This window comes from Parasphingorhabdus flavimaris, from assembly GCF_013371215.1.
GTDB lineage: Bacteria > Pseudomonadota > Alphaproteobacteria > Sphingomonadales > Sphingomonadaceae > Parasphingorhabdus > Parasphingorhabdus flavimaris.
Genome location: NZ_JABWMH010000004.1, coordinates 168,629 through 283,971, shown reverse-complemented (window position 1 = coordinate 283,971; position 115,343 = coordinate 168,629). Strand labels below are relative to the sequence as shown.

101 protein-coding genes and 2 tRNA genes (2 of these 103 running past the window's edge) are annotated in these 115,343 nt (G+C 57.8%); 49 read left to right on the top strand and 54 right to left on the bottom strand.

The window, feature by feature from the left end; translation table 11 throughout:
• Window positions 1–1,556, bottom strand: the 5' portion of a protein-coding gene (locus tag HUO14_RS14125; protein ID WP_176280470.1) for a bi-domain-containing oxidoreductase. The gene continues 589 nt to the left of window position 1, outside the view; only the first 1,556 of its 2,145 coding nucleotides appear in the window; it begins with the start codon at window positions 1,554–1,556; its stop codon lies beyond the left edge, outside the window.
• Window positions 1,557–1,760: 204 nt separating this feature from the next.
• On the opposite strand from HUO14_RS14125, the gene HUO14_RS14120 reads away from it, so the two are divergent.
• A complete protein-coding gene (locus HUO14_RS14120; RefSeq protein ID WP_176280469.1) occupies window positions 1,761–2,165 on the top strand; it encodes a hypothetical protein in 405 nt (134 codons plus the stop codon).
• A 134-nt stretch (window positions 2,166–2,299) separates the two neighbouring features.
• On the opposite strand, the gene HUO14_RS14115 is transcribed toward HUO14_RS14120, so the two are convergent.
• The 8 genes from HUO14_RS14115 to HUO14_RS14080 are packed head-to-tail and all read right to left on the bottom strand — an operon-like array spanning window position 2,300 to window position 10,920.
• A complete protein-coding gene (locus HUO14_RS14115; RefSeq protein ID WP_176280468.1) occupies window positions 2,300–3,595 on the bottom strand; it encodes a hypothetical protein in 1,296 nt (431 codons plus the stop codon).
• Complete coding sequence (locus HUO14_RS14110) at window positions 3,579–4,784, bottom strand: glycosyltransferase (protein WP_176280467.1); 1,206 nt, start codon at window positions 4,782–4,784, stop codon at window positions 3,579–3,581. The genes HUO14_RS14115 and HUO14_RS14110 overlap by 17 nt, the downstream gene beginning before the upstream one ends.
• Window positions 4,781–5,998 carry a hypothetical protein gene (locus HUO14_RS14105; RefSeq protein ID WP_176280466.1) on the bottom strand — a complete coding sequence of 406 codons (1,218 nt, stop codon included), beginning with the start codon at window positions 5,996–5,998 and terminating at the stop codon, window positions 4,781–4,783. Before HUO14_RS14105 ends, HUO14_RS14110 begins: the two co-directional genes overlap by 4 nt.
• Before the next feature lie 22 nt (window positions 5,999–6,020).
• Window positions 6,021–6,725 carry a class I SAM-dependent methyltransferase gene (locus HUO14_RS14100; RefSeq protein WP_176280465.1) on the bottom strand — a complete coding sequence of 235 codons (705 nt, stop codon included), beginning with the start codon at window positions 6,723–6,725 and terminating at the stop codon, window positions 6,021–6,023.
• A 49-nt stretch (window positions 6,726–6,774) separates the two neighbouring features.
• Window positions 6,775–7,992 (bottom strand): glycosyltransferase family 4 protein, encoded by a 1,218-nt coding sequence (locus tag HUO14_RS14095; protein ID WP_176280464.1) that lies wholly within the window; start codon window positions 7,990–7,992, stop codon window positions 6,775–6,777.
• Window positions 7,993–8,000: 8 nt separating this feature from the next.
• The gene (gene wecC / locus HUO14_RS14090; RefSeq protein ID WP_176280463.1) at window positions 8,001–9,236 is read right to left on the bottom strand and encodes a UDP-N-acetyl-D-mannosamine dehydrogenase; all 1,236 of its coding nucleotides are present in this window, start codon (window positions 9,234–9,236) and stop codon (window positions 8,001–8,003) included.
• A 38-nt stretch (window positions 9,237–9,274) separates the two neighbouring features.
• A complete protein-coding gene (wecB, locus tag HUO14_RS14085) occupies window positions 9,275–10,393 on the bottom strand; it encodes a non-hydrolyzing UDP-N-acetylglucosamine 2-epimerase (protein WP_176280462.1) in 1,119 nt (372 codons plus the stop codon).
• Entirely contained in the window at window positions 10,390–10,920 is a 531-nt protein-coding gene (locus HUO14_RS14080; protein ID WP_176280461.1) for a hypothetical protein, read from the bottom strand. The genes wecB and HUO14_RS14080 overlap by 4 nt, the downstream gene beginning before the upstream one ends.
• A 213-nt stretch (window positions 10,921–11,133) precedes the next feature.
• Between HUO14_RS14080 and HUO14_RS14075 the strand changes: the two genes are divergently transcribed.
• Complete coding sequence (locus tag HUO14_RS14075; protein ID WP_176280460.1) at window positions 11,134–12,309, top strand: DegT/DnrJ/EryC1/StrS family aminotransferase; 1,176 nt, start codon at window positions 11,134–11,136, stop codon at window positions 12,307–12,309.
• Between the two features lie 10 nt (window positions 12,310–12,319).
• On the opposite strand, the gene HUO14_RS14070 is transcribed toward HUO14_RS14075, so the two are convergent.
• The 7 genes from HUO14_RS14070 to HUO14_RS14040 form a co-directional block, all read right to left on the bottom strand.
• Window positions 12,320–12,976, bottom strand: coding sequence for a NeuD/PglB/VioB family sugar acetyltransferase (locus tag HUO14_RS14070; RefSeq protein ID WP_176280459.1), 657 nt, complete (start codon window positions 12,974–12,976; stop codon window positions 12,320–12,322).
• A gap of 2 nt (window positions 12,977–12,978) precedes the next feature.
• Window positions 12,979–13,566, bottom strand: coding sequence for a sugar transferase (locus HUO14_RS14065; RefSeq protein WP_176280458.1), 588 nt, complete (start codon window positions 13,564–13,566; stop codon window positions 12,979–12,981).
• 12 nt (window positions 13,567–13,578) lie between these two features.
• The gene (locus HUO14_RS14060; protein WP_176280457.1) at window positions 13,579–14,757 is read right to left on the bottom strand and encodes a hypothetical protein; all 1,179 of its coding nucleotides are present in this window, start codon (window positions 14,755–14,757) and stop codon (window positions 13,579–13,581) included.
• Window positions 14,758–14,782: 25 nt separating this feature from the next.
• Complete coding sequence (locus HUO14_RS14055) at window positions 14,783–16,963, bottom strand: GumC family protein (protein WP_176280456.1); 2,181 nt, start codon at window positions 16,961–16,963, stop codon at window positions 14,783–14,785.
• A gap of 35 nt (window positions 16,964–16,998) precedes the next feature.
• Window positions 16,999–17,709, bottom strand: a complete 711-nt coding sequence (locus HUO14_RS14050; protein WP_176280455.1) for a polysaccharide biosynthesis/export family protein — start codon at window positions 17,707–17,709, stop codon at window positions 16,999–17,001.
• Window positions 17,710–17,817: 108 nt separating this feature from the next.
• Complete coding sequence (locus tag HUO14_RS16330; protein ID WP_281365416.1) at window positions 17,818–18,621, bottom strand: O-antigen ligase family protein; 804 nt, start codon at window positions 18,619–18,621, stop codon at window positions 17,818–17,820.
• Window positions 18,622–19,508: 887 nt separating this feature from the next.
• Window positions 19,509–19,598, bottom strand: a tRNA-Ser gene (locus HUO14_RS14040).
• A gap of 219 nt (window positions 19,599–19,817) precedes the next feature.
• Here HUO14_RS14040 and HUO14_RS14035 point away from each other — a divergent pair.
• Window positions 19,818–20,600, top strand: coding sequence for a DUF1134 domain-containing protein (locus tag HUO14_RS14035; RefSeq protein ID WP_246255662.1), 783 nt, complete (start codon window positions 19,818–19,820; stop codon window positions 20,598–20,600).
• 44 nt (window positions 20,601–20,644) lie between these two features.
• Here the strand turns inward: HUO14_RS14035 and HUO14_RS14030 are convergent, their stop codons facing one another.
• The 6 genes from HUO14_RS14030 to HUO14_RS14005 all read right to left on the bottom strand — a co-directional run bounded on the left by HUO14_RS14030 (window position 20,645) and on the right by HUO14_RS14005 (window position 26,564).
• The gene (locus HUO14_RS14030) at window positions 20,645–21,253 is read right to left on the bottom strand and encodes a riboflavin synthase (protein ID WP_176280452.1); all 609 of its coding nucleotides are present in this window, start codon (window positions 21,251–21,253) and stop codon (window positions 20,645–20,647) included.
• 32 nt (window positions 21,254–21,285) lie between these two features.
• Complete coding sequence (gene ribD, locus HUO14_RS14025; RefSeq protein WP_246255660.1) at window positions 21,286–22,266, bottom strand: bifunctional diaminohydroxyphosphoribosylaminopyrimidine deaminase/5-amino-6-(5-phosphoribosylamino)uracil reductase RibD; 981 nt, start codon at window positions 22,264–22,266, stop codon at window positions 21,286–21,288.
• The gene (locus HUO14_RS14020; RefSeq protein ID WP_176280451.1) at window positions 22,260–22,667 is read right to left on the bottom strand and encodes a hypothetical protein; all 408 of its coding nucleotides are present in this window, start codon (window positions 22,665–22,667) and stop codon (window positions 22,260–22,262) included. Before HUO14_RS14020 ends, ribD begins: the two co-directional genes overlap by 7 nt.
• A 96-nt stretch (window positions 22,668–22,763) precedes the next feature.
• Complete coding sequence (locus HUO14_RS14015) at window positions 22,764–23,426, bottom strand: energy transducer TonB (protein ID WP_176280450.1); 663 nt, start codon at window positions 23,424–23,426, stop codon at window positions 22,764–22,766.
• Window positions 23,427–23,577: 151 nt separating this feature from the next.
• On the bottom strand, window positions 23,578–24,912 hold the full coding sequence (gltX, locus tag HUO14_RS14010) for a glutamate--tRNA ligase (RefSeq protein ID WP_176280449.1): 1,335 nt from the start codon (window positions 24,910–24,912) through the stop codon (window positions 23,578–23,580).
• Window positions 24,909–26,564, bottom strand: coding sequence for an NAD+ synthase (locus tag HUO14_RS14005; RefSeq protein WP_176280448.1), 1,656 nt, complete (start codon window positions 26,562–26,564; stop codon window positions 24,909–24,911). Before HUO14_RS14005 ends, gltX begins: the two co-directional genes overlap by 4 nt.
• Before the next feature lie 153 nt (window positions 26,565–26,717).
• Between HUO14_RS14005 and HUO14_RS14000 the strand changes: the two genes are divergently transcribed.
• The 10 genes from HUO14_RS14000 (at window position 26,718) to HUO14_RS13955 (ending at window position 37,118) form a co-directional block, all read left to right on the top strand.
• The gene (locus HUO14_RS14000) at window positions 26,718–27,653 is read left to right on the top strand and encodes a ribose-phosphate pyrophosphokinase (protein WP_176280447.1); all 936 of its coding nucleotides are present in this window, start codon (window positions 26,718–26,720) and stop codon (window positions 27,651–27,653) included.
• Between the two features lie 32 nt (window positions 27,654–27,685).
• Window positions 27,686–28,093 (top strand): hypothetical protein, encoded by a 408-nt coding sequence (locus HUO14_RS13995; RefSeq protein WP_176280446.1) that lies wholly within the window; start codon window positions 27,686–27,688, stop codon window positions 28,091–28,093.
• Window positions 28,090–28,869: a histidinol-phosphatase gene (gene hisN, locus HUO14_RS13990; RefSeq protein WP_176280445.1), complete on the top strand. Its 780-nt coding sequence runs from the start codon at window positions 28,090–28,092 to the stop codon at window positions 28,867–28,869. The genes HUO14_RS13995 and hisN overlap by 4 nt, the downstream gene beginning before the upstream one ends.
• Window positions 28,857–29,756 (top strand): helix-turn-helix domain-containing protein, encoded by a 900-nt coding sequence (locus HUO14_RS13985; RefSeq protein ID WP_217908027.1) that lies wholly within the window; start codon window positions 28,857–28,859, stop codon window positions 29,754–29,756. The genes hisN and HUO14_RS13985 overlap by 13 nt, the downstream gene beginning before the upstream one ends.
• A 109-nt stretch (window positions 29,757–29,865) precedes the next feature.
• Window positions 29,866–30,069: a 50S ribosomal protein L35 gene (gene rpmI, locus HUO14_RS13980; protein ID WP_066741203.1), complete on the top strand. Its 204-nt coding sequence runs from the start codon at window positions 29,866–29,868 to the stop codon at window positions 30,067–30,069.
• A gap of 39 nt (window positions 30,070–30,108) precedes the next feature.
• On the top strand, window positions 30,109–30,471 hold the full coding sequence (rplT, locus tag HUO14_RS13975) for a 50S ribosomal protein L20 (protein WP_176280444.1): 363 nt from the start codon (window positions 30,109–30,111) through the stop codon (window positions 30,469–30,471).
• Window positions 30,472–30,582: 111 nt separating this feature from the next.
• Window positions 30,583–31,698, top strand: coding sequence for a phenylalanine--tRNA ligase subunit alpha (gene pheS / locus HUO14_RS13970; RefSeq protein ID WP_176280443.1), 1,116 nt, complete (start codon window positions 30,583–30,585; stop codon window positions 31,696–31,698).
• Window positions 31,695–34,061, top strand: coding sequence for a phenylalanine--tRNA ligase subunit beta (gene pheT / locus HUO14_RS13965; protein WP_176280442.1), 2,367 nt, complete (start codon window positions 31,695–31,697; stop codon window positions 34,059–34,061). The genes pheS and pheT overlap by 4 nt, the downstream gene beginning before the upstream one ends.
• Before the next feature lie 169 nt (window positions 34,062–34,230).
• A complete protein-coding gene (locus HUO14_RS13960) occupies window positions 34,231–35,793 on the top strand; it encodes a peptide chain release factor 3 (RefSeq protein ID WP_176280441.1) in 1,563 nt (520 codons plus the stop codon).
• Window positions 35,794–35,810: 17 nt separating this feature from the next.
• Window positions 35,811–37,118 carry an MFS transporter gene (locus HUO14_RS13955; RefSeq protein ID WP_176280440.1) on the top strand — a complete coding sequence of 436 codons (1,308 nt, stop codon included), beginning with the start codon at window positions 35,811–35,813 and terminating at the stop codon, window positions 37,116–37,118.
• A gap of 113 nt (window positions 37,119–37,231) precedes the next feature.
• Here HUO14_RS13955 and metW read toward each other — a convergent pair whose 3' ends face one another.
• The gene (gene metW / locus HUO14_RS13950; RefSeq protein WP_176280439.1) at window positions 37,232–37,822 is read right to left on the bottom strand and encodes a methionine biosynthesis protein MetW; all 591 of its coding nucleotides are present in this window, start codon (window positions 37,820–37,822) and stop codon (window positions 37,232–37,234) included.
• A gap of 151 nt (window positions 37,823–37,973) precedes the next feature.
• Entirely contained in the window at window positions 37,974–39,098 is a 1,125-nt protein-coding gene (gene metX / locus HUO14_RS13945; RefSeq protein ID WP_176280438.1) for a homoserine O-acetyltransferase MetX, read from the bottom strand.
• 115 nt (window positions 39,099–39,213) lie between these two features.
• Between metX and hisC the strand changes: the two genes are divergently transcribed.
• From hisC to HUO14_RS13930, 3 genes are all read left to right on the top strand, one after another.
• Window positions 39,214–40,314 carry a histidinol-phosphate transaminase gene (hisC, locus tag HUO14_RS13940; protein WP_176280437.1) on the top strand — a complete coding sequence of 367 codons (1,101 nt, stop codon included), beginning with the start codon at window positions 39,214–39,216 and terminating at the stop codon, window positions 40,312–40,314.
• A complete protein-coding gene (locus HUO14_RS13935) occupies window positions 40,314–41,222 on the top strand; it encodes a prephenate/arogenate dehydrogenase family protein (protein ID WP_176280436.1) in 909 nt (302 codons plus the stop codon). The genes hisC and HUO14_RS13935 overlap by 1 nt, the downstream gene beginning before the upstream one ends.
• A 303-nt stretch (window positions 41,223–41,525) precedes the next feature.
• On the top strand, window positions 41,526–43,010 hold the full coding sequence (locus HUO14_RS13930) for a spinster family MFS transporter (RefSeq protein ID WP_217908026.1): 1,485 nt from the start codon (window positions 41,526–41,528) through the stop codon (window positions 43,008–43,010).
• A gap of 85 nt (window positions 43,011–43,095) precedes the next feature.
• Here the strand turns inward: HUO14_RS13930 and HUO14_RS13925 are convergent, their stop codons facing one another.
• The 7 genes from HUO14_RS13925 to ftsE all read right to left on the bottom strand — a co-directional run bounded on the left by HUO14_RS13925 (window position 43,096) and on the right by ftsE (window position 48,365).
• The gene (locus tag HUO14_RS13925; protein ID WP_176280435.1) at window positions 43,096–43,491 is read right to left on the bottom strand and encodes a cupin domain-containing protein; all 396 of its coding nucleotides are present in this window, start codon (window positions 43,489–43,491) and stop codon (window positions 43,096–43,098) included.
• Between the two features lie 46 nt (window positions 43,492–43,537).
• On the bottom strand, window positions 43,538–44,143 hold the full coding sequence (locus HUO14_RS13920; RefSeq protein WP_176280434.1) for a hypothetical protein: 606 nt from the start codon (window positions 44,141–44,143) through the stop codon (window positions 43,538–43,540).
• 136 nt (window positions 44,144–44,279) lie between these two features.
• Window positions 44,280–45,263 carry a hypothetical protein gene (locus HUO14_RS16185; RefSeq protein ID WP_217908025.1) on the bottom strand — a complete coding sequence of 328 codons (984 nt, stop codon included), beginning with the start codon at window positions 45,261–45,263 and terminating at the stop codon, window positions 44,280–44,282.
• 245 nt (window positions 45,264–45,508) lie between these two features.
• The gene (locus HUO14_RS13910; protein ID WP_176280433.1) at window positions 45,509–46,198 is read right to left on the bottom strand and encodes a lysophospholipid acyltransferase family protein; all 690 of its coding nucleotides are present in this window, start codon (window positions 46,196–46,198) and stop codon (window positions 45,509–45,511) included.
• Between the two features lies 1 nt (window position 46,199).
• Window positions 46,200–46,733, bottom strand: coding sequence for a YdcF family protein (locus tag HUO14_RS13905; RefSeq protein WP_176280432.1), 534 nt, complete (start codon window positions 46,731–46,733; stop codon window positions 46,200–46,202).
• A 9-nt stretch (window positions 46,734–46,742) separates the two neighbouring features.
• Window positions 46,743–47,639 (bottom strand): cell division protein FtsX, encoded by an 897-nt coding sequence (locus HUO14_RS13900; protein ID WP_176280431.1) that lies wholly within the window; start codon window positions 47,637–47,639, stop codon window positions 46,743–46,745.
• A 12-nt stretch (window positions 47,640–47,651) separates the two neighbouring features.
• Window positions 47,652–48,365, bottom strand: a complete 714-nt coding sequence (gene ftsE, locus HUO14_RS13895; protein WP_176280430.1) for a cell division ATP-binding protein FtsE — start codon at window positions 48,363–48,365, stop codon at window positions 47,652–47,654.
• Between the two features lie 188 nt (window positions 48,366–48,553).
• Here ftsE and HUO14_RS13890 point away from each other — a divergent pair, with 188 nt between their 5' ends.
• Window positions 48,554–49,336: a zinc-ribbon domain-containing protein gene (locus HUO14_RS13890; RefSeq protein ID WP_246255658.1), complete on the top strand. Its 783-nt coding sequence runs from the start codon at window positions 48,554–48,556 to the stop codon at window positions 49,334–49,336.
• An 18-nt stretch (window positions 49,337–49,354) separates the two neighbouring features.
• On the opposite strand, the gene HUO14_RS13885 is transcribed toward HUO14_RS13890, so the two are convergent.
• Complete coding sequence (locus HUO14_RS13885; protein WP_176280429.1) at window positions 49,355–49,627, bottom strand: hypothetical protein; 273 nt, start codon at window positions 49,625–49,627, stop codon at window positions 49,355–49,357.
• 242 nt (window positions 49,628–49,869) lie between these two features.
• On the opposite strand from HUO14_RS13885, the gene HUO14_RS13880 reads away from it, so the two are divergent.
• Window positions 49,870–49,958 (top strand) — tRNA-Leu (locus tag HUO14_RS13880).
• Window positions 49,959–50,030: 72 nt separating this feature from the next.
• Here the strand turns inward: HUO14_RS13880 and HUO14_RS13875 are convergent.
• Complete coding sequence (locus HUO14_RS13875) at window positions 50,031–51,356, bottom strand: glycoside hydrolase 5 family protein (protein WP_176280428.1); 1,326 nt, start codon at window positions 51,354–51,356, stop codon at window positions 50,031–50,033.
• 190 nt (window positions 51,357–51,546) lie between these two features.
• On the opposite strand from HUO14_RS13875, the gene HUO14_RS13870 reads away from it, so the two are divergent.
• Together HUO14_RS13870 and HUO14_RS13865 are read left to right on the top strand one after the other, a co-directional pair.
• Window positions 51,547–52,572 carry a LacI family DNA-binding transcriptional regulator gene (locus HUO14_RS13870; RefSeq protein ID WP_176280427.1) on the top strand — a complete coding sequence of 342 codons (1,026 nt, stop codon included), beginning with the start codon at window positions 51,547–51,549 and terminating at the stop codon, window positions 52,570–52,572.
• 10 nt (window positions 52,573–52,582) lie between these two features.
• On the top strand, window positions 52,583–53,872 hold the full coding sequence (locus HUO14_RS13865; RefSeq protein WP_176280426.1) for an MFS transporter: 1,290 nt from the start codon (window positions 52,583–52,585) through the stop codon (window positions 53,870–53,872).
• A gap of 4 nt (window positions 53,873–53,876) precedes the next feature.
• Here HUO14_RS13865 and HUO14_RS13860 read toward each other — a convergent pair whose 3' ends face one another.
• Both HUO14_RS13860 and HUO14_RS13855 read right to left on the bottom strand, forming a co-directional pair.
• The gene (locus HUO14_RS13860; RefSeq protein WP_176280425.1) at window positions 53,877–55,433 is read right to left on the bottom strand and encodes a tryptophan halogenase family protein; all 1,557 of its coding nucleotides are present in this window, start codon (window positions 55,431–55,433) and stop codon (window positions 53,877–53,879) included.
• 119 nt (window positions 55,434–55,552) lie between these two features.
• Window positions 55,553–58,543 (bottom strand): TonB-dependent receptor, encoded by a 2,991-nt coding sequence (locus tag HUO14_RS13855; protein WP_176280424.1) that lies wholly within the window; start codon window positions 58,541–58,543, stop codon window positions 55,553–55,555.
• A 329-nt stretch (window positions 58,544–58,872) separates the two neighbouring features.
• Between HUO14_RS13855 and HUO14_RS13850 the strand changes: the two genes are divergently transcribed.
• Window positions 58,873–61,407 carry a glycoside hydrolase family 3 protein gene (locus tag HUO14_RS13850; RefSeq protein ID WP_246255656.1) on the top strand — a complete coding sequence of 845 codons (2,535 nt, stop codon included), beginning with the start codon at window positions 58,873–58,875 and terminating at the stop codon, window positions 61,405–61,407.
• 168 nt (window positions 61,408–61,575) lie between these two features.
• The gene (locus tag HUO14_RS13845; RefSeq protein ID WP_176280423.1) at window positions 61,576–62,547 is read left to right on the top strand and encodes a glucokinase; all 972 of its coding nucleotides are present in this window, start codon (window positions 61,576–61,578) and stop codon (window positions 62,545–62,547) included.
• Window positions 62,548–62,575: 28 nt separating this feature from the next.
• Here the strand turns inward: HUO14_RS13845 and HUO14_RS13840 are convergent, their stop codons facing one another.
• A complete protein-coding gene (locus HUO14_RS13840; protein WP_176280422.1) occupies window positions 62,576–63,508 on the bottom strand; it encodes a DUF1702 family protein in 933 nt (310 codons plus the stop codon).
• A 274-nt stretch (window positions 63,509–63,782) separates the two neighbouring features.
• Here HUO14_RS13840 and HUO14_RS13835 point away from each other — a divergent pair, with 274 nt between their 5' ends.
• Entirely contained in the window at window positions 63,783–64,892 is a 1,110-nt protein-coding gene (locus HUO14_RS13835) for a glycosyltransferase family 4 protein (protein ID WP_176280421.1), read from the top strand.
• 54 nt (window positions 64,893–64,946) lie between these two features.
• On the opposite strand, the gene HUO14_RS13830 is transcribed toward HUO14_RS13835, so the two are convergent.
• The 5 genes from HUO14_RS13830 to HUO14_RS13810 are packed head-to-tail and all read right to left on the bottom strand — an operon-like array spanning window position 64,947 to window position 69,774.
• On the bottom strand, window positions 64,947–65,582 hold the full coding sequence (locus HUO14_RS13830) for an isochorismatase family protein (protein WP_176280420.1): 636 nt from the start codon (window positions 65,580–65,582) through the stop codon (window positions 64,947–64,949).
• A gap of 39 nt (window positions 65,583–65,621) precedes the next feature.
• Window positions 65,622–68,144, bottom strand: coding sequence for a TonB-dependent receptor (locus HUO14_RS13825; RefSeq protein ID WP_176280419.1), 2,523 nt, complete (start codon window positions 68,142–68,144; stop codon window positions 65,622–65,624).
• A gap of 57 nt (window positions 68,145–68,201) precedes the next feature.
• Window positions 68,202–68,600 (bottom strand): nuclear transport factor 2 family protein, encoded by a 399-nt coding sequence (locus HUO14_RS13820; protein WP_176280418.1) that lies wholly within the window; start codon window positions 68,598–68,600, stop codon window positions 68,202–68,204.
• On the bottom strand, window positions 68,600–69,031 hold the full coding sequence (locus tag HUO14_RS13815; protein WP_176280417.1) for a nuclear transport factor 2 family protein: 432 nt from the start codon (window positions 69,029–69,031) through the stop codon (window positions 68,600–68,602). The genes HUO14_RS13820 and HUO14_RS13815 overlap by 1 nt, the downstream gene beginning before the upstream one ends.
• Window positions 69,031–69,774: an aspartate/glutamate racemase family protein gene (locus HUO14_RS13810; RefSeq protein ID WP_176280416.1), complete on the bottom strand. Its 744-nt coding sequence runs from the start codon at window positions 69,772–69,774 to the stop codon at window positions 69,031–69,033. Before HUO14_RS13810 ends, HUO14_RS13815 begins: the two co-directional genes overlap by 1 nt.
• Before the next feature lie 138 nt (window positions 69,775–69,912).
• On the opposite strand from HUO14_RS13810, the gene HUO14_RS13805 reads away from it, so the two are divergent.
• Window positions 69,913–70,566 carry a GntR family transcriptional regulator gene (locus tag HUO14_RS13805; protein WP_176280415.1) on the top strand — a complete coding sequence of 218 codons (654 nt, stop codon included), beginning with the start codon at window positions 69,913–69,915 and terminating at the stop codon, window positions 70,564–70,566.
• A gap of 13 nt (window positions 70,567–70,579) precedes the next feature.
• Here HUO14_RS13805 and HUO14_RS13800 read toward each other — a convergent pair whose 3' ends face one another.
• Window positions 70,580–71,761, bottom strand: a complete 1,182-nt coding sequence (locus tag HUO14_RS13800; protein ID WP_176280414.1) for a CaiB/BaiF CoA transferase family protein — start codon at window positions 71,759–71,761, stop codon at window positions 70,580–70,582.
• Window positions 71,762–71,825: 64 nt separating this feature from the next.
• On the opposite strand from HUO14_RS13800, the gene HUO14_RS13795 reads away from it, so the two are divergent.
• From HUO14_RS13795 to HUO14_RS13785, 3 genes are read left to right on the top strand one after another with little or no spacing between them, the layout of a single operon-like run.
• Window positions 71,826–72,746, top strand: coding sequence for a hydroxymethylglutaryl-CoA lyase (locus HUO14_RS13795; protein WP_176280413.1), 921 nt, complete (start codon window positions 71,826–71,828; stop codon window positions 72,744–72,746).
• A gap of 29 nt (window positions 72,747–72,775) precedes the next feature.
• Window positions 72,776–74,830: a hydantoinase/oxoprolinase family protein gene (locus tag HUO14_RS13790; RefSeq protein WP_176280412.1), complete on the top strand. Its 2,055-nt coding sequence runs from the start codon at window positions 72,776–72,778 to the stop codon at window positions 74,828–74,830.
• Between the two features lies 1 nt (window position 74,831).
• Entirely contained in the window at window positions 74,832–76,697 is a 1,866-nt protein-coding gene (locus tag HUO14_RS13785) for a hydantoinase B/oxoprolinase family protein (RefSeq protein ID WP_176280411.1), read from the top strand.
• A gap of 47 nt (window positions 76,698–76,744) precedes the next feature.
• Here the strand turns inward: HUO14_RS13785 and HUO14_RS13780 are convergent, their stop codons facing one another.
• Complete coding sequence (locus HUO14_RS13780) at window positions 76,745–77,515, bottom strand: SDR family NAD(P)-dependent oxidoreductase (RefSeq protein WP_176280410.1); 771 nt, start codon at window positions 77,513–77,515, stop codon at window positions 76,745–76,747.
• Between the two features lie 90 nt (window positions 77,516–77,605).
• Between HUO14_RS13780 and HUO14_RS13775 the strand changes: the two genes are divergently transcribed.
• The gene (locus HUO14_RS13775; RefSeq protein ID WP_176280409.1) at window positions 77,606–78,346 is read left to right on the top strand and encodes an SDR family NAD(P)-dependent oxidoreductase; all 741 of its coding nucleotides are present in this window, start codon (window positions 77,606–77,608) and stop codon (window positions 78,344–78,346) included.
• 81 nt (window positions 78,347–78,427) lie between these two features.
• Here HUO14_RS13775 and HUO14_RS13770 read toward each other — a convergent pair whose 3' ends face one another.
• The 8 genes from HUO14_RS13770 to HUO14_RS13735 form a co-directional block, all read right to left on the bottom strand.
• On the bottom strand, window positions 78,428–79,561 hold the full coding sequence (locus HUO14_RS13770) for an acyl-CoA dehydrogenase family protein (RefSeq protein WP_176280408.1): 1,134 nt from the start codon (window positions 79,559–79,561) through the stop codon (window positions 78,428–78,430).
• A 23-nt stretch (window positions 79,562–79,584) separates the two neighbouring features.
• Window positions 79,585–80,781, bottom strand: coding sequence for an acyl-CoA dehydrogenase family protein (locus HUO14_RS13765; protein ID WP_176280407.1), 1,197 nt, complete (start codon window positions 80,779–80,781; stop codon window positions 79,585–79,587).
• 120 nt (window positions 80,782–80,901) lie between these two features.
• Window positions 80,902–81,846: an RDD family protein gene (locus tag HUO14_RS13760; protein WP_176280406.1), complete on the bottom strand. Its 945-nt coding sequence runs from the start codon at window positions 81,844–81,846 to the stop codon at window positions 80,902–80,904.
• Complete coding sequence (locus HUO14_RS13755) at window positions 81,843–82,865, bottom strand: stage II sporulation protein M (protein ID WP_343046109.1); 1,023 nt, start codon at window positions 82,863–82,865, stop codon at window positions 81,843–81,845. Before HUO14_RS13755 ends, HUO14_RS13760 begins: the two co-directional genes overlap by 4 nt.
• Window positions 82,862–84,184: a DUF58 domain-containing protein gene (locus HUO14_RS13750; protein ID WP_246255654.1), complete on the bottom strand. Its 1,323-nt coding sequence runs from the start codon at window positions 84,182–84,184 to the stop codon at window positions 82,862–82,864. Before HUO14_RS13750 ends, HUO14_RS13755 begins: the two co-directional genes overlap by 4 nt.
• A complete protein-coding gene (locus HUO14_RS13745) occupies window positions 84,181–85,137 on the bottom strand; it encodes an AAA family ATPase (protein ID WP_176280405.1) in 957 nt (318 codons plus the stop codon). Before HUO14_RS13745 ends, HUO14_RS13750 begins: the two co-directional genes overlap by 4 nt.
• A complete protein-coding gene (locus tag HUO14_RS13740) occupies window positions 85,134–86,414 on the bottom strand; it encodes a DUF4350 domain-containing protein (RefSeq protein WP_176280404.1) in 1,281 nt (426 codons plus the stop codon). The genes HUO14_RS13745 and HUO14_RS13740 overlap by 4 nt, the downstream gene beginning before the upstream one ends.
• Window positions 86,411–87,085, bottom strand: coding sequence for a hypothetical protein (locus HUO14_RS13735; protein WP_176280403.1), 675 nt, complete (start codon window positions 87,083–87,085; stop codon window positions 86,411–86,413). The genes HUO14_RS13740 and HUO14_RS13735 overlap by 4 nt, the downstream gene beginning before the upstream one ends.
• Window positions 87,086–87,198: 113 nt before the next feature.
• On the opposite strand from HUO14_RS13735, the gene HUO14_RS13730 reads away from it, so the two are divergent.
• The 5 genes from HUO14_RS13730 to HUO14_RS13710 all read left to right on the top strand — a co-directional run bounded on the left by HUO14_RS13730 (window position 87,199) and on the right by HUO14_RS13710 (window position 91,830).
• A complete protein-coding gene (locus HUO14_RS13730; protein ID WP_176280402.1) occupies window positions 87,199–87,957 on the top strand; it encodes a YciC family protein in 759 nt (252 codons plus the stop codon).
• 102 nt (window positions 87,958–88,059) lie between these two features.
• Window positions 88,060–88,539, top strand: a complete 480-nt coding sequence (locus HUO14_RS13725; protein WP_176280401.1) for a (2Fe-2S)-binding protein — start codon at window positions 88,060–88,062, stop codon at window positions 88,537–88,539.
• Between the two features lie 3 nt (window positions 88,540–88,542).
• A complete protein-coding gene (locus HUO14_RS13720) occupies window positions 88,543–90,750 on the top strand; it encodes a xanthine dehydrogenase family protein molybdopterin-binding subunit (RefSeq protein WP_176280400.1) in 2,208 nt (735 codons plus the stop codon).
• A 13-nt stretch (window positions 90,751–90,763) separates the two neighbouring features.
• Window positions 90,764–91,231 carry a c-type cytochrome gene (locus HUO14_RS13715; RefSeq protein WP_246255652.1) on the top strand — a complete coding sequence of 156 codons (468 nt, stop codon included), beginning with the start codon at window positions 90,764–90,766 and terminating at the stop codon, window positions 91,229–91,231.
• A complete protein-coding gene (locus HUO14_RS13710; protein ID WP_176280399.1) occupies window positions 91,228–91,830 on the top strand; it encodes a nucleotidyltransferase family protein in 603 nt (200 codons plus the stop codon). Before HUO14_RS13715 ends, HUO14_RS13710 begins: the two co-directional genes overlap by 4 nt.
• 18 nt (window positions 91,831–91,848) lie before the next feature.
• Here the strand turns inward: HUO14_RS13710 and HUO14_RS13705 are convergent, their stop codons facing one another.
• On the bottom strand, window positions 91,849–92,490 hold the full coding sequence (locus tag HUO14_RS13705; RefSeq protein WP_176280398.1) for a queuosine precursor transporter: 642 nt from the start codon (window positions 92,488–92,490) through the stop codon (window positions 91,849–91,851).
• 126 nt (window positions 92,491–92,616) lie between these two features.
• Between HUO14_RS13705 and HUO14_RS13700 the strand changes: the two genes are divergently transcribed.
• The 6 genes from HUO14_RS13700 to HUO14_RS13675 all read left to right on the top strand — a co-directional run bounded on the left by HUO14_RS13700 (window position 92,617) and on the right by HUO14_RS13675 (window position 100,046).
• On the top strand, window positions 92,617–93,186 hold the full coding sequence (locus HUO14_RS13700) for an LOG family protein (RefSeq protein ID WP_176280397.1): 570 nt from the start codon (window positions 92,617–92,619) through the stop codon (window positions 93,184–93,186).
• Window positions 93,187–93,222: 36 nt separating this feature from the next.
• Window positions 93,223–94,458, top strand: coding sequence for a NupC/NupG family nucleoside CNT transporter (locus tag HUO14_RS13695; protein WP_217908023.1), 1,236 nt, complete (start codon window positions 93,223–93,225; stop codon window positions 94,456–94,458).
• A 44-nt stretch (window positions 94,459–94,502) separates the two neighbouring features.
• Entirely contained in the window at window positions 94,503–95,447 is a 945-nt protein-coding gene (locus HUO14_RS13690; RefSeq protein WP_176280396.1) for an isopenicillin N synthase family dioxygenase, read from the top strand.
• Window positions 95,444–96,055, top strand: coding sequence for a uridine kinase (udk, locus tag HUO14_RS13685; protein ID WP_176280395.1), 612 nt, complete (start codon window positions 95,444–95,446; stop codon window positions 96,053–96,055). Before HUO14_RS13690 ends, udk begins: the two co-directional genes overlap by 4 nt.
• Window positions 96,056–96,316: 261 nt before the next feature.
• The gene (locus HUO14_RS13680) at window positions 96,317–98,833 is read left to right on the top strand and encodes a TonB-dependent receptor (RefSeq protein ID WP_176280394.1); all 2,517 of its coding nucleotides are present in this window, start codon (window positions 96,317–96,319) and stop codon (window positions 98,831–98,833) included.
• 211 nt (window positions 98,834–99,044) lie between these two features.
• On the top strand, window positions 99,045–100,046 hold the full coding sequence (locus tag HUO14_RS13675; protein WP_176280393.1) for an SDR family NAD(P)-dependent oxidoreductase: 1,002 nt from the start codon (window positions 99,045–99,047) through the stop codon (window positions 100,044–100,046).
• A gap of 1 nt (window position 100,047) precedes the next feature.
• Here HUO14_RS13675 and HUO14_RS13670 read toward each other — a convergent pair whose 3' ends face one another.
• Entirely contained in the window at window positions 100,048–100,614 is a 567-nt protein-coding gene (locus tag HUO14_RS13670) for an NADPH-dependent FMN reductase (protein WP_176280392.1), read from the bottom strand.
• A 155-nt stretch (window positions 100,615–100,769) separates the two neighbouring features.
• On the opposite strand from HUO14_RS13670, the gene HUO14_RS13665 reads away from it, so the two are divergent.
• The 3 genes from HUO14_RS13665 (at window position 100,770) to HUO14_RS13655 (ending at window position 105,584) form a co-directional block, all read left to right on the top strand.
• Complete coding sequence (locus HUO14_RS13665; RefSeq protein WP_176280391.1) at window positions 100,770–101,930, top strand: acyl-CoA dehydrogenase family protein; 1,161 nt, start codon at window positions 100,770–100,772, stop codon at window positions 101,928–101,930.
• Window positions 101,931–102,071: 141 nt separating this feature from the next.
• The gene (locus HUO14_RS13660; protein ID WP_176280390.1) at window positions 102,072–103,286 is read left to right on the top strand and encodes an acetyl-CoA C-acetyltransferase; all 1,215 of its coding nucleotides are present in this window, start codon (window positions 102,072–102,074) and stop codon (window positions 103,284–103,286) included.
• A gap of 108 nt (window positions 103,287–103,394) precedes the next feature.
• The gene (locus HUO14_RS13655) at window positions 103,395–105,584 is read left to right on the top strand and encodes a 3-hydroxyacyl-CoA dehydrogenase NAD-binding domain-containing protein (protein WP_176280389.1); all 2,190 of its coding nucleotides are present in this window, start codon (window positions 103,395–103,397) and stop codon (window positions 105,582–105,584) included.
• A gap of 53 nt (window positions 105,585–105,637) precedes the next feature.
• Here the strand turns inward: HUO14_RS13655 and HUO14_RS13650 are convergent, their stop codons facing one another.
• Window positions 105,638–106,366: a TetR/AcrR family transcriptional regulator gene (locus HUO14_RS13650; RefSeq protein ID WP_176280388.1), complete on the bottom strand. Its 729-nt coding sequence runs from the start codon at window positions 106,364–106,366 to the stop codon at window positions 105,638–105,640.
• 121 nt (window positions 106,367–106,487) lie between these two features.
• Here HUO14_RS13650 and HUO14_RS13645 point away from each other — a divergent pair, with 121 nt between their 5' ends.
• The 7 genes from HUO14_RS13645 to HUO14_RS13615 form a co-directional block, all read left to right on the top strand.
• Entirely contained in the window at window positions 106,488–108,110 is a 1,623-nt protein-coding gene (locus HUO14_RS13645; protein ID WP_176280387.1) for an acyl-CoA carboxylase subunit beta, read from the top strand.
• Window positions 108,107–108,919, top strand: a complete 813-nt coding sequence (locus HUO14_RS13640; protein WP_176280386.1) for an enoyl-CoA hydratase/isomerase family protein — start codon at window positions 108,107–108,109, stop codon at window positions 108,917–108,919. The genes HUO14_RS13645 and HUO14_RS13640 overlap by 4 nt, the downstream gene beginning before the upstream one ends.
• Window positions 108,920–109,024: 105 nt before the next feature.
• Window positions 109,025–111,022 carry an acetyl/propionyl/methylcrotonyl-CoA carboxylase subunit alpha gene (locus HUO14_RS13635; protein ID WP_176280385.1) on the top strand — a complete coding sequence of 666 codons (1,998 nt, stop codon included), beginning with the start codon at window positions 109,025–109,027 and terminating at the stop codon, window positions 111,020–111,022.
• 93 nt (window positions 111,023–111,115) lie between these two features.
• Complete coding sequence (locus HUO14_RS13630; protein WP_176280384.1) at window positions 111,116–112,270, top strand: NAD(P)H-dependent flavin oxidoreductase; 1,155 nt, start codon at window positions 111,116–111,118, stop codon at window positions 112,268–112,270.
• A 92-nt stretch (window positions 112,271–112,362) separates the two neighbouring features.
• Complete coding sequence (locus HUO14_RS13625) at window positions 112,363–113,526, top strand: CaiB/BaiF CoA transferase family protein (RefSeq protein ID WP_176280383.1); 1,164 nt, start codon at window positions 112,363–112,365, stop codon at window positions 113,524–113,526.
• An 87-nt stretch (window positions 113,527–113,613) separates the two neighbouring features.
• Complete coding sequence (locus HUO14_RS13620) at window positions 113,614–115,254, top strand: acyl-CoA synthetase (protein WP_176280382.1); 1,641 nt, start codon at window positions 113,614–113,616, stop codon at window positions 115,252–115,254.
• Window positions 115,255–115,270: 16 nt separating this feature from the next.
• Window positions 115,271–115,343: the beginning of a diacylglycerol/lipid kinase family protein gene (locus HUO14_RS13615; RefSeq protein WP_176280381.1), read on the top strand. 836 nt of this gene lie beyond the right edge of the window; only the first 73 of its 909 coding nucleotides appear in the window; it begins with the start codon at window positions 115,271–115,273; its stop codon lies off the right edge, out of view.

Genomic DNA, 115,343 nt, shown 5'->3' with positions numbered 1-115,343 from the left:
CTGTTATAGCCAACCATCAGGCGCACCGCGCTCCCCACCGCAACCTGTTTCTCGTATGCCGAACGGACTAACTCGAGTTGTGCCCGGTCAATCGCCAGCGGTTTTTCGACAAATACACTCTTCCCGGCATTGAGCAGCCGCGCTGTAATTGAGGCGTGTGTGTTGTGCTGAGTTGCAACCACAGCGGCAATTATTTCGGAATCGCTCAAGATTTGATCAATATCCGTTCCTGCCTTCTCAACCCCGAAACGTTTGGCTGTTATGGCGCCACTGAGTCCGCCCGATGTCACTATGGGCCCGATATTTGCTCCGATTTTTGCGAGAGCAGGTACGAGAATTCGCGATGCATAATTACCGGCTCCAATCACAGCGATACGCGGCTTATTGATGCTCGCGCCGACGCGTACGGTACCAATCTTAACAGTGCGCGCTAACCGTGTCTCAGGCGCACTTTCATATTTGAGGAGGACACCAAGCAGACCTTTGTCATTAGCAAGGCCTTGAAACGCGACAGGCGCTTCCTCGAACGGCAAAGTTTTGCTTATCATTGCAGAGACGTCAATTTTCCCCGAAGACATCAAGTCCAAGATGGCTTCGAAATTGCGTTGCTCCGTCCAGCGGACAAACCCTAGCGGATAATCCTGGCCGTCTTCTTCATAGCTATGATCGTATCGCCCGGGCCCATAGGAACAGGAAACCTGAAAGCTCAACTCCTTTTGATAAAAATCATCGCGCGACAAATTCAGGCCTGTCACTCCGACCAGTACGATCCGACCGCGCTTGCGAGACATTTGTGCGGCGTGGCGCACAGGATCGTCTGACTTGGTCGATGCCGTGATAAGGACAGCATCAACGCCGCGTCCGGCGCTAAATGCCATTCCAGCGCTAACCGGATCAGCTGCATCGGACAAATTGCATATTTCAGCACCCCAGCTTTCTGCCAGAGCAAGCTTTGTACCATCAAAATCAATTGCCAGCACCCGGCACCCGTTGGCCAGCAATATTTGAATTGTCATGAGCCCGATTAGGCCTGCCCCCATGACGACAACAGACTCGCCGATCGTTGGCTGCGCCAGCCGGACGCCCTGTAGTCCAATGCTTCCAACGACGGTAAAGGCGGCATGCTCATCCGGAACGTTATCGGGGATTAGGGCACACAGATTTTGCGGCACACGCACGGTTTCGGCATGTGGTCCGTTGGACAGCACACGATCACCGACCGAAAAACCGCGCGTGTCGGACCCAGCGTCGGCAACAATTCCGACATTGGAATAGCCAAGGGGGATCGGTTGCGACAGTTTTGAACGTACGGCCTCAACCGTTGTTGTCAGACCGTCGGTACGGACTTTATTCAGCACTTGTGCAACCTTGTCCGGTTGTTGACGCGCTTTACTGATCAATGACGCCTTGCCGAAGTCAACGAGCATCCTCTCGGTTCCGACCGAGATCAGCGAACATTCGGTATCAATTACAAGGCTGCTTGGGCTAGGAGCGGGTCGGGGTGAATCGATAAGGCTGGTTGCGCCGGACGACATATCCTGAATAATTTGCTTCATGGGTGCGCTCTGTAGATTGCCGATTCCCCTGCGTCCAGTCGATTCCTCCAAGGTTTCCCGATATTTTTACGGCCTAAATAGTACACTGCAAAGCAATATACTGAACAACTAACCGGCTGACGCCGGCAGATTCATGGCTTGTGGTTGAAGCCAAGTTCGTGCGGAATGTTATGCCTATCTAGATATTTCAGGATCACTTCGTCTGTGGTATTCCCGCTGGTGGTTGAGAAACAGTTTCGCGCCCTGAATCGCTGGCCCCTGCAGCATTTTCGGTTATGCCAGAACTCCTCCAATATCTTGGACGATGAGAGGGCGCACAAAGTCGCTGACCACAATGTGGGGCGGTATCACGACGAATATATGGATATAGCCAGGCGACAGTTCGCCATGGATGATGGTAACGCCCGGCTCGCTGCAAACCTACCGGATGATCTCACGCACCCGTATGCGTACCTCTCTATGCAGCACTTTGAAGCAGTCTTTTGGTTCCTAGGTGAAAGCGATGATGAAAAGCCAGGTAGCTGCCGCGTGAACATGGCATATGCGCTTTCATTAAGAAAATGGAGTCGCCTGCGAGCGGGTCATTTTCTGAAGGATGGTTCTGAGTAAACAATAACGGCTCAAACCCTCTACCAGCCTTAAGCTGGAGGGTTTGGAACAAAGGTACGACACAAAAGTTTTAATTTGACCCAGAATTGATTTCATTTGGAGTGGAAGTATTTCCTCCTGTTCACCTTCTATAGCTATCCGAGTGGTGCGGTACGATCGGTACTCCGAAAGAATGAAACTCTTTTTAAAAATCTGGACACAAACGCTGAAACCAAGACAAGGATCGCTATTAAAAAAGGTGCATAAAGTGAACCTCGGGCGGTCATCACGGAAAAATATACGCAGGCCGACCACAACATCACATATTCCACCCCGCTAAATCTGCGCATCATATTTTCCATAAATTTGAAAAACAGCGTGAACATGGCAATCCAGACGATGAAAAATTGCTCAGCATCAGCATAGGAATTTCCAAAAAAGGTTCCATGCATGGTGCCATTACGTCCTCCCATGACAAAAGCAAAAATATCATACTCAAAATCTTCTGGTTTCACGGAAAAGAAATCTAAAAAGGACGGCATCCAAAAAAGAAGAGTTCGGAAAAAATACTGAAATTCACCGAAATGTGCGGGCAAATCGCGTGTCAACAATACATACATCGGGAATACGATGATTTCCTCTGAGCTCGTCCCAGACAAGTTGATTGATCCACTCAGGAGATCGGGAATAAGGGCTATTCTTGCATACATATCGGGCTGGTTTCTGAACAACTTTGCAACTTGCAAGACAATATCCAGCATTTCAAATGTCAGGTAAAAAGCGAACACAATGGCAACGCTTGAAAGCAATCGATAATTTTGATATTTTAGGAAGATAATCATGAATAGGGCAATGAAAAGAATTTGCCGGCTGCCTCCAAAGGCTATTTGAAGATACGCAAATAACAGAAAAAGTCCAAGTCCGAGCAAGATCTTTTTCCTGACCAATATCAAATAAGCTGGAAGGCCAACTATAACAATTTGAAGATAAAATAGCGTCAAATAGACAGTGCCGATCGGCCCCTCGCGAAGGTCCTCAAAACTGGCCGTATAAATTGCATCTCCGCCCTGTCGATATAGGGTAAACAGTGCTATTCCGACAATCATTGCTGGAAAAGTCGAGTAGAAACCAAGGCTGGACTGATATTTTTCTGCAACAACCAATTTTAGGGGCCGACTGGGCCATATCAGGTCAAAAAACAGAAACGCTACAAGAAAGCCAAGAATGATAAAGTGGGCTTTGCTAATGATCTCCCCATCAATCAGCACAGGGGCGGAAAACGGGTGAAACTGTATTATTCCGATGTTAACGTGGCCGTAGCCTGGTAATATTGCTATAAGCATCAATAACAGGAAAAACACTTGGAATGGAGAGTTGGCTTGCCTCTTTCTCAAGAACAATATCAGACACAGTAAGACGTTGATGGTTATCAGACTATAGGCGAGTATCACGAGAGCCTCCTATAGGCGAAGGCAGTTCTTTCGACGCTCTCTGCAGATTTAGAGGTAATTGCGCCTGAGCAAATTGCTGAAGGGCGTCAACGATTGTGATGCGTCCGGCAATATCGCCAGCTCCGCGGCCTGCACCAGGCCCTACCCTATTCGGCGATGCGAGACATTTTTTCAAAAGCTTGCGAAACTGATCATAATTGCCGCTTTCATGTACCCAGATATCGTTCGGTCGCTCACAGGCATTGGATGCGACTACCTGTAGCCCTAATGCACGCGCATCGTGGATGGCGATACCAAAACTGTCGACAGACGTCGGTCGAACATAAATGTCGGAAAGGGACAGCACCGCATTGAATTCCAGTGATGATAAGCCGAAAAACAATCTTGCATTTGGCACCACCGAACACCTCTCCCTCAATTGCTGCAAATGATCGGTCTCGGGGCCATAACAGCAAAGAATATAGCGCGCATTGTGAAAATCGGCATGGTTCTCTTGTTGCAGGAAGTCCAGCACCCATTCATGATTATAAAATGGCTGGGCATATCCCGATCCGATAATCACTTTGGACCTGGTCTGTGATACCCAGGCAATCGCCTCGCGTGCCTGCTTTGAAAGTCGCTCGGCATCCATTTTTTCGACACCCTCTATATTTTCAGGCCTCAATTTCGTTTCGGGAATACCGATATAACTGTCTACGAGCGTCAGGCGTGACTCTTCAACATCGTTGGAGATATAGAAGCGGCGTTGTTTTTCGCTGAGGCAGTAAATCGAATTATAGCCGCCCAGTACGTATTTCACGAGCGCGGATTTTATACGGGAACTTTCGATCGATCCCCAAAGATCGCCATGGTGGAGCAACAGTGATTTTTTCGCGTTGCGAAATAGTAGAAACGGAAAAAGCGCCAATATACTTTCGGGACGCGAGCCATTGATGAACAATAGCTCGTCACGCAAGCGAAATAGCTTTACCAGCGTCAATATGCGATGCAGAATCCCTTTTTTCTTAGGACGCCAGTGCGATATTGGAAGCTCAGATTTCTGTGTTCCGAAATAAGGGTCAATCAATCCAGCTAACGGCACCCGTTTTGACTCAATCAAGCGCTGCAAAAAAATGGCCACACCGCCTACCGGCTGGGGTACTGTTCCGAATACCCAAATCTTGCGCTCTTGGTGATCCGTGACCATCATGTCAGATCCGCCGGCACGCGGCGATGAAAACCTGCGACCACGACGAGCGACAGCGCAATTAATGGGACTCCGCAAACGATTGCAGCCGTGCGATCTTCAATTCCCGTTATCAGCATAAACAAAAAGGCAAGGCTTATTGTCACCAGAATCAAAATGGGCATGAAAGTGTCGGATATTCTGCCCGACTGGATACTGTCGGTAAACGCAAAATTTATGATAAAACTAGTGATTGCGCGCAAGATCAAGACAACCCACACATAGATGTTCACTGATGCCGGGATTAAGACAAGATAATGCAATGCTGGAAAAATGAGGATCAGAGACAAGGCGAGTGGGACTGCAAGCAGGAAAACCCGCTGGGCAAAGGATTTTGCGCCTCCGACCCAAGCCATATTCTGATAGATGCGCTTGCGCCCCAAGTCGATCAGCACATTAAGAAAAGTCTGGATGGCTATGGCATAAGACAGCGCGAGCAAATAATCTGCCGAAGCTGCAGGATTCTTGATCGGATAATAGCCGAGAATTAGCCGGTCAATCATGACCGCCAATGTAGTCGCTATCGTCAAGATCAGCATCTTCCCGCCCTTGGGTGAGAATATTTGCTTAATCATAACGGAGATACTATTTTTATAATGACGCAAACTTCGGACCAGAGACATAGAATACGGACGAAAAGCCGGAATAGCAAACGCAACTCCGACCGCTAACAAGGCCGGCCCGAGCAACCGGGCGGACAGTGAGGGCAGGCCCGTCCAATATTGAAATGTGACGAACAACAATTCGAGCAGCGCAAAAAGAGCTGGAATCGCAAGTGCGGCGTTCAGGCTCCGGTCGAACATGATCTGACCATAGATATATCGCTCGGCGACCTTGTACATGCCATAAGCAATCGAAAAACAGCCGACGAGAAGGAACGTCGATCGTTCCAGAGTATTTGCAAATCCATAAGCGGTGAGAAGGAGTATCGTCAAAAAGGCAAAAACAGTGCACGTCGAATAAACTGCCACGACAAAGTTATCGCGGGAGTTCTCGGCCCAGAACAGGCGGTTTATCGGAGATGACAAGGCCGTGCTCATCGCCAATATAAACAGGATGTAATTCAGCAACGCGAAATCTTGGGCGGACAAGAAATCATAGGTAAGCTTAATACTGAAAAGCGCAAATACGGCGGCAGCAGCTCGTGTAACGAAAGGTAATGTTTGCCTGATCAGCATGATGTATGAGCCAAGGAGTTATTTACCGTTTTTCAAACAAATGAAATTTGGCAAAAGAACCGTAAACTTTACTATCATGCGGCTTTTCATATGGGTTTTTTTCAGTTTCGACCAACGTCCAATCCGGAAACGCTAGCTCTACATCTCTGCTGAACTCTCGATGACGGACATGCGGAAGGTTAGGATCAAAGCTATTAAAATTACTGGCATATACTAAGACATAGCGCGATGATGATTTGAACAGCTTACTGATGTAAGCATTATATATTTCGTCTTCTACAAGATGATAAACCACATCAAGTGATAGCGCGAGATCAAAAGCCTCTTCCACTTCGTCCGCGAGATAGTCTTCGAGCACAATAAATTCATATCCACGCTTGCCTAGCAAAGCTTTGCAGGATTCAACACATTTCTCGCTAATATCAATGCCGGTATATTTGGCAAAAGTGAAAAGGCTCGCTTGATTGCCATCGCCACAACCGAATTCGATGATGGAACTGATATTCTTTTCGGCGACGAATGAATTGATGAATTCAGCCTTGTATTTCGACAATGCTCCATAGGAACCTTCGCCGCTGTTACCGCCTTTTTCATACCGTTCGCGCCAATATTGATCCGAACTGGAAAACGCGACATTCAATCTTTGGCCATTCACGAAGGAACTTAGCGTCGTCAAAGCGGGCGATTTTCTGACAGTCCGGGCAGCAAAATGAATAAATCGATTCATGAGTGGAGAAGTCATTATTCCAAAACTTTCGGTCGTTGAAGGAAGATATTTAGGAACCTAGCAGATGGTTACTAAATTTAACAAAAAGATGATCACGGTTGAATTGAACATGGGCAAGTTTCTTGGCCCGCTCTCCCATTGCTGCTCGATCAATCTCGCTTTTGTTTGCCATATTGATCAGAGCGGTCGCAAACAATTCTGGATTTGCAGCAGGAATTGCCATACCGCATTGGTTATCCTCCACCATGTCCGCAATCCAGCCCGGATAATTTGTCAATATCGGTAATCCGGCTGCCAGATAGTCGAAAAATTTATTTGGCGATGTGCCGTAGTAAAAAGCGGGAACATTGGCAAGTATCTGCAGGCCTAGATCAGCTGAAGCCAGAAGTCCCGTAAGTTGAGTCTTCGGCACGGGGTTGTGGAAAACAATATACTCTTCCAGCCGTTCCACTCTAACACGTTCAATCAATTGGCGTTTTTCCTTGCCATCTCCAATCAGCAGCGCCTTGATACCCGTCGCACCGCGCTTCTTTAGAATTGTCGCTGCATCGATGATGGCATCAAGACCATTGGCAATACCGTGGGTTCCGGTGAAGACCGCCAGAAAGTCGTCGCCAGAAATTTCTGCCGGACGCCAAGGCTCAACAGGGTCTTGAAACAACCTGACATCGCAACCATTGGGAATCATGGCGATCGCTCGGGGGGCCTTCCCGAACCGTGCCGTTCCGTCTGCAATTCCCGGGCTCAAGCCGATAATCCGATCGGCTGATTTGTACGCCAACCATTCTAGCATGCCCAGGGCCCAAAGTACTGGTTTATTGGTAATCACACCCATCGCCTTCGGAAGTTCGGGCCAAAGGTCTCGAACTTCAAAAACGAACGGACGCCTTCTGATCCATTTGGCAGCTATTCCAGGCAGCGCCGCGGTCAGCGGCGTTGTCGTTGCGAAGACGATATCGGATTTCTCTGAAATCGCCAACCGCATGCTTCGAATCGCGAATTTGACGAAGGTCCAAGCGCGCCTTAAGACGCCATCTCTGTTAGAATAAGCTAGATTAAATTCGATAACTTCTATTCCCTCAACCCATCCCCGCCGCTTGCCGCCTCGGAACGGTCCTGTCAGACCAGTAATGCCGTTGCCATAGGATCCGCAGACCATCAATACCTGGTGGCCATTGGAAACCAGTCGACTCGCCATCTCATAGGATCGCGTGCCAGCTGCTCCGTCCGGGGTTGAGAAATGCTGGTGAAAATAGAGAATCTTCATGCGCGTCGTTACTTTGTTAATCCGCATGCATCAAATATCGTCTTGTTTTTCAACTGATGCGCCGGAATGTTCCGAAACTGGGAATGTGCGGTCAGAAATACTATGATGTCTGCCTCGTCGCACACTTGTTCAACACTCAGCAAATCGACCCCCAAATTGTTAAGTGGCCCTGGCAGCGCGTCAACGAACGGTTCGCAAACAACTACCTTGCCGACAGCCTTATCCACAAGCAGTTTGACCGCCTCGATGGATGGGCTCTCGCGCAAATCATCAACATCCGGTTTATAGGCAAGCCCCATGCATGCAATTACAGGTTGAACCTTGCTCTCGGCCAGTTTCCTGACCTGCTCGATAACCCAGCCAGGTTTGCTATCGTTAACTTCGCGCGCCATCCGGATTATGCGCGCTTCATCCGGTGCACTATCGACAATGAACCAGGGGTCTACAGCAATGCAATGTCCGCCTACGCCTGTGCCGGGCTGCAATATATTAACCCGGGGGTGGTGATTGGTGAGTGTGATTAGTTCGTACACATCGACGCCGAGCTTGGCGGAAATCATTGATAATTCATTGGCAAACGCAATGTTGACGTCGCGAAAGGAATTCTCGGAAAGTTTACATAATTCAGCGGTTCGGGCATTGGTAATGTGACATGTGCCCTTGATCGCATTCTTGTAAAACGCCACTGCCCTTCTGCTGCTCTCCGCAGTGATCCCGCCAATGACGCGGTCGTTTTCGACCACCTCCTGAATGACCTTCCCCGGCAATATCCGTTCCGGACAATAGGCGACGAAAATGTCGCCTTCCTCACTATCAAGTTCGGGAACTTTGAGGTCCGGCCGAGCATCTCGAATCCAGCCAGCCAGTTGTTCGGTTGCGCCGACCGGGGAGGTCGATTCCAAAATGACCAGATTGCCCTGCTCAATCAAGGGAGCAATCATTGTAGCGGCAGATTTGACATATTCGAGATCTGGCACATTGCCTTCTTTGAAGGGCGTCGGCACGGCAATGATGAAAACATCGCTCGGTTCTGCAGCAGTAGTGGCTCGTAAGCTGCCATTTCCAACTACTTTGGTCAGCAATTCGTCGAGGCCCGGCTCAACGATATGGGCGCGACCGCTGTTGATGGTTTCGACGGATTTTGCATTAATATCAACGCCGACTACCTTCATGCCAGCGTCGGCAAAAACCGCCGCACTGGGAAGACCGACATAACCGAGACCAAGAATGGAAATCTGATTCATATATTGCCTTTGATAATCATTAATTGTTCACGTTCCTATTAGATGTTTTCCGCAAGAATTTTGACGATGCGTTTTGCCGCCTTTCCGTCTCCGTAGGGGTTATGCGCCATCGACATTTGCTTGTAGAGCTTGTCGTCGTCGAGCAACTTGGTCACATTTGCAATCAATCCAGCAGTGTCCGTACCGACCAGCTTGACGGTGCCTGCGTCAACAGCCTCTGGCCGTTCGGTTGTATCGCGAGTGACTAAAACCGGCTTGCCAAAGCTCGGGGCTTCTTCCTGCAGTCCGCCGGAGTCAGTTACAACAATATATGAGATGTTAAGCATCCACACGAAGGGAAGGTAGGGCAGCGGATCGATCAGAAACACATTATCCACGCCCGCCAGCACTTTGTCCGCAGCCCGCTTAACTTTTGGGTTCAAATGTACTGGATAGACGATCTGGACATCATCGCGCTGGCTGATCGTCGCCAATGCTTCACACACCCGTTCAATGCCGCCATCATGGTTTTCACGGCGGTGCCCAGTGACCAGTATCAATCGTTTTGACCTATCAAGAAATGGAAATTGCCGTGCCAGCTCAGCGTCAAGACTGACATCTTGATCCAGTCGCTCCTTTACCATTAAGAGCGCATCAATCACCGTATTTCCGGTCACATATATGTTTGACGCATTCGCATTTTCCTTAAGCAGATTGTCGCGTGACAAAGGCGTCGGTGCAAAATGAAGGCTAGCGAGGCGCCCAGTTATCTGCCGATTAGCCTCCTCGGGCCATGGCGATAATAAATTATGGGTCCGTAGACCCGCTTCGACGTGGCCAACTTTAATACCCGCATAAAATGATGCTAGCGCGGCTGCAGTTGACGTGGTGGTATCGCCGTGGACCAGTACGTAATCGGGCTTAACTTTCGCCAATACTGCTTCCATACCATCCAGAACGGCGGTGGTGATATGCGTTAGCCCCTGACCGGCTTTCATGATTTTCAGATCGAAATCGGGTATTATCCCAAATAGCGCATTTACCTGATCAAGCATTTCTGCATGTTGCCCCGTCACACAAACGAAGGTTTCAAAACGACCATCAGCCTCTAGTGCTTTCACGACAGGCGCCATTTTGATGGCCTCCGGGCGAGTACCAAATATGCTCATGATTTTCATGAATTACCCTTTTTGTGCAGAAGAAGCCTTGAAGCAACACCAAGCAGCATTGGCAGAAATTCGTGAAGGAACGAAAATAGCTTATGCCACCATATTCTTCCCAAAAAAACTCGTTCGCCGATCGCCGTGGTCTTCAACTCACCTTGGTTGCAAAGTCGGCGACAATCGTCACGGGAATTGACTTTGTGATAGGTGGGCAACGTGTCAACCGATTTACGGTAAGGCGGAACATGGCGAAGGTCGGCAACGCAAAATCGGTTGGGTGGCCGTCGCCCGCAGCTCGAACGCATCAGCCAACGTAAATCGCGCAGCAAATACACCGGTATTTCGTGGCTAAATTTTTGTCCGTCTTGATTGTGGTCTCCGCCGTAATACAGCACTTTTTCCACGTTGTGCTGAATAGCGGGCCCGCGAATTGGCGAAAAAAAACTCAGGCCGCTGTCGAATGTCGAGAAAGCGCCCGCACCGGTATTTTCATTCAGTTGCAGCGTTTTCTCGCGTTTCAATTGCCCAATGAGCGCCATCATTAATCCAGTATAGTGCCCGCAGGTAATAGCTGTTGCATTAGAGCTCGCCCGATAGCATACGACTGCAACAAATCAACGCTTTAGAAGTTTCCTAATTAAGTAGAGACTTGAACGTGGAAATCGGGAAATCATTTTGTGTTTGCCGGAGTTCTTAAACCGCTTCACGCTTGCTTGCTACTGACAACCAAATAAATTGAGGTGCCAACTTTCACAATGGTTTCAAAAATTGCATCATGGCCCTGTTTTTCATCAGAAGAAGAACAGGCCGTATCGGCTATTATTGCGTCGAACAAGGTCAATTACTGGACTGGAGATATCGGCCGCAAATTTGAACAGGAATACGCGAACTGGACCGGTGTAAAACATGCCGTTGCATTAACCAATGGCACCGTTGCGCTGGATTTGGCCCTTCAGGCTCTGGGCGTTGGGCCTGGTGACGAAGTGATCGTAACGCCACGCACTTTCATTGCTTCAATTTCATCGGTGGTTACAATCGGAGCGCATCCCATTTTTGCTGATGTTGAACCGGATAGCGGGAATATCAGTCCGCATACGATCAACGAGGTCATTTCGAATAAGACCAAAGCGATCATTCCAGTCCATCTAGCCGGCTGGCCATGTGATATGGATGGCATCATGCAGCTCGCGCGCGAACACAATCTTTATGTAATAGAAGATTGTGCTCAGGCTCATGGTGCCAACATTGACGAACGTGCTGTCGGATCAATAGGTGATATAGGCGCTTGGTCTTTCTGTCAGGATAAAATCATGACCACCGGCGGCGAAGGCGGAATGGTTACGACCAACGATGAAGAATTGTGGGGCCGGATGTGGTCCTATAAAGATCACGGGAAAAGCTGGGACGCGGTATATAATCGCGAACATCCACCTGGATTTCGCTGGGTACACGAAAGCTTCGGAACAAACTGGCGTATGTTGGAGATGCAGGCCGCAATCGGCCGTATTCAGCTTAAGCGCATGGAGAAGTGGACGGCTCTTCGCACGCGCAACGCACGCGCTTTGCAAGTCGCTTTGCAAGCCTTTCCCGACGCCGTCCGTGTGCCTGACTCAGGTCCCGGCTTCACTCATGCCTATTACCGTCAATACGGTTACATTAGACAGGAAGGGCTTAAATCCGGATGGACGAGAGATCAGATCATCGAAGATATAGTTGCGCAAGGCTATCCGGCATTTCAGGGCAGCTGTAGCGAAGTCTACCTGGAAAAAGCCTTCGACGGAACGGGCTGGAGACCCGAAAAGCGCCTGCCCGTCGCTCGCGAACTTGGCGAAACGAGTATTATGTTTCTGACGCATCCTTCGATTACAGAAGAGCAACTTCAGGGCTATTGCAACGCCGTTGGCCAATCGTTTGAAAAGGCTGCACGGTAGTTTTTCGCGATTACAGTTTCACCAATGGACGCGCTGGATTGCCAACCACAACTGCGCCTGGTGCTACGTCCTTTGTGACAACCGCGCCCATACCAACGATTGCGCCAGCGCCGATGACTAGAGGCTTATCTGGCGTCCCCTGCTTTAGAATAGCACCCGTTCCAATATAAGCGAAATCTCCAATTGTAACATTGCCATTGCATTTGACACTGGGTGCAAAAGTCACATAATCACCTATCACGCAATCGTGGGCGACATAGCTATAGATATTACAATGAAAATGGGAGCCGATAACGATGTCGCTCGTTAGGGTGGTGTAATCACAGAAAACTGCGCCTTCTCCCACCACACAATTATCCATCCGTAGATGCGTGGATGCGGTAATAGATATGCATTTGATACTGGCATGCTCGCATTTATTAGCCAAACGTTCGCGCACTTTTCCATCTGCAATGGCAATGACTACTTGTTTATTTAAAGAAGGGTACTCCTCAAATTCCTCAAATGTCATAACTTTATGCTCATTGAGATATTCTTCAGACTTTGCGTCATCTAGAAATATTGTTGCAGAATTCGATCCTTTTGCCAAACGATCCACTACGATAGGCATGACCTCTCGTCCGAAGCCACTTTTACCATAAACCCCATAGATTGCTTTTTCGTCCACTTTTAACTCCCCGTGAATTTGGACATAGTAGCTTCTCCGTCAGCATTAACACCATCCTTCTTGAGAACCTTTATGATTGTCATCACAATAATTTTGGAATCCAGCAGAAAAGACTTATTATCCACATACCATAAATCAGCCGCAAATTTTTCTTCCCAGCGCAAGGCATTGCGGCCATTCACCTGTGCCCAGCCTGTAATTCCAGGACGAACATCGTGACGGCGTGCCTGTTCGCTGGTGTAAAGAGGAAGATATTCCATCAATAACGGACGGGGGCCAACAAGTGACATTTCTCCTTTGACGACATTCCAGAGGCCGGGTAACTCGTCAAGGCTGGTGCTACGAAGAAGCTTGCCATAGCGTGTCAAACGCTCAGAATCGGGAAGCGGCTGGCCTTTTGAATCCAGGGAATTTTTCATCGTTCGGAATTTCAGTAAATCGAACGGCTTTCCACCAAGCCCGGGGCGCTTCTGAACAAAAAATACCGGTCTGCCGAGATAGGCGCGGTTGAGCATCGCAATTAAAAAAATTACAGGTGACAATATCAGCAAGGTTGCCGATGCTCCAATAATATCGATGAGGCGTTTCATGATCTGGCCAAGCTATTTCAATCGCAGAGAAACGGAATCTAGATCAACATCAAACCCATCGCCACCCTCCGCAGAGCGCCCCACGACTTCGAGCCAGTAAAAATTGCAGCCGGACTGCTGGTTACTAATGTGCTGGCTCGTCAATTCACCTGTCAAAGCAATCCTTATCGGCCGCGGGGCATTATTCAGAATTTCTGCACATTTCATGTTGATGGAGATATTCGCGCCTTTGGGAATGCTGGTATCGGATTTTACTGTAATTTTCAGGATTGCTGACGGGAGCTTAACGAGCTGTCTTGCAAAAAGGCCGCCAGAACCGGAAATCGCACTTAGTCGCAGATTGCCACCTGCAACAGCGGCACCATATTCGCCATTGGATAACAACTGCCAATCAAGTGGCGGGTATTGAGGTTCAAGCTCAAACGAACCGTTTTTTAGAAGCGAAGCTTCCATTCTTTGTCCCGCCAGTAACTGATATAGATTTTCCGCGGTCTCAAATCGCTTATTGTTAACAAGTTCGCTAATCAAACTCGCGTCTCTGTAACTTTCTCTTGCTTCATCATCTGCATAAAGCCTTTCCCGCAATTTCGCGGCATTTTCAATGGCCTCCGGCCTCGCAACAACGACTCCCCAAAATCGACTGGCCCATGGCGGGTTTTTCGACAGGAGCCGCGCAAACGGTTCCACGAAATTGCTGTTCGCGAGCGCCCCGGCCATCGTCGGGATGACAACCGAAGCGGCAGAAGAACTGGTACGCAGCATCGTGTCATAATGACTCAGGACCGCGGAAATATCTTCCCGCGTCCCGGCGTCGACAATCATCCAGCCAATGACCAGTTGTTGCCGACGCGAGAGCGCGAAGGCTTGGTGCATGAGCTCGCGCTTCTTCCCTTCGGTACCGCCAAGCGCCAACACTGCGATCGCTTCGGGAGTGACCGGCTCTGACAGGAAGGCCTGCTTCGCTAAATCTTCCGTAGCCGAATCAACGCTGTTCGGAAACTGGCCGTCATTTGCCGCGACGGAAGCTTTCAGAGAATTGGCTGCAAGCCTCTCGAAGGCAAAGCCGTTTGCAGGTTGCAGGGAAACTGCAAATTCGGCAACCTTGTCCTTCGCAACCGCACCCATTGCGGTTAGCCCTGCAACCAGAGCAATCGCCAGCCCGACAATCGATATGATGCTGTTTTTCAACATAGCAGCCTGGTTCCTCAGATGATCGTCAAGCCTCTGCCGCGGCTTTGTTCCCATAGCTATACTGATAGGCATAGCCATAGCCATAACCCGAATGCTGCGGCTGCACTTTGGTAACAATCCCCCCAAAGATATGAGCCCGGGAACTGCGAACACGCTGGATGGCCGACTGAATGCCCCGCATTTTGACGCCGCCTGCCTCAATCGTATAGATGACACCCTCTACCGAGTTTGCAAGTAACGGAATGTCGGCCAACCCCAGAACCGGCGGCGCGTCAATGATGACAGTGTCGTAGGTTGCGCCCAGCTTCGTGACCAGATCACGCATCCGTGTGCTACTCAAAAGCTCTGCAGCATTTGGCGGTATTGGGCCGGCAGTCATTGCGTCAAAGCCAAATGCGGTTTTCGGGTGGACAAGCTGCGCGAGATCATCGGTGCCTGACAGGTTATTGCTCAAGCCCGCACTATTTTTTATGCCGAGCATCTGATGCAGCGAAGGATTGCGCATGTCGCCATCGATCAGCAGGATACGCTTTCCGGTACTCGCCAAAACCGCCGCCAGGGCGAAGGCCGACGTGCTCTTTCCTTCATTGGGACGCGTACTGGTGAGCAGAAAAGACCGAGGCACGCCATGGTCCGTCAGGAAAGAGAGGCTGGTCCGGATAGAAAGATAGGCTTCCCAAGCCACAGATTTCTTGTCGGCAAGGCTCGTCAGTATATCCTCTTTCTCGAAATCCGGGATCGAACCCAGTGGGGCAATACCAAGTTTGGTTTTTAGATCGGCAGGATCCTTTACCGATTGATCAATCTGCTCCATCACGAACACATAGGCCGCAGCCAGACCGAGACCGGCAAGTATCGCCAGCGCTATATTAATCAGCAGCTTCGGACTTGACGGGCGTTCGGCAGGCCGCGCGCGATCAACTATGGAAATATTGTTGGTTCCAACGCCGGCCACGCCAATTTCCTTGTAGCGCTGCAGCAGACCGTCATAAAGCTGGCGGTTCGTATCCACTTCGCGCTGGAAGATATTATATTGAATAGAATCGCGCCGTTCGCCGCTGAATTGGCCCTTCAGCCGATTGACCTGCCTCTGTAATTTCTGTTCTCTTGCAAGGGCTTCACCATAACGAGCCGATGTACCCCTCCGCGAACGCGCTTCTTCTGCTGCAATGCTCTGGCTCAATGCGGAAATCTGAGATTCTATAGCCTTTGCAGATGGATATTCTGGTTCAAACTGGACCATGAGCTTGGCATATTCGGCCTGCGCTTTTGCACGTTCTTCGCGCAGGCTGTTCAAGGCAGCATTGCCTAAGGCGTTTTCATTGCCTGCTCGCTGGCGGGCCTGACTCTCCGCGATAATGCGATCTGCTGTGGCCTGAGCGAGCTCGGCATTCAACGCTTCCAGATTGGCGGACGCCAACGTCTTTTGGGACACAGTTTTTCCATCGGGGGTTTGCTCGGAAGAAAGGGTTATGATTTCCTTGTTGTCGGCATAGCCCGACAGGCTCCGTTCGGAATCTTCCAGCCGCTGCTTGAGTTCGGCCAGCTGCTCTTCCAGAAATTTCCGCGCATCCGCCGTCGAATTGAAGCGGCGGTCAAGATTGGACGCAATAAATTGCTCAATCCACGCATTGGCAATTTCAGCGGACAAATTGCGATTAGGGCTTTCGAAATTCACGTCGACCAGACTGGAACCCCGGATAGGGGAGACACTGACATGTTCCTGTAGGAGATCAGTCGCCAGTTTCAGGCGCGCATTTCTCTGGGCGGCCGTCTGCGTTTTCGGGGTAGCGGACAAAATGCCGGAATCGTCCGGATCAACGCCAAAAGTATCGAAAAACTCGTCCCTCGTTGCCAGATTTCTAGACCGAACAACCCGCTCGGCCAGCGAACGGGATTCGAGCAAAGAATATTGCGTCTGATAAAATTCCAGGTTCTGGCCTGCTCCATCCGAACCGGTGACACCTTCAACATTGGTCACCTTGTCCTGTTCGCGGCTGATTTCGATCCGGGACGTCGAGGTGAAGTAAGGCGTCATCAATAGCGTTATAATGACGCCAAGCGCTATGCAGGTTGCCAATATGGCGGCGATTGTAATCTTGTGACGCAAAACTGCCTGCCAATATTGCAGCAATATCGGTGTTTCATGCGCCTCATCATCATAGGCGTCATAGCCGGTTGGCAAGGGCTCGTTTTTTTCAGTCATACTATCCATCAATTTTCACAATCTTGCAGCAAGTATCATTGTCTGAACAAGATAATCAGGGGTGTCGTGATAAGCGGTGATGCCTGGATCAGGTCGCGGAACAGCCGGCGTGCCTGAGAGTCGCCTACAACGATAACATCATTGGCGAACACTTCCGGATCGCTGTAATTTCCTCGCCTTATGGCTTTCAGATTGTACAAGCCCGCAAGTTGCTCGCCATTGACGGTCCGGAAAATTACCACATCATTCAATTTTGCAAACTCTCCGGCACCGCCTGCGGTTGCCACCGCGCGCATCAGGGTCATACGGCCAATGACCGGATAGAGTCCCGGCTTGTCAACCTGCCCGTCAACCGTGATTACCTGGCTGACAGTCTCTTCCAGATTGACCGTGACCTCGGGATTGCGAACATAGCGCCCTTGAAGGCGATTCTCGATTTCATCGGCAAGCTCCCCTGGCGTCAGGCCAGAGGCCTCGACCACGCCGATCAGGGGAAAGGACAATCGGCCACTGGCGTCAATCTGCACTTCCTTGCTCAAATCCTCTATACCGAAGACATCAATTTTGAGCTTGTCGAAGGGACCAATTAAATAAGGTCGATTGGAACTAAGCAGATCAACGCGCGTCGGTTCCGGCAGGCCCTCGCTGGACACGACGGTGACATTCGGACTTTCTCCGAGGATTGTTGGGCCTGCACAAGATGACAGTAAAAAAGGCAGCAGCAAAAATGAGAAACGTTTGATCATCGTACAATATATTCCACTACTTGTTGACCTCCGTTAGACGAAGCGGTTTCGCACGTAAACCGTTCATGGCTTGATAATGCCGGCCTGGAGATGAATTTCCCAATTCATCTAAGGTTGATTGCTGTCACGTCGCTGAACAGAATTTATGCCATCGTTGAAAACGCAGACCAGAACCGCAAATATAGCCATGATGATTGGGACACGTAATGGATAGTCGCCGATGCTGGCGGCCAGCAAAAACAAGATGGCTGCAAGGCACATCAGCACGCCATATTTGACCGGATTTGAACTGCGCCAGGTTTTTGCCACTGTCCCCAAACGCACACAAAACCACACAATAGCGCAGATCGCGATTAGCAGTGCCGGAACGCCGCCCTCAATGAAAAATTGAAGCCAGTCATTATGCGCCTGATTCAAATAGCTGGGCCGCAGCAGTTCCGGCGTCTCGTATATTTTATAAACATGCTCGAACGATCCGAATCCGCTCCCCCATGGCATATAGTCTTTCAGCATAGTGACCAACGTCGGCAAAAGCTGCCAGCGCAGTTCTTCGACATCGCCGCCGCTGAACAGCCGGTCAAATGCCAATGAGCGGGAAAGCAGGACGGACGCGATCGCCATTCCCGAAATTGTGATGATGCCGATCACCAACATGAGCCGGCGACCGGACGGCAAGCTGAATTTTGAGGAGCTGGGACGCCGTTTTCTGGCGGTCTTTCCCGGATAATATCCGCCAAAATATATCAAACACAGAGCCAGAACCAGCGCGGGCATCATCAGTAGCAGCCCCGCCCGGGATCCGGTAATGAAAATCAGCGGGACAAACACCAGAATAGTCGCCACCGAAGCGTAAAATTTCAGGACGGCTTGCCTGACATGTGGCTTCAACGAACCGGCATACCAGCCCAGCATGACAATCGTGGACGCGAGCATCACGGCCTGATGATTGCGATTGGCGAAAAGGCCAACTCCCGATCCGAAGTTGGTTATCCGGTATAAATATAGTGGCCCGCGCGCAGGGCCAATGGCTTGAAAAATCGCCCACAGCGCACTGATCGAGCAAAGGATAATGAGTACCGGCACGGCCCGCCTGCGATATTCACGATCAAGATTGAGATAAAGCATCATCGCGGCAATCGGGACTGCGAGCGCGAACAGGCTGTTCAGCGTTTTCGACGGCGACAAGGTCAAGGGCCGCCATGGCTGCTCAATCGCTGCGATATCAGCAATGTTCGCAAATATCTGCCGTTCCGGCAATGCGGTCCAGACAGAAGGAGGCAATGGTATCAGCTGAAGGACCATTAGCGCCAGCAATGCACCTAATATATATAGCGGAAACATCCGCCCCTTCCATTGCTCCGGGGCCTTGACGGTCAGCGCATAGGCACAAAAAAGTACCGCAACGGGCCGCAAAAGAAGCAACGATTGAATATCATCGCGCGAACCACCGCCCGTAAAAAACACAATCACCAGAAAAGCAACAAACACATAGAAACGCGTCACAGGTGACGCAAATTTGTTAGCGATTTTATCCAGTTTTCTATTGGCAGACTTCATATTTTCAATTTTTGCTATCTGTTTACAATGTAAGCTTCGGTGCGATTGGCCTTTAATCCAACAGGCCGGTGATAGCTATCCGTAAAAACGAAGCCTTATATTTTAGCGCATAATCTTGGCATATATCGGGGCGCTGCTGCACAATCGGGCCAGAAGAGTCTGAAAAATGCGAAATATGGACGATACCGCGAAGCCCTTACTCAAATAGGATGCACAGACCCTTTCTGAATCAACAAAAAAAATGGAGGACACGGAGGGATTCGAACCCTCGAAGCCCGTAAAGGCTTGTCTCCTTAGCAAGGAGGTGGTTTCAGCCGCTCACCCACGTGTCCACGCAGCTTGGCTAGAGGTGGCGCTATAACGTTGCAAAGCGCTCGCTGCAACGGGAAAAATGGACCCCGTGGCATGAGTCTGCAAAAACACCAATCGCGCGGTTCCGGCGCAGGGACTCGCACTGCCGCAGAATCGACTCATTTCGTCGTGCGTTCATTGCGTGGTCATGTCCAACAGCCGAGAGCCGTTGCTGGCTGGTAATGGGAAGGAGTTTACCCATGTTACCGATATGTGTGAAAAAATCTTTGGGTCTATTTGCGGTTCTGGCCCTGGCCATCGCACCCGTCGCGACGCCCGCTTACGCCCAGGTTGAAACCGTCGACCCCAATGACGTGATTGACGCTGATCTGGCTGCTCCGGACTATGATGGCAATTTCCAATCCAGCGATTCCACCGCCCGGACGGTCGATGATGCGCCGTACGATGGCGATATCGATGCCGACATTGTTGCGCCCTCCGGTTCCGCCCAGGCCGGTGGCCAGGCCTATGGCTCTACCACAACCCCGGTCGACGACAGCAACACCTACCAGGACGATGACCTGATCGGAGCCGCTGAAGGCGTGTTCGGCAAAGGCGCCAAGGGCCTCGCCGAGGTCATCGAGGATATTCTCAAGAAACAGGGCCGGCCCAATGCCTATATTGCCGGTCGCGAGGCCAGCGGCGCGTTCGTCGTCGGGCTGCGCTACGGTTCGGGCAAGCTCTACCACAAGGTCGAGGGCGAGCGTCCGGTCTACTGGACAGGCCCGTCGATCGGTTTTGATTTTGGCGGCAATGCGGCCAATACCTTTGTTCTGGTCTATAATCTCTATGACAGCGAAGAGCTATACCAGCGCTTCCCGGCCGGCGAAGGCGCGGCCTATTTCATCGGCGGCTTCCACGTCAGCTATTTGCGCAGCGGCGACAAGGTTCTGATCCCGGTACGGCTCGGAGCGGGCCTGCGGCTCGGCGCAAATGTCGGCTATATGAAGTTCAGCAAGAAACAGAAATGGCTGCCCTTCTAGACCGCTGACAGACCGTCCCGTCGGTCGCTTCCGCCCCCGGCGGCTCAGCCTGAAGACCGGACCTTTTCCATCCGCGCCAGATAGCGCGCCAGTACATCAATCTCCAGATTGACCGGACGGCCCGGCGCCAGCTCCCCGAGCGTGGTCACCTGCGCGGTATGGGGAATGATGTTGAGCGTGAACAGCGCGCCCTCCGCATCGTCGCTGATCGCGTTGACGGTGAGCGACACGCCGTCAACGGTGATCGATCCCTTGGCGGCAATATAGGGCGCCAGGTCTTTCGACACCCGGATGACGACCTCCTGGGAATCACCCACCGGATCGGCCGAGACGACTTGCCCGACGCCGTCGACATGACCTGTCACGATATGGCCGCCAAGCTCGTCGCCAACCTTGAGCGCGCGCTCGAGATTGAGCCGCCGCCCTTCGGAAAACTGCCCCGGCGCGATGCAGGAAACCGTCTCTCCGGACACATCGACCGCAAACCAGCCGGGGCCCTTCTCGACCACGGTCAGACATATGCCCGAACAGGCTATCGAAGCCCCCATGTCGACGCTGTCCATGTCGTAGCGGCACGAGATCTTGACGCGGAGATCACCGCGCTGGTCGAGCGATTCGATGGTCCCGATATCTGAAACTATGCCTGTGAACATGGGCGATCCTAATTGCTATTATTGTCCGGAACCTAGGCGGCGCGCTCGTATATCTCAAGCACATCCTGCCCCAGTGGGCGCAAGTCGGTGCGTCGCCACTGGCCGTGCGCGGCAGCGAGTTTTTCCAGGCCGATATCGCCAATTCCGGACAGGCCGCCGCCGATGATGATCGGGGCGCGATAGAGCAGAAGCCGGTCAACCATGCCTGCCTGCAGGAAAGAAGCCGCGGTCTGGGCGCCGCCTTCGACGAGCAGCCAGTTGATATCGGCGAGATCGGCGATCGCGGCGGGCTCGGAAATTTGCAGCCAGTGAGCCGGCATCTCCGGATCACTGCCGAGAATCACCGGCTGTGGCGAACGATCGGTCAGACCATCGGTCCGGACATCGAGCGTCGGCCGATCGGCCTTGGCCGTGCCGGCGCCAACCAGAATTGCATCGCTGCGCGCCCGCTCGAGATGGGCGTGCGCCCGCGCCCGGTCGCCGGTAATCCACTGGCTGCTGCCATCCGCCATGGCAATGCAGCCATCCAGCGACAGCGCCAGTTTGAGCGTGACAAAGGGTCGTGCCTTTTCAACCCGGCTGAGAAATCCTGCCATGGCCCGGCGGGCCTCGGGTTCGCGGATGCCAACCGACACCGGGATGCCGGCATCACCCAGCCGGTCGATCCCTCTGCGTCTGGTGCGTTCGTCGGCGTCGAGCGTCGCGACGATCACCCTTTTGGGTCTGGCATCGATGATGGCGTTGCTGCAGGTCGGACCGCGCGCACTTTCATGGGCACAGGGCTCCATCGTCACGTAGATGTCCGCGCCTTTTGCGGATGCGCCGGCCTGGGCCAGCGCCATTTCCTCGGCATGGGGCCGTCCGCCGGGCTGGGTCCAGCCACGGCCGATGATCACGCCCTGCTTGACGATGACACAGCCGACATTGGGATTGGCTCCGGTGCGGCCACGGCCGCGCTCGGACAGAGCCAGCGCCATTGCCATATATTGCGGGTCGCCGGGAGGATTCAGCATTGCAGGCCGGCGGGGCGTTCCACCTCTACCTCGCCGCGCGCCAGACGGGCGGCAATCGCTTCGCGCTCGATCTCGTCGACATCCATGCCGGACATGCGGCCGAGCGACTTCACCGCCTCGCGCCGCTTGGTTTCCAGCTCGTCCTTGAGACACTGGATCTGCCAGCGGTCCTTGAGAATCTCTTCATCGGTCCGGTCGGCTGTCCAGTTTTCGACATAAATGACCTCGGCCGGTACATAAGTGTACGTATTTACCTTGGGATCGAGCCAGAAAAGAAACAATATGATCGACGTGCAGCCAATCGCCAATATCGCCGGAAGCAACCGCTCGCCGGGTTCGCTCTGGCGAAAAACGGCGATCAGATCGCCAAAACCGCCGGTTACAGATGCATCTTTCAACATTCCCATGCGGTCCAAATAGTGCGGACACAGCCGGATGACCAGCCCTTCCCGTAAAATAGCGCCAGCCCGATCCGGACCGGCCATCCGGCATGCGGCTTAACCGTTGATTCGAAAGAGGACTTTGAGCGTCATCCAGCTTTCAACCGGCACGCGGTCCTTGGTTGCCGGGGTGAAACGCCATTTTTGCAGCGCCTGTTTGCGCGTGGCGAGCCAGAAATCTTCGTGCGGAGATTCGACCAGCCGGATATCCTTCACCCGGCCATTGGTGCCGACGAGCACACGGACGCTGACCTCCGCCTCCCGTTCGCGGCGCAACTGGCCGACCGGATAGGCGGGCTGGAAATCGCCGGCATAACGCCGGTTCAGGCTGGCGCCCACGATCACCGGATCTGGCGCAATATCGATGGGATCAAGCCGGATTGCCTCGCCGAGTCCTGCCGATCCGCTGCTGATTTCGATATCGCCATAATTGTTGACCGGAACAACGGGATCGGAACGCTCGATGGTGACGGGCCGTCCGGGCAGCGTCTGCCGGGTCGGCTTGGCAATATCGATTTCCGGCTTTTGTTGTTCGACCACCGGTTCGGGCGGCTTTTCGACCGGAACCGGAAAGGCGATGATCGTCCCCTTGAATATGTCGGGACCCTCGATCGCCGGCATCGCCACCACCGCCCCGACAATCAGCGCATGGACGGCGCCCGTCATGATCAATCCTTTGGAACGCGGCGTCTTGTTCTCGTAATGGGAAACATAGCTCATCATCATATCCTCTCAACCATCCTCGAAAATGGCGAAGCGGCCGGTGCCTGTTTGACAATCTGACCCCATCGTCGATTGTTATGATATACTATAACATAATATATTGCAAACACGCCTCTCCTAGGCAAGAAAACTATAGTTTTCCAATTACTTAAGAGGCTTCAGTCAGCCTGGCCAGCGCGGTGTCGCGCCCGATCAACGGCAGCAAAATATTCATATCGGGACCGTGATCAAGTCCGGTCAGAGCCAGACGCAAGGGCATGAACAACGGCCTGCCTTTGCGACCGGTCTCTTCCTTGAGCGCTCCGGTTAGCTCTTTCCAGAGGTCGGAAGATGCTTCCAATACTTCCATTTTGCCGCGAGCGATGGCCAGAAAACCCCGATCCTCCGCCGAAAATTCCGGTGCGGAAATCGGTCCCGTCACCACCTGCCACCATTGGTCGACATCGCCCATATCGTGCAGATTCGGGCGGATCACCGCCCAGGCTTCGGCGGTCATCGCCTCGGGCAGTCTATCCTTCACATCCTCATAATCCAGCAGATGCACGATCTTCTGGTTGAGCTGGGCCAGCTCTTCATCGTCAAACCGGGCCGGCGCGCGGCCGAAGCGGGCAAAATCGAACGTGGCAATCAGCTGCTCGACATCGGCAACCGGCTCGACCGGATCGCTGGTCCCGATCCGCGCCAGCAGGGCGACGATCGCCTGCGGCTCGATATTCTTCTCGCGAAAGCTGCTCACACCCAGCGAACCCAGCCGTTTGGAAAGCTTGCCTTCGGTTCCGACGAGCAGAGCTTCATGCGCAAATTCCGGGGCTTGCGCGCCGAGCGCGTGGAACATCTGAATCTGCACCGCGGTATTGGCAACATGGTCCTCGCCGCGCACGACATGGGTAATCCCCATCTCGATATCATCAATCGCCGAAGGCAGCATATAGAGCCAGCTGCCGTCTTCGCGCAGGATGACCGGATCGGACAATAGAGCCGGATCGAAATTCTGGTCGCCCCTGATCAAATCGGTCCAGGTGATCGGGGTTCCATGATCCAGCTTGAAGCGCCAGTGCGGCTTGCGCCCTTCCGCTTCATAGGCGGAGACTTGCTCCGCGGTCAGGTCGAGCGCTGCGCGGTCATAGATCGGCGGCTTGCCCCGGCCGAGCTGGATTTTACGCTTCAGGTCCAGTTCCTGCGCGGTCTCGTAAGCGGGATAGACCCGGCTATCGGCCTTCAGCTTCGCCAGATGTTCCGCATAACGATCAAAACGCGCCGACTGGCGCTGCTCTTCGTCGGCTGCCAGCCCGAGCCACGCCAGATCGGCCCGGATTGCATCGACATATTCTTCCTTCGACCGTTCCGCGTCGGTATCATCGAGACGCAGCAGAAATGTGCCGCCCTCTTTCTTCGCGAACATCCAGTTATGGAGCGCGGTGCGGATATTGCCGACGTGAAGATGGCCCGTGGGAGACGGAGCAAAGCGGGTTTTTATGGTCATACGGTCCTGAATGCGTTGGTTATCGGATAGCGCCGGTCGCGGCCAAAATTTCTGGTGCCCAGCTTGACGCCCGGCGGTGCCTGGCGGCGCTTATATTCGGCGATATAGAGCAGCCGCTCGATCCGCACCACCGTTTCCCGGTCAAAACCGCGCCCGACCAGATCATTGACCGACAATTCTTCCTCGATCAGGCCGTGCAGCAGCGGATCGAGAATCTCGTAGTCCGGCAGACTGTCGCTGTCTTTCTGGTCCTCGCGCAATTCGGCGCTCGGCGGCTTGGTGATCACCGTTTCCGGCATCACCGGCCCGTCGGGGCCCAGGCCCAAGCTCGGCTTGTTGCGGTTCCGCCACGAACTAAGTTTGAAAACGGTCAGCTTATAGGCGTCTTTCAGCACCGAATAGCCGCCCGCCATGTCGCCATAGATGGTGGCATAGCCGACGCTCATCTCGCTCTTGTTGCCGGTGGTCAGCAGCATGTGTCCGAACTTGTTCGAAAGCGCCATCAGCGTCACGCCGCGAATGCGCGACTGGATATTCTCTTCGGTGATATCGACATTGCTGTCGGCAAAGCTATCCTCGAGCATCGCGTCGAAACCCTCGATCGCCGGGCCGATCGGGATAGTGTCCAGTCTGGTGCCCAGCATCTCCGCGCAGCCCTTGGCATCGTCGAGACTTTCCTGTGAGGTAAAGCGCGAGGGCATCATCACGTTCCACACGCGGTCCGCGCCCAGAGCATCGACCGCCACAGCAGCCGACAGGGCGCTGTCGATCCCACCCGACAGGCCAAGCAAGACACCGGGAAAACGGTTGCGATTGACATAATCACGCAAGCCGACAATCATTGCATTATAGATGTCGGCCGGATGATCATCCAGCTGGTGGATTTCGCCGGACGCACATTTCCATTCGTCCCCCTCGCGTGACCAGTGCGTGTCGACAATCGTCTCGTCCCAGTCGGGCAGCTGGTGCATCACGCTGGCGTCGCCGTTGAGTACGAAACTGGCACCATCAAAGACGATCTCGTCCTGTCCGCCCACGCGATTCAGAAAGACCATCGGAATTCCGGTTTCCTTGACCCGCCGCGTCGCGACCTGCCCCAGCCGCATATCATCCTTCTCGATTTCGTAAGGGCTGCCGTGGACCGAAATGAAGAGCTCCGCGCCGCTCGCCTTCAGATGCTCGCAGACGGTCGGAAACCATACATCCTCGCAAATCGGCAAACCGATCTTGCAGCCCTTGAATTCAATAGGTTCCGGCAGCGGGCCGGATGCAAACAGCCGCTTTTCGTCAAATGTCCCGTAATTCGGCAGCTCGACCTTGTAGCGAATGTCCTGAATATGCCCGTCCGCCAGCAGCGCGATACCGTTGTAGAGCCTGTCCTCTTCCCGGAATACCGATCCGACCAGCATTGCCGGTCCCGGCCCTGCGGTCGCTACCGCCAGTCTGTTGAGCTCCGCCTCAGCGCGCTCCCAGAGCGACGGCTTCAGCACCAAATCCTCGGGCGGATAGCCGATCAGCTGCAGCTCGGGAAACACGATCAAGTCGCTGTCCGGCCGCGCTCCGTGCGCCGCGATCATCGCGTCGGCATTGCCGCGCAAATCGCCAACACTCTGGGTCAGTTGCGCCATGGTGATGATAAGCTTGTCGGTCATCGCGCCCTGATAGGAAGGGCCTTGGTGCGGAGCAATCTAAATAAACGCAAATACGGACTTTTGATTTTACCGCCACCTGTCTAACAGGGTCGCAAAATTGTCATGAGGTTCCGTTGGAGATTCTTGCGGGCCGCCGGATCGAGGAACGCAACTATGAAACTCATGTCGGGTAACAGTAATCTGCCGCTTGCTAGCGAAATTGCCGAATATCTTGATATTCCGCTCACCGACGCAAGCGTCAAGCGCTTTGCCGACGACGAAATTTTCATAGAAATCCACGAAAACGTCCGCGGCGAGGATGTCTTCGTCGTCCAGTCGACCAGCCATCCGGCCAATGACAATCTGATGGAATTGCTGATCAGCATCGACGCCCTGCGCCGCGCTTCGGCCAAACGAATTACTGCCGTCATCCCCTATTTCGGCTACGCCCGTCAGGACCGGAAGCCCGGACCGCGCACGCCAATCTCGGCCAAACTGGTCGCCAACCTCATCACCGAAGCCGGCGCTGATCGGGTCCTGACCGTCGATCTTCACGCCGGACAGATTCAGGGCTTTTTCGATATCCCGACCGACAATCTCTTTGGCGCGCCTGTGATCAGCGAAGACATCATCAAGCGTCATAGCGACAAGAATATCATGGTCGTCTCTCCCGATGTCGGCGGCGTGGTCCGCGCCCGTGCATTGGCAAAGCGGCTCGACAACGCGCCGCTGGCAATCGTCGACAAACGCCGCGAACAGGCCGGCGTATCCGAAGTCATGAACATCATCGGCGACGTCAAAGGCCGCTTCTGCGTCATGATCGACGATATTGCCGACAGCGCCGGCACGCTCTGCAACGCAGCCGATGCCCTGATCGCGGCAGGTGCAACCGACGTCGCCGCCTATATCACCCACGGCGTCCTCTCCGGCAAAGCGGTGGAACGGGTCAACGCCTCTTCGCTGCGCAAGCTGATTATCACAGACACTATCCGCACGCCGCAATCCGCCCTCGATTCCAGCAAGATCCGGATACTCCCGATCGCGCCCCTGCTCGGAGAAGCGATCAAGCGCATCGCTGACGAAAGCTCGGTCAGCAGCCTCTGGGACTAGTCGCTGCTGCATTTTAATATCGGGAGACGGCAATGCCAAGTTTCGAGCTGCTGCTGAAATATCGCATCCATATCGCAATATTGGCGATTTTAATCTCCCTGTTCGCCTGGGCTACCGAATGGGCGGACTGGGTCTATGTCTGTCCTTTTTGTCGGGCACAAAGAACCGTGATCGGACTGCTGGGCCTGCTATTGCTCGCCAATCCACGACACTGGCTCAACCGGTGGATAGCATCGACTCTGGCCATATTCGGGCTGATCGTCGCCGGGATGCAGCATTTCAACGGCTGGAAGAAGATCATGTCGGGCGATTTCACCTGGGGCGATTATTGGTATGCCAATGCCTGGGTGCTCTCCGGATGCGCCATGTTCATCATCACCGGCCTGATTTTATACCTGTGGGCCTGGCGGCCAAGCGAAGCGGAGACCGGCGACCAATGACCCCAAAAGATATCGATCTCGCGCAAAAACTGGCTGAAGCGGCAGGCGAGGCTATTCGCCCGTTTTTCCGCGCAAGATTCGATCAGGAAACCAAGGATGATTCCTCGCCGGTAACCGAAGCCGATCGCGCGGCAGAAGCTGCCATGCGGGCGATTATCGAAGCCGAGCGGCCCGATGACGGCATCATCGGCGAGGAATATGGCACCCGCAACGAAGGCGCGTCGCGCCAGTGGGTACTCGATCCGATCGACGGCACCACCAGCTTTATCGCCGGTCGCCCGATATTCGGCACCCTCATTGCGCTGATGCAGGAAGGCTTTCCGCTGATCGGTATCATCGACCAGCCGATTTCCGGAGAACGCTGGGTGGGCGTGGTCGGTCGCCCGACCCTGTTCAACGGGCAGCCCGCGAAATCAGCGCGCTGCCGGGAACTCAAGGACGCCGTCCTCGCCACCACCACGCCGCATCAGTTTGACGAACATGATGCCGAGCATTTCATGGGTCTCGCCGGCAAGGTCGCCCCGCGAAAGATCATCTATGGCGGTGACTGCTACAATTACGGTCTGGTCGCCAGCGGCCACGTCGATGTGGTCTGCGAAGCGGGCCTGAAACTTCACGATTTCGCCGCCCTCGCCCCGATTGTCGATGGCGCCGGCGGGATGATGTGCGACTGGAACGGCGAACCGCTCCACGCGGAATCGGACGGCCATGTGCTGGCGATCGGTGATCATGCGCGGGTGGATGATGTGCTGGAGGCAATTGCTTGTCATCATTGAACAGCGCGCCCGTTACCATTCGTTTTTTCCTGCCGAATGATCAGTTGAAACCTTATATCAGTACATTCTATCTCACCGAAGTCCGGCCGAAAAACGGACAGATTATTGGCGACTGGCTGCACCCGGAATGGGCCAATTTGCGGTTCATTTCAGGCGAAGGCCCGACGGCTGCAATAGGGGACGCCGAGCCGCAATCCGTGCCGCTTTTCAGCGCTTTCGGTCCGACCAGCAAGGCAACCCGCTTTGAATCGGGAGCGATGCGCTCCTGGGGTGTCGGCCTGTTGCCTTTGGGCTGGTCAAAATTTGTCGACGCGCCGGCAGAACATTATGCCGACAAGGCCGTCGACGGCAGCCTCGATCCGATGCTCGCCGCCCTGGCGGAGCTGCACGACATCATCTATTCCGGGGAAGCTGGCGGACCGGACAGGGAGGTCGCCCGTATCAGCGCCTTTTTTTCCGGCCTGCTGGACAAGGGACCACCCGACAACCCGATGATCGCAGAGGCCCATGCGATACTGGTCGATCCGGACCTAGCGACGGTCCAGGCAATGGCAGACAGGCTGGCCATCTCCGGTCGGACGCTGGACCGCTTGTGTCGGAGGGCCTTTGGCTTCCCGCCGAAATTGCTCCTCCGTCGCCAGCGGTTTCTGCGGTCGCTGGCCGAGAACATGCTCAACCCGGATCAGAACTGGGTATCGTCCCTTGACCACCAATATTATGACCAGGCCCATTTTGCGCGCGATTTTCAGCGGTTTATGGGCATGAGCGCCTCGGACTACAAGGCACGGCCTCATCCGTTCCTCAACGCGGCCGTGCATGGCCGGATGGCCGCCGCCGGTGCCGGGATGCAGGCGCTGCACGATCCCGCCACCGATCGCACGACATAATTGTTGCAATTCCAGCGAATCTCGCTATTGCCGCCCTTCCTATGTGATGCTCTGGCCAGTGTTGGGCTGCCACAAGTATCCGTAACGGTAACTTCTAGAGGAGACCAAAATGCCCAAGTTGAAGACCAAAAGTGGTGTGAAGAAACGCTTCAAAATCACCGCAACCGGTAAGGTCAAGCACGGCGTAGCCGGCAAGCGCCACCGTTTGATGAGCCATAACAGCAAATATATCCGCCAGAACCGCGGCACCAAGAAATTGTGTGATGCGGATGCTCGGACAGTCAAGAAATGGGCGCCATACGGCTTGGGCTAAGCCCGCCGCAGCGACATTCAAACTTACAGGATATAGATTATGGCACGTGTAAAACGGGGTACGACCACTCGTACAAAACATAAAAGATTATTGGTTCAGGCGAAGGGCTATTACGGCCGTCGCAAGAATACCATCCGCATCGCGCGGCAGGCTGTCGAAAAAGCCGGTCAATATGCGTATCGCGACCGCAAGGTCAAGAAACGGTCATTCCGCGCATTGTGGATCCAGCGTATCAACGCTGCGGTTCGCGCAGAAGGCATGACTTATGGCACGTTCATCCACGGCACGAAGCTGGCCGGAATTGAACTGGACCGTAAAGTAATGGCCGACCTGGCGATGAATGAACCCGCTATGTTTAGCGGCATCATCAAACAGGCGCAGGATGCTCTGGCCAAAGCCTAAGCATTTTCATAAATTCAAAGAAGCGCCGGGGAGCAATCTCGCGGCGCTTTTTTATTGGGTTTTTCGCCGCAGCCTGCTTTAGACGGTCGACAGGGAAAATGGGGTATAGCCATGAGTGCCAGTGAAGAAATTGCAGAGAAATATCTCGGACAGATAGCAGCGGCTGGTGATGGCGATGCTCTCGAGGCTATTCGCGTTGCTGCCCTGGGCAAGAAAGGCGAAATTTCGCTGCTGCTCAAGACACTGGGCAAAATGACTCCCGAAGAGCGGCAGACCGAAGGCCCGAAGATCAATGGCGCCCGGCAAGCGGTGGCCGATGCGATCGCTGCTCGGAAAGACGCAATGGAAAGCGAAGCATTGAACGCACGCCTCGCCACCGAAAAACTCGACATGACCTTGCCCCCGCCCGGCGCACCAAAGGGCAGCATCCATCCGGTCTCGCAAGTCATGGACGAACTGGCCGAAATTTTCGCCGATCTCGGCTTCTCGGTTGCCACCGGTCCGGAAATCGAGGACGACTGGCACAATTTCACCGCGCTCAACATTCCCGAAACTCATCCGGCCCGCGCGATGCACGACACTTTCTATTTCCCGCAGACCGATGAAGCCGGCATGGCCAAATTGCTGCGCACCCATACTTCACCGGTACAGATCCGGACGATGATGGATGTTGCAAAACAGACAAATGGCGCTGGCGAACCGATATACCTGATCGCGCCCGGACGCACCTATCGCAGCGACAGCGACGCCACCCATACGCCGATGTTCCATCAGGTCGAGGGGCTCGTAATCGACAAGGGCATCCACATGGGCCATCTCAAATGGACCCTGGAAACCTTCGTCCGCGCTTTCTTCGAGCGCGACGATATCGAATTGCGTCTGCGCCCGAGTTACTTTCCGTTCACCGAACCCAGCGCCGAAGTCGATGTCGGCTTTTCGGTCGAAAAAGGCCGTCGGATTATCGGCGGTGACTCCCGCAGCAACGAGGGCGGCTGGATGGAGATACTGGGTTCAGGCATGGTCCACCCCAATGTCATCCGCAATTGCGGGCTCGATCCCGATGTCTGGCAGGGCTTTGCCTTCGGCTGCGGCATCGACCGGCTGGCGATGCTGAAATATGGCATGGACGATCTGCGCGCCTTTTTCGACGGCGACCTGCGCTGGGCCGATCATTATGGTTTTGACGCGCTCGACGTCCCCACATTGAGCGGAGGAGTCGGCGCATGAAATTTTCCCTAAGCTGGCTCAAGGCCCATCTCGACACCGACGCAAGCCTGACCGAGATCACGGAAAAATTGACCGATATCGGTCTGGAACTGGAGGGTCTTGAAAACCCTGCCGATGCCCTGCGCCCGTTCCGCGTCGCCAAGGTCATCGAAGCCGGACCGCATCCCAATGCCGACAAGCTGCAGTTGCTGAAGGTTGACGATGGCAGCGCCGAGCCGTGGCAGGTCGTCTGCGGCGCGCCCAATGCGCGCAAGGACATGGTCGGTGTCTTCGGCCCTCCGGGCACCTATATTCCCGGCAGCGACTTCACGCTGAAACCCGCAAAAATCCGCGATGTCGAGAGTTTCGGCATGATGTGCAGCGCGCGCGAGCTGGAGCTGGGCGAGGACCATGACGGGATCATCGAACTGCCGTCTGATGCGCCGGTTGGCACCAGCTATGCGGATTATGCCCAGCTCGACGATCCAGTTCTCGACGTCGCGATCACGCCCAATCGCCAGGATTGCATGGGCGTGCGCGGCATTGCCCGGGATCTTGCGGCCAGCGGACTGGGCACGCTCAAACCGCTCGCGCTGCCTACGGTGCAGCGTGGGGGAGCGGGTCCGGATATTGCCATAGAAGACACAGAAGGCTGCCCCGCCTTCTTCGGTTGCACCGTCATGGGTGTTACCAACGGCGCGTCACCGGACTGGATGCAGGCACGACTGAAATCCGCCGGCCAGAAACCGATCTCGGCACTCGTCGACATCACCAATTATGTCACCCTCGATCAGGGTCGTCCGCTGCACGTCTATGACGTTGCCAAATTGCAAGGCGGTCTGGTCGCGCGCAAGGCCGAGAACGGCGAAAAGCTGATGGCCTTGAACGACAAGGAATATACGCTCGACGAAACCATGACCGTGATCGCCGATCAGGCCGGCGCGCATGGCATTGGCGGAATCATGGGCGGCGCGACCAACGGTACCGACGAGAATACGACCGATGTGCTGATCGAATGCGCCTATTTCGACCCCGCCCATATCGCCCGCACCGGGCAAAAACTCATGCTGACAAGCGATGCCCGGCAGCGCTTCGAGCGCGGCGTCGATCCGGCCTTTCTGGAAGAGGGCATCGGCATTGCCACGGCATTGGTACAGGAACTTTGCGGCGGCACGGCGAGTGAGATCACCCGCGCCGGTGAAGCGCCGACAGAGCAGAATGTCATCGCTTATGATCCGGGCCAATGCGCTTCGCTCGGCGGACTGGACGTCACTCCGGACCGGCAGAAAGCGATCTTGGAAGCCTTGGGTTTTGTGGTGGATAGCAACTGGCAGGTCACCGTCCCGACATGGCGTCGCGATGTCCACGGCTGGCAGGATCTGGTCGAGGAAGTCATCCGCATCGAGGGGCTCGACAATATCCCGTCGACTCCGCTTCCGCGCAAGCCGGGCGTTGCCAAGCCGACCGCCTCGCCAGAGCAACTGGCCGAACGCAAGGCCCGTAGGGCAGCGGCGGCACGCGGCCTCAACGAAGTCGTCAACTGGAGCTTCATTTCCGAGAAGGAAGCCGCGCCCTTTGGCGGCGGCACATGGTCGCTCGCCAACCCGATAAGCGAAGACATGAAGGTCATGCGGCCCTCGCTGCTCCCGGGCCTGCTCGCGGCAGCCCAACGCAACGCGGCGCGCGGCGCCTCGTCTATTCGCCTGTTCGAAGTCGGACGCCGCTATCTGGAAAGCAGCGAGCATCCGACCATTGGTCTGTTGCTGACCGGTGAAAACCGCGCTCGGAGCTGGCAGTCCGGCGCCACAACCAAATTCGACGCTTATGATGCCAAGGCGGAAGTACTCGCGATATTGGACGCCGCCGGTGCGCCGACGGACAAGCTGATGGATTTTGCCGAAGCCGGCGATCATTATCATCCCGGCCAGTCGGGCACCTTGCGCCTCGGGCCGAAGAAGATTCTCGCGGCTTACGGGGTGCTCCACCCCTCGACGACCAAGGCGATGGGCTTCAAGGGATCGGCCGTGGCTGCCGAGATTTTCCTCGACGCAATCCCGCTGAAGAAGAAATCCGGCCATATGCGCGACGCCTTTGCGCCACCGGCGCTGCAGGCCGTGACCCGCGACTTCGCCTTCATCGTCGATGCGGACGTGGCAGCCGGCGATCTGGTACGCGCGGTCAAGGGCGCGGACAAGAAACTGATCACCGATGCGCGGATTTTCGACCTCTTCGAAGGACCAAGCGTGGGCGAAGGCAAGAAATCGCTGGCGGTGGAAGTAACGCTGCAACCGATGGATGCGACGTTGACAGAAGAGGATCTGAAGTCGCTGTCGGACAAGGTTGTCGCTAATGCGACGAAATTGGGCGCTGAATTGAGAGGATAGTCTAAGCAAATAATTGCAGCGTTAGCTGCACCTCAGCTCTTTTGGGTTCACGCGAAGCCGCGAAGGCGCAAAGAATTGGCGGTTGTCAGAAACTCTTCGTGTCTTCGCGGCTTCGCGTGACAAATTTGGAATACACCTCCCGCTACGCGGGAAAGAAAAGTGAAGTAAAATGACCAAACCACGCCGCACATTCGCGATCATCTCCCACCCCGATGCGGGTAAGACGACGCTGACCGAGAAGCTGCTCTTGAAGGGCGGCGCTATCCATCTGGCGGGCGAGGTCAAGGCGAGGGGCGACAACCGGCGGGCGCGGTCCGACTGGATGAAGATCGAGCAGCAGCGCGGAATTTCCGTGACCAGCTCCGTCATGACCTTCGAGCGCAACGGCATTGTCTTCAACCTGCTCGACACGCCGGGCCATGAGGATTTTTCCGAGGACACCTATCGCACGCTGACCGCGGTCGACAGCGCGATCATGGTGATCGATGCCGCGAGCGGTATCGAGGCGCAGACGCTCAAGCTGTTCGAAGTCTGCCGGCTACGCAGCGTGCCGATCATCACCTTCGTCAACAAGGTCGATCGCGAAGGCCGCGATCCGTTCGAATTACTCGACGAGGTTGCTGACAAATTGGCGCTCGACGTCTGTCCGATGAGCTGGCCCGCAGGTATGGGCGGGCAGTTTGAGGGCGTCTACGATCTGGTCAACAATCAGCTGCATCAACCGACCGGCGACAGCAAGCAATATGACGGTGTGACCCGGCAATTTACCGGTCTCGACGATCCCAAGCTGGCCGAGGTTCTGAGCGAAAGCGCGCTCGAACGGCTGACCAGCGAGGGCGAACTGGCGCAGGGCGGCTATAGCGGCTTCGATCTCGAAGCTTACCAAAATGGTGACCTGACGCCCGTATTTTTCGGTTCAGCTCTCAAGCAATTCGGCGTCGAGGAGCTGATCGAGGCGATTGCCGACTATGCACCATCGCCCCGCCCACAACCCGCTGATCCGGCTCCGATTGATCCGGCTAGCAGCGATGTCACCGGCTTCATTTTCAAGATTCAGGCCAATATGGACCCGCAGCACCGCGACCGGATCGCCTTCATGCGACTCTGCTCGGGCGAGTTCAAACGCGGTATGAAGCTGACGCCCTCGGGTCTCGGCAAGCCGATTGCGATCCACTCGCCGATCCTGTTTTTCGCGCAGGACCGCGAGATTGCCGACACTGCGGAACCGGGTGATATCATCGGCATCCCCAATCACGGCACCCTGCGGGTCGGCGATACCTTGTCCGAGAAAAACCAGGTGCGTATCACGGGCCTGCCCAATTTCGCTCCTGAAATCCTCCGCCGCGTGATCCTGCGCGATCCGACCAAGACCAAGCAACTGCGCAAGGCGCTCGATGATCTGAGCGAAGAAGGCGTCGTGCAGGTCTTCTATCCCGAAATCGGTGCCAACTGGATCATCGGTGTGGTCGGGCAGTTGCAGCTGGAAGTGCTGGTTTCCCGGCTCGAGGCCGAATATAAGGTCGACGCCTATCTGGAACAGGCCCCGTTCGAAACCGCCCGCTGGATCAGCGGCGACGAAGCAATCGTCGATGCCTTTGCCAATATCAACCAGAGCGCCCTCGCCAAGGATCGCGACAATAATCTGGTGTTCCTAGCAAGAAGCGCATGGGATGTCGGCTATCAGGAAGAGCGCAATCCTGACCTAAAGTTCAGCACGACGCGGGAGCGTTAATCCGCTAGAGCCCGGTCATGGCGAGCAGATCGACAACCGAAAAAGCCTTCCAGGCGATCACCATCGATGATGAAGGCCGCGTCTGCGCCGATATTCCGGAAAGCGCATGCAATCAGGAACCGGGCAATTTCTTCAAACATGTCGGATCGCTCGCGCTTACCAAGAGCGCCGACGGGCTGATTGACCCGAAGCTGGTGCTCAGCTGGCTTATGACATCGCTGGGCGCGCCGGTGGCGCTGATCGGGCTGCTGGTGCCGGTCAGGGAAGCGGGAGCGTTGTTACCCCAGCTGTTAACCGCAGGATTTCTGAGGCGTCTGCAACGTCGCAAATGGGCCTGGGCAGCTGGTTCGCTGGTGCAAGGCCTGGCCGCCGCCGCTATCGGGCTTGTCGCGATTTCCATGACCGGTGTTGCCGCAGGCTGGGCAATGGTCATCGCGCTGGCCATATTGGCACTGGCGCGCAGTATCTGCTCGGTCTGCTACAAGGACGTGCTCGGCAAGACCATCGACAAATCCCGGCGCGGGACCGCAACCGGACTGGCCGGCTCGATCGCGTCGGTAAGCGTCATTGTCTATGCGCTCATTCTGTCTTCCAATCTTGTCGACCGCATGCTGCTGGTCACCGGCGGCCTGTTTCTGGCCGGGGCGGCATGGATTGTCGCAGCCCTCCTGTTCGCCACATTGCAGGAAGAGGCGGGCGCGACAGAAGGCGGGAAAACCGCGCTCAAGGAAGCGTTCAACAATTTCAGCTATCTGCGCGACGATCGGCAGCTGCTCCGCTTCATCCTGACGCGCGGCCTCCTGACCGCCACCGCGCTGGCACCGCCGTTCATGATCGCGGTCGGGAGCGAGGCCGGGGAAGGCTATGACAAGCTCGGCTTTCTGGTGCTCGCCTCGGCACTGGCCAGCCTGTGCAGCAGCTTTGTCTGGGGCCGACTCTCGGATCGGTCCAGCCGGAAGGTAATGGTGTTCTCGGCGCTGGTTGCTGCCGTTATATTGGCCGTAACAAGCTGGCTTGCCTTTGTCGGGACATTGGGCGGCGGTTTCATATTGCCGGTGCTGCTGTTCGGCCTGATGATCGCCTATCAAGGCGTCCGTCTCGGGCGATCAACCCATCTTGTCGACATGGCCGACAAGGACACACGCGCCGCCTATACCGCGCTGTCGAACACGATCATCGGCCTGCTGTTGCTTGCCGGCGGGGTCTTCAGTCTGATCGCCAACTGGTTTGGCGGAGAAGTCGTGCTGGCGATCATGGCGGGGATGAGCGGACTGGCTATATTGGCTGCTTGGGGGCTGGAAGAAGTGCAGCGGGGGACAAAGTAATCCCAGCGAAGATTTCCATATAAGCGGTCGCCCCAGCGAAGGCTGGGGCCTAAACCAAGCTCGCGAATTTCGCCTCCATTGGGTTGGATCGCAGCCTTCGCCGGGACGACAAGTTACCCCCTGAGCAGGAACACCGCATGTTCCGCCAGCAGGTTCGCCATGCCGCGCCCGGTCTGCTTGTCGCCGCTCAGGAACCACTGGCCTTCCTGTGCATATTTGCCATCCTGCACCAGCGCGCGGAAATCGTCGATCGTGACATGGTGGATATTCGGCGTGTCGTACCAGCTTTGCGGAATCAGGCGGGTTACCGGCATCCGGCCGCCGAACATCAGCGAGCTGCGCACACGCCAATGGGCAAAATTGGGAAAGCTTACAAAGGCCTGCTGGCCGATCCGCAGCAGCTGGTCGAGCATGACATCAGGCCGGTGGGTGGTCTGCAGCGTCTGGCTGAGGACCGCATAGTCGAAACTGCCGTCGGGATAGGTGGCCAGATCGGTGTCGGCATCGCCCTGCACCACCGAGAGACCCTTGCCGACCGCGCTGGCTACATTGACCGGATCAATCTCCAGCCCGCGCGCATCGCAGCCTTTTTCGTCGCGCAGCGCCGCCATCAGCGCGCCGTCGCCACAGCCGATATCGAGCACCCGGCTGCCGGGCGTAATATTGTCGGCGATAATCTGCAGATCGGGACGGAGTTTGGTCATGCGGCGCGCTGCCCGAAACGGAAGACAGAAGATTTTTGCGCACGAAGACACGAAGGCACGAAGGGAAGAATATGCGATTTCTTCTTTGTGCCTTTGTGGCTTTGTGCGAGTCCACTACTCCGCAACGACAGTTTGATAATAGGACCTGCGGTCATTTTCCTTCCCCCGCCTTCAGAAACCCGTCGACAATCCGGTTCATCTCGGGATTTTCCAACAGGAAGCTGTCATGGCCGAAGGGGCTCGACAATTCCATGAAGCTGACCGCGGCACCAGCGGCGTTGAGCGCGTGGACAATCGCCCGGCTTTCGCTGGTCGGGTATAGCCAATCGGTGTCGAAGCTGATCAGGCAGAAACGGGTCTGCGACCCCCTGAACGCATTGGCCAGCGCCCCGCCATGGGCTTCGGCGAGATCGAAATAGTCCATCGCCCGGGTGATATAGAGATAGCTGTTGGCATCGAAGCGGTCGACAAAGCTGATCCCCTGATGGCGCAGGTAGCTTTCGACCTGGAAATCTGCGTCGAAACCGAAGGTCTTGGCCTCCCGGTCCTGCAGGCGGCGGCCGAATTTCTCGGTCAGGCCCGCTTCGGAGAGATAGGTGATATGTGCCGCCATACGGGCGACCGCGAGGCCGCTGCTCGGCGGGTCGTCGTCGGCATAATAAGCCCCGCCGCGCCAGCGCGGGTCGGCCATGATCGCCTGCCGTCCGACTTCGTGAAAGGCGATATTCTGGGCGCTGTGGCGCGCCGCCGAAGCGATGATCACTGCCGATTTGACCCGCTCGGGATAGAGCGCGGCCCAGCTTATCGCCTGCATCCCGCCCATCGAGCCGCCGACGACCGCATGCAGCCGCTCGATCCCGAGATGGTCGAGCAGCATCGCCTGCGCCCGCACCATATCGGCGATGGTCAGCACCGGAAAGTCCATCCCCCAGGGCTCGTCGGTGGCCGGATTGATCGTCGCCGGACCCGAGCTGCCGAGACAGCTGCCGATCACATTGGCACAAATGACGAAATGGCGATCCGTATCGACCGGCCTGCCGGGACCGACCATATCGGTCCACCAGCCAGGCTTGCCGGTCAGCGGATGTTTTGAAGCGACATATTGATCCATGGTCAAGGCATGGCAGATCAGGATCGCGTTGCTGGCGTCCGCATTGAGATTTCCGTAGGTTTCATAGGCATATTCGACCGGCGCGAGGCTCGTCCCGCTGTCCAGTGGCAACGGTCCCAGCAAGCGGACCTGCCTGTTCAATCCATAACGCGTATCTTCACTCATGATCAGAGGAGCTAAGCGGCGAATTCCCGACCGTCAAATGATAATGCTGTTGACTGACAGGCCGCAGGGGTTAGTCCGGCGACAGAGATTATCTCCAGACAAGCAGGCCAAGCCAATGAGCACACCAAAACCAAAAGACTGGATCATGGGAATCGCACCCTATGTGCCGGGCAAGTCGAGCGGCGATGACGGCAAGAAGCTGGTCAAGCTTTCGGCCAACGAGAACCCGCTGGGATGCAGTCCGGAAGCGACCGCGGCGTTGAACGCGGCCTCCGCGTTCGTCGACCGCTATCCCGATCCCGGCTCGACCAAATTGCGCGAAGCGATCGCCGCCAAATATGACCTCGATCCGGCGCGGATCATTTGCGGCACCGGTTCCGACGAAGTGCTCCACCTCGCCGCCAACGCGTTCAGCGGACCGGGCGACGAGATCATCTATGTCCGCTATGGCTTTGCGGTCTATGATATTGCCGCGCGGCGCTACGGCGGCACCCCGGTGATTGCCGATGACAAGGATTATGGCACCGATGTCGATGCGATACTCGCCAAGGTCAACGACCAGACGCGGGTGGTGTTCATCGCCAACCCCAATAATCCCACCGGCACATTTTCCAGCCGCGAGGAGATCGCGCGCCTGCAGGCCGAACTGCCGGGCCATGTCCTGCTGGTGCTCGACGGCGCCTATGCCGAATATCTCGTCGCGGACGAAGACGATGGCGCGCTCGGCCTGGCCGAGACCAAGGCCAATGTCCTGGTCACCCGCACCTTTTCCAAGATCCACGGCCTGGCCGCCGAACGGATCGGCTGGGGCTATGCTTCGGCAGAGATTATCGACGCGATGAACCGCATCCGCCTGCCCTTCAACGTCACCACCGCCGGTCAGCAAGCCGCCCTCGCCGCTCTCGCCGCCGACGATTTTGTCGCCGCGAGCCGCAAGCATAATGCGAAATGGCGGCAATGGCTGAGCGAAGAGTGCAGCGCGCTTGGCAATCACGGCCTCCGCGTCATCCCGAGCCACACCAACTTCCTGCTCGTCCTGTTCGAGGGCGAGGTTACCGCCGAGCAGGCCAATGCTGCCCTGCTCGACAAGGGCTATGCCGTGCGCTGGCTGCCCGGACAGGGGCTGGTCAACGGCTTGCGCATGACCATCGGCACGGAACTCGAAACCCGCGGTCTGGCCAAAGCCCTGCGCGAAATACTGGCTGACGCCGGCTGATGCTGCCCTTTGCCAATATCTCGATCATCGGTCTCGGGCTGATCGGCTCTTCCATCGCCCATGCCGTGCGGGAATCCATGCCGTCGGCGCGCATTACCGGCTTTGACGCTGATCCGGCGGTGCGAGCGCGGGTTATCGAACTCGGCTTTTGCGACGATGTCAGCGACAGCGCCGGCGCAGCGGTCACCGATGCCGGCCTTGTCATGCTCTGCGTCCCGGTCGGCGTGATCGCGGATGTTGCCGCCGAACTCGCCGTCGACCTGCCCGATGACGCGATCATCAGCGATGTCGGGTCATCCAAGGAAATAGTGTTGGCCGCGCTCACCGATGCGCTTCCCGGCGCGCGGATCATCCCCGCCCACCCGGTCGCCGGTACCGAGCATAGCGGTCCGGATGCCGGATTCGCGACCCTGTTCCACGAGCGCTGGTGCATCCTGACCCCGCCCGAAGATGCCGCCAAGGCCGATATCGAGCAAGTGAAGGCCTTCTGGGAGAAGCTTGGTGCCAATGTCGAGATCATGGGCGCCAAACATCATGATCTGGTCCTTGCCGTTACCAGCCATCTGCCCCATCTGATCGCCTATACCATCGTCGGCACCGCATCGGATCTCGAAGACGTGACCCGCAGCGAAGTAATCAAATATTCCGCCGGCGGTTTCCGCGACTTCACCCGGATCGCGGCCTCCGACCCGACGATGTGGCGCGACGTCTTCCTGTCCAACAAGGAAGCGGTGCTGGAAATGCTCCAGCGCTTCTCGGAAGATCTGACCGCGCTGCAACGCGCGATCCGCTGGGACAAGGGCGACGAACTGTTCGATCTCTTCTCCAAGACCCGCGCCATCCGCCGCCGGATTATCGAAGAAGGCCAGGACGACGCCGCGCCCGATTTCGGCCGTACCCACGATTAGAAGACCTCTCTTGGTGCCGATGGCAGCCAAGCGATTGCAGAGACATTTCCCGTGGTCGCACAAGCTTGACCGGTGCTGCACCCCTCGGCAACTTTACAGAGGTGAGCCGGGAATCATTGCAGCGGCAACCGCGTCCGGCGGGCAGCAGCGTACGGCCACTGCACGCTGCCACCGTGACCCTCCTCTATTCCAGAATCCCGAAAACGAACTTTTACAATGGGATATACAATGCTGCGAAATTCACTACGGTGCGAGAATACTTGGCGGTAACAATCAGTCGGGAAAAGCATTAGGAGTCTGAATTTGGCCGAAGCTACAGCGGATAATGTCGCGCATTCGAGCAATGGTGGAAGCCCGGAAACGGGATATGGCACCAAAAACTACCGCAATTATATTCTCGGAATATTGCTCACCGTCTATATTTTCAATTTCATCGATCGCACGATCATCAACATATTGACCGAGCCGATCAAGGAGAGCTTCGGGGTTGAAGACTGGCAGATGGGGCTGCTTGGCGGCCCGGCTTTTGCGATCCTCTACACATTTGTCGGCATCCCGATTGCGCGCTTCTCCGAAAAGAATCACCGGGTCTGGATCATTGCCGGATCGGTGGCGCTATGGAGCCTGATGACGGTCTTGTGCGGCTTTGCAACCAGCTTCATCGCGCTGTTCATATTCCGTATCGGCGTCAGCATCGGCGAGGCGGGCTGCTCGCCACCGGCCAATTCGATCATTGCCGACTATTTTGTGCCCAAGGAGCGCTCGACCGCCGTTTCGGTCTATGCATTGGGGATCCCGCTCGGCGGCATGGTCGCTTATGTTTTCGGCGGTTTCATTGTCGGCAGCCTCGACGGCCCCACTGTCGCCGCGATGCTCAGCAGCTGGAACTGGACCTGGGCCGTCAATGCGCTGGACTGGCAAAATATCGAAGGATGGCGGGTGGCTTTCGTGGTCGTCGGTGTTCCCGGGCTTCTTGTCGCCTTGATCGTCAAGATGACGATCAAGGAACCGCCCCGCGGCTATACCGACCCGGTGGAAATGCAGAACAAGGACCAGGTCGGCTTTCGTGAAGTATTGAAAATCCTGTCCCAGAAGCCGGCCTATTGGCATGTCACCATGGGCGTGACCATTGCCTCGTTCGTCAATTATGGCGTCGGCCAGTTCTTCGTGTCCTTCCTGATCCGGACCCACGAGCTGTCGATATTCGACGCGTCGGTCAAGGTCGCACTGGCCCTGGCCGTCATGGCATCGATCGGCACCTATATGTCGGGTTTTCTGGCGGACAAATATGCCGAGCGTTTCCCCAAGGCCCTGGCGCTTATCCCGATGTTCGCGCTGCTCGGCGTCATACCCATGCACGTCGTCGGCTATCTCGCCGAATCCCTGTGGCTAGCAATTCCGCTGATGATGGTCGGCCAGATGCTGCTCTACACCTATCTCTGTCCGCTCTATGCGGTGCCGAGCGGGGTGGTCGACAGCAGAATGAGAGCGACGGCGGTTGCCGTCACCCTGTTCATCGTCAACCTGCTCGGTTACGGCCTCGGACCGCCGCTGATCGGCGGCCTGTCGACGATATTGAACGCGACATTCCTGTCGGGAATGGATCCGGCGCTGACGCTGGAAGCGTGCAAGGGAAGCAATCTTGCGGTAGCCGCCCAGGCCGCTTGCGATTCGGCCAATGCCGACGGACTGCAATGGTCGATGATCCTGTTCAAATGCCTCTATCTATGGGCGGTGTTCCATTTCTACATGGCCAGCCGCACGATCCAGCGTGACATGGGGCGCTAGGGCTCAGGTCAGATGACGGAGACATTCTGCTTTCTGCAGCAGCTTCTCCGCCATCCGGTGGCGGTCGCTGAAATGGAATTGTCGACTATTCGGTAGTCTTGCCGTCGAAATGCTCATGCTCGTTTGCCGCATCGGCGGCGGTGGCATGTACGGTTCCGTCGATATGCTCGGGCGGACCGTAGATGGTGTAAAGCCGAAGCGGCTCCGTACCGGTGTTAACGACATTATGGCTGGCACCCTGCGGCACGATGATGCCGTCATCGGCCTTCACCTGGTTCGCTTTGCCATCAATCCAGATTTCGCCGCTACCCTCTTCGATCCGGAAAAACTGGTCGCGATCATCATGGACCTCTTCGCCGATCTCGTCGCCGGGCTGAAGCGTCATCAGCACTAGCTGCAGATTATGCCCGGTGTAGAGCACCCGGCGAAAGTCATCATTCTGCTCCGTCAGCGCTTCGATATTGTCGACAAATCCCTGCATGTGAATATATCCTTTCGTGGGGAAACCCGTTGCGTCGTGCAAACGACTATTCGGTTTCACCGCTTTCGGCCATTTCTTTTTCCCATGTCTCCTTTGCCGCAACCTGCGCAGCTTTGCTCGCATCTGCGGTAGCAGCGGCAGCCTTGATCACCGCTTCTTGCGCTGAGTCTGCGGCCTTTTTCGCAGCAGCAGTATCGGCTTCCAGTCCTGCCATAAGCGACGCATTGGTTTCGCGAACGGCTTCACCGGTTGCGGTCACCGCCTCTTTCATCAAATCCTGGGCTTTCCGGGCATTTTCATTCGCCGCCAGATCCAACTTGCTGTTGGCCGTCAAAATCTTGGCCTGAGCCCGTTTGGCAGCCGCTTCCACGCTGATCGCCATCTGGGCGGCGGCCTCCTTGTCTTTCTGCGCTTCGGAACAGACCGCCAGCTTGGCCGCCATCACCGCCATTCTGGCGGCATCATGCGCCTCCAGTGCCGCCTGGCTCGCATCATGTGCTGCAGCGTCCATGCTGTCCCGGGCGTCGTCCAGCGCGTCATATTCGGATGAGGCGCATTCTGCCTGATCATCATTTTCTGCTTTCGGGGTGCAGCCCTGAATCGTCAGGGAAAGGGCCAGCACGGTCGCGACGGTCGATATTCTCTTGTTCATGGCTCGGACTCCAGAATGGCAATGGTGAATCAATGGAACAAGCTGTCTTCCATCGCTTCGGGATGAGTCTCAAAAACAATATCTGCGGCAATTTGTAACTACGTAATTCCCGCAAGTCCGCGCCCTGAAATGAATTTCAACGGGCCTGCAACCGTTCCAGCGCAAGATTGATTTCCTGCAGGCGATCACCGTTTTGGGCTGGCTTCATGCCGTCATCCGATGCGATCTCGAGCTGCTTTTCGCCATAAGCCCAGCGTTTGAGAATATCTCTCTGGATGGAGAGCGGAAGCTCCGTTGCCAACAGCTTGGCCGGGCTCGGAAATATGCTGGCGGGATTACCCAGCAGCGCCTCGATATCCCAGTTCTGCGCTTTCGCTTCGGACCGCAATTTTTCGCGGTCAATGTCCCGGTCGATCCTTGCCTTGACGTCCTGCTCCGTGGGCAGAACTTCACCGGCAATATAATATTCGCCACTTGGAAGGAAAGAATAGGGCACGCCACGATAGGCCTGCAGTTCGCCGGCAAATTCCGCGCCATTATAGCGCTCCTCCAGGGCAGCATGGGTCGCTGGAAGATCGTGAACATGCACGTCCGATCCGCTATGGTTGGCGAGAATTTCTATCGCGTGCTTTTCATCGGCCGCGCTCCAGGTCCGGACCCAGAGAAGCAGGCCGCCGCGTTCGAGCTGATCTTCGATATAATCGGCATGATGCTGTCCGATAATCTTGGCCAGCACTCCGCCGATCGCACCGCCACCGACCCCGCCGGCAGCGGCGGCAATGATTGCCGCGCCGATAGCACCGCCCGACGCGACCACCGCGGTGAGACTCGCCAGCGCGCCGACATAGATGAATCCGCCAAAGACACCGCCTTCAGCGTCGCCGATGGTGTTCGTCGAAATATAGGCAGTGGTGGGAACAGTCGCATCATCTTCCAGCTCCGTTACCGAAGCGAAGCCGTGGCCCAGTTCCTTTTGCACCGAGGACAGCGGAGCGAGTAGACTAAGTTCCGAACGGTCGAAACCGTGCGACAGCAAATCGTCAACAGCAGCCTGAAGCGTGCGTTCGGATGGAAAGACACCAACCGCTTCGCGGACGGTAGGGGTTTTTTGCTCGGCCATATCATCTTCTCCCGGTGTGGATTGCGGACGGGGACAAGATCGAAAGCTGCCCGCGCATCAGCTACCATGGCTGATAGTCCTAACCCGCTATCGACGGCAGATAACCACGTAATGTTCCGTAGAAGCGGCCCGGCGAAGCCAGGTTGGCACCATCCCGTTCAGCCCCGAAAAGCACTGCTTCCGGCAGAAAATGATGGGGCGAAAGACTCTCTGCCTTCACCGAAGCAGCGACGGGCCGCCTGCGCTCAGTCGTTCAACATATTGATCGCCTTGTGCACCCGGTCGCGGATATCGTCGCGCTCGAGGCCGGGCTCGATCTCCGGCTGCACTTCATAGGTGATCACGCCGCTTTTCTGGACGAACGTGTCGCGCGGGGAGACGATGCCGCTGTTCAGCGCCACCGGGACCAGAGGAATGCCCATCAGCTTGTAGATGCCGGCAAATCCGGTCTGCAGTTCGGGTCGTTCACCATGATGGGCGCGGCTGCCTTCGGCGAAGATGACGATCGGCCGGCCTTCGGCGACGGCTTTCTTGGCTTGCTTGATGATCTGCCGCATTGCCGCGCCGCCGCCGTCGCGGTCGATGCCGAGCAGGCCGTGTCTGGTCGCAATCCATCCCCATAGCGGGATCACCAGCAGTTCCTTCTTGGCGATCACCACCGGCTTGTCGAAATGGCGAAGCAGGTCGATTGTTTCGAACATGCTTTCATGCTTGAAGACATAGAGCAGAGGCTCGTTGCGGATCTCGCCCTTGACCTCGACCCGGATGCCGAGGATCAGGCGGGCGCAGAGATAATGGTATCGGCTCCAATATTGCGCCATATAATAGATGGTTCTGGGCCAGAAGAACGCGCCGATGAACGTGGCGATGATGATCGGGACCGAGCCGATATAGAAGACCGCCATGAAAATCAGGGAACGGATGAGCGCCAGCATCTCAGACGCCTGCCAGAGCGGCCAGGCGGCGCATCAGATATTTGTTATATTCGGTGAACAGGGTGCGCAGCGACGGCTGGGTCTGCACCGCGTCGGACAATATCAGGACATCCGGCGGCATCGCACGCTCCAGCTCCAGCCGGGCGCGCCGCATATGCCAGTCGGAGGTTACCAGACGGACCGACTTGTCGCCCCGCCGCGCCGCCCAGCGCGCGATCTCGAGCGCGTTGGAACGCGTGTCCACCGCCTGGAAACCAAGATCGATACAGCAAGCGAAAAGATCGTCCGAGCGGTCATATTCCGCCGCCAGTTCCGCCGGCTTCACGTCGCGATCGACCCCGGAGATCAACAGGCGGCTTGCCGACTTTGCTTCCAGTATATCGAGCGCGCGGTCAATCCGGCCGCCTCCTCCGGTCAGCACCACAACCGAACCGGTATGGGCATCATCGACCGCCGGACGCGGCAGATCGATGGCAAACCAGGCAAATCCCATGATCCACAACAGAAGCAGGAAAGAGAAAAGGCGCAAAATCATTCCGGCGGGCTACACAATCTTTTTCAGGGCGCCGATAACCGTCCATCTGGCGGTTATCATGGCAAGGAACATCCCCAATATCGGAATGACAGCAATTATCAACCAGCTCCACCAGTCGAGACCGACCGACTGGACGAGACCGGAGCCGAGCGCCGACAATTGCCCGCTGATCAGCCAGATGATCGCACCACCCCCGACCAGTCCGATCAATCCGCCAAGCAGCGCATCGAGCGCGATCCGCCGCTGGAACAATCGGCTGATCTGCTCGTCCGTCCCGCCAAGCAGATGCACCACCGCGATGGTTTCGCCATGGGTATTGAGCGCCGATCGCGCAGAGATGATCACCGCAGAAGCCGTCGCCAGAGCGAGCAGGGCGACCAGTCCGAAGGCTATCCACTGAAAGGACCGCACCAGAGAGATTACCGGGGCGATATAGCCGCTGCTCGGCTCGATCCGGGCACCCGGCGCAATCCGTTGCAGGTCACTGCGCAGCGATTGATATTCGGCATCCGTAGCGGCGCGGGCAAGCTTGACATCGACCAGGGCCGGCAGCGGAATATCCTCTCCCAGATCCTGCGTGCCCAGCCATGGTTCGATCAGGGCCTCTATTTCTTCCGGCGGCAACACCCGAACCTCTTCGACCAGCGGTATCGAGCGCAAGCGCTCGGCCACCGCCGCTGCCTGATCGCTGCGGATTTCACTATTGGCCTCGACAATCTGCACCGTGGCCCGGCTCGAGAGCTCGTCCGACACATCGCCCATCGCGCGGGTCATAGCGAGCCCGGCCGCCGCCGCAAGGACGGTGAGGAAGATCATGATCGCGATGACCCAGGGCATCGGACCAGACAAGCGGCCCTCCGGGATCAGGCGCCGGTCATGTCCGGGAATGACGAAAAATTTGAACATGCGCCCCGCGACCTATTGCTGCTGGTCATTGGGTAGCGGCGGATGGCGCAGCGATCCGGTCGGATCGGCCAACATGCCTTTTTCCAGCCGCATCATCTGCGCGCCCGGTATCTTGCTGAGCAGATGAATGTCATGGGTCGCAACGACAATCGTGGTGCCAAGCGTGTTGAGCGCCTCGAACAATTGCAGCAACCGGATTGCCATGTCGGGATCGACGTTGCCGGTTGGCTCGTCGGCGACCAATATTTCCGGCCGACCGATCACCGCCCGGGCAATCGCCACCCGCTGCTGCTCCCCGCCCGAAAGCGTCGCCGGCCGGGCGGACGTCCGGTCGCCAAGACCGACCCACTCGAGCATCTCTGCCACCGGAACTTCCAGATCCTTCTCGCGAACCCCCGCCACCCGCAAAGGCAAGGCGATATTGTCGAACGCCGAAAGGTGCGGAACAAGACGGAAATCCTGGAAAACAACCCCGATCCGGCGCCGGAAACCGGGCAGGCGCTCGCGCGGCATGGTGACCGCGTCCTCCCCGAACAGCTTGATGATACCGCGACTGGGGCGCTGCGACAGATAGAGCAGTTTCAACAGCGAGGTCTTCCCCGCTCCCGAGGCTCCGGTCAGAAAATAGAAGCTGCCCGGATAGAGGGTGAAGTTGAGATCCGCCAGCGTCTCCGCCCCCGCGCCATAGCGCAGGCCGACATTCTCAAACCGAACAATTTCATCCATTTTTGTTCTACATTCCAATATCGTGGCCCAATATCGCCAGCCCCGGGATCAATAGGCCGGGAAGGCCCTCCAAATCAACTCCGCTATCCCCGCCAGCAAGACTAATTTGCCGGAAAACGCGAAAAATCATGCTTCGGTCTCAAATCGGCCAAGCAGCCACTTGCAGTTTGCCGTCATGGCGTGTTTAGATGGCTGCCATGATCTTGAATTGCCCGGCTTGTAAAACCCGTTATCTCGTGCCCGACAGCGCCATTGGGCTCAATGGCCGTTCGGTGCGCTGCGCGTCCTGTCGCCATAGCTGGTTCCAGGAAGCCGCGCTTCCGGAAAAAGAGCTGGTCGAAGCGGCCGCCAACGGGCCAACGCCCGCACCAGCACCGGCACCTCCGGTTGCCCAGCCGGAACCGGCCGCCAGGACGGACTGGAAAGTGACACCGCCAGCCTCGCCGGTCACGCGATCGACGCCGCCGCCTCCGATTTCGGTGACACCCGAATATGCCGCAAAATCGAGCAGCTTCGCGCACGAACCACCGTTCAAGGCGCGCCGGAACCCGGCGAAATTATGGACCATCGCCGCGGTCGCCTTCGCTACTGTCATATTGGCATCAGGCGCGGCATTATTCTATTTCGGGCCCCCACAGTGGGTTTCGGACTATCAGTTCGCCGCGGCTGAAGAGACGCCGCTGCTGATCGAGCTGAGCCAGAAACAGGACCGCCGGACCCTGCCCGACGGCACCGAATATTTTGCGGCCAGCGGAACAATCATCAATCCGACAACGAGCGACCAGGCGGTCCCGCCGATGCTGGTGATCCTGCGCGATGCCGGTGGCCGGATTGTCTACAGCTGGAAAATGAAAGCGCCCGCACCGTCGCTCGCGCCCGGGGCAAAGATAAATTTCAACGAAGCCAAGCTGGATGTGCCGCGCGCTGCAAGCCAGCTGGAAGTCGGATGGGCTGACCAGGCCCGCGAATAGCCGTCCGGCGGCGACGGCTCAGTGAAATTCCTGCAGCCGGACTTCCCCGCCGCCATCAACGCTGTCGATTTTGCCCGCAGAGCGTATCGTCGCGATCCGGAAGACATTGCGGTCGTCTTTTCCGGTGTCGCCGTTACGCGCGCTTGTCGCCGCTCCGAAATCGATCACTTCCCCGCGCAGGATCGTCGCACTCGCCACCGCCTGCACCCGCGACTGGGAACGAGGCGCTTCGACCGGTGCCCCGTCAGGCGCGGCGCCCAGCAAAAGAAATATGAGAAACAAACCATCCATAAAATGTACAACAGCGCCCCGCCCCCTCCCGGACAAGGTAAATAAAAGGTTAACGGTGCCCCGACGCGCAAGTTTTCTGGCGCAAGGGCTCGCAGTGACAGATAATGTACGGTTACGGGACGATTTCGTTGCCCCGGTTAACATCAAAACCGCCCGGCAGCGAATATCTGTTGCGGCTGCCCGACCCCTTTGCTAGAGGCTCGCGCCTACCCGGGACTCAAGTGTCCCAAGCTAGAGACAGTGCGGTCGTGGCGGAATTGGTAGACGCGCAGCGTTGAGGTCGCTGTGGGGTTAATACCCCGTGGAAGTTCGAGTCTTCTCGACCGCACCAGATAACCAGGAAATTACCGGCCGTATCAATATCGCACGGTCTCCCCCGCTAGTGGCATGGTCGCGGCGATCCTCAGTTCTTCCGAATCTCGGCGCCGTGCGCCTTTATGACGTCATGCATCGACGCGTCCCGGTCAAATATGCCATACCAGCCCTGTGGTTCATGGGGAGGGTCGCCCATATAGGCGGTGTCCCCGCGATGGAAACGACGATCGTCATGGGCCGCTCGCGCTTCGCCATTCCATGCCCAGAAATTGCTGCCGGCAACCGGCCCGCCGGACGCCACGCTATCCTCGACCGCTTGGTAAATCATGGCATAGAAGCGCTCGCGGAACGTGGTCGGTATTTCGGGATCATATAGTTCGCCATCGCGCGGGAAGCCGAATTCCTCAAAGACCAGCGGCTTGCCCATCTCGGTGGCGAGACGGACATGGGTATCGATATAATCAGCCACTTTGGCGGCGCCGGCGTCCCATGTGCCCGCGAGGTCCTTGCCGTCCACCCAGCCCCAGTTGAGCGGCCAGATATGGGCGGTGAGATAATCCATCTCCCGATGCGCCTCGACAAACACATCCTCGCGACCGGCGCTGGCGGTGGTGCCCTCCTGTCCCAGCGATAGCAGATGATTGCCGTCGATCGACCGGATCAGTTTTGCTGTCGCACCGATCCAGGCATAATAATCCGGCAGCGCCCGATCGATCACCTCCGGCGTGACGCCGGGGCGCGGCTCGTTGCAAAGCTGCCAGCTCATCAGGGCGGGATCGTCGCTATAGCGCTGCCCGGTGACTTTATTGGTTCGCCCGACCATATGCCGGACATGATCATGATAGAGGCCGATCGCCTCCTCCGACCGGTAAAAATCGCTGTTCCGGTCGGGGAATTCGGGCCACGGATGGGCCGGATCGTTCATGTCGACATATTCGCCGGTCGCATAGTGAAGATAGGTCATCATACCGCCGGACCATTCCCAGAAATTGGTCAGGCAGAGCACCGCTTTCATGTCGCGCTTCGCCATTTCCGCCATGCAATAGTCCAGACCCTCGAACAGCGTCTCGTTCCAGCTGTCCCTGGTGCGGAAACCCGGCTTTATGCCGGCCTTGAGCGGTCCCTCTTCAGCCGAAGCCATGATCCGCAAATTTGTAATGCCCAATGCCTTCAACCGGTCCAGTTCCCGGACCAGCCGCGGCCGGTCGCCATAAGCCGCGTCGGCACCAAGATAGGCTCCGTACCAGAGATTGGCGCCGACAAACCGGTAGGTTTTGTCATCAAGCGTCAGGCGGCTGCCTTTTCGTTTTACAAAATCCGGAACAGCCGAGCTTGCCGGACTGCAGCCAGCCAGGGATAACAGGGGGACACTAACCCCTGCTGCCAATATCTGACGTCTTGTTGTCTTTATCATACGCTCCGACCCCTCTCCAGATGCCGGTCATGCGTAGCAGAAATGGCGTTCGTTGTCATATTTATGTGGCGACGCGCTGTCCGGGACTGATTTTGTTGCAAAACAGCCGAAAACCGCCTAGGATCGGCAGGTCTGGAAATGTCGGATATTGCGCCCTGACGCCAACGATCAAAGAGAGATTGCCCGCCCCATGAAAGATTCCAGAAAGCGGGCCACAATCATCGACGTCGCAACGGCCGCAAATGTCTCCACCAAAACCGTCTCGAGAGTGTTCAACGACGAACCGCATGTTCGGAAAATATTGCGTGACAAGGTTCTCAAGGCGGCAGCCGAACTGGATTATCATCCCAATATCATGGCCCGCGGCCTGGTCGGACGACGATCCTATCTGCTCGGCCTGATATACGAAAACCCCAGCCCGAACTATGTCGTGGAGCTGCAGAACGGGGCGCTCGATCGGCTGCACGGAGAGAAATACCGCTTGCTCGTGCTGCCAGTGGAATCCGTGGTCGAGGTCGCGGGAAAGATAATGAGCGTCTTGCGGGCGGCGGCTCTCGATGGCGTCATCCTCTCGCCACCCGCCTCCGATCATCCGGGAATCCTGAGCGAGCTTCGGCAGAACGATTTCCCCTTCTCGCGTATCGCTCCCACCCAGTCTCTCGACATTGGGCCCAGCCGGACGACCGACGATGTCGACGCGTCGCGGAAGATGACCGAATATCTGCTCAGCCTCGGTCACACCCGCATCGGCGTCATCAAGGGTGACCCTACCCATCCGTCCAGCGGGGCAAGATTGACCGGTTTTCTGGATGCCCTGAAAGCCGCCGGAGTGTCCCATTCGCCCGATCTGGTCGAGCAGGGCTTCTACACTTATGAATCCGGCCTCGCCGCTGCCCGTAAATTGCTGGATCGCCCGGATCGACCGACCGCCATATTTGCCCAGAATGATGACATGGCGGCGGCGGCAATCATGGCAGCGCGTGATCTCGGCCTGAAGGTACCCGACGACCTGTCCATTTCCGGCTTCGATGACAGTGCGATCGCCCAGATTGTGTGGCCGCGGATTACCACGGTTCATCAGCCGGTATATGACATGGCCCGCGACGCGACCGATGCCTTGATCGCAAAGCTCGAGAACAAGCCGTTTACCATGCTGGAAACGCAGCCATGCGAATTGATCATCCGGGAATCGACGGCGGCACCTGCAGTCCTGTGAGGATCCGGCCATGATCCGGCGCCGCGAACGTCTGAGCTATGCTTCCGGAGATCTGGGGTTCAACCTCGTCTGGCAATCGATCGAACTCTACCTGCTGTTTTTCTATATCCAGATACTGCATTTGCCCTTGGGCGTTGCCGCAGGCATATTTCTGATCGGCGCGGCAATCGACTGGCTTTTCGACCCGGTAATCGGTGCTGTGGCCGATCGCAACGCGGACCGATATCCGATGCGACTGTGGGTTTTTCTGAGCGGTCCTCTCATCGCGGTCGCATTATGGCTGGCCTTCCGGTCGCCCCCGCTCGAAGGAATGGATCTCGCGATCTACGCGACGGTCACCCATGTCGGATTGCGCTTTGCCTATGGTTGCGGCAATATTCCCTATGCAGTGCTGACCGCACGGATCACCGATGATCCGTCTGAACAGCTGAAGTTGACCGGTCTGAGAATGCAGGGTGCCGCATTGGGCGGTCTGACAGCCGCCACCATCTATGCTCTGGTTTCCGGTGGCGACACACCCTTTCTGGTCGGAGCGCTGATTTTGGGCGTGCTCGCACAGCCCTGTTTCCTGATCACCTGGCTCGGGGTCAGGGAGCGCGTGCCCCCGCCACCGTCATCATCCCTGCGCGCTGCCCAGGAAATTGTCCATTATTTCAGACTGGTCGGAAAGAGCAGCGGACTGCGGCGATTGCTGGTAACGATCATAGTCGCCGGATTGAGCACGACGGTAACGGCAAAGGCAATCCTGTTCCTGTTCGACCGCGATTTGCAAAATCCCCAATGGGGCTATTGGGCAGCACTGATGCCGTCCGCCGCCTTGCTGATCACAACGCCCCTGTGGGTGGCCCTGTCATCGCGTATCGGACTGGTAACCACCCTGATTTCTGCGGTTCTTCTGCACGTCGCTGCCCTGGTGACATTATGGATCTTTTATGCACAGAATCTCGCGGTCGCGACCGTCATCCTGGCAATAGCAATTTCGGCGACCTGCGGCATGTCGGTGATGTTCTGGACCATGGTTCCGATCACAATCCGCAATCTCGAAACCGCGCCCGGTGGAACCGGCTGCGCCGCCCGGGTCTACGCCATGTCCAACGTCGCCCGCAAACTGGGGCAGGCGCTGGCACCGCAATTCATCGCCCTGAGCCTGGCCCTGACCGGCGGGGGGGATGCTACGCTCAAGGGCGGCGCCGTTCTGCCCGGTATGATATTGGCATCCCTGATTTGCGGCGTGACCGTGGTCTTTTACCGGCCCCTCCGCAGAGCGGGCAACGGTTTGCCGCGCCCCATGCAATCCTGAACGGTCAGCGCCCGAAGCCTGTTCTCGAAGGCGCGTGGAAGGTTGGGCGCCGATGATCGCCGGGCGTGATCAGCGCTTCGAGAAACTGATCATGGGTAGGGGCTGCACGGGCCAGTTGACCGACCGCTCCGCTCACCTGTCCCATGACATCGCGGACATCGTGAAAATCCGGGATATCCGCTAACGGGTCATAGCTTTTCGGTTTCAACCCCATGCCGCGAGCGACAAAAAACCAGCTCAGGTCATGAAACAGCTCGCGCCGGCGCGAGATGATCCGGCCGCTATTTCCGAACAGTTCCATTTTCTGCGCAAGGCTGTCCGGCAGCGGTGCTTCGCGGACATGATCCCAGAAGGGCTCGCCGATGCGCTGATTGGGATAATAATGGAGCATGAGAAAGTCGCGAATATGCTCGTATTCGGTCAATGTTTCCCGATTATAGGCGGCCTGCAGCGCGGGATCGAAATTGCGATCGGGAAAATAGTCCAGCAACCGGTTCAGACCGGTCACGATCAAGTGGATACTGGTGGATTCCAGCGGCTCCAGAAATCCCGCCGACAATCCGATCGCCACGCAATTGCCGTCCCAGAATTTCTTGCGATGGCCAGCGGTAAATCCGATCACCCGCGGGTCGGCCAGAGGCTTGCCATCCAGCGACCCCACCAGTCGTGCTTGCGCTTCGGAATCGCTGATGAAAGCGCTCGAGTAGACATAGCCATTGCCGACCCGGTTCTGCAGCGGGATGCGCCATTGCCAGCCGGCTTCGCGCGCGGTGGATATCGTATAAGGTGTTCGCGGCCCGACCGCCTCGCTTTGGACTGCTACCGCGCGGTCACAGGGCAGCCAGTTGGTCCAGTCTTCATAGCCGGCATCGAGACCTTGTTCGATCAGCAGTCCGCGAAATCCGGAACAGTCGATGTAGAGGTCTGCAGACACAGATGATCCGTCGTCGCAGTGAAGCTGGTCGATATGACCGCGATCATCGAGGGTCGCACGTTCCACTTTCCGGTCGAGACGGATGATGCCGAGCTGTTCGGAAATCCGGCGCAGATAGGCAGCGACCAATCCGGCATCAAAATGCAAGGCATAAGAGAGAGCGCCGCCTGGAAACTGGCCATCGGCTGGCGGGAAAAGAAACTTGTCCTGCTCTGCCAGCGCGATAGAGGGGCAAAAATCCGCCACTTTGTCATCATGGCCCTGCGCTTCGTTCTTCCACCAATAATGATGGAAAGGCCGCCGGTCGATGGTGACCCCGAAATTGCCAAACGGGTGCCAATAGCTGTGGCCGACCTTCAACCAGTCGCGAAATTCGATTGCCAGTTTGAACGTCGCCTGGGTTTCCCTGACAAAATCGACCGGATCGATTTCGAGCAGCTGGAGAAATTCGAATATCGGCGGGATCGTGGCCTCGCCGACACCGACCGTCGGAATATCGGACGATTCGATCAACTGGATTTCTGTATCGTCCCGGGCGAAGATCCGGCCCAGCAAGCAGGCTGCCGACCAGCCGGCGGTGCCGCCCCCGACAATGGCGATTTTCCTGATCCGGTTCGCGTCAGTCATGACAGCTTTCACGCACTCCCAAGGGCCAGACTGTCACGTATCAGTTTCAGGGCCGGCAAACAAATCTGAAAAAGAGCGGGCCCGTATCGGTGTCGGATACGGGCCCGCGTTAAGGGAGCCTAGAATTTGAACTTGCCGCCCACATAAATCCTGCGAGAGCCGGATTCATAACGGAACGGCAGTTCCGGAAATTGCAGATAGGCAGACTGGTCGGCCTTGGTCAGGTTGATCCCTTCGACAAATACGCCGAAATTCTCGTTAAAGTCATAGGAAATCTGGCCGTCGAGCTGACCATAGGAGCGCTGGTAGATGCCGAGTGTACGTGTTGTCCCGCCATCGCCGAAACCGAAGTTCCCGAGATATTGCTTCGAACGCCATGTATAGGAGGCCCGTGCGGCAAAGCCGTCCCTTTCGAAATAGACCTGCGTGTTGAACGAATGTTTCGAAACACCCGGCAACGGAAGATCGGTATCGAAATCATTGGAACCATCGGTCGTGGTGTCCGAGAAGGTGTAGTTTCCGGTAAAACCCAGTCCGAAATCGAAGGAATATTGTCCCGCAACTTCAAAGCCACGAACCCGACCGCCGGTTCCATTTGCCGGCTGGTTGACTGGTCCCAGGCGACCGCCGCCCTGGTCATTGACGAAGACCGGGACGGTTTCGGTCACAATGAACGAGTCGACCTCTTTCCAGAATGCACCGACCGAGAGCAGGCCATGACGCCCCAGATAGAGCTCGTAGGCCAGATCAAACTGATAGGCACGAAACGGTTCGAGTGCAGCGTTGCCACGCGAGCCATTGGTGAACAGGAACAGATTTTCTGTCGGTGAACCAACCGTGGAATCCCTCGTAAACTGGGTAGAGAAACCCCGACCCAGATCGTCCAGTTTCTGGCGGGCAACGACCCGTGCTGCGGAAAATCTCAGCTTGGAATCATCATTCACGTCCACCACCGCGTTGATGCTAGGCAGGAAGTCCGTGGTGCTCTGGGTTATCGTATCGGTCTGGAAATCACGCAGCACGCCATTCCAGCTATCGGTACCCCAATAGACCGGATCGGCGTTTGACGGCTGATTCTGGTCGACCCGCAATTTGGTGTTCACGATGCGGAGCCCGACATTGATATGATAAGGGTCATCCGGGCTGCCCATATCTGCCATTACATAGGCAGACTTGGTTTCTTCCTTCACGAGATAGGCCTGAAGCGGGTCTTCAAAGAAGCTGAACGGAGTATCGGGATACAGAGCCTGTATCCAGGCCAGAGCGTCCGTCATCTGGGCCCGGTCCTGAACCGTCAGCGATCCGCCGGGAGTATTTTGGCCGCCAGCAAAGTTGGCGATCGTTTCCAGACGCTCCGGATTGGAAAGAAATGACTGGATCGGCGAAATCACGACAGGTGAATTGCCGAAACGGCTGCAGCCCGCAAATGCCGCAGGTTTGTTCGCTTCCGGCAGATCGCAAATCTTGAAACCGATGGCCGGATCCTGGAAATATCCATAAGGCGTCCAGTTATAGGAGAAACCCGGCACCCGCTCCGCATCGGGAATCGCCGATGCATCGATTTCACCCCTGCCCGAATAGTCCGCGAGATAACGACCCGATGCAAACTCGACCTGGCGCTGACCATAACGGAAACCGGCGCTCAACGTGATTGCATTTTCTGCGCTATCGTCGATGTCATAGGCAAAATCCGCCTTGATCGAATGGCCGTCCACTTTCGAACGGTCACCGAAGGCCCAATGCGACTTGAACAGCCCGTAAGCCGGGTTGGAAAACAGGTCGGTCGGCGTGCCGGGTCCAAATCCGAAAACCGGGAATTTCCCATTTTGATAGGTGAAATCCCAGGTCGCCGGAGCCGCTGGATTACCCGCAACCCCATCAACCAGGGCGCCGCCAGCACCGTTCTGCCGGACCGTATAAGCGGTTTGGCGAACATCATTATTCGCCACTTCACGGATCAGGTCGGCGGTGGAATAATTGGCGGCAATTTTTGCGCGGAAATTGCTTCCATTGTCATAATCAATGCCGAACTGGAGATTGTCGGATTTGATATCGGAAATATCGACGAATGAAATCGCCTCCGCCGAATTGGCCTGAACCGTTCCGCTTTGGAGAATGCCATTGCTGTCGATGCTTGCTCCGGGACGCAGTTGCAGCAATTCACCCTGGCCAAACGGGAATTTGAGCGACACTTCGCGCGTATCGACCGTCAGCTCCGAGTGGATATAATTCACCATCAGCTCGAGCTGATCGGTTGGCCGGTAGTTGATCCCCAGGGATGCGCCCCACCTCTTGCGATATTGATCGCGGTCGGTGATGTAGCGATATTCGGGTGCGTAATAGTTGGTCGGCGTTGTTGCCTGATCACGACGACCGTCGGCAAAGGCCCAGTTGCCCCGGTTTTCACCGCCCAGAACATTATGGTGGTCGTTGGTCTGATCATAGCTGAAGGAAGCGATGATGCCCAATGTGTCGTTGAAATTATAGCCGGCGACTACAGCGCCGGTCGGCTCCCAGCCACTGATCTCCGATCCTTTGTTCATGCGCACGTTGCCGGCAAGTGTGATACCGTCCTTCATGTCGAGCGCACTGCGGGTCTTCAGATTGATGATCCCGCCAAGGCCACCCTCGAGCAGGGACGCGTTGGGCGATTTAAATACTTCCACCCCGCCGATCAGCTCGGAGGGCACGCCTTCCAGCGAGTCCTGGCGGACAAAATTGCCCTCGCCAACCTTGAAATTTTCCAGACCGCTGACGAACAGATCACCATTCAGAAGCGTGACATTCTGCTCTAGGCCACGAATACGCACCTTGGTGCCCTGTCCATTTTCACGGTCAATCTGGACACCGGGGAGACGTTGCAGCGATTCAGCGATATTCTGATCGGGGAATTTGCCGATATCTTCTGCCGTAACCGATTCGATAATCAGGTTGGAATCGCGTTTGGCGGCCAGCGCATTTTCAAGCGAGGCGCGAAACCCGGTAACGACGATGACGTCGTCGGAAGCTGCGTTATTTTCTGAATTCTGAGACGATGCGCCTTGCGCATCTGCGTCCTGTGCGACCGCAACGCTCGCGCTGCCAATTGCATATAAGGATGCCGCAGCCATCAAGCTATGCCGCGATATAAACTTTCGACCGATCATTCTGATATCCTCCCAAATGTTACGCCTTTTTGACGCAATCACTTAATTCTAATGCGCCTGCGGACGTTACGACTCGCAGGCATTAAGGGGCTATGTTGCACACCCCGGATGCACCAATGGAATCAGAACAACTGAACGAATTCCACCTCGCATTCTAAATTGCAAAAAATTGATAACGTTGTCAACGACTAAATGACAAGGTTGTCAAAAATTGTTGATAACGTTGTCAAAAATATTTATTGGCAGTAACAATGCCATCGGCGAGTGGTACTATATTGTGGGAGGAAATAGAATTGACCTTAAGAGTGCAGCGCCATCTGGCCGGCTCATTGCTGGCATTGACTGTCACGACAGCATGTGTCGGTGCTCCTCCTCCGACAATGGTTGCGGCAATAGCTGACGACAATCCCGCGGCGACCGTCCACCCCGAAATCTGGCCACGAGCCGACTGGCCCTATCCGGTGGACGCCTCGGTCGAAACGCGTATCGATGCCATTATCGCGCGAATGACCGTCGAAGAAAAAGTCGGCCAGGTCATCCAGGCCGATATCGCCAGTGTCACGCCCGAAGATGCCAGGCGCTACCATCTCGGATCAATCCTCAATGGCGGCAACTCCGCTCCCGGCAATGACGAATTTGCTGCGCCGGAAAAATGGCTGGCGCTCGCGGATGCCTTTTATGATGCGTCGGTCGACACCAGCGGCGGACGCACCGCTGTTCCGATCATCTGGGGCACCGATGCCGTCCACGGTCACAGCAATATCGTCGGCGCAACGATATTCCCCCACAATGTCGGCCTCGGCGCGATGCATGACGCGGATCTGGTACAGCAGATTGCCGAGGCCACAGCGCTCGAACTGCGCTCGACCGGGATGGAATGGACTTTTGCTCCGACTATAACCGTTCCGCAAGACGGTCGCTGGGGTCGCGCTTATGAAGGCTATTCGCAGGACCCGGCGCTGGTCGCCAGCTATGTCGAACGGTTCATCGAAGGCCTGCAGGGACAGCCTAGCGACAGACCGATCCTGTCAGGACCCCATGTGCTGGCGAGCACCAAACATTTTCTCGCCGATGGCGGCACCGATGAGGGTCGTGACCAGGGCGATGCCAGAATCAGCGAAACCGAATTGCGGGATATCCACGGCACGCCCTATGTTTCCGCCATCAATGCTGGCGTGCAAACGATCATGGCGAGTTTTTCGAGCTGGAACGGCGCAAAGATAACCGGCCACAAGGGATTGCTGACCGACGTTCTGAAGCAGCGGATGCGCTTTGGCGGATTCATCGTCAGCGACTGGAATGCCCATGGCCAGATCTCCGGCTGCACCAACACGAGCTGTCCGCAGGCGATCAATGCGGGCCTCGACATGTATATGGCTCCCGACACGTGGAAACCGATGTACGAGAGCCTGCTGGCACAGGCCAAAAGCGGCATCGTGCCGATGGAGCGGCTGGAAGACGCGGTCGCCAATATCCTCCGGGTCAAGATCCGCGCCGGGCTTTTTGAAGCCGGGCGACCGTCCAGCCGTCCCTTTTCCGGGCGCTTCGAGCTGCTCGGCAGCGCTGACCATCGCGCCCTCGCTCGCGAAGCGGTGCGCAAGTCGCTGGTCCTGATGAAGAACAACAAGCAGATTCTGCCGCTCGATCCCCGCAGCCATATCCTGGTGGCAGGCGACGGTGCCGATGATATCGGCCGCGCCTCGGGAGGGTGGACGCTGACCTGGCAGGGGACCGGTATCGGGAACGACAAATTCCCGGGCGCGACATCAATCCTGCAAGGAATCGAAGACGCCGTTAGCGCAGCAAATGGCACTCTCCGACACGCGCCCGATGGCAGCTTCGAGAAGAAGCCGGATGCGGCCATCGTAATTTTTGGCGAGACACCTTATGCCGAATTCCAGGGCGATTTGAAAACGCTCCAGCTCAAGCCGGAGCTGAAGGGTCCCCTCGCGACCATGCGCAAGTTGCAGGCCCAGGATATACCCGTGGTTGCGGTCTTTCTCACCGGACGACCGCTGTGGACCAACGAGGAAATCAACGCGTCCGACGCATTTGTCACCGCCTGGTTGCCCGGCTCCGAAGGCGGCGGCGTCGCCGATGTCCTGTTCCGTGACAAATACGGGAAAGTCGCTCATGAATTTACCGGCAAGTTGAGTTTCTCTTGGCCGATGACCGCAGACGCCAAAGGACCGAGATTGTTCGAGCTCGGCTACGGCCTGAACTCGGCAAGCCGCTCCGATCTTGACATGCTGCCCGAAGATTCGGGGGTCGTCGGCCAGGAGTCCAGCGCCGGAACATTTTTTGACAAGGGCCTGCCGACCGCGTCCTGGTCGTTGCTGGTTTCCGACGGCCAATCCGACCGGACGCGTATCACCACCACGCCGGCAGAGGCGATCGGCGGCCGGGTGCAGATCAAAGCTGTCGACCATTTGACCCAGGAAGGTGCCCGGCAGTTCACCTCCAGCGGCAACGGTCCGACACTGATCGAGCTGGTGACCCATGCTCCGATAGACATCAGCCGCGAAACCAATGGTGATGTCCTGCTGTTGGTGACGATGCGCTATGAGCAACAGTCCAGCGCGCCGATCAAATTGTCGATGCGCTGCGGCGAGGGATGCGGAGGGCAAATTGCGCCGGCGGCTCTGAGCGCGCTCGAGGTCGGGACATGGCAAACGGTCGGCGTACCGATCAAATGTTTTGCCGCCGCCGGAGCGGATGTCAGCAAGCTGGACGCCCCGTTTCAGATTGCGACGACCGGACCGATCGACTTCAGTCTGTCGCGCGTGGCTCTGGGGACGGTGGCCGACACCATATTGGGCTGCGAATGAAATAATTCCGATCTCGACCGAAAGCAGGCCGGCAAGACGGCATGGCGCTTCCCTCCAAAAAAAGCGGGGCGGCGGAATCTGCAAGCGACTGGTAGGCAGTCGCCAAAGCGCAGCGATGAGGGCCGCTGCGCTGGACCCCGGATGCCTTCAAGGGCGGTGCTTTGAATCATGAATGAAATCGTTGTCGCAGATATTGGCGGAACCCACGCCCGCTTTGCCATCGCGGAAATCGATGATGGCAGGATATTGTCCCTTTCCACCCCGGTCACCTTGCCGACCGCCGATCATCCGAGCTTCCAGATCGCCTGGGAAATATTTGCCGAGCATCTCGGGCGCGCGCTGCCCCGCGCCGCGGCGATCGCCATTGCCGCGCCGATCAGCAGCGACCTGATCAAGCTGACCAATAATCCGTGGATTGTCCGGCCATCGCAAATCCCGGAAAAGCTGCGGGTGGACCGGCATATATTGATCAATGACTTCGCCGCCGTTGCCCACGCGGTTGCCATGGTTGACCAAGACCGATTGATCCACATCACCGGACCGGATCAGCCGCTGCCCGCCGATGGCGTTGTCAGCGTGATCGGTCCCGGAACCGGCCTTGGCGTCGCCGCGCTGGTTTTCAAAAATGGCCGGGCACAGGTGCTTCCGTCCGAAGGCGGTCGTTGTGATTTTGCGCCGCTCGATGCGGTAGAGGACCGTATTCTCCAGAATCTCCGTGCCAAACATGGCCGGGTGTCGGTCGAACGGGTCGTGGCCGGTCCTGGCCTTCGCGCAATATTCGAAGTGCTGTGCGAAATGGAAGGCCGGGCGATGCCGCCCGGCGACGACAAGGCGCTCTGGTCACTGGCTCTGGCGGGCAAGAACAGCATTGCCATAGCCGCGCTCGATCGCTTCTTTCAGGCATTGGGTGCGGTAGTCGGCGATATCTCACTGACCCATGGCCCCGGCCCGGTCGTGCTGGCCGGGGGCCTGGGACTGCGGCTGGCCAAGCATATTTCCGGATCGGGATTTGCCGACCGGTTTGTTTCCAAAGGCCGCTATCGCGGGCTGATGGAAAGCCTGCCGGTCAAGCTTATCACCCATCCCGAACCCGGCCTGCTGGGTGCGGCCACTGCTTTTGCAGCCGAATATCCAGACTGATCGGGCGGCATCGAGACTCGGTGCCGGATCAGGCGGATTGTTGCGCGACAAATTCCCCGGCAATTTTGTCGCGCCACATCGCATAGCCACGATCAGGCTGCGATGACGCTATGGCCAATCGTGCGGCTTCAACCCGCTCTGCCAACGCTTCCGGCGTAATCCCCCACAAGGCGGTTATCCCCTCTCTGGTTTCGGGCGACAGCGACTGATCCTTGATTCTGGCAGCGCAGGCGAGAGCCACACCCGTTGCCATATCGGCAGCATGATCACCGGCCAGCTTTTTTGCCGCCATGAATTCCCGGGAGCCCGCCGGCCCGGCATAGCATAATGCCAGCCCGACCCCGGCCCACAAATCCGGCCACCGTTCGCTGGCCATGGTCACAATCGTGTCAGCGGCCTTCTCGACAGAAGCGCCGCTGATAAACCAGATGCCTCGCCCCGCACCCTGATCATAAGCACGGGCCGCATAGCCCCGGAGCATGTGGGTCGGGCCCGCCAGCGTCTTTTCCGGCTCGAAATACATGTTGTGATAGCCGCGACCATCATAAGCCAGCCAGCGATAAAACGGATCCAGCTCGGCCAATATCCCCTTCTCGCGCCAGGACAGTTTCGAGATCGTCAGGCCGACACCGGCATGCACCAATATCGGAAACCGGGTTCCAAACCGGGCAAGATAGCGTGGCAGCATTGGCTTGCGGAACGGAAGACTGTCGACCAGCGCGCTGCCCATCGCGCCGCCTTCGATAAAAAACCCCCGCAGCAAATCCGATTCCTGCGCCAAGGCCTGGTCGATTTCGCCGAATGAGCGAACCGCCAGCATCAGATTATAACCACGCAGAAACGCCTTGCCGATTGCTTCCAGCCTTTCCTCGTGGCTTTTTTCGGCGAGATCGAACCCGCGAACACGGAATTCCACCCGCTTCGGGTCCAGCGCCAGAAACTTTTGGATGATCGCGGGCAACGGCTTCAGCTGATCGGCAATATTTTCATTTGTTGTGATGGGATTAGTCCTGTTCTTTAAATTTCGGTACGGCGGGTTTTCACGCCTCTTTTGATTAGCATATAATAGCCAGACAATTATCGCAAAAAAATCCCGATTGGAAAAATAGAGCAGTTTCCGGCTATTCGAAATGAATACTTGTCTTAATCGGCCAAATGTCCGGATCGCAGTTGAACTTGTTAACCGGATTGCGATGATATGGTGCAAATTCCCGGATCAGCCAGAGGGACGAGCAATGAAATCGATATTGGTCATCGGCGCCCGCGGCATACCGGATGTCATCGGCGGCGTGGAAAAAAATGCGGAACGCCTGTTTCCCCTGATCGCCAATCGGGGGTGGAAACTGTGCATCGCCGGCCGGAGACCTTTTGTTAAATCAGGCCAATATAAGGGGGTCTCCTTATGGTCTGCCCCGATACCGCCTTTTCTCGCGAAAAGTGAGACGCTCTATGCAATCTCGACGCTGATCAGGGCGCTTCGCATGCGTCCGGATCTTGTCCATATTGCAGGGCTGGAACCGGCTTTCATGCTGTGGGCCTATAAGCTCTTGGGTTGCAAGATCGTCGTCCGCCTCGGCGCGGATTTTCACCATCGTCCCTGGAGCAAATCCCCCAAATGGGTCATGCGATGCGCCAAATATCAATTGCGATGGGCGGATCATATCATCGCGGTGACGCCTGCCCTGGCCAAGAATCTTCGCGCTTCGGGGATCAGGCAGAATATTCATGTCATCGGCAATGCCGTCGATCCGCCAGAAAATGCCCCGGTTGCAGCAGAGGCTCCGATCAGCGGAGACTATATCCTGTTCGTCGGCCAGATTTCCGAACGTAGGAATATTCACAGTCTGGTCGCGGCATTCTGCATCTTTGTCAAAAACCATCCGCACATGAAGCTGGTGATCGTCGGCGACTGGGAAAAAGGGTCGGGTCGCGAACAGATCGAGGCCCTGGGCGACAAACGCATTGTGATATTGGGCAGCGTGCCACGCCCCGCATTATCCCCGCTGTATCGCGGCGCACGGTTTTTCGTGAACCCGTCGATCCGCGAAGGCCATTCCAATACCCTGCTCGAGGCGATAAGCTGCAACTGTCCGATATTGTTGAGCGACCTGCCGGAAAACCGGGATTTGCGGCTCGACGCCAAACATTATTTCAATCCGGGCGATATCCGAAGCCTGGTCAGCGCTCTCCAACGTGCCCATGCCAATCCCGGCGGATTTCGCGTGAACGCCGACCGGTTTCCGCAATGGGAAGAAATTGCGGACCTGACGATCCGCGTCTATGATAGAATATTCGCCGACGAGGCTGCCAGGCTGGGTTCGAGACGCAAGACGTCGCGTATATAGACTTGCCGCCCGATCATCATCGGCAATCATCGCCCGGACGGTCAGCCAAGATGCTCAAGCCCCGCCCTGCAAGTCGCTCAAATAGTCGATGACCTGCGCGTCGGGAACCACTTCACCATATTTGGCCTGCATGTCGAACAGGTTCGCTTCATGCGGTCCCGGGTGTCGATCGCCGACGGATTGCCGGGCGACAATCGGGATGAAACCGTGGGAACAGCAATCGACACAGGTGGCGCGTACGCAGCCGCTGGTGGTCAAGCCTGCGATGATCAGACTGTCATTGCCATTGGCGGTCAGCGTCGAGGCCAGACTCGTGCCAAAAAAGGCGCTGGCATATTGTTTCGAAATGACCAGCTCATTGTCAGCCGGTACCAGCCCGTCGGGCCACGCGCCCATCGGATGACCGGCGACGAAATTGGCCAGCGGCGCCACTTTCTGCGCGAACCGGCCCCCGTCGATCAGCGATGGCGCGTAAGCGACATTGGTGTAGACAATCAGAAGCCCGGCGCGCCGGGCCGCGTCACGCAGCACAATGGCATTGGCGAGAACGTCCTCGACCCCGGCATATAGATCGCAGCCCTTGTCGAAATAGGCCTCGACGAAATCGACCAGGATCAGCGCCGGCTTGCGACCAAAGCCGAGCCCGCCGTCAAAAACGCCCGCGTAATTGTCTTGAAGTTCATCCGTCATCGCGGCAACGATATCGCCAGCCGCAGGACGGCGCAATCATCAGAATTTATATCCGACTTCGACACCGAAGCGGCGCAGGCCACCGGGTGAAATGAACGACCCGCCAAATTCGACCGCAGTAATCACCTCGTTGAGATAGCGCTTGTCGAGCAGATTGTCGGCAAAGGCGGTGACATTCCAGTTGTCGCCTTCCAGTCCGAAACGAAGATCGAGAACCCCGAAAGCGTCACGCTCGGTAACCGACATATCTCCGTCGCCGACAAACGCGGGTAGCGCGAGAGCAGAACCGGGTAACAGACCACTGAACAGGGTCGGGCCGGTGTCTTCCTGAACCGTGTGGAACCAGGTCGGGCCGGTGATCCGATAGTCGGCGCGCATCACCAGGTCAAAACTGGTCGCGATCGGGGCAACCATCTGTGTACCGAGATTGATCGTATAATCTGCGGTATGAGGCGACTTGTTGCCAACCGTGTAGGGTCGGGAGGCGTTGGCCTTGATCTCGCTTTCGGTGACATTGATCGATCCGAAGATATCCCAGCCGTCTACAATTTCTGCATTGGCGTTGAACTCGATTCCGTAAAGATCAACCTTGTCGATGTTCGAGACCACGCGGAGCAAACCAAAGGCGCCGACGAAAAATTCGAAGAACTGCATGTCATCGACTTTGGTATAATAGCCGGCCAGATCGAAGGTGATCGCATCATTCGCCGCCGATCCCTTGAAACCCGCCTCGAAAGCGCTCGATGTTTCCTTGCGGTAAATATCGTTGATCAGGACGTTGGTCCCGAGGAACTGGTTGAAATTCTGGTCAACAATGGCGGCGGATCCCTGGTTGTTGAAGCCGCCCGATTTGAAACCGATACCCCAGTTGGCGTAGAAATTGAGATTGTCGGTCAGACCATAGCGCAGCGACAGTTTTGGCTGCAGCTCCTTGAACGTCTCCTTCTGATCCGGAATGGGACCAAAAGCCTGCCCCGGATTGATCGGTCCGCCGGTGATCGGATCGGTCACCAGTGGTACCCGGCTGGATACTTCCCGCTGCTCGATGTCGTAGCGCAGCGCCAGGCTGACGTCTAAATTATCGGCAACTTCATAATCAACCGAGCCAAAGGCGGCATAGACATTGGTGTTGAAATTGTCGGCAAACAGCTGCGAAGTCGGGTTGCTGCTGTTCGCATCATTATACAATTCTCTCGTGACTCCCTGCCCGAGATCAGCACCGAGGCTGACCCCGACATCACGATCGATGTTCAGATAATAGGCACCGATCTGCCAGGCCAGCGGCCCGTCACCATTGGAGGCCAGCCGGATTTCCGCGCTGATGTCCGTCTGTTCGCGAATCTGATATTGGGTGCCATCACAGGTGGTCGGGCTATAGGCGCCCAAGGTTGAACCATTGACCGGATCGAAAATGAACGGGATCGGATTGTTGCCAACAAAGGTCGGAGCGTTGAGCGGATAGCCGGTCAGTTGCGCCGTGGTTGCAAAGCAGCTGTTTGACGCCACGACCGACGCGGGCGTTGCACCCGGGAAAGTGTATCGTGCGAAATCTGCCGACGTGCCGTCTGCTGTCAGCGCCTGGTCAACATCGCTGTAGAGCGCCCAGGCGGTCAGCGTCATTGCTTCAAATTCATGGGTCAGTTTGACCGATGTTTCAAACGTGGTCTGCTCGTTGGTCGGGCGGATGTTCGAATAATAGCCGAACTTGTGCGTGTTCACGTCTTCGAAAAAGGCCGGATCCACGCCAGCAAAATTGGGCAGATGGAATGACGTGTTGAAATTGATCGAGGCGCCGGACAGATCGGCGTAGCGAGCCTTCACATCGACTTCCGTCGAATCTCCCAACTCGGCGACAAAACGGCCGTCGACCGACCAGGTTTCCTGATCATCGACAACCTTGCGGTTGCCGAGAAAGCTGTTGCGGTAAAAACCGTCGGTGGTGTTGTAGGAGCCGGAAAGCACCAGACCGGCGCTGTCGCCCAATGGCGTGGAAATATAGGCCGATGCCTTATAAGTCTTATCCTCGGCGGCGCTGACCTTGATGCCGCCTTCCATGATATCGCTGGGTTTGAGCGTCTGGATCACGATCGCGCCGGCCGCCGCGTTGCGGCCATAAAGAGCGCCTTGCGGACCCTTCAATATTTCGATCTGGCGCAACGTGCCCTGATCCTGGTTGAGCTGGGCGGTGTTGGTCTTGAGAATACCGTCAACCACCAGCGCAACCGAACTTTCGGCGTCGCGCGCGCCATTGATACCCCGGATGTTGATCTGCGTGTCGCCCGCCTCCGCGGTTCCGCTGACAATGGTCACACCAGCGGTAAGCTGGACAAATTCATCAGCTTGCTGGACGCCCGTCCGATCGAGCATTTCGGACGTGAAAACCGTGACCGATGCCGGAACGTCTACAAGCAGTTCGTCCTGACGTCGTGCCGTCACGATGATCATATTGCTGTCCTGACCTTCGCTCGCCTGATCGCTACCGGTTTGCGCGAAAGCCGAATTGGAGCCGACCAGCGCGGCGAAGCCGGCTGAAAGTGAAAGAACTGTTTTGATGCGTCGCATTTTTCTTCCTTCCCTGAATGGAATGATTTGCGGACCTTTTGGCCCGTCAAATGGTGATTAAACGAGCACGTTGGCCCCGCTCATATAGACGTAAACTTCCTGAAATTTACCGTCCCGGACTCTCCAAAAATTGGTGTTGTTGAGTAATGTGACACCGCCGTCGGCATCGGTCAGTTCGGCAACGAAAGAGGCGGCGATCCGGCCATTGGCTTCATCGACGGTACAGGTGAAGTCACGGTGGATGATGGTTTCATAGGCTGCGAAGAAATCATCGAACATGCGCCGGATTTCTTCCTTGCCGCTGTGACGGGTAAAATCGGTCTGGACGCAGAAGAGCGCGCCGTCGTGGAAACAGTCGAGCGCGGCCTCCATATTCTTGGCATCGACATTGCCGAAATAGGTCCGGGTTGCCAGCTGGATCAGTTCGTCGCGGGAAAGGCCGGGTTCATATTGCATCAGACATCTCCCTCTTTCAGCAGATTGTCGCCGCTCATATAGACGGTGACGTCCTGGAACAGGCGATCCTTGCAATAGAAACGGTTGCAATTTTCATAGCGCAGCTGCTCGCCGCCATTGGGCGTGATCAGCACCGTGAACTGCGAACAGATGGCGTTGGAAGCAGGGTCGGCGGTGTGGACAAAATTGCCGTGCCAGATCTGCTCGAAATCGGCGAACAGCTTTTCGAACATCGCCCTGATCGCTTCGCGGCCCTTGTGGGTGGTATCGGAGGTTGCCTCATAGAGCACCGCATCGGGCGCGAAACAGTTGAGCACCTGGGTCATGTTCTTGTTGTCGACGCCATCAAAATAGCGCTTGGTCACGATGTCGATGTAGAAAGGATAAGGCAAAGCCACCTGGCCTGCCATTCCGGGTGTCCAGTCAGTCATCAATACCATCCCTTTCGAATATCTTCATCCTTCGGCACTTCGGGAGCCGGGAAGGCCTTCTTGCTGTGGGTCAGGCCGAGTTCGATCAAAGTTTCGAGAAATTTATAGGCGACCTGGCCCGGGTTAAGCACCGGGATCGGCAGGTTCGCGTCAAGATATTGGGCCGACTGATGCATGGTGGTCGAACCCAGCACGATCACATCCGCGCCATCTTCCTCGATTGCCAGCAGAGCTTCTGCCTTGAGCTTGTCGAAGATCACCTCTTCCTTGCCGGCGAGCAATTCGGTGACGTCGGGGCGGGTGTCGATCGAGCGCAACGACGCCACCCTCTCCCACCAGCCATATTCGGTCAGCGTCTTTTCATAGAGCGGGAACCATTCGGGCCACATCGTCAGCACGGTGAATTTCTTGCCCAGCATCATCGCGGCGGCAAAAGCGGCCTCGCCAGGGCCGACCACAGGAATATCAAGACGGGAACGAAGTGCGCGGAGGCCGCTGTCGCTGACCGTGTCGATCAGCACCCCGGCATAGCCTTCTTCCTCGGCCTTGATCCCGGCCTGGAAGACGGTCCAGTCCATTAGCAATGTGTCATGATAGCTGTCGCCAAGGGCAGCGCCCCACGGGACGGCGACAAATTCAGGCTGGAAACCTTCCCTGACGAAGTCAGCGGGCAATTGCTCTGCGCGGGCGGCCACGCCGGCCTCATCCATCGGGATGGGGACGATGACCTTGATCCGCTTCATAGCAATTTCGGTTCAGTCATGGTGATGTAAAGACTCCCTGATGACGTTCTATTGTATACAATTGCCGTCCGTCAAGCGGAAATTGCCCGTTCTGGTCAGGACTTGCTCAATCGTGCTTAATCCGCCAATAGCCTGTCCATGAGCCGCGCTTCCGACACCGCCTATGAAAAAATCCGCAGCTTCATCCTGTACGGAGAAGCCCATCCGGGTATGCAATTGACCGAGGAACGGCTTTCCGAGATTTCCGGCGTGTCGCGAACCCCGGTGCGCGATGCGGTTCAGCGCCTGGAGAACGAGATGCTGCTGGTGCGCAGCGCCTCCAAGCGACTTTCGGTCGCGGACTGGTCCGATGATGAAATTGATGAAATGTTCACATTGCGGGCGATGCTGGAATCCCATGCCGCCGAGCGGGCGGCACAGCGCATGGACGGCGACAGCCTTGTCCGGTTGCGCGAGATCAATGAAATTCTGACCGAGGCCGTCAATCGGCCCAAGCCCGACATCGGGACTTTTCTGGACGCCAACCGGCAGTTTCACGACCTGATCCTCGCATGTGCGCAGTCACCAAGGCTGAGCAAGCTGCTGCCGGCGCTGGTCGAACAGCCAGTGGTCCGTCGCACCGCCAATCACTATTCACAGGAGGACCTGGTCCAGTCGGGACTCGATCATGATGAACTGATCGCCGCCTTTACCGCCAGGGATCAGGTCTGGGCCGGTGCGGTGATGACCAGCCATATCCGGCGCGCTTTCCACAGCTTCAGCAGCGCATCGGCGCGAACCGTGGAAGACTGACTGGATACAGATTTCAGATAATACCCCGCTCCCGCAAGTCGTTCATTTTCGCGCTGTCCATGCCCAGAAGCTCGCCATAAACGGCTTCATTATGCGCACCCAGATCCGGCCCGACACTATCGATATGGCCGGGAGTCTTGGACAATTTCGGCGCGACATTCTGCATGACGAAATGCTCGTGCTGCGGGTGGTCCATCTCGACCAGGGCCTCGCGTGCCTTGAAATGGGGGTCTTCGAGCATTTCGGGAGCGCGATAGACATTGCCGGCGGGAACCCCATGTTCCTCGCACATATCCAGCAATTCCTGGCTTTTTATCCCTTTGGTCCATTCCATGATCAGTTCGTCCAGCTCGGTCTGGTTTTCACCACGCGCGACATGGGTCGCATAGCGTGGATCCTCGCCCAGTTCCGGCCGGCCCATCATCGCCGCCATGCGCTTCCAGACACTGTCCTGATTGCCGCCGATCAATATACTGCCGTCGCTGGTCGGATAGACATTGGAGGGCGCAATTTTCGGCAGGATCGATCCCGTCCGCTCGCGGATATGGCCCGCCACCGTATATTCCGCGATGGTCGATTCCATATTCGCCAGCACCGCTTCGTAAATGGCTGAATCGACGACCTGTCCCTCGCCGGTCTTGTGCCGGTGCTCCAGCGCCATCAGCCCGCCAAGACAGGCGTAGGTCGCGGCGAGCGAATCGCCAATCGACAGGCCAGCGCGGCTTGGCGGCCGGTCGGGCTCGCCCATGATATAGCGCATGCCGCCCATGGCCTCGCCTATGCCGCCATAGCCGGCCCGGTGCGAATAGGGTCCGGTCTGGCCATAGCCAGAGACACGGATCATGATCAGGCCCTTGTTGATCGCGCTCAGCGTCTCGTAATCCAGACCCCATTTTTCCATCGTACCGGCACGGAAATTCTCCAACAGAAAGTCGGATTTCTCGACCAGCTGCTTGACGATCGCCTGTCCTTCTTTTTCGCGCAGATTAAGCGTGATCGACTTTTTGTTGCGGCCGACAACAGAGAACCAGAGCGGAATGCCCTGACCCCAGCTGCGCATCGCGTCGCCGACCTTCGGCGGTTCGATCTTGATCACTTCTGCCCCATGGTCGCCCATCAGCTGGCCGCAGAACGGCCCCGCAATCAGCTGACCCATTTCGATCAGCCGCAATCCTGTCAACGCCCCTTGCGTCATGAAAAATACTCCCGCATCATGCTTTCCCCTATACAAAGCGCAAACAGGATTGTATACAATTTATATGAGCACAGATACTCGCACTGCCGTGTCAATATTGGAAGTCGGTCCCCGGGACGGGCTACAGAATGAAGCGGAGATCATTTCGACGGCGGACAAGCTGGGCCTGATCACCCGGATGCTCGACGCCGGAGTCAAGCGCATCGAAGTGGCGAGCTTTGTCCACCCCGGCCGGGTTCCGCAAATGGCCGATGCCGAAGCGGTGATCGCCGGTCTGCCCGACCGCGACGATATCTCCTATATCGGCCTCTGCCTGAACAAGCGCGGTGTGCTGCGCGGACTGGCGACGCGCGAAGGCAACAAGCGCGGCATTGACGAAGCCGGTTGCGTTATAGTGGCCAGCAATACATTCGGTGAAAAGAACCAGGGCCAGACCATTGAGCAGGGGATCAAAGAAAATCGCGAGATGATCCGTTTCGCCAAGGCCGAGGGACTGAAGGCACAAGTCACCATCTCGGCTGCCTTTGGCTGTCCGTTCGAAGGCGCTGTGGATCCCAAAACCGTAATGCATATCGCTCAGGAAATGGCCGCCGAAGACCCCACGGAAATTGCCCTGGCCGACACGATAGGTGTCGGCGTGCCGGCGCAGGTCACCGACCTGTTCGGCCGTCTCAGGGAATTGCTTCCCGACCATATCTCCATGCGCGCCCATTTCCATGACACCCGCAACACCGGCATCGCCAATGCGTGGGCCGCGGTTCAGGCGGGTGTGTCGACGCTCGATTCCAGCCTCGGCGGGCTCGGAGGCTGTCCGTTCGCGCCCAATGCCACTGGCAACATCGCCACGGAAGATCTGGTCAATCTGCTGAACCGTTCCGGCATTGACCATGATCTCGATCTGCAAAAAGCCATAGCCACCAACCAGTGGTTTGAATCGATTCTCGGGCGACCGTTGCCGTCTCTGGTTGCGAGAGCCGAAGCCTGAATGACATAATATAAGAGAGAGTGTAAAATATGGGGTATCGATTGGGTGTCGACGTCGGTGGAACTTTTACCGACCTGCTGCTGATTGACGAAGCGACCGGCCGGACGTTCCGCGACAAGGTGCCCTCAACCCCAAGCGACCCCTCCCAGGCGGTTATTAATGGCGCAAGGGGCCTTTGCGAACGCCAGAATATTGCACCCGCCGATATCGACCTGTTTCTGCACGGCACCACCGTCGCGACCAACGCAGTGCTGGAAAAGAAGATCGCCAAAGTCGGGCTGGTCGTCACCGACGGCTATCGCCATTTGATGCAGATTGCCCGCAGTCTGGTACCCGGTGGCCTCGCCGCCTGGATCATCTGGCCGAAACCCGAACCCATGGCAGCGCTCGAACGCACGATCGAGGCGCCGGAACGGATGGATGCCGAAGGCAAGACCGTTCGCGAGCTGGACGAGGCGGAAATGCGAGCCCGGCTGGAACGGCTGAAAGCATCGGAAGAAATCGAGGCGCTGACCATCTGTCTGATGAACAGCTATGTGGACGGTCGGCACGAAAAGGCGGTCGCCGCCATTTGCGCCGAAGTCTTTCCCGATATTCCGATTTCCATCTCCTCCGACATCCTGCCGGAGATGCAGGAATATGAACGCGCCCTCACCACCATCGCCAATAGCGCCGTACGCCCGGCGGTCGCGCGCTATGTCGGCAATCTGGAACGGGAGCTGAAGGATTGGGGTAGCAAGGCAAAGCTCAATCTGCTGCGCTCCGATGGCGGATTGATGTCGGCGGAAAAAAGCGCCGAAGCGCCGGTCAACCTGCTGATGTCGGGACCGGCCGGCGGTGTCGCCGGGGCCGTCTGGGTGGCGAAAAGCGCGGGCGTGAAAAATATTCTCACGCTCGACATGGGCGGCACGTCGACCGATGTGGCGCTGATCGAAAACGGTGCCGCGCGGTTGCAACGGGAGACCTCGGTCGGTGACCTGAATGTCCGCGCTTCTTCCATCGACGTCAAAACCGTCGGCGCGGGTGGCGGCTCGATCGCCTTCGTGCCCGAGCTGACCAAGGCGCTGCGGGTCGGCCCTGAAAGCGCCGGCGCGGTGCCCGGGCCGGTGGCTTATGGCAAGGGTGGCGAATTGCCGACGGTGACCGACGCCAATGTCGTGCTCGGCTATTTGCCGGAGTCCCTGCTGGGAGGCAGCTTCACCCTGGATCGCGAAGGGGCCAAAAAATCGGTGCAGACGATTTCCGACGCGCTGGGCATCGACCTGATGGACGCCGCCGCCGGTATCATCGACATCGTGAATGAAAATATGTTTGGCGCGCTGCGGCTGGTCTCGGTCCAGCAGGGCTATGACCCGCGCGACTTTGCTCTGATGGGATTTGGCGGTGCCGGACCGCTGCACGCCAATGCGATGGGCAAGCTGATGAACAGCTGGCCGGTGATCATCCCGCCTTCACCCGGTGTGCTCTGCGCCTATGGCGACGCGACCACACGGCAACGGGTCGAAACCCAGCGCAGCTTCAACAAGATGGTGCAGAACACCAGCGACGAAGAGCTCACCGCCTATCTCGACAGCCTCGGCGCGCAGGTCAAACAGGAACTGGAGGCCGAGGATGTCGCGCCCGGCGATATCGAATTGCTCTATGAAATCGATATCCGCTACGCCGGCCAGGCCTTCGAAATTCCGCTGTCGGTGGAACCCGCAGGTCTTTCCATCGCCAGCCTGATCACCCGCTTCGATACCGAGCATGAGCGCTTGTTCACCTTCAATCTGGACGAGACACCACACGAGATCGTCAATGTTCGCGCGGTCGCGCTCGGCAAGTCCGCCGACGTTGCGCCACCAGTGATCGAAAAGGGGGATGCCGACCCGTCGGCTGCAAAAACCCGCGATCACCAGCTCTATATGGACGGCAAGATGCAAGATGCGGTGATTTACGACCGCGCGCTGCTGAAGGCCGGCAACAGCATATCGGGGCCCGCCATCGTCACCGAAATGGATAGCACCACGCTCGTGCACAGCGGCTGCGAAGCGCTGGTCGACGACCATGGCAATCTGATCATCAACCTGGTGGAAGGAGCCTGATATGCCCGCACAGATTATCGAAACCAACAATGCTCCCTTCAACAAGGTCGAGGTCGACCCGGTCACGCTCGACATCATGGAAAATGCCTTGCGCAACGCTCGGATCGAGATGGACGCAACCCTCGTGCGCACCGCCATGTCGCCGGGCATCAGGGAACAGGGCGACGCCTTTCCCCTGATCGCCGACCGCGCCGGCAAGATGGTGGTCGGCCAGTTCGGCAGCTTCATCGACGGCTTCCTGCGCTCCTATCCCGGCACGATCGAGGAAGGCGACATGATCTTCCTCAGCGATCCGTACAGTTGCGACGGCGCGGTCAGCCATAATAATGACTGGCTGGTGTTGCTGCCGGTCTATCGCGGTGGGCGGCTTGTCGCCTGGACCGCCATGTTCGGTCACCAGTCCGATATCGGCGGCAAGGTCGCCGGCTCGATTCCGATCGACAGCAAGAGCGTGTTCGAGGAAGGTGTCCGCATACCGCCGGTGAAAATCTATCAAAAGGGCGTCTATAACGAGGAGATGGTGAAGGTCGTCCTGCACCAGAGCCGCAAGCCGGACTGGTGCGCCGCCGATCTCAACGCGCTGATTGCTTCCTGCCGGGTGGCGGCCCGCCGGGTCGATGAAATGTGTGCGCGCTTTGGCGAGGATGAATTTGCCGGCGCCACCGATCTGCTGCTGGCACGCAACCACCGCGCCATGAAACATCTGATCGAGACCAGCATCGGCGAGGAACCGGTCAGCTTCAGCGACTATATCTGCGACGACGGCGTCGGTTTCGGCCCCTACAAGATCAGCTGCAAGATGTGGCGCGAGGACGGCAAGGTGATCCTCGATTTCGAGGGCACCGACCCGCAGGCGCCGAGCTCGATCAACTTCTTCCTCAACGAGAATATGTTCAAGATGTTCTTCGGCATCTACATGATCATGGTCTTTGATCCGCAGATATTGTTCAACGACGGCTTCTATGATCTGGTCGACGTGCGCATTCCGGAAGGCTCGCTGCTCAAGCCGAAATATCCGGCCGCGCTCGCCGGACGCACCCATGCGCTGGGCCGGATTTTCGACATATTGGGCGGTCTTCTCGGCCAGCGCCAGCCGGAATTCCTCAACGGCGCCGGATTCTCCTCCAGCCCGCATCTGATGTATTCCGGTTTCGACAAGTCGGGTGAATGGTTCCAGCTCTTCCAGATCGGCTTTGGCGGCATTCCCGGCCGACCCTTTGGCGATGGCCCGGATGGTCACTCGCTGTGGCCCGGCTTCACCAATGTGCCGAACGAATTTCTCGAGAAATATTTCCCGCTCAGAATCGAACGCTATGAAGCCAAGCCGGACAGCGGTGGCGCAGGCCTGTTTCGCGGCGGCAACGGCATCCACATGACCTACCGCTTCCTCGAACCCGGAACGGTGGCGATCCACGACGATCGCTGGTTCACCTATCCCTGGGGCGTCAACGGAGGCCAGCCGGGTGACCGGGCGACCAAAATACTCGAGCGCGCGGATGGATCAAAAGAGGTGGTCGGCAACAAGCAGGACGGCATCGAGGTGCGCGAAGGCGATCTGCTTCACTTCATCACCTGGGGCGGGGGCGGCTGGGGCAACCCGCTCGAGCGCGACCCTGAACTGGTTGCGCTGGAAATCAGGCAGGGCCTGGTCACCGCCAAAGGCGCCCGCGATTATGGCGTGGTGATTGCCAGCGATGGCAGCGTCGATGGTCCGTCCACTGAAAGCCTGCGCGCGGAAATGGCGGAAAATATCGTCGAGACCGACGGACCGTTCAACTTTGGCCCGGATATCGAAACGCTCCGCGCCAATTGTCTGGCGGAAACCGGACTGCCGGCGCCGGTTCAGCCCGGGAGCGTCGCTGCCTAGACCGTCGGATTGAATCGCGTGACCAGAGCTTTAGCCCGGTCTGCGGGTCAGAGCGATTGGCCGTCGTCGACGACCATATCCGATCCGGTTACCATCTGCGAGGCATCGGACGAGAGATAGAGCATCATCGGATCGAGTGATTCGATATCCTGCAAGCGGCGGCGATGGAATCCGGCAATCTGCGCTTCGCCGCCAGCGGTCTGGTACCAGTCGCCCTGGATTTCGGTAGCGATATAGCCGGGGTGGATGATATTCACATTGATCCCCTGCCGTATCCATTCGCGCGCAAAATTGCGGCCAAGATGGGTTATGCCGGCCTTGCTGGCCGCATAGGCGCTGTCGCCGTCGCCGGTTTGCCGCGAGGTGATCGATCCGACAATCACGATCCGGCCATTGCCCTTTTCTCGGCTACCGGAAGCAATCAGGCGTTTGGCACCCTCGCGCGCCACCAGATAGACCCCCTTGAAATTGGTATCGAGCAACGTCTGCAGCCGATCTGCTGCGACCTCGGTTGCTCGCCCGGGTGCTGCCACTCCGGCATTGGCGATGATCGTATCGACCGTTCCAAAAGCCGCCTCCGCTGCATCATAAGCCGCGACGACCGACGCTTCGTCGGTAACGTCCAGCGGCACCGCCAGCGCCCTGCCGCCGGCATCGACAATCTGCTGGGCCAGCGCATCTGTCCGGTCGGTTCGCCGGGCACCGAGCACCACATTGGCACCCGCCGCCGCAAAAAGAATCGCGAACCGCGCACCAAAGCCGGACGAGGCACCGGCAATCAGCGCGGTGCGTCCTTCGAGGGAAAAGGGAATATCCATAATGTCATTGCTCCGGCCTGATGATGCAACAGGGTCTAGACGATCGGCAAATGCTCGGCCAATAGTCAATCATACAGGAGACAGAAAAAAATGATCGATCCATCGCTCGACTATAATGGCCAGACCGTCTGCATCATCGGCGGATCCAGCGGCATCGGCAATGCCACCGCGCACGCCTTTCGCAACCAGGGCGCAGATGTCCATGTAACCGGAACGCGGGCCAGCGAGACCGACTATGATGCGGCTGAAGGCTCCGACCTTGTGGGTCTGACCTACCACCAGCTCGATGCCGCCGACGATAGCGCTATCATTGCGCTCCGCCAGAAGTTCGACAGGCTGGACATACTCGTCTGCTCCCAGGGCATGGTGATGTACAAGCGCGCAGAATTCGAACCGGAGAATTTCGCCAGGGTCGTCCAGGTCAACCTCAACAGCCTGATGACCTGCGCAGGAGAGTTTCACGATCTGCTGAAACAGGCCAAAGGCTCGCTGATCATCATCAGTTCCACCGCGGCCTTCCACGCGACGGTCGGCAACCCCGGCTATAATGCCTCCAAGGCCGGTGCTGCCGGTTTGACGCGGACTCTGGGCAAGGCCTGGGCTCCGGACGGCATCCGCGTCAACGGCATTGCGCCCGGACTGATCGCGACCAAGATGACCAAGGTCACCACCGACAATCCCCAGCGCCGGGAAGCAACCGTCAAGTCGATCCCGGTCGGCAGAATCGGCGATCCGGATGACATGGCGGGCCTCGCCCTGTTCCTCGCCTCACCGCTGGCTGGCTATATCGTCGGCCAGACGATTATCGCCGACGGCGGTTTGCTGCTATAATTTGCGTGAAAGCGCTGGACAAAAAAAGGGGGCGGAACCGGCTTGGTTCGCCCCCCTTTTTAATTGGGTTGGGTTCGACTATCAGGCTGCCGTCAAAGCAATATGCCGCCGCATATGATGGTCGACGCTGCCGAATTCGCCTTCGATGATCGACAGGCGCTTGAAATAGCTGCCCACCGCCAGTTCGTCGGTCATGCCCATGCCGCCATGGGTCTGGATTGCCGACTGGCCGATGAAACGTCCGGCCTGTCCGATCCGGACCTTGGCCGCGGAGACATTCTTCTTGCGGGTTGCATCGTCTTCATCAAGCTTGATCGTCGCCAGATAGCACATCGATACCGACTGCTCATATTCCATCAGCATATCCGCCATCCGGTGCTGCAGCACCTGGAACGATCCGATCGGCGTGCCGAACTGCTTGCGCTGGCGCGAATAATCGAGCGTGGTTTCGTTGGTCACCTTCATCGCGCCAACCGCTTCCGCGCAGACCGCTGCGGTCGCTTCGTCGACGACCTTCTCGATCAGCGGCAAGCCGTTGCCCGCGTCGCCGATCAGCGCGTCGCCGGAAACTTTGACATTTTCGAAATAGACTTCCGAAGCGCGGCGGCCGTCAACCGTCGCATAATCGCGGGTGCTCACGCCCTGTGCCGCCTTGTCGACGATGAATACGGATACGCCGTCCTTGTCGGTCTGTCCGCCCGAAGTGCGCGCGGTTACGACCAGATGGGTTGCCCAGGGTGCGCCGATCACAACCGCCTTGTGGCCGTTGATGACATAGTCGCCGCCATCGGCCTTGGCCGTGGTTTCCAGATTCGCCAGATCATAACGCCCGCGTGGTTCGGCATAAGCAAAGGCAAAGACCATCTCGCCGGAAATAATGCCGCCGATATATTCTTCGCGCTGCGCATCATTGCCGCCATGTTTCAGGGCACCGCCGGCGCAGACCACTGATGGAATGAACGGCTCGACCGCTAGGCCCTTGCCGAATTCTTCCATGATGATCATCGCTTCGGTCGCACCGCCAAAACCGCCATCTTCTTCCGAAAAGGGTGCCGCAAGCATGCCGAGTTCGGCCAGTTGCGCCCAGAGCTCGGGACGCCAGCCGGATTCGCTCGCAACGACCTTGCGGCGCGTATCAAAGTCATATTGCTCGCGGATCAGACGCGAAATGCCGTCGCGCACCATATTCTGTTCGTCGGTAAAATCGAAATCCATTCTATATCTCCTGTATCGGTCCGTTAAAGGCCGAGGATCATTTTGGTGATGATGTTGCGCTGGATCTCGTTGGACCCGCCGTAGATCGACGTCTTGCGCATGTTGAAATAGGTCGGTGCCGCGTGATGGGCATAGTCCGGACCAATCGGGAAGTCGTTCGAACCGTCATCCGGGAAGCTGCGGAAATCGGGCGCGCCATAATGGCCGACCGCTTCCAGCGTCAGCTCGGTCAGCCGCTGCTGGATTTCCGTACCCTTGACCTTCAGCAGGGAACTTTCCGGTCCCGGCCCCTTGCCCGCCTGTTCACCGGCCAGCGTCCGCAGCTCGGTGATTTCCAGCGCCGAGAGATCGATTTCCAGCTGGCTGATTTTCTGGGCAAAACCCATATCCTCGAGCAGAGGCTTGCCATCCAGCATTTCGGCTGCAGCAATTTCCTTGAGCTGTTCGACACCACGCTTCGACCGCGCGACACCCGCGATACCGGAGCGTTCGTGCGCGAGCAGGAATTTGGCGTAGGTCCAGCCCTTGTTCTCTTCACCAATCAAATTGGTCGCCGGAACGCGTACATCGGTCAGCCACACTTCGTTGACTTCATAGCCACCGTCGATCAGCTTGATCGGGCGCACTTCGATGCCGGGGGTCTTCATGTCGACGAGAATGAAGCTGATGCCCATTTGCGGCTTCGGCGCATCTTGATCGGTGCGACAGAGGAAGAAACCCCAGTCGGCATGTTGCGCCAGCGTCGTCCAGGTCTTCTGGCCGTTGAGGATATAATCATCGCCATCGCGCACGGCGGTGGTTTTCAGCGAAGCCAGATCGGAACCGGCGCCGGGCTCGGAATAGCCCTGACACCACCATACTTCACCCGATCTGATGCCCGGCAAATGCTGCGCTTTCTGCTCTTCATTGCCGAATGTGTAAATCACCGGCGCAACCATCGCGACGCCGAAAGGCAACGGCATCACGGTGTTTTTCCGCGCATTTTCTTCCGACCAGATATAGCGCTGGGTCGGGGTCCAGTCGGTGCCGCCATATTCCTTGGGCCAGGCCGGCGTAGACCAGCCCTTTTTGCCAAGAATCTTGTGCCAGGCGAGCATATCCTCGGGACTCAGGTCATCCTGAACCCCGCGTGTGCCGATATTCTCGGGATAATTATTCTCAATAAATTCACGCACTTCTGCGCGAAAGGCTTTTTCTTCTTCTGTGAATTCCAGATTCATGGGAATGCTCCTTGGTCAGAATTTGGCTGGACTATAGGGCGAAACCCGCCGAAAACAAGCAATTAACCAGCCGATTAAGGTGACGCTACGGCACCGCCGGATCGCTGCCATCGGGCCGGTTTACTCGTGCGGGGCAAATTTGTCCTTGCGCCGCTTGCCGAATTTCATGCTCCGCTCCAAGCGGGCCCGCAACGCGGTATAATAAGCCTCGAGAAAAGCGCGCTCGTCGCCGCTGCCCGGTTCCCATCCGATTTTCTGACAGATAGAAGTCGCGACCTTCTCCAGCGCTTCCTCCTGATCGCTGCGCAGGACATTTTCCAGGGTCTGCAATTCATATTCGCCATAGACCGACAATTCCGCGTCGGAAAAGTGATAGCGCGCGGCCACAGGACTGCCGTCCGCTGAAATCCGTGCTGCCGAAGGCGCGACAATATCGCCGAGATTCTTTTTCACATTCTGGATTACCCACGTCCCGGCGATCACGTCGCCACCACGCAACCGGTCCTTGTTGAACAAGGGAAAGAGAAGAAACATCAACACCCAAAGAAAGCCGGCCCAGGTGGTCAGATCAACCGACATCCCGCCTGCTCCGGCCGAACCCAGAAAGGTCAGCGGCAGGAAAAGTTCGACCGAACGCACGATATTCCGGGCGATGATCGCCTCCGCAGTGAGACGGCTTCCATCCCGGCTGGCCACCCGAATACCGACCAGCCGTTTGCCCCAGGTGGCCGACCTGTCCCCCAGTTCAAAATATATGAAATAGCCGTTGAGCAACAGAAAATTGGCGATGAAATAGAAAATCCCGACAAACCCCAGCGGGCCATCCATATCAAGAAAATCGGCCCCGCCGGCCACGAAAAAAAAGGCCAGTGTCAGACATAGAAGCGCGATCACAGTCGAGATGATCTGGATGAAGACCAGATCCAGCAACAACGCCCCTGCTCTTGCACCGGCGCTGGCGATCGTGACATTGAGCGGCACGCCTTCCGGGGTGACCATGATGCGGTCGAGCGTCGGATCGGCGGAACGACGTATCCAGGGATTGACGGCTCTGCTGCTGCTCATGCGCCGGGCCTCCGTCGTTCGCGGCCAAAGCCGATGAAATAGACCAGCCACAGCAACAGCATCCCGCCGCCGACGCCGAAACGGCCAGCGCTATTGTCGATCAGCTGGCGGGCAAAACCCTCGAGCAATCCGGCGCAAACCAGCATGATGATGACGCCCGCCATCACCAGCGCCGCTCGCTTGCCGGCATCGCTGGCTGCCTTGAGGTGCGACCGCGCGCCAGGGAAGGCCATCGAACGGCCGACATGGATGCCAGCCGCCCCTGCCAGCAGGATCGCGAACAATTCGGTCGTGCCGTGAATCGACAGCCAGCCGATAAAATCAACCGTCAGACCGCGTTGCGCAAACACCCAGAGCATCGCGCCGAGCAACGCCATATTGTGGATCAGCAGCAATATGCTGGGGATGGCAAAGGCAAAGCCGAGCGCGAAGGCCAGGATTGCGACCTGCGCATTATTGCTGAACAGAAATGCCGCAAACACGCCGAGTCCGTCTGAATCTTCGGTGCCGAAAAGCGTCCCGCGCAACGCCTCTTCGGTAGCGCCGGGAACCCGCACTTCGGAAAAGCCCCCCGGCACCAGCGCATAGAACCAGTCGCTATCCCCCGCGACCAGGATATAGCCAATCACCGCACCGGCAATCATCACCGACAACGCAATCCAGATATCGAGCTGGATCGCCCGGACCGCACGGCTCCAGCCGCCGCCGAAAAAACCGGCAAACCAGCGACCAAAACTGCTCTGGGTGCCATAGACCAGAAAATAGGATCGCAGCGAAAGTCCCTCGAGATAGTCGATCAGACCGGCATCGAGCGAATTTTCCCGGGCGATCGAGAGGCTGGACAACAGAGTTCGGTACAGAGTCGGAAGCGCCAGCACATCCTCGTCGGACAACCGGCCATTCTTGCCCTTCTCCATCTTGCTGACAATATCCTCCAGCCGGATCCAGTCTGCCTCCCGCTCCAGCCGGAACCGGTCGCTGCGCAGAACCGCTGCGCTCAATGCCTGTTCTGTACTCACAGGGCGCCCCGCCTTTTTATCTTGAGATAGGAGTTGATCAGCCGCGTTCCGATTTCCTGATGGGCGCCTTCGATCACATCAATGCCCATGTGGCGCAGCCGGGTCAGCACCAGTTTCTTCTGGTCGAGCAGATTGCGTGCGGTCACTGCCCGGGCGACATCCTCGGCGCTTTCGGGCGGCTTGTCGATAATAGAGGTCAGCTCGCGATCCTCGAGGACGACGAAGAGCACCAGATGCTTGTCGATCAGCCGGCCCGCCGCCTCGAGCATCAGATCGGCTGCGGTCGGATCGGTGAAGTCGGTGAAGATGACGATCAGCGAACGCCGCTGGAGCCGGTTCTGCAGGCTCGACAGCGCCAATGTGTAGTTGCTCTCCTGATGACGATAATCGATGGTTGCCGCTTCCTGCTGCAACCGGAAGAAATTGCGGCTGCCGGAGAGAAAGGGGGTCGACAATTCCGGCTTGGCGGCAAAGCTGAACAGGCTGGTCCGGTCGCCGGCCTTGAGCGCGATATAGGCCGTCAGCAGCGCCGCCGATACCGCCCGGTCGATGCGCGGCAGACCGTCAACCGGCTCGCACATCGCCGCACCGCAATCCAGCGCGAAAACAATCTGGTTGTTGCGTTCGGTGTCATATTCCTTGGCCAGCAACTTGCTGTGCCGGGCCGATCCTTTCCAGTCGATGCTGCGCCGGTCCATGCCCGGCTGATATTCGGACAGGGCTTCAAATTCGCTGCCTTCGCCACGGATCTTGCGAGCGAGCAGTCCGAAGACGGAATCGCGCATGAACATCTGCAGGGTCGGGCTGCGGACCGCCGATACATTGGGCATCACCGCGACGCACTGGCTGCTCTGCTTCTGGATCTGTCGCCAGGCCAGCCCGAGCGGCCCGGTCCATCGCAGCCACAGCCGGCCGATATCTCCGGTTCCCCGTCGGACGGGAATGGTGGTGGCCTGGCCGGTAAAAGCCTGATCGTCCAGAACGCTGCGGTTCAGCGAGAAAGCAACCGTTCCGTCTTCCGCCAGCCGTTCGTCCAGGCCCAGATTACCGGACAGTTTCCGTGGTCCTATCTTGCCGGAGAAACCCGCCGCCAGTCCCAGAAGCAGCGGCTCGCCAATCTCGGCGCTGCTCGACACCGTCAACCGCACCTCGTTTGCCTTGGCGGCGACGAGGCCGTCAAGAATGAGCAGCAGCAAAAGCATCGCCGCCCATCCGGCACCAATTGCCCACAGCGCCGGCATGATCGCCGCCAACACTGCGGCAATCGGCGCACCAAGCGCGATGAGCCAGATGGCCCGCCCGGTCGGGTAGAAATTCAACGAGGCGCTTCCGTCCGCTCGACCAGCCCGCTGATGATGCTGTCGACCTGCCGGCCTTCGATCTCGGCTGCGGGGGACAACATGGTCCGGTGGCGAAGTACCGAGGGCGCGAGCGCTTTGACGTCGTCGGGAATGACATAGTCACGACCGGAAATAGCGGCCCGTGCCCGCGCGGCATTGGCCAGCATGATCGCGGCGCGCGGACTGGCGCCATTTTCCAGATCGGCGGTTTCGCGGGTCGCCCGGATCAGCCGGACAACATAGTCCACGACATCCTCGACCAGCTTCACCGATTTCACTTTCTCTGTCGCCGCATTGAGCAGCGCGGCGTCCGCCTGCGTTTCAATGCCAAAGTCCTTCGGCACCGGCGCGCCGACCCGCTCGCCATATTGGGTAACGATCCGCTTCTCTTCCTCGGCATCGGGATATTCGACCAGCAGCTTGAACAGAAAGCGGTCGAGCTGGGCTTCGGGCAGCGGGTAGACGCCCTGCTGCTCGATCGGGTTCTGGGTGGCGACCACCATGAAGCGCGAACCCAGCGCGTGTGTCTCGCCGTCGATCGTCACCGAACGTTCCTGCATCGCCTCGAGCATCGCCGCCTGCGTCTTCGGCGGCGTCCGGTTGATTTCGTCGGCAAGCAGCAGGTCACAGAAAACCGGTCCGCGGGTCAGGGTGAAACTGCTGGTCTGGAAGTTGAACAGATTGGAGCCGATGATATCGCCCGGCATCAGATCGGGGGTGAACTGGATGCGCCCGAAATCAAGACCAAGCGTGGCCGAGAAACATTGCGCCAGAAAGGTCTTGGCCGTCCCCGGCGGCCCTTCGAGCAACACATGGCCCGAAGAGAAAAGCGCGATCAACAGATGATCGACAATCTCCTCCTGCCCGATAATCGCCTTGGCAATCTGACCACGGATATTGTCCGCCAGACTCTTGAGTTCGTCGATGTTCATCCGATAATTTCCTTTTTCCAGGCGTGGAGGGCCGCGGCCCCGTCGGCTATTTCCTGCGGCTTGCGCGCGCGAACGAGTTGGTGGAACAGGGCCGAGAAACGGTTGCCGTCGCTCTCCCCCAGCGCATCCAGTCTGTGGTGAATTTCCTGTTCGGACGCTTGCGGCCCGATCCCGACCGCCTCGGCGGCTTGCGTCCGTATCATCTCGGCATAGGGATCGGTTACCAGATATCCGCGCTCCATCCGGCTGATGAAGGCAGCGCTGTTGTTCACCAAAGCGGATTTGCCGAAAATTATGCTGCGCTTCTCCAGGACCGGCGGTCCAAAGCGGTTGAACGCCATCCACGCCGCCGCCAGTGCGGCGGTGATCAGGCAGATGGTCGCCGACAGGAACGGCGGCGCAAAGGCCAGGGTCAGCAAGTTTTCCGCGCTCCCCAGGCCGTTGAACGTAAGGTCGAAGGTCACCTCCTCGTTGCTGGCGCTCGAAACCGCCCCGATCAACGCCAGAGCGTGACGCGCGGTCGGCTTATCGGCCATGCCGCCATTGTTGAGCAGGTCGGCATCGGCGACGATCACCACCGGATAAAAGGATTCGTCAAACTCTTCCTCGTCCGTGATTTGTGATTCATCGAGACTGTCGAGCTGCGCATAGACGCCGCCATCGTCAATATAGGCAATCAGCGCGCCCTTGGCGTCGGGACCGCGCACGATCGAGCGGACATCATTCCCCTTGATCGTGACCGGCGTTTCGGGCGCCTTCACTCTCCCACCCACAGCGGAGACCAGATTGCGCCCGGCCAGCGACTTGTCGCCAACGGTTATATCGACCTCGACCAGATCCTTCAGCATTTCCGTGCCCGGATCGCCGCTCCACGGTTCGCCAAGATGGACCCAGCCTTTACGCAAGTCCGCGCTGGTACCGGTCTGCCATTTGGGCAGGATGATCATGGTCGGTCCGACATAGGCGCGCTGCTGGACCACCGCATCGATTTCTTCGGCGGGCGTGAACGGCCCCGGCGTCAGGATCAGCAATCCGCCCTTGTCCATACCCGCCTCGGAGCGCGAATATTGCACCGGCACACCGGTCCTTTCGAGCAGATTGGCCAGCGCCTTGTAACCGACAATGCTGTTCGAAGCACCGTGCGCCTCGCCGTTTTCACCCGAAGCCAGCGGGTCGGCCGCGCCCAGTCCGTAGAGCAGCACGATGAAGGCCGAAAAGCCGACCGCGAACATGATCATGATCGTCGTCCGCCGGAAGGGGTTTGCCTGGACGCTCATCCCTTCCCGGCCTTCCGCCAGCTTTCCTTGAGCGCAAAGCCGGCATAGGCATCCCGCGATAACCGCCAGCCATTCTCGTCGATCGGAAGGGCTGCAAATATGCCGCGCTCGACCTGACCGGCGATCACCGCAAACATCGCCCGCGCGGCTTCAGGCAGACTGTCGAACCGCTCGATCTCGCGCGATGTGCTCGACGGTCGCAGCAAATTCGGTCTGCGTTTTTCGATATCCTCGATGCTGTTGTGGAGCAGCAGGCGAACCGCTTGCCCATATTGTCCCCTGGCGGCCAGCGCCTCGGCTTGCGCGAGCAATTCGCGGGCTTCGGCCGGCTGGGGTTGCCAGTCATCTTTCGCCGGACGTTCCCGGCCGCGCCACTGTTCGACATAGGGCGCCAATATGACCCAGATCAGGGTCAGCACGCCGGCGGCAAGCATGAGCAGCAATATTATCCGCAAGATTGGCCAGCCATCGGCAATAATTTCGAACACAGGCTGGAGCGTTTCGCCGAGCCAGTCGAGAAAATCCCGCCACCATTGCGGCGATTCCGGAGCCTCCGGGACCGGTATGGGCGAGAACTGGATCGCCGCATCTTCGCGCACGTCATCCCAGGCACTGTCAAAAGAAGCGCTGACGCCATCACTGTTGCTTTGCGCTGCTTTTACCACCGCCAAAGTGTCGCAGAATCGCAATGATCGAGCAAGAGCGAAGATCGCGCTCCTGTTCTGCTTTACGTCCGATATGATTTGTGACAACTTGTCCGCGCGTCATGAAGAGGGGGATCAAGATGGCAGATACAGCGCAGCACTTGGATATTGGGCGGGTACTCAACAACACATTTGGCGTGATCAAGCGCAACCCGTTGATCTTTCTTGGCCTGTCCTTCCTGATGGTCGCTCTGCCACAGGCGCTTATCCAGATGGCAACCGGCGCTTCGGCGGTAGGCGTCGACGCGGACGCGATGACGGCGATGTTCAGCTCCCCCTCGATGATAGGAACTGCATTTGGAGGGTGGCTGCTGTTCGTCATATTGTCGATTTTACTGCAAGCCACGTTCATCATCGCCACGGTCAAGGACCTCAACGGACAGGCAGTAAATCTTGGCGAGTGCGTGACCCAGGCCCTTGGCAAGATATTGCCATTGATCGGGCTAGGCATATTGATGACATTGGGCATCATGCTCGGCCTTGTCTTGCTCGTCATTCCGGGCCTGATACTGGCGCTGATGTGGATTGTTTCTTCCCCGGTGATGATGGCCGAAGACAAGGGAATCATTGATTCCCTGAAGCGCAGCGCGGAATTGACCAAGGGATCGAAGCGCTGGATTCTGCTTTTGTTCGTAGTCTATATGGTTATCGCGTCGGTTCTGGGCCTTTTCATGATGCCCTTTGCCTTTGCCGGCACCGTCGGGGTGACGATCATCGGCCTGATCATCAACACTCTGACCGGCGCCATACAGGGGACCGGTATTGCCGCGGTCTATGTTGATCTTCGCATAGTCAAAGAAGGCGGGAATACGGATGCATTGGCAAATGTGTTTGCCTGACTCCGAACGACGCAACCGCACCGGCCAATAGATTTATTGGCATGAACGGCGCAATTGCCTATAAGTTGCAAATTGCTATTCAAACATCCGGGTGAAACTTCCATGATCAAGCTGAACGTCAACGGTCAGGCACGGGAGGTCGATGCCGACCCGGCGACCCCGATATTGTGGATCGTGCGCGAAAATCTGAAAATGCCCGGCACGAAATTCGGCTGCGGCATCGCCCAGTGCGGGGCCTGCACCGTCCATCTCGACGGCAAACCGATCCGCAGTTGCTCGACTCCCGTTTCTGCCGCCGAAGGCAAGACGATCACCACCATCGAGGGCATTGCCGCCGAAGACGGCACATTGCACAAGGTCCAGCAGGCGTGGATCGAAGCGCAGGTTCCCCAATGCGGCTATTGCCAGTCGGGCCAGATCATGGCGGCCACCGCGCTGCTGGAGAAAAACCCGCAGCCAACCGACGCGCAGATCGACGCCGCCATGGCCGGCAATATCTGCCGCTGCGGCATGTATGGCCGGATACGCAAGGCGATCAAGGCTGCCGCCGGCATCGACACAGCCGCGAAAGTGGAGGCGTAGGTCATGGGCAAATGGTCAAGACGCGCGTTCATTGGTGCCGGTGTCGCCGCTGGCGGCGCTCTGGTTGTCGGCATTGCCGTTCGGCCGGGCAATCCGATCGACGGGCTGAGTCCGCTACTCACCGACGGCGAGAATGAGCAGCTGCTCAACGCCTGGGTAAAGGTCGATACCGACAATATCGTCACCGCCGTCATCCCGCATGTCGAAATGGGGCAGGGCGTCTATACCGCGCTGGCGCAGATGCTGGCGGACGAGATGGATGCCGACTGGAGCAAGGTGCAAATCCTCGAAGCACCCGCCGACATGCAATATGTCTCCGATTCGATCGGTCGCGATTTTCTGTTTCCCAATCTCCAGGTCCCGGCTTTGATCGAACCGACGGTCGCGGGCGGCATCTTGGAACTGGCGCAGGCGATGGGCCTGCAATTCACCGGCGGCAGCTATTCGGTGCGCGCCACCGGCCAGCGTGCCATGCGCACCGCCGGCGCCGCAGCCCGCGAAATGCTGGTAGCGGCAGCGGCGAGCGAATGGCAGGTACCAGCCGCCGAGATTACCACCGCCGACAGCATGATCATCCATGCCGAGAGCGGCAAGTCCGAACCATTCGCGACATTTGCGCGCGCCGCAGCAGAACAAAGCCTGCCGGCCAAGCCGAAACTGAAATCGCCGGAAAATTACAAGATCATGGGCCAGCCAAAGGCCCGCCATGATATTCCCGAAAAAGTTGATGGTAGCGCGGTTTTCGGGATTGATGCCGACGTTCCGGGCATGAAATATGCCGCGGTCAAGGCCCCTCCGGTCATTGGCGCCACGATTGAATCGATGGATGCAACCACCGCCAAAACCATGCCCGGCGTGCTGCAGATTCTCAACATGGGGGATTTTGTCGCCGTGGTGGCCGACGGCTATTGGCAGGCGCAACAAGCGTTGGGCACGATCGACACCCGATATAGCAAAACCGAAGGGGACGGCCTCGATCAGGACGCGATCTTCGCCCGCTACGCCAGCCATCTCGATGAAGCCGGAGAAGACGGCGGAGACATGCAAACCGAAGCAGGCGATATCACCAAGGGTTTTACCGAGGCAGCGACCAAGGTCGAAGCGGAATATAAGGTGCCGTTCCTTGCCCATGCGACAATGGAGCCGATGAACTGCACCGCATGGGTGCGCGATGGCAAATGCGATGTCTGGTCGGGCCATCAGGCGCCGGTCAATGCCCGCCAGGCGGCTGCCGATGCTGCCGGTCTGCCATTCGAGGATGTGACCTATCACAACGCCTATCTTGGTGGCGGTTTCGGACGCCGGTCCGACAGTGACGCCATCATCATGGCCACCCGGATCGCCAAGGCTACCGGCTATCCGGTCAAGATGATCTGGTCGCGGGAAGAGGACACGGCGCAGGATCACTATCGCCCGTCGGCGACCAGTCGCTTCCGGGGCGGGCTCGACAAGGATGGCAAGGCGGTCAGCTGGGACAATATCCACACCCATCTGTTCGATCCTGCAGACGCGCCAACCATACCCCATTACAACATTGCCAGCCACAGGATCCGCAAGGTCGACGTGTCGATGCATCTGCGCTTCGGCCCCTGGCGTTCGGTCGATCACAGCCAGCACGGATTCTTCATCGAATCCTTTGTCGACGAGATGGCCCATGCCGCCGGCAAGGATGGCTATGCCTTCCGCCGCGAACTGCTGGCGAAATCGCCGCGTCATCTGAAAGTGCTCGACACCGCCGCGAAAATGTCCGGCTGGGGCAGCGCTCTGCCGGAAAAACATGGCCGCGGCATCGCCTTTGTCCCGTCCTTCGGGTCGATCGTCGCACAGGTCGCCGAAGTCGACATGAGCGGACCCAAGCCACGGGTGACAAAAGTCTATGTCGCCGCCGATCCCGGCTTTGTCGTCAATCCCGACGGCTTTACCGCGCAGATGGAAAGCGGGATTGTCTATGGCCTGACCGCAGCGCTTTATGGCGATATCACGATCAAGGACGGCGCCGTCCAGCAAAGCAATTTTCACGACTATCCGATGCTCCGGATCGACGAGATGCCGGAGGTCGAAGTGACTCTGATAAATGGCGATCACGAGCGCCTGGGCGGTGGGGGCGAACCGGGCCTGCCGCCGATTGCGCCCGCCGTCACCAATGCGATTTTTGCTGCCACTGGTACGCGGGTCCGCGAGCTGCCCATTGCCAAGCATGATTTTGCCTGACCGGAGACCTGAAATGCTGAAATATATCCGCGCTGTTGCTCTGTCTTCGATGCTCGCCCTGACTGCCTGTGGCGCTGACCCGGCGCCGGGACCGGTCGAGCAGATCATTGTCCGCGAACCCGGCGCGGCCCCGGCCGTTGCCGTTGCTGCGACCGAAGCACCGGCCAGCACGCTGATCGCCGACGGGAAAGCGGCTTTCGCCAATTGCTCCGCCTGCCACAGTCTCGAGCAGGGCGCGGCCAATGGCGTTGGCCCCAATCTTTACGGGATCGTTGGCAAGAATGCGGGTGGTGTCGCCGGATTTGCCTATTCGGACGCGCTCGAGGCATCCGGCATCGTCTGGACAGCGGCAGAACTGGACAGCTTCATCGCCGACCCGGCCGGTAAAATTCCGGGTACGACCATGGTCGCGGGGGCAATCGCGGATCCGTCGAAGCGACAGGCCGTCATTGCCTATATTGAAAGCACTACCGCCAATTGAACCGGAAGTCGGGCATCATGCTGGCGCTGCTGGCTGCCGGACAATCCCGCAGATTTGGTGACCGGGACAAGCTGAGCGCGATGCTCGGCGGCAAAATGCTCGGCCTGCACGCTGCCCAAGCGGCCGCCGACTTGCCCTTTTCGCAAAAACTTGTGATCGCATCACCGGACCCTGACTGTGCGGCGGGCTGGCGTGACCTGGGATATCGGGTGGTCGCCAATACAGATGCCATCCGGGGTCAGGCGACGTCAGTCAGGCTTGCCGCGGCCCACGCCATCGAGGCCGGAGCCAGCGCCCTTTGCATCATGCTGGCCGATATGCCGTTCGTGACGAGCGGCCATCTCGCCAGGCTGATCGAGAGTTTCGAACAGGCGGGCGAGACAAATAGCGTGGCGTCCGCGCGCAGTGGACAGGCCATGCCCCCGGCAATATTTCCGTCCGGCGCGCTGGACCGTTTGTCGGAACTGCAAGGCGATGCCGGCGCGCGCAAGTTGCTGGCCGACGCGCTGATGGTCGAGGGCGACGATCAGTTTCTGATCGATATAGACACGCCGGCAGATCTTGCCGAAGCCAACCGGATATTCCGGCCTGTCACGTAGCTCTTCGCCGAAACGCCTTCATTCGCGATCCAGTCTCTTGCCCAGTTTCACAAAAAAGACGATCAGAAATGGCACCAGCAGGAAGGACAGGACAACCTTGGCCGAACCCTGGCCCAGCAGCAATTGTCCGATCGGGCGCTCGCCATAGAAAGCGATGGTGATGAAAATGATCGTGTCGACGAGTTGCGACAAGGCGCTGGCGATCGCGGCACGCAAGGCCAGCATCGCGCCCTTCATATTGGCGAGGCGGGAGAAAATATAGACATTGAGGAACTGCGACACGCCATAAGCGATGATCCCTGCGAACATCAGGCGCGCGCCCTGCGACAGGATGATCGGAAAGGCGTCCTTTGCCGGTTCGTACATGCCCGGGTCGGTCGGCAGCGCCAATACGATCTGGATCAATATGATCGCGGTGATCAGCGGCACGAAGCCGAACCGGACCAGCCGGTTGGCGACATCGCGGCCATGCAGTTCCGCAACCGCACTGGATAATACGACCAGAAGCAGAAAGGGGAATATCCCCGATTCGACAGCCAGGGGTCCGAGCGCGACCTGTTTCGCGCCCAATATCCCGGCGATGCAGGTCATTCCGCCGTAAAGCACGGCAAAGACGAACAGGGATCGTGGGATGAGGTTGGTTTTCGCAGTTTCAATCATCGCGGCTGCCTAGCGTGATCGGCGGCGAAAAAAAAGAAATAGTCACAAGAGCGAATTTTTCTATAGGGAAAAGGAAATCGAAATTAGCGGATCGCGGCCCTTCATGTCGCACGATCGGGGGATAATTTGCAAAGACTGGCAGTTTATTGTGGCGCCAACGCGGGGCAGGACCCGGCTTATGCCGCATCGACAATCTTACTCGGCAAGGCCATGGCAGCGCGCGGCGTTGATCTGGTCTATGGTGGCGGCCGTCTCGGCCTGATGGGCATTATCGCCGACACCGTGCTCGTCGAAGGCGGCCGGGTTCATGGCGTAATCCCGGAAATGCTGAGGGATCTCGAAGTTGCGCATACCGGCGTCACCGAGCTGCACATCGTCCAGAATATGCACGAACGCAAAGCCAAGATGACCGATCTGACCGATGCCTTCGTCGCCTTGCCCGGCGGCGTCGGCACGATGGACGAACTGTTCGAGGCCTGGAGCTGGAACGCGCTCGGCTATCACAACAAGCCGTTCGCGATATTGAATATCGGCGGCTATTGGGACTCGCTGATCGATTTTCTCGACAAAATGTCGGAACAGGGATTCGTGTCCGCCGAACGGCGCAAACATCTGATCGTGTCCGACAATATCGATGACTGCCTCGACCGCCTTGCGGCCGCCTGCAATAGCGAGACCGGCAGTTTCACCTGGTGAGCCTTGTCGCGCTGAAAATTTGACTGGAAAAGACCGATGATACCCATCCTGACAAGCATCGCCGGCATGGCATTGATCCTGCTGATCGCCCTTGCCCTCTCGACGGGACGGCGGAATATCCGGCTGCGAGTGGTTGGCGCCGCATTCGCGCTCCAGGCCGGGATTGCCGTCATCGTGCTCTATATTCCGGCGGGAAAACGGATCATCGAGGCCATGGCTTTCGGCGTCTCCAGCCTGCTTGGCTACGCCTCGGCCGGCACCAATTTCATCTTCGGCCCGCTCGCCTCGCCGGAAATGGGGGGCAACAGCTTCGCGATAGCCGCGCTTCCGGTGATCATCTTTTTCTCGGCGCTGATATCGATCCTCTATTATCTCGGCATCATGCAGTTCATCATCAAATGGGTCGGCGGCGCGATCCAGAAGGTGACCGGCATATCCAAGGTCGAATCGCTGTGCGCCGCGGCAAATATCTTCGTCGGTCAGTCCGAATCGCCGCTGGTCATCCGCCCCTATCTCGCCAGCCTGACCCAGTCGCAGCTGTTCACCGTGATGAGCGTCGGCATGGCCGGCGTCGCCGGAACCATCCTGGCGGCCTATGCCGCAATGGGCATAAGAGTCGACTATCTGCTCGCCGCCGCCTTCATGTCTGCCCCCGGCGGGATATTGATGGCCAAGATCATCATGCCGGACAATCCCGATGATCCGGCCCCCGAAGAACTGCTCATCGCGGTCGAATATGAAGAGGAAAAGCCTGCCAATATTATCATGGCTGCGGCGATGGGCGCACAGACCGGCGTCAAGCTGGCGGTTGCGGTCGGCGCGATGGTGCTCGCCTTTGTCGCGCTGGTGGCCCTGGCCAACGGCCTGCTCGGCGGTATCGGCGGCTGGTTCGGCATGCCCGATCTCAGCTTCCAGCTGGTCATCGGCTATATTTTCGCACCGATCATGTTTCTGCTCGGGGTGCCGTGGAATGAAGCGCTCGGCGCCGGCGGACTGTTCGGCACCAAGATCGTGCTCAACGAATTTGTCGCCTTCATCGAACTCGGCAAGATCCAGGACGGCATTTCTCCGCTGACCAACGCCATTGTCATCTTCGCCCTGTGCGGTTTCGCCAATTTCAGCAGCATCGCCATCCAGCTCGCCGTCACCGGCGGGCTTGCCCCCAATCAGCGGCCGGTCATCGCGCGGCTCGGCCTGCGCGCGCTGGCCGCCGGATCGCTCGCCAATCTGATGAGCGCGGCGCTCGCCGGCATATTGCTGTCGCTCGCCTGATTCATCGCGATTGACAAAGAAACACGAGAGCGCATTTTAAGAACATGACCCAGAACCCAGATACATTGGCCGCCGTATCGCTCGCCATGGCCGACGAAGACAGCAACGCATTTGCCGAACGGATCGGCCGCAGCTTTTCCGACTGGGGCTTTGCCGTGGTTTCCGACCATGGCATCCCGGCGGAACTGATCGCACGCGCCGAAGCCATGTCGCGTGCCTTTTTCGCGCTGCCCGACGAAGTGAAGCGATCCTATCATATCCCCGGCGGCGGCGGCGCGCGCGGCTACACGCCGTTCGGCACCGAAAGCGCCAAGGATAGCAATATCAGCGATCTCAAGGAATTCTGGCATATCGGCCGCGATCTGCCGTCCGGCCATCCGTTCGAGCCCTATATGCCGCCCAATATCTGGCCCAGGGAACTCGACGGATTTCGCGAGACCTATCTCGAGATGTTTGCCGCCTTCGACAAGGCCGGCGCGCGTATCCTCGAGGCCATCGCCCGCTTTCTGGGACTGGCACCGGATTTCTTCGTCGACACGGTGCGCGACGGCAATTCGGTGATGCGACTGATCCATTATCCGCCGGTGCCGCAAGATTCGCCCGCGGTCCGCGCCGCCGCGCACGAGGATATCAACACCATCACCTTGCTGATCGGTGCCGAAGAGGCCGGACTCGAATTGCTCGACAAAAATGGCAACTGGCGAGCGGTAACCCCCAAAGCGGGAGAACTGGCGGTCAATATCGGTGACATGCTGCAGCGGCTGACCAACAATCTTTTGCCCTCGACCACCCACCGCGTGGTCAACCCGCCCCCGGAACGGCGCGGACATTCACGCTATTCGATGCCTTTCTTCCTCCACTTCCGGCCGGATTATTCGATCGAGACGCTGCCGAGCTGCGTCGATGACACCCATCCGAATCTCTATCCCGAACCGATCACCGCGCACGAATATCTGATGCAGCGCCTGCGCGAAATCGGGCTCGCATGACAGCAAGGGCGATCGGCATCAGCGGCGGCAGCTGTTCCGGAAAATCCACCCTGACCCGCAAGATTTTCGACAGGCTGGGACCGGATCAGTGCGTGATCCTGCCGCAGGACGACTATTTTTTCGGTATTGGCGATGCTCCGGAGGGAAAAGGCGGCCCCAATTTCGACCATCCCAATGCGGTCGACTTCGAACAAATGTGTCTGCAACTGGCGCAGTTGAAAAATGGCCAGACGATTGACCGGCCGCTTTACGATTTCCCCACCCACATGCCGAAAACCGAGACCGAACGGACCGAATCGCGTCCGGTGATATTGATCGACGGCATATTGATTCTCCAGCATCAGCCGTTGCGCGACCTTCTGGATCTCAGCATCTTCGTCGAATGCGATGCGGAAACCCGCTTTGCCCGGCGACTCGAACGCGACGTCCGCGAACGGGGACGCACAGCGCAGTCGGTGAACGACCAATTTGCCAACCAGGTTGGCCCGATGCACGATCTCCACGTCGAGCCATCCAAAACCCACGCCGATATCGTGATAAATTCGCAACAGTGCGAAATGTCATTCTCGACGCTGCTGGCCAGCATCGACTCGCTATTAAGCCATTGAAAAGCATAAATTAGTTTCAAGCATCTGTTCCGAAATCCGGTCTTTCCCGACCGATTTCACGACAATTTCCCCTGTTGGACAAAAATAAAATGCTGCAGTGCGGCATATGACATTTCAATTGAGACAAAACTGTCATTAAGGGCCCCTACAGACGACCGGCGTTGATCCGGCGGTGCGCATGATGTGCCGTCGCTCAGGCTTTAGACAGTTTTATTATGGCGGCGCACAAACCACTGCGTCGCACAACGGGGAATTCTTATCATGAAGATTAAATATCTCTTGGCTACCAGCGTAGTCAGCCTTTCAACGGCGGGCCTGATGGCAACATCCGCCTCGGCTCAGTCGACCGGTACCGTCGATTTTGAAAATGATGTCATCATCGTGACCGGCGGCAGAACCGTCGATGTCGGTGGCGTTGAAATTCCCAACACGCCAAAGGCAAAGCAGGTTCTCGACGAAGAAATCATCCGTCGTCAACGCCCCGGCCAGACGGTCAATGATATCGTCAACCTCGTTCCCGGTGTCAGCTTCCAGAACAATGACCCATGGGGCTCTTCCGGCGGTTCGTTCACGATCCGCGGCTTCAGCGACGATCGCATTTCGCAGACGCTTGACGGTCTGCCACTCAACGATTCGGGCAACTACGCGCTGTACACCAACCAGCAGGTTGACTCGGAAATCATCGAGCAGGTCAACGTCAACCTCGGCGTGACCGACGTCGACAGTCCGACCGCTTCCGCTGTTGGCGGCACGATCAACCTTCGTACCCGCCAGCCCAGCGACGATTTCAAGCTGACCGGCACGCTTTCGGCCGGTAGCACTTTTGCAAAAGGTGACAACGACAACCGCAGCCGGCTTTACATGCGCGGCTTCGGCATGATCGACACCGGCGACATCACCGGTTTCGGCACCAAGGCGTTCGTTTCTGCCAGCTACACGCGTTACAACAACCCGTTCAACAACTACGGCATTGTTGAGAAGCAGCAATATAACGGCCGTATCTGGCAGGATATCGGCAGCAATGGCGACTTCATTGCCGTCGCGGGTCACTATAACGAAAACCGCAACAACTTCTTCGGTTCCTTCTCGCTGGACAGTTTCCCGGCGACAAAAGCGGACCGCTTTTACGACATCAACTTTCCTTGCACGGTCGAGGCTCCTGAAGCCGGAACCGCCCAGAGCGACAACAATTGCGGCGCAGAATTCGATCGCCGCTTTAACCCGTCGAACACCGGTAACATCCGTGGCGCATCGCGCTTCACCTTGACGGACGGCCTGGTTCTTTCGGTCGATCCGAGCTACCAATATGTGAAGGCAAATGGCGGCGGCGACGAAGAACTGCTCGAGCAGACTCGCAACGTTGGCGGTGTTGAAATGACCGGCTTCATTCGCGGACGCTATTATTTCGGTCGTGACCTCAACGGTGACGGCGATACGCTCGACGAAGTAACGGGTCACGATCCAAGCCAGACCCGCACCCGGCGTTTCGGTGTTATTTCAAACCTCTCTTACGAGCTCAACCCGGACCACCGTTTCCGTCTTGCCTATACCTATGACGATGCCAACCATCGCCAGACCGGCCAGACCTCGGTTGCGCTCCTCAACGGCGAGATTGCCGACGTGTTCCCGGTCAACAACGGACTGGTTACGGTAGACGGTTTTGAACTCAACAAACGCGATCGCCAGTCTTACGCGACGCTGCATCAGATTTCGGGCGAATATCGCGGTACATTCGGCGGTCTGACCGCAGTACTCGGTTTGCGGGCACCGTTCTTCAAGCGCGAATTGAACCAGAATTGCTACACAACATCAGCAAGCGGTTTTCTCGATTGCGTTGGCGGCGTCAGCGCAGCCTATGAAGCGGCGAATCCTTACAGCTATGATGCAGCAACCAACACGGTTACCGGCTCTGCAATTCCTCAGTCACGTACCTACAAATATGATGACATTCTGCCAAACATCGGTCTGACCTATGCTTTCGGCAGCGCATCCGTATTTGCAAACTATGCCAAGGGGCTTTCGGTACCGGCTACTGATCCGCTCTATGACTCGCTTTACTTCCCGGAGAATGCACCGGGCGTTCAGCCAGTTCCCGAAACAACCGACAGTCTCGATATGGGCCTTCGGTATCGGACCGGCAACATCCAGGCCCAGTTTGCTGGATGGTATACCCGCTACAACAACCGGCTCGCGTCCTCTTATGATCCGATCCTTGATGAATCGGTATTCCGGAACCTCGGCCGGGTAGACAAATATGGTCTCGATGCATCGATCGCTTGGTCACCAACGCCTGAAACAATGGTATATGTTTTCGGTTCGATCAATGAATCGGATATCCAGGACAATGTTCAGACCGACGTTTGCTCGGCCGCTGACATTACAAACGGCGTTGCCCAGTGCACCGCGGTTGGCGATCCGATCTTTGCTCTTACTGCCGGCAAAAATGAAAGCGGAGCCCCGCTCTGGACTGTTGGTGCTCGTGTTCAGCAGCAATTCGGTGACTTTGAACTGGGTGCCCAGGTCAAGCACACCGGCAAACGCTGGGTCAATGACACCAACACACGGTCTGTTGGCGGCTACACGCTGGTCGACCTCGACCTGCGCTGGAACATCACGCAGAACCAGTTTGGTGACGATGTTGCAGTCCAGCTGAACGTTACCAACCTGCTCGACAAGCTTTATGTCGGCGGCTTCGGTGGCGATCTGGACGGCAACTCGCCATTTGTCCAGATTGGTGCGCCACGCGCAGCAAGCATCTCGCTGATCTTCGGCTACTAAGCAGAAGGCCTTTGCGTCCGGTGCGAAACAAGATCGCGCCGGGGATAAACCAACAAGAGACGGCGGTGCTGAAAAGTGCCGCCGTTTTTCTTTGCGGCCAAGCGGCGCGGGCCCGGCGTCTGAATCGGCGCACAGCCAGTGCTGCAATCAATTGCAAATTCTTTACCGGTTCGTGCTAGAGGCTGGGCATTGAAACTCACCGGAAAGCGCCATGTCTGACACCCGTAACTCCCCCGTTCTCGTCACCGGCGCCGCCGGGTTCATCGGCCATGCCGTCTCGACCCGTCTGATCGAACGCGGAGAGACGGTGATCGGCATCGACAATCTCAACGATTATTATGATCCGGCGCTCAAGGCCGCGCGGCTCGCCAACCTCAAGGCACTCGAGGGCTTTCGTTTCGAGCAGATGGACGTGTCCGATGCCGAAAGCGTCAAAACACTGGTCCAGTCCAACGGCGTACAACGGATCATCCATCTCGCGGCGCAGGCAGGCGTTCGCTACAGTATCGACAATCCGTTCGCCTATCAGAAATCCAACCTCGAGGGCCATTTGTCGCTGCTCGAAGCCAGCCGCCACGCCCACAATTTCCAGCATCTCGTCTATGCTTCATCGAGCTCGGTTTACGGCGACAAGCCAATGGGCGGCGCAGGCTTTACCGAAGAGGAACCCGCCACCGATCCGGTCTCGCTTTATGCCGCGACCAAGCGGTCGGGCGAACTGATGAGCCAGTCCTACGCAAAGCTCTATGGTTTCCCGATGACCGGCTTGCGCTTCTTCACCGTTTACGGTCCCTGGGGCCGCCCCGACATGGCCTATTTCGGTTTTACAAAGAAGATTTTGGCGGGAGAATCGATCGAGGTATACGGTCAGGGCAGGATGGCCCGGGATTTCACCTATATCGACGATATTGTCGATGGCATATTGGGCGCGCTCGACCATCCGCCAGAACGCCATGGCCACCGCATCCTCAATATCGGTGACAGCCGCCCGGTCGGTCTGATGGACATGATCAAGGCGCTCGAAGAGGCGCTAGGGATCGAGGCGGAAAAGATCATGCGCCCGATGCAACCGGGCGATGTAACCTCGACATATGCCGACGTGTCGAAGCTCCATGCCCTCACCGGCTATGCGCCAAAGGTCATGCTGGAAGACGGATTGAAGAAATTTGTCAGCTGGTACCGGGGTTTTTACGGCAATCTGCCGCCCGCCTGATTCAGCGCGTCTCGGCGCGCTGCATGACTTGCTGTGCGGCCAGTTTCAGCTGTTCGTTCACGCCTGCATCTGCGCATATGCCATCGTTGAAAATACCACCGGAGGCATTGATTCCAACACCCAGCGGCGTTGGCCATCCGCGCAGGGAATGCACGATCGAGCGCAGCGCCGCCAACGTGCTGCCGACCGCCTGCCAGCCATAGGCCGTGACGATCAAACCGATAGGAACCCCGTCGAGATAGACGCGTTCGTCCCGCGCCGTCTCTTCGATATAATCAATCGCGTTTTTCACCAGGCCGGATACCGTACCATGATAGCCCGGACTGGCGATGAGCAAGCCGTCGGCCCGCCGTACCAGTTCCACAAGTTCCTTGCCGGTATCGCCAAGACCCGCCGGGTCCGACTGATAATGCGGCAGCGCCAGCAGGCGATCCGACCCGAACAATTCGGTTTCTGCTCCCGCATCGGCGGCGGATTGCAGGGCTATGGCCAAAGCCTGTTCGGTCGAGGAGGCGGGATTGGTCGTGCCGCCAAGTCCGAGGATGAATGGTTTTTTTGTCTGTTTCACGGGAACGCCATAACGAGGGTTGGTGGGCAATTGCAACGGCCTTCTGCAAAGGCCCTGTTTCTTAATTGACCGATTAAATTTGCCTGATTAAGACGGGTAGCAAATAGCGGGCTTAAAGCGCGCACTCTCCTCTCCTCCGACCAAAGGAATCTCCCATGCGCAAATTTACCGAAGAACAGCATATGTTCCGCGACGCCTATCGTCGCTTTCTCGCCGACGAGGTCGCGCCGCGGATGGATGAATTCCGCGAAGCCGGCATTGTCGATCGGGAGATATTCAAGAAAGCCGGCGATCAGGGCTTCCTGATGGTGTGGCCGGACGAGAAATATGGCGGCATGGGCGACAATGATTTCCGTTACGAACAGATCATCATCGAGGAAACCGCGCGTGCCGGCTGTTCCGAATGGTATAACACGCTGCACAGCCGGCTGGTCGGCCCCTATCTCCAGAATATCGGCAACGAAGAGCAGCGCGAGCGCTTCCTGCCCAAATGCGTCAGCGGCGAGACGATCCTCGCGGTCGCGATGACCGAATCCGGCGCCGGCAGCGATCTGTCCGGCATGAAGAGCACGGCCAAGGACATGGGCGACCACTGGCTGCTCAACGGGTCAAAGACCTATATCTCCAACGGTATCAACGCCGACGTCGTGATTGTCGCGGCCAAGATTGACGGCGTCGACGACAAGCACGCGATGGTCTTGCTGATTCTCGAGCGCGGCATGGAAGGGTTCGAGCGGGGCAAGAATCTGGAGAAAATCGGCCTGCACGCGCAGGATACAGCCGAGCTGTTCTTCAATGACGTCAAGATACCGAAAGAAAATACGCTGGGCACGCCGGGCAAGGGCTTCATCCATCTGATGGAAGGGCTGGCCGAGGAACGGTTGATCGGCATGGTCGGCTATGCCGCATCCGCGCGGCGTGCTTTTGATGTCACGCGCGAATTTGTCATGGATCGGGATGTTTTCGGCAAGAAATTGTCGGATATGCAGAATACCCAGTTCAAAATGGCCGAAATGGACGCGAAAATTGACATGTTCCAGGTCTATGTCGACCATTGTATCGATATCCACAACCAGGGTGGCCTGACCGCCAATATGGCCGCCAAGGGCAAGATGCTGGGCAGCGAGATCGAGTGGGAAATGGCCGATCTCGGGCTGCAACTGCACGGCGGCGCGGGCTATATGAAAGAATATGAAATCAGCCGGATCTTCACCGACGCCCGGATGAGCCGCATCTATGCCGGATCGAGCGAGATCATGCGCTACATCATCGGCCGGGACGTTTTCAGCCAGAAATATCAATCGATCCTCGATTAGTTTATGGTGCAAACGGGCTGGGAAAAGGCCGAGTCGCGCCCTTTCCTTGGTTGACGTTTACGTAAACTGCTTGACTGTGTTGCACTGCACCATTAGCATTGCGCAACATCCTTCCAATTCTTCCAACGAGAGGAACCCCAAATGACCCAAGCCTTTATCTATGACGCAGTGCGGTCCCCGCGCGGCAAGGGCCGCAACGACGGCGCCCTGCACGAAATCACAGCTCTCGACCTGTCCGCCCAGGTGCTGGCATCGGTCAACGAACGCAATGGCCTGGACGGTCACGAGGTTGAAGACATCGCCTTTGGCTGTGTCTCCCCGGTCGGCGAACAGGGCGCAGTGATCAGCCGCATGGCAGCGCTCAAGGCGGGCTATGCCGACACGACATCCGCCATTCAGGTCAACCGTTTCTGCGGCTCCGGTCTGGAAGCGGTGAATATCGCCGCGGGCAAGATCTGCTCGGGCGAAGCCGATCTGGCGATTGGCGGCGGTATCGAATCGATGTCGCGCATCCCGATGGGCAGCGACGGCCTCGGCGGCATGGCCGATCCGAGTCTGGTGTTTCAGGAATATTTCGTTCCGCAGGGCATTTCCGCCGATTTGATCGCCACCAAATATGGCTATAGCCGTGATGATGTCGATGCCTATGCGGTCGAGAGCCAGAAACGCGCCGCCAGGGCATGGGACGAAAAACGCTTCGCCAAGTCGATCCTGCCAATCCGCGACGTGATCGGCGAGGTCGTGCTCGACCGCGACGAACTGATGCGCCCCGAAACCGACATGCAGTCGCTCGGTTCGCTCGGCCCCGCATTCAAGATGATGGGCGAACAGATGCCCGGCTTCAACGATGTCGCAATCCTCAAGCACCCCGATGTCGAGAAGATCAATCACGTCCACCACGCGGGCAACAGCTCCGGTATCGTCGACGGTTCGGCAGCGGTTCTGATCGGTAACGAAATGGCAGCCGAGAAATATGGCATGAAGCCGCGGGCACGGATTGTGTCGATGGCAGCGATCGGTTCCGAACCGACAATCATGCTGACCGGCCCCGAATTTGCCGCCAAGAAGGCACTGGAACGTGCTGGAATGACAGCAAATGATATCGATCTGTGGGAATTGAACGAGGCATTTGCTGCCGTCGTTCTGCGCTTCATGGACGCGATGAATGTCGACCACAGCGTGATGAACGTCAACGGCGGCGCGATCGCCATGGGCCACCCGCTCGGCGCGACCGGCGCGATGATCCTCGGCACCGTGCTCGACGAACTCGAACGCTCGGGCAAGTCGACCGCTCTCGCGACGCTTTGCATCGGCGGCGGCATGGGCATCGCCACGATCATCGAACGGGTGAACTGATTTTCGTGCTCCGCACTTGATGCGGAACTCCGGAGGGCTGGCAACCGCCCTCTCGCCAAGGCTCCGCATCAAGTGCGGAGCACAGGATGAGAAACTAAGGAAAAGAATATGAGCTACGAAACATTCACAGTCGATATTGACAGCGACGGTATCGCTCTCGTCACCATCGATCTTCCCGGCCAGTCGATGAACGTCTGGAACCAGGCCCTGATCGCCGACTTCAAGACCTTCACCGAGGAACTGATCAGCAACGAGGCGATCAAGGGCGCCGTTATCACCTCGGGCAAACCATCCGGTTTCCTCGCCGGCGCCGATCTCAACATGCTCGGCGCATCGAAAGCCGCCAGCATGGCCGAGGCCTTTGAAAGCGCCTGGGAGCTCAATGCCATTTTGCGCCGCATGGAAACCGGCGGCAACAGCGCCAAGGACCTGCTCAAGGGCACGGCCCACGCCAAACCCGTCGCCTGTGCCCTGAACGGCCTCGCGCTCGGTGGCGGTCTCGAACTGGCCCTGGCCTGCCATTATCGCGTTTGCGCCGACAATCCCAAGATCCAGCTTGGCCTGCCCGAAGTGCAGGTTGGCCTGCTGCCCGGCGGCGGCGGCACCCAGCGCCTGCCGCGTCTCGCAGGCCTACAGGCTGCAGGCATGGCCATCATGACCGGCCAGCCAATGAACCCGCAGGCTGCACTCGCACAGAAGATCGTCGACGAAGTCGTCCCCGCCGACGAAGTGGTTGCCAAGGCCAAATCATGGGTCAAGGCCAATCCCAAGGCGTCCGCGCCATGGGACAAGAAGGGCTATAAATTCCCCGGCGGTGCCGGATCAATGGATCCCCGTGCAGTGCCACTCTACCTCGGCTCCTCGGCGATCGCGCTGAAACAGAGCAAGGGCAATTACGAAGCGGTGAAGGCGATCCTTTCCTGCCTCTATGAAGGCTCGATGCTGCCGATGGACACCGCGTTGCGCGTGGAAAGCAAATATTTCACCAAATTGCTCTCCGGTCCGCAGGCCAAGAACATGATCCGCACCCTGTTCATCAACAAGCAGGCCGCGGAAAAAGGCGCGGCCCGCCCTGAAGGCGTGCCACCGACCGAACTCAAGACCGTCGGCGTACTCGGCGCCGGTCTGATGGGTTCCGGCATCACCCATGTCACCGCCAAGGGCGGCATGAATGTCGTCGTCCTCGACCGCAGCATGGAGGAAGCACAAAAGGCCGTCGCCTACAGCCAGAAGATCGTCGACAAGGGCGTGAAGCGTGGCAAGATGACGCAGGAAAAGGCCGACGCTTTCATGGCGCGGATCAAGCCGACCGACAATTATGATGATCTGAAGGATGTCGACCTGATCATCGAGGCGGTCTTCGAACGCCCCGACATCAAGGCCGATGTGATCAAGAAGACCGAGGCGGTCATTGGCAAGGATGTCGTCTTTGCCTCCAATACCTCGACCCTGCCGATCACCGGTCTGGCGAAGAACAGCTCGCGCCCCGATCAGTTCATCGGCATGCATTTCTTCTCGCCGGTTGAAAAAATGCCGCTGCTGGAAATCATCCCCGGCGCCGAAACCGGTGACAAGGCTCTGGCCGTTGCGCTCGATTATAACGCCAGAATCCGCAAGACCCCGATCGTGGTCAAGGATGTCCGCGGCTTCTACACCAACCGCGTGTTCCCGCCTTATGCCAACGAGGCGATGCTGATGGTCGCCGAGGGCGTGAAACCGGCGCTGATCGAAAATGCAGCCATCGCCATGGGCATGCCGATCGGTCCGCTCGCCGTGGTCGATGAAACCACGCTCCAGCTCGGCTATGACATTATGACGTCAACCAAGGAAGAAATGGGCGATGCCTATGTTTCCAGCGGCACCGAAGAGCTGATGGAGATCATGGTCAAGCAGATCGACCGGCGCGGACGGCGCTTTGGCGGTGGTTTCTACGAATATGCCGACGACGGATCGAAAAAACTCTGGCCCGGCCTCGCCGACCATTTCCCGCTGGCCGAAGAACAGCCGGATGTCGAAGAGGTCAAGCAGCGTCTGATGTTCATCCAGCTGATCGCCACCGCGCAATGTTTCGACGAAGGCGTGGTCTCCGATCCGCAGTCCGCCGATCTCGGAGCGATCTTCGGCTGGGGCTTCGCGCCCTGGACCGGCGGTCCGATGAGCCATATCGACACGATGGGCGTCGACAATTTTGTCCGCATCGCCGACAATCTCGCTCAGAAATGTGGCGAACGGTTCAAACCGCCGATGAGCTTCCGCGAGAAAGCCGATGCCGGCGAGAGCTTCTACAAAGCGGCTTGAGCGGAACGATAGATGACAAGAAAGAGCTCCTTCGGGGGCTCTTTTTTTGTCCGTCAGGAAAGACGCTTTGCCAGTGCCTCGAATTTCGCGTCGAGCTGGTCGATCTGCAGGGACAGCCGGTTGAAATCGTCGCTATCTGCAGCTTCTGCGCCACGAACAGCGCCATAATGAGCCTCGAACAAAGCCACTATCTGGTCAATCACCGGTCCTTGCTGCCGTTCCGCCCGGTCTTCGCCGATGGTCATCTCGATCGACCGCGCGCTATATTCCAGGCTGCCGTAGAAGATATCGCGCGCCTGCCACAGCACCGCGTCCCGCCGCAACTCGCCGCGATCCTGCCCGCGCCGGAACAGCTGGTCGAAAACCGCGACATAGTGGCGCAGATGATCGCGCGAAACGCTGACCTCGCTGTTGTTGCGCCGCAGAGCAAAGCTGAGGTTGATGAAATCCGCGTTCAATATCACCGTATTCAGATGATATCCGGCCAGGGCGCGCAAGCGGTCGAAAAATCCTTCGGCCTTGGTTGACGCCATGACCGTCTCGGCCTCCCGGGTCAGCACGTCCCAGAATTGCTGCAGGACCGCGAGCATCAGCTCCGCCTTCGATTCATAATAGCTGTAGATCGTGCCCTCGCCGATACCGGCGCGGCGCGCGATCTCCGACATGCGCGCTCCGTCAAACCCATGCTCGACGAAAATGGCGCGCGCTGCGTCCAGAATTGCCTGTTCCTTGCGCTCCAGCTTGCTGCGCTGGGTCTCCGGATGGACCGCCTTAGTCGCCAAAACCTGTCCCTTATTGAGCTTGACTCGGAAATACCGAATGCTATTCAAATAGCCATAGGAGACTGAATGTGTCAAATGACGAATATTCCGCTGTGCCATTTCCCGCAAAGGCGTCCTGAATATGCCCCAGTTCAAATCGAAAATTGCCACCGGCTCGGAAAGCTTTGCGCAGAACCGCAAGGACATGCTGACCCTGATCGACCATCTCCGCAGCCTCGAAAAGCGCGCGGTCGACGCCTCGGAAAAACGTCGCCCGACCTTTGAAAAACGCGGCCAGCTGACCCCGCACGAACGACTGACTCGCCTGCTCGATCCGGGCATGCCCTTCCTCCGCCTCTACAATATGGCCAATTATCTGCTCGAGGACAGCAATCCCGAGACCAGCATTCCGGGCGGCAGCGTCATTCTCGGCATCGGCTTTGTCAAAGGCGTGCGCTGCATGATCTGGGTCGACGACAGCGGCATCCGCGCGGGTGCAGCGACGTCCGGCGGCTGGGATGCCAGCAAGGGCGCACAGAAAATCGCCCAGGATCTCAAATTGCCCTTCATCCATCTGGTTGAAAGCGCCGGCGCGAACCTGATGGAATATAAGGTCGAGCTATGGGCCCACGGCGGGATGCTGTTCCGCAATCTCGCCTGGCTCAGCGCGGCCGGTGTTCCGACGATGGTTGTCCTGCATGGTCCTTCGACCGCGGGCGGCGCCTATATGCCGGGCATGTCGGACTATGTCATCGGCATTCGCAACAACGGCATGGCCGCGCTCGGCGGCGCAGCGCTGGTCCACGCGGCGACCGGTGAAGTCGCCGACGACCGCGATCTCGGCGGCACCGAGATGCATGCGTCCACCACCGGCAGCGTCGAATATCTGGCGGATGACGATGCCCACGGCATCGCGATTGCCCGCGAAACCATAGGCCGGCTCGACTGGAACAAGAACAGCACGCCAATCCGCCGCAATGATTATGAAGAACCAATCTACGACATTGACGAGATCGCCGGCGTCGTGCCGATCGATTATACCACCCCCTATGATGTCCGCGAAGTTGCGGCCCGGATCGTCGACGGCTCCGATTTTGAAGAATTCAAGCCCCGCTATGGCCCGGGCACGGTCTGCATGCAGGCCAGCATCATGGGTCACGCGGTCGGCCTGATCGGCAACAACGGCCCGTTCGATCCCGAAGCGGCAGCCAAGGCGACACATTTCTTCCAGCTTTGTGACCAGTCGCAACTGCCGATCATCTTCCTCAACAACACGACCGGCTATATCGTCGGCACCGAGTCCGAACATAAGGGTATGATCAAACTCGGCAGCAAGATGATCCAGGCGGTTTCCAACGTCCGGGTGCCGAAACTGGCCCTCTATATCGGCGCAAGCTTTGGCGCGGGCAATTACGGCATGAGCGGCACCGCCTTCGAGCCGGAATTCCTGTTCAGCTGGCCCAATGCGAAAACTGGCGTCATGGCTGGTGCTTCGGCCGCCAACACGATGAGCCACGTCGCCCGGGTGCAGGCCAGGCGCAAGGGCGTGGAGCCCGACGAGGAAGCGATCGCCAAGCAGGAACAGCGGATCAAGGATATTTTCGAAGCGCAGGAAAGCGCCTTCTTCACCTCCGGCCGCGTGCTCGACAATGGCGTGATCGATCCGCGTGACAGCCGCAAGGTTCTGGGCTTCGCGCTGGAGACGATCTTCGAGGCGCAGAACCGGACGCTGCATCCCAATGCCTTCGGGGTGGCGCGGATATGACCCATCTCCCCACCACCAAAACACTTGAACTCGAACTCCAAAACGGCTGGCTCACCATCTGGTTCAACCAGCCGGAAAACCGCAATGCCCTGAGTGACGCCTTGGTTGCGGAGCTCGGAGCCGTGCTCAATAGCGTGCGCGATGATCGCAGCGTGCGCGGGATCACCATGCGTGGCCGCGGCGGCGTCTTCTGTGCCGGCGCGGATCTCAAGAATTTCAAGGAAAATTTCCAGCAAAGCGGCGATCGCGCGGCGATCATCAAGATGTCGAGCGGTGCAGCGGAGATTTTCGACCTGGTCAACACCGCTCCCCAGGTGGTGATCGTCCTGATCGAGGGCGCGGCCATGGCTGGCGGCTTTGGCCTGTCCTGCTGCGCCGATGTCGTGATCTGCGAAAGCGGCGCGCGCTTTGCGATGACCGAGACCGCTATTGGCGTAACACCGGCGCAGATATCCCCGTTCGTGATCCAGAAGCTCGGCTATGCCACCGGCCGCCGGCTGATGCTGACCGCCGCGCGGTTTGACGGAAGCCAGGCGCACGAACTGGGCTTTGCCGATTTCATCGCCGATGATGTCGCGGGCCTCGAGGCCATCGAAATACAGTTGCGCAAACAGGTATTGGGCGCTGCGCCCGGTGCGGTCGCCGCGACCAAGCAATTGCTCGGCCAGATCGCCGGCCAGCCGCGCGAAGAGGTCATCCGCCTCGCCGCAGAGAATTTCGCCGACCGCATGGTCAGCGACGAGGCCAAGGAAGGCGTCGCCAGCTTCTTCGAGAAACGCAAACCCAATTGGGTGGTGAAACCGGAATGAACAGATATTCGCAAATTCTTCCGTTCGTCCTGAGCTTGTCGAAGGACAGCTGGCGCAAGGCCAAGCTTCGACAGGCTCAGCACGAACGGGGTGAAGGAAATTAAAATGACCCGAATCAACACACTCCTGGTTGCCAACCGCGGCGAAATCGCCTGCCGGGTGATGCGCACGGCCAGGGCACAGGGCATTCGCACGGTTGCCGTCTATTCCGACGCGGATGCCAACGCTCCCCATGTCAAAATGGCAGATGATGCGGTGCATATCGGACCGGCGCCGGTGAATGAATCCTATCTGCTGATCTACAAGATCATTCAGGCCGCCAAGGACACCGGTGCCGACGCGATTCATCCCGGCTATGGTTTTCTTTCCGAAAATGCAGCCTTTTCCAAAGCCTGTGCCGATGCCGGCATCATCTTTGTCGGCCCGCCGGAAAAGGCGATCGACGTGATGGGCGACAAGGCGCGGTCCAAACGCGCAATGATTGCCGCTGGCGTGCCCTGCGTGCCCGGTTATCAGGGTGATGATCAGGCGGACGATGTGCTGATCTCCGAAGCCAACAAGATCGGCGTGCCTTTGATGGTCAAGGCAGCCGCCGGCGGCGGCGGTCGCGGCATGCGGCTGGTCCATGATCTGAAAGACGTGGCCAATGCGATCAAGCTGGCGCGGTCGGAGGCGGAAAATGCCTTTGGCAATGGCGAACTGATCCTCGAAAAGGCGATCATCAAGCCGCGCCACGTCGAAATCCAGGTCTTTGCCGACAGCCATGGCAATACGATACACCTCGGCGAGCGCGACTGTTCGGTCCAGCGTCGCCACCAGAAGGTAATCGAGGAAGCGCCATGCCCTGTCATGACGGCAATATTGCGGGAACAGATGGGCGCGGCGGCGGTCGAGGCGGCCAAAGCGGTCGATTATGTCGGGGCCGGAACGGTTGAATTCCTGCTCGACCAGTCGGGCAGCTTCTATTTTCTCGAAATGAACACCAGGCTTCAGGTCGAGCATCCGGTGACCGAGGAAATCACCGGCCTTGACCTGGTGGCACTGCAGCTGAAAGTCGCGTCAGGCGACTTGCTCGGCCTTGAACAACAGGATGTCACGCTTACCGGCCACGCTATGGAAGTCCGCCTCTATGCCGAAGATCCGGCGGATGATTTTCTGCCCAGCACTGGTCCGGTCCATTTGTGGCAACCTTCCGGCCTCGCGCGGGTCGACAGCGGCATCCAGACCGGCGGCGAAGTATCGCCCTTTTACGATTCCATGGTCGCCAAGATCGTCACCCATGGCGCAACCCGCGACGAAGCGCGGCGGCGGATGATCAAGGCCTTGTCGGAAACCGCCTTGTTCGGCCCCAAAACCAATCGCGATTTTTTAATCGATGCGCTCGACCGGCCGGACTTTGTGACCGGAGAAGCAACCACCGCCTTCATCGCCGAAAATTACGGCGAAGACGGTGTTGATCTCGGGGCGCATGATTTCTCTTCTTATGCCATTGCTGCGGTCATCCACCATAAGCTGCGGCAACAGGCGGCGCACAGGCTCGCGCTCAACGTCAATCCGGAAATGCTCGACTGGTCCAGCACCGGTTCGCTGGAAACCGTGGCACAATATGCCGATGGTGAAGATGCGCAGACCATCCATGTCCATGTCGACAAGCCCGGCCATTACCGGGTCGGCTCCGGCGAAGACAGCGTCGCGGTGGAGCTGATCAGTCTCACCGCCGACCGGGCAAAATTGCGGGTCGACGGCCGCACGCTCGAAACCATCTATTATGATGACCATCGCACCCTCTATCTGGCGCTGCCCAGACGTTCGCTGACCGTGACCGATCTCACCGGCCTCAGCGCCATGGAAGACGCCGGCGGTGGCGGCACCGTGGTTGCGCCGATGCACGGGCTGTTGCTCGAGATATTGGTCGAAGCCGGAGCGCGGGTGGCCAAGGGCGACAAGCTGGCGGTGCTCGAGGCAATGAAGATGCAGCATGAAATACTGGCCGAGATTGACGGCACGGTTGAAACCATCGCGGCAACCGCTGGCAAACAGATTGCCGCGGATGATCTGATCCTGGAAATTGTCGCCGATGAAGCTGAAGAAACCGATAGTTGATAAAGACCGTTCGTGCTGAGCTTGTCGAAGTACGATTGACCGCCGAGGGCCCTTCGACAGGCTCAGGGCGAACGGCAATGAGGAGACCCAACAATGAACAATAAAATCTGCGACATGCTCGGGATCGAATTCCCGCTCGTTGCTTTCTCCCATTGCCGCGATGTTGTCGCCGCTGTTTCCCGCGCAGGCGGTATGGGCGTATTCGGCGGCGTAAACTGCTCTCCGGAGATGCTCGAGGAAGAGCTCAGCTGGATCGATGCCCATGTCGACGGCAAGCCTTACGGTCTGGATATCATCGTCCCGAACAAGGTCGAGGGCAAAGGCGAACAGCTTGATCCGGAAGCCGTACTGGCCTCGATACCGGATGAACATAAGCAATTTACCAACGACATATTGCAACGCCATGGCGTCGACACCGGACGGATCGCCGGGGACATCGAAGCGGTCCGCCGCGAGCAGGTCGCATTTACCGACAATCTGCGTGGTGGCACCGCAGAAGCAATATTGGAGGTCGCGTTCCGCCATCCGATCGGGCTGATCGCCAATGCTCTGGGTATTCCGCCACAGGTGATGCTGGACATGGGAAAGAAGCACGATGTTCCCGTCGCCGCGCTGATCGGGACAAGAGATCACGCGATGAGCCAGGTCGCAGCCGGCGTCGATATCATCATAGCCGTCGGCGGTGAAGCGGGCGGGCATACCGGCGACATATCCACCATGGTGCTGATCCCCGAAGTCTGCAACGCGCTTGCGCAGATTGGCGACGACACGCCGGTACTCGCGGCGGGCGGCATTGCCACCGGCGCGCAGATGGCCGCGGCCATGGCGATGGGCGCGAGCGGCGCCTGGTGCGGATCGGTGTGGCTGACCACGGTCGAGGCAGAAACCAATCCGGTGGTGAAAGAGAAGATGCTCGCCGCCACGTCCCGCGATACGGTGCGCGCACGGTCGCGCACCGGCAAGCCATCGCGGCAACTGCGCTCGCCCTGGACCGATGCGTGGCAAGCGGAAGGCGCGCCCTCGCCGCTGCCGATGCCGTTACAGTCTCTGGTCGCGGAACCGCCGTTGCGGGTGCTCGACAAGCTCAGCCAGGGCGACAATCAGGGCGCCAGGGATCTTTCGACCTATTGGGTTGGACAGGGCGTCGGGCTGATGAACGAACAGATGACCGCCGGTCAGGTGGTACAGGGTTTCAAGGAAGATTTCCTCACCGCTTACGAAAGACTGGCCGCCAATCTCGGCGAATAGGGCCGCCGAATCCATCCTGTGCTTGTCGCGGGAACATTTGCGCCATATGCTTCCCCCAGACCCGCTCGAACGAAGCGGGGATTGAGGATCGCATGACAGAGACAACGCAGACGCAGCCACTGGCCGGGATCAAGGTCATCGAATTCTCGACCATGGTCACCGCCTCTCTGGCGACGATGATGTTCGCCCAGCAGGGCGCGGATGTGATCAAGGTCGAACCGCCGGGAATCGGCGATCCGATGCGCTGGCTGGGAAGCCAGAAAGCGGGCATTTCCGGCCTGTTCCACAATTGCAATCGCGCCAAGCGATCGGTCACGCTGGATCTGAAGACCGCAGAAGACGTGGCTCGTGCCCGGCAGCTCTGCCTGTCGGCCGACGTCGTGATCCACAATTACCGTCCGGGGGTGATGGATCGACTGGGGCTCGGCAGCGCGGCGCTGCGTCAGGAAAGGCCCGGACTCATATATTGCGCAATCACCGGCTTTGGCCAAGAGGGCCCGCTGTCCAGTCGGCCTGCCTATGATCATGTGATGCAGGCGATGGCCGGTTTCATGACCACCCAGGGCCATCCGGATGGCTTTGCCTATGTCAAAACCCTGATCTGCGACAAGGTGACCGCCTATACCGCCGCACAGGCAATCACCGCAGCCCTGTTTGCCCGCGAACGCATCGGCGTCGGCCAGCATATCGACCTGTCGATGCTGGAAAGCTGTATCGCCTTTCTCTGGCCGGATGGCGGTATGCATCTCACCCTGCAGGCAGGGGATGTCACCCATGGCGCGCCCTTCGCGGATTATTACCAGCTGCCATTGCGGACCAAGGACGGCGCCATCGCCTATGCCGCGATGACCGATGCCCATTGGCATGCAATATTCGACATTGTCGGCCTCGGCGAACTGAAGAGCGAAGAAAAATATCAGGGTTCCGCCAACCGCAGCATCCATATGGCCGAGCTCGCGACGATCATTGCCAATCAGAAGCCCGACCTCACCTGCGCCGAGATGGTTGAAGGCCTCGCCGCGCACGATGTGCCGGCCGCTAAATGCCTGTCCCTGGAGGATTTGCCCGACCATCAGCAGGCTCTGGCCATCGGAGTGTTCGAACAGGCCGACCATCCGATGCTCGGCGCGGTTCAGCATGTCACCCCGCCGGCCCGCTTCGGCGGCGAGAAGATGACGCCATGCGGCCCCAGCCCCGCGCTCGGCGAGCATAATGAGTCAATTCTCGCCGAACTGGCCGCCCTCTCCCGGACATAGATTGTTTCAATTGGTTACAAGTCCCGCCATCTGGTTGCGTAAAGCGACGATCTGGTTATTCTCGGGAAAAAATAAGGAGAGATTCGCATGACCTGGCAAATGGCCGATATCTGGGAAAATATTGCCGAGGCAATTCCCGACAAGCCTGCGATTGTCGATGGCGACAAGCGCTATAGCTGGTCGGAATATGCCGATCGTTCCGCCCGGATCGCGCAAGTGCTGACCGACCATGGCCTGAAGGCCGGCGCGAAGCTCGCAATCTATTCCTACAATAGCGCCGAATATTTGGAGACCCAGTTCGGCGCCTTCAAAGCCCGGATCACCCCCGTCAATGTCAACTACCGCTATCTCGAGGCGGAACTGACTCATGTCATCAACAACAGCGACAGCCAAGCCCTGGTCTATCAGGCCCAGTTTGCCCCGCGCGTTGCCGCGATCCGGGATCAGCTCGAACAGGTCAAATTGTTCCTCGAAATCGATGACGGCTCGGGCGAACATCTCGAGGGCGCTGTATCTTATGAAGATGCGCTGCGTGATACCGACCCGATGCCGGTGATCGAACGGTCCGATGACGATATTTATATGCTCTACACCGGTGGCACCACTGGCATGCCGAAGGGCGTGATGTATGATCACAAGACTTTTTCCCCTGCCCTGCTCGCCAAGGGGTTCGAGATGCGGATGATGGAACCGCCGACCGATTCCTCTGGCTTCGGCGCGCTGGTGCAGCAATTGCACACCGCAGGTGCGGTCTCGCGCTCCATTCCCGCCTGCCCGCTGATGCACGGCACCGGCATGTGGATCGGGGCAATGGTTCCGCACAGCCTCGGCGGCTGCGTGGTCCTGAGCGACAACAGCCATTTTGATCCGGTAGCGCTCTGGCAGCTGGCCGAAGAAGAGAAAGTGACCGACATCACCATCGTCGGCGATGTTTTTGCCAAGCCGATGCTGGCCGCTCTCGATGATGCTAAGGCGGCAGACCAAGCCTATGATTTGTCATCACTTTTGATGATGGGATCGTCGGGCGTGATGTGGTCGACCGAGGTCAAGCGCGGCCTTTTGGGCCATTTGCCGCATATGGCGATCGTCGACAGCATGGGCTCGACCGAAGGCAGCATGGGGGTGTCGATCACCACCGCGGAAAATATCGATATCGACCAGACCGCCAAGTTCGACATGAACCCGACGACCAAGGTACTGACCGAAGACGGCAAGCCGGTCGAGCCGGGTTCGGGCGAGATGGGCCTAATCTGCAACGGCGGGATGGTGCCGCTGGGCTATTACAAGGACGAAGCCAAAAGCGCCGCTACCTTCAAGACCTTCGACGGGGTGCGTTATTCCATTCCCGGCGATTTTGCGACGGTCGAGGCAGATGGGTCGATCACGCTGCTGGGCCGCGGCTCTGCCTGTATCAACAGCGGCGGCGAGAAGATTTTCCCCGAAGAGGTGGAGGAAGCACTCAAGACCCATGATTCGGTCTATGACTGTCTGGTGGTCGGCGTAGCCGACGATCGCTTTGGCCAGAAAGTCACCGCGATCCTGTCGGTGGTGCCGGGCGCCCGGTTCGACGAGGCCGAACTGAACGAATATGTTCGTTCCAAACTCGCCGCTTACAAGGCTCCGCGGGCGATCATCCTGGTCGATGAAGTCCCGCGCGCAGCCAATGGCAAGGCAGGCTATAAAGCAGCCAAGGAAATCGCATTGGAGCGATTGCAGGTGCCCGCATAATATCTATAGACAGACGATGATCGTCGAACTGATTCACAACCCGGCTTCGGGTACCTATAGCGAACACCGGCTGGACGCGCTGTCGCACG

Excerpts from the sequence above, each read along its gene's own strand:
- HUO14_RS13695 (WP_217908023.1), top strand. The coding sequence starts at position 93,223 with ATGATACCCATCCTGACAAGCATCGCCGGCATGGCATTGATCCTGCTG.
- HUO14_RS13725 (WP_176280401.1), top strand. The coding sequence starts at position 88,060 with ATGATCAAGCTGAACGTCAACGGTCAGGCACGGGAGGTCGATGCCGAC.
- HUO14_RS13775 (WP_176280409.1), top strand. The coding sequence starts at position 77,606 with ATGATCGATCCATCGCTCGACTATAATGGCCAGACCGTCTGCATCATC.
- HUO14_RS13625 (WP_176280383.1), top strand. The coding sequence starts at position 112,363 with ATGACAGAGACAACGCAGACGCAGCCACTGGCCGGGATCAAGGTCATC.
- HUO14_RS13760 (WP_176280406.1), bottom strand. The coding sequence starts at position 81,846 with ATGAGCAGCAGCAGAGCCGTCAATCCCTGGATACGTCGTTCCGCCGAT.
- HUO14_RS13815 (WP_176280417.1), bottom strand. The coding sequence starts at position 69,031 with ATGACTGACTGGACACCCGGAATGGCAGGCCAGGTGGCTTTGCCTTAT.
- HUO14_RS14080 (WP_176280461.1), bottom strand. The coding sequence starts at position 10,920 with ATGATGGCGCTCATTGGGCAATTGAAACGCGAGAAAACGCTGCAACTG.
- HUO14_RS14105 (WP_176280466.1), bottom strand. The coding sequence starts at position 5,998 with ATGCTGATCAGGCAAACATTACCTTTCGTTACACGAGCTGCTGCCGCC.
- HUO14_RS13770 (WP_176280408.1), bottom strand. The coding sequence starts at position 79,561 with ATGGATTTCGATTTTACCGACGAACAGAATATGGTGCGCGACGGCATT.
- HUO14_RS14095 (WP_176280464.1), bottom strand. The coding sequence starts at position 7,992 with ATGAAGATTCTCTATTTTCACCAGCATTTCTCAACCCCGGACGGAGCA.
- HUO14_RS13835 (WP_176280421.1), top strand. The coding sequence starts at position 63,783 with ATGAAATCGATATTGGTCATCGGCGCCCGCGGCATACCGGATGTCATC.
- HUO14_RS13935 (WP_176280436.1), top strand. The coding sequence starts at position 40,314 with ATGCTGCCCTTTGCCAATATCTCGATCATCGGTCTCGGGCTGATCGGC.
- HUO14_RS14020 (WP_176280451.1), bottom strand. The coding sequence starts at position 22,667 with ATGTTGAAAGATGCATCTGTAACCGGCGGTTTTGGCGATCTGATCGCC.
- hisN (WP_176280445.1), top strand. The coding sequence starts at position 28,090 with ATGACCCCAAAAGATATCGATCTCGCGCAAAAACTGGCTGAAGCGGCA.
- pheS (WP_176280443.1), top strand. The coding sequence starts at position 30,583 with ATGAGTGCCAGTGAAGAAATTGCAGAGAAATATCTCGGACAGATAGCA.
- HUO14_RS16185 (WP_217908025.1), bottom strand. The coding sequence starts at position 45,263 with ATGGCCGAGCAAAAAACCCCTACCGTCCGCGAAGCGGTTGGTGTCTTT.
- HUO14_RS13955 (WP_176280440.1), top strand. The coding sequence starts at position 35,811 with ATGGCGAGCAGATCGACAACCGAAAAAGCCTTCCAGGCGATCACCATC.
- HUO14_RS14055 (WP_176280456.1), bottom strand. The coding sequence starts at position 16,963 with ATGACTGAAAAAAACGAGCCCTTGCCAACCGGCTATGACGCCTATGAT.
- HUO14_RS13900 (WP_176280431.1), bottom strand. The coding sequence starts at position 47,639 with ATGTTCAAATTTTTCGTCATTCCCGGACATGACCGGCGCCTGATCCCG.
- rplT (WP_176280444.1), top strand. The coding sequence starts at position 30,109 with ATGGCACGTGTAAAACGGGGTACGACCACTCGTACAAAACATAAAAGA.
- HUO14_RS14100 (WP_176280465.1), bottom strand. The coding sequence starts at position 6,725 with ATGAATCGATTTATTCATTTTGCTGCCCGGACTGTCAGAAAATCGCCC.
- HUO14_RS13765 (WP_176280407.1), bottom strand. The coding sequence starts at position 80,781 with ATGAATCTGGAATTCACAGAAGAAGAAAAAGCCTTTCGCGCAGAAGTG.
- metW (WP_176280439.1), bottom strand. The coding sequence starts at position 37,822 with ATGACCAAACTCCGTCCCGATCTGCAGATTATCGCCGACAATATTACG.
- HUO14_RS13960 (WP_176280441.1), top strand. The coding sequence starts at position 34,231 with ATGACCAAACCACGCCGCACATTCGCGATCATCTCCCACCCCGATGCG.
- HUO14_RS13705 (WP_176280398.1), bottom strand. The coding sequence starts at position 92,490 with ATGATTGAAACTGCGAAAACCAACCTCATCCCACGATCCCTGTTCGTC.
- HUO14_RS14050 (WP_176280455.1), bottom strand. The coding sequence starts at position 17,709 with ATGATCAAACGTTTCTCATTTTTGCTGCTGCCTTTTTTACTGTCATCT.
- HUO14_RS13740 (WP_176280404.1), bottom strand. The coding sequence starts at position 86,414 with ATGAGCGTCCAGGCAAACCCCTTCCGGCGGACGACGATCATGATCATG.
- HUO14_RS13730 (WP_176280402.1), top strand. The coding sequence starts at position 87,199 with ATGGCAGATACAGCGCAGCACTTGGATATTGGGCGGGTACTCAACAAC.
- HUO14_RS13620 (WP_176280382.1), top strand. The coding sequence starts at position 113,614 with ATGACCTGGCAAATGGCCGATATCTGGGAAAATATTGCCGAGGCAATT.
- wecC (WP_176280463.1), bottom strand. The coding sequence starts at position 9,236 with ATGAATCAGATTTCCATTCTTGGTCTCGGTTATGTCGGTCTTCCCAGT.
- HUO14_RS13655 (WP_176280389.1), top strand. The coding sequence starts at position 103,395 with ATGAGCTACGAAACATTCACAGTCGATATTGACAGCGACGGTATCGCT.
- rpmI (WP_066741203.1), top strand. The coding sequence starts at position 29,866 with ATGCCCAAGTTGAAGACCAAAAGTGGTGTGAAGAAACGCTTCAAAATC.
- HUO14_RS13660 (WP_176280390.1), top strand. The coding sequence starts at position 102,072 with ATGACCCAAGCCTTTATCTATGACGCAGTGCGGTCCCCGCGCGGCAAG.
- HUO14_RS13795 (WP_176280413.1), top strand. The coding sequence starts at position 71,826 with ATGAGCACAGATACTCGCACTGCCGTGTCAATATTGGAAGTCGGTCCC.
- HUO14_RS13920 (WP_176280434.1), bottom strand. The coding sequence starts at position 44,143 with ATGAACAAGAGAATATCGACCGTCGCGACCGTGCTGGCCCTTTCCCTG.
- HUO14_RS13830 (WP_176280420.1), bottom strand. The coding sequence starts at position 65,582 with ATGACGGATGAACTTCAAGACAATTACGCGGGCGTTTTTGACGGCGGG.
- HUO14_RS13890 (WP_246255658.1), top strand. The coding sequence starts at position 48,554 with ATGGCTGCCATGATCTTGAATTGCCCGGCTTGTAAAACCCGTTATCTC.
- HUO14_RS14065 (WP_176280458.1), bottom strand. The coding sequence starts at position 13,566 with ATGAAACGCCTCATCGATATTATTGGAGCATCGGCAACCTTGCTGATA.
- HUO14_RS14110 (WP_176280467.1), bottom strand. The coding sequence starts at position 4,784 with ATGATGGTCACGGATCACCAAGAGCGCAAGATTTGGGTATTCGGAACA.
- HUO14_RS13885 (WP_176280429.1), bottom strand. The coding sequence starts at position 49,627 with ATGGATGGTTTGTTTCTCATATTTCTTTTGCTGGGCGCCGCGCCTGAC.
- HUO14_RS13875 (WP_176280428.1), bottom strand. The coding sequence starts at position 51,356 with ATGATAAAGACAACAAGACGTCAGATATTGGCAGCAGGGGTTAGTGTC.
- HUO14_RS13845 (WP_176280423.1), top strand. The coding sequence starts at position 61,576 with ATGAATGAAATCGTTGTCGCAGATATTGGCGGAACCCACGCCCGCTTT.
- wecB (WP_176280462.1), bottom strand. The coding sequence starts at position 10,393 with ATGAAAATCATGAGCATATTTGGTACTCGCCCGGAGGCCATCAAAATG.
- HUO14_RS13865 (WP_176280426.1), top strand. The coding sequence starts at position 52,583 with ATGATCCGGCGCCGCGAACGTCTGAGCTATGCTTCCGGAGATCTGGGG.
- ribD (WP_246255660.1), bottom strand. The coding sequence starts at position 22,266 with ATGCTGAATCCTCCCGGCGACCCGCAATATATGGCAATGGCGCTGGCT.
- HUO14_RS13665 (WP_176280391.1), top strand. The coding sequence starts at position 100,770 with ATGCGCAAATTTACCGAAGAACAGCATATGTTCCGCGACGCCTATCGT.
- HUO14_RS16330 (WP_281365416.1), bottom strand. The coding sequence starts at position 18,621 with ATGCTGGGCTGGTATGCCGGTTCGTTGAAGCCACATGTCAGGCAAGCC.
- hisC (WP_176280437.1), top strand. The coding sequence starts at position 39,214 with ATGAGCACACCAAAACCAAAAGACTGGATCATGGGAATCGCACCCTAT.
- metX (WP_176280438.1), bottom strand. The coding sequence starts at position 39,098 with ATGAGTGAAGATACGCGTTATGGATTGAACAGGCAGGTCCGCTTGCTG.
- HUO14_RS14075 (WP_176280460.1), top strand. The coding sequence starts at position 11,134 with ATGGTTTCAAAAATTGCATCATGGCCCTGTTTTTCATCAGAAGAAGAA.
- HUO14_RS13645 (WP_176280387.1), top strand. The coding sequence starts at position 106,488 with ATGCCCCAGTTCAAATCGAAAATTGCCACCGGCTCGGAAAGCTTTGCG.
- HUO14_RS13910 (WP_176280433.1), bottom strand. The coding sequence starts at position 46,198 with ATGCTGGCGCTCATCCGTTCCCTGATTTTCATGGCGGTCTTCTATATC.
- HUO14_RS13800 (WP_176280414.1), bottom strand. The coding sequence starts at position 71,761 with ATGACGCAAGGGGCGTTGACAGGATTGCGGCTGATCGAAATGGGTCAG.
- HUO14_RS14035 (WP_246255662.1), top strand. The coding sequence starts at position 19,818 with ATGTTACCGATATGTGTGAAAAAATCTTTGGGTCTATTTGCGGTTCTG.
- HUO14_RS14060 (WP_176280457.1), bottom strand. The coding sequence starts at position 14,757 with ATGTTGAAAAACAGCATCATATCGATTGTCGGGCTGGCGATTGCTCTG.
- HUO14_RS13635 (WP_176280385.1), top strand. The coding sequence starts at position 109,025 with ATGACCCGAATCAACACACTCCTGGTTGCCAACCGCGGCGAAATCGCC.
- HUO14_RS13860 (WP_176280425.1), bottom strand. The coding sequence starts at position 55,433 with ATGACTGACGCGAACCGGATCAGGAAAATCGCCATTGTCGGGGGCGGC.
- HUO14_RS13790 (WP_176280412.1), top strand. The coding sequence starts at position 72,776 with ATGGGGTATCGATTGGGTGTCGACGTCGGTGGAACTTTTACCGACCTG.
- HUO14_RS13870 (WP_176280427.1), top strand. The coding sequence starts at position 51,547 with ATGAAAGATTCCAGAAAGCGGGCCACAATCATCGACGTCGCAACGGCC.
- HUO14_RS13785 (WP_176280411.1), top strand. The coding sequence starts at position 74,832 with ATGCCCGCACAGATTATCGAAACCAACAATGCTCCCTTCAACAAGGTC.
- HUO14_RS13780 (WP_176280410.1), bottom strand. The coding sequence starts at position 77,515 with ATGGATATTCCCTTTTCCCTCGAAGGACGCACCGCGCTGATTGCCGGT.
- HUO14_RS13855 (WP_176280424.1), bottom strand. The coding sequence starts at position 58,543 with ATGGCTGCGGCATCCTTATATGCAATTGGCAGCGCGAGCGTTGCGGTC.
- HUO14_RS13720 (WP_176280400.1), top strand. The coding sequence starts at position 88,543 with ATGGGCAAATGGTCAAGACGCGCGTTCATTGGTGCCGGTGTCGCCGCT.
- HUO14_RS13820 (WP_176280418.1), bottom strand. The coding sequence starts at position 68,600 with ATGCAATATGAACCCGGCCTTTCCCGCGACGAACTGATCCAGCTGGCA.
- HUO14_RS13925 (WP_176280435.1), bottom strand. The coding sequence starts at position 43,491 with ATGCAGGGATTTGTCGACAATATCGAAGCGCTGACGGAGCAGAATGAT.
- HUO14_RS13690 (WP_176280396.1), top strand. The coding sequence starts at position 94,503 with ATGACCCAGAACCCAGATACATTGGCCGCCGTATCGCTCGCCATGGCC.
- HUO14_RS14030 (WP_176280452.1), bottom strand. The coding sequence starts at position 21,253 with ATGTTCACAGGCATAGTTTCAGATATCGGGACCATCGAATCGCTCGAC.
- HUO14_RS13810 (WP_176280416.1), bottom strand. The coding sequence starts at position 69,774 with ATGAAGCGGATCAAGGTCATCGTCCCCATCCCGATGGATGAGGCCGGC.
- HUO14_RS13640 (WP_176280386.1), top strand. The coding sequence starts at position 108,107 with ATGACCCATCTCCCCACCACCAAAACACTTGAACTCGAACTCCAAAAC.
- ftsE (WP_176280430.1), bottom strand. The coding sequence starts at position 48,365 with ATGGATGAAATTGTTCGGTTTGAGAATGTCGGCCTGCGCTATGGCGCG.
- pheT (WP_176280442.1), top strand. The coding sequence starts at position 31,695 with ATGAAATTTTCCCTAAGCTGGCTCAAGGCCCATCTCGACACCGACGCA.
- udk (WP_176280395.1), top strand. The coding sequence starts at position 95,444 with ATGACAGCAAGGGCGATCGGCATCAGCGGCGGCAGCTGTTCCGGAAAA.
- HUO14_RS13715 (WP_246255652.1), top strand. The coding sequence starts at position 90,764 with ATGCTGAAATATATCCGCGCTGTTGCTCTGTCTTCGATGCTCGCCCTG.
- HUO14_RS13995 (WP_176280446.1), top strand. The coding sequence starts at position 27,686 with ATGCCAAGTTTCGAGCTGCTGCTGAAATATCGCATCCATATCGCAATA.
- HUO14_RS13745 (WP_176280405.1), bottom strand. The coding sequence starts at position 85,137 with ATGAACATCGACGAACTCAAGAGTCTGGCGGACAATATCCGTGGTCAG.
- HUO14_RS13905 (WP_176280432.1), bottom strand. The coding sequence starts at position 46,733 with ATGATTTTGCGCCTTTTCTCTTTCCTGCTTCTGTTGTGGATCATGGGA.
- HUO14_RS13675 (WP_176280393.1), top strand. The coding sequence starts at position 99,045 with ATGTCTGACACCCGTAACTCCCCCGTTCTCGTCACCGGCGCCGCCGGG.
- HUO14_RS14000 (WP_176280447.1), top strand. The coding sequence starts at position 26,718 with ATGAAACTCATGTCGGGTAACAGTAATCTGCCGCTTGCTAGCGAAATT.
- HUO14_RS13680 (WP_176280394.1), top strand. The coding sequence starts at position 96,317 with ATGAAGATTAAATATCTCTTGGCTACCAGCGTAGTCAGCCTTTCAACG.
- HUO14_RS13630 (WP_176280384.1), top strand. The coding sequence starts at position 111,116 with ATGAACAATAAAATCTGCGACATGCTCGGGATCGAATTCCCGCTCGTT.
- HUO14_RS14005 (WP_176280448.1), bottom strand. The coding sequence starts at position 26,564 with ATGACCGACAAGCTTATCATCACCATGGCGCAACTGACCCAGAGTGTT.
- HUO14_RS13825 (WP_176280419.1), bottom strand. The coding sequence starts at position 68,144 with ATGCGACGCATCAAAACAGTTCTTTCACTTTCAGCCGGCTTCGCCGCG.
- HUO14_RS14015 (WP_176280450.1), bottom strand. The coding sequence starts at position 23,426 with ATGAGCTATGTTTCCCATTACGAGAACAAGACGCCGCGTTCCAAAGGA.
- gltX (WP_176280449.1), bottom strand. The coding sequence starts at position 24,912 with ATGACCATAAAAACCCGCTTTGCTCCGTCTCCCACGGGCCATCTTCAC.
- HUO14_RS13805 (WP_176280415.1), top strand. The coding sequence starts at position 69,913 with ATGAGCCGCGCTTCCGACACCGCCTATGAAAAAATCCGCAGCTTCATC.